This window comes from Actinoallomurus iriomotensis, from assembly GCF_030269445.1.
In the GTDB taxonomy this organism is placed as follows: Bacteria; Actinomycetota; Actinomycetes; order Streptosporangiales; family Streptosporangiaceae; genus Actinoallomurus; species Actinoallomurus iriomotensis.
This window is the reverse complement of sequence record NZ_BSTJ01000009.1, coordinates 391,415-504,212: the sequence shown is the minus strand read 5'-3', so window position 1 is coordinate 504,212 and position 112,798 is coordinate 391,415. Positions and strand designations below refer to the sequence as shown.

Genomic DNA, 112,798 nt, shown 5'->3' with positions numbered 1-112,798 from the left:
CGCCGGGCGTGGCGCCCCAGCAGTCGCCGGACTCGCGCAGCGTGCGGTACGGCAGCCGCGTGCCGGGATTGCCCATGCCGAACGCCTGGGTGAAGGTGAAGGAGCCGGTCGGGCTCTTGCCGTCGCCCTCGCGCTTCTGCCCGGGCCGGGCGAAGCCGTTCGCGCCGGCGCGCCCCTGCGTCTCGGTGACCTTCGTCCACGAACGCCCCTTCTTGGCGCATTCGGTGACGACGACGTAATTCGAGGCGTAGTCCGACGAGACCGCCAGAACCAGGTGCTGTGCGCTGCCGGTGGGGTACCGCAGCCTGCCCTGGGAGATCGCCGAACAGGGGTCGAACGGCGCGGCGGCGGCCGGGGGGCCGAGAGCCGTGAGCGCCGCGAGCGCGGCGCCCCCGGCCAGCGCGATCGACGCCAGCGTCCTGTAGTTCACCGCTCCTCCAAAGGCGCGCCGGTACCAACGGGCTACGCACGCGCGATCCGGCGTTTTAGTCTGTCTGCATGATGAATCTTCCTGAGCGGCGCGAGATGCGCATCTCGGACGCCGATCGGGACGACGTCGCCGCGATTCTCCGCGAAGCAGCCGGGGAAGGCCGCCTTGACCTGGAAGAACTCGACGAGCGACTCAGCGCAGTGTACGCCGCGAAAACGTATGGTGACCTCGAGCCCATCACCCGTGACCTGCCGCAAGAGTCCCACTCCGCGCCACGGGCCCCCTCCCGCGACCGGTTCGGCGGCACGCCCACCTCGACGATGGGCATCGCGATCCTCGGGGGCTTCGAGCGCAAGGGCGGGTGGGTGGCGCCCGAGACGTTCAACGCGGTGGCGTTCTGCGGCGGCGGCGTCGTGGACCTGCGCGAGGCGCGCTTCTCCGGCCCGCAGGTCACCATCCGGGCGTACGCCGTGATGGGCGGGGTCCACATTATCGTCCCGGAGGACGCCGAGGTGCACGTCGGCGGCCTCGGCATCATGGGCGGCTTCGACACACGGGCGACCGGCCCCGGCGCGCCGGGCGCACCACGGATCGTCGTCACCGGCGTGGCGTTCTGGGGCGGCGTCAGCGTCGAGCGCAAGGCGACGGAGGCGGAGCTCAAACGCCGCAAGCTCGAACGCAAGGAGCAGAGGCGCGAACAGCGCCGACAGCTCGGACAGTGAGACGGTCCCGCTCTCACCTGGTGAGAGCGGGACCGTCTCGTCCCCCTGATCCTTCAGCGCCAACGGACGGCCCCGCGCCCTTCCCGCGCCCTTCCCGCGCCCTTCCCGCGCCCCTCCCGCGCCCCTCCCGCGCCCCTCCCGCGCCCCTCCCGCCCGGGGGCTCCAGCCCACTTCCAGTGTCCAGGGCGAGGAGCGGTGGCGGAAGGTGCGCGGGGCGGCTGTGGATAACCTCCGGCTGGTCACTCCTCCGGGCGGGCACGCAGTGGCAGTAGGAACGCCGTGCCGAACGTCAGCGCCAGCAGGCCGACCTCGATCCACAGCGTGAGGTTCATCGACTGCCCGAACCCGCGCTTGGCCGACTGCTCGGCGGCGCGCACCGCCGCCAGCCGTACGGGCGCCTCGGCGGTGCGCAGCTCCCCCTCGAGCCGTACGCACGAGGGCGGCACCTGCTCCTGGTCCTTGGCGGCCGCCCGGTCGTGGCCGCAGGTGCGCAGCGCGGCGACCAGGTGGTCGCGGGCCGGTCCCTCAACGCCGGCCGCGGCGAGGGTCCGGGGCGCGACCGCGTCGGTGGCACTGGCGACGTGGCCGCCGAGGAACCCGAAGAACAGCGTGCCGAGTACCGCGACGCCGAGAGCGCTGCCGAGCTGCTGTACGGCGGTGAGCGCGCCGGACGCCGAGCCGGTCTCGTGCGTCTCCACGCCGGCGAGGACGATGGCGAAGAACGGCGCCATCAGCACACCCATCCCCAGACCGGTCAGGGTGAGCGCGGGGATCAGCTGCCAGGGTGACACGTCGACACCGGCCAGGTGCAGCGTGACGACGACGGCCACGACACCGGCGGCCATGACGACGATGCCGGCGTGGATCACCGTACGGCCGAACTTCTGGAAGGCCTGGGCGACGCCGAACCCGCCGACCATGCCGACCGAGAGCGGCAGGCCGACGAGGCCCGCCTTGAGCGGGGAGTAACCGAGACCCAGCTGGGTGAACAGGCTGAAGACCAGCGAGAACCCGGAGATGCCGGCGAAGAACACGATCCCGACGATCAGGCCGCCGGTGAAGCCGCGCTTGCGGAACAGGCCAGGCTCGACCAGCGGGTCACCGCCCATACGCCGCTTGCGCGCCTCGTACCAGCCGAAGAAGCCGAAGAGGGCGACCGCGACGGCCATCGAGACGAAGGTCCACGCGGGCCAGCCGAGCTCGCGGCCCTGGACCAGGGGGTAGACGACCAGAAGTGAGGCCAGTCCGGCCAGCACCACGCCGACCAGGTCGAGCCGTGGCGGCCGGGCCGACCGCGACTCCGGCAGGAACCGCAGGCCGCCGAGCACCGCGAGCAGCCCTAGCGGCAGGTTGATCAGGAAGATCATGCGCCAGCCGGTGCCGAAGTAGTCGGCGTCGATCAGCCAGCCGGCCAGCACCGGGCCGCCGACCGACGACAGGCCCATGACCGGCCCGAACATGCCGAACGCCGACGACATCTCCTGCTCGGAGAACATCTCCTTGATCAGGCCCAGGCCCTGGGGGAGCATCACGGCGCCGAAGAGCCCCTGCATTCCTCGGCACACGATCAGCATCTCCGGCGACTGCGAGACCGCGCACAGGAGCGAGCCGACGGTGAAGCCCAGCGCGCCGATCAGGAACATGCGCCGGCGCCCGACGATGTCGCCCAGCCGGCCGCCGGTGATCAGGCCGACCGCCATGGCCAGCGTGTACGCGGCGCCGAGCCACTGGATCGTGCTCGCGCCGCCGCCGATGTCGGCCCGGATGGACGGCGCCGCGATGTTCGTGATCAAGGCGTCGAGCAGGTCCATGACCTCGGCGGCCAGCAGGACGAACAGCGCGATCCAGCGCAGGGGGTACGGCTCACGGGCCGCTACGGGCCCGGTAGGGGGCGCGGTCGACGTGGTCATGGTCTCCTCCGGTGTCGCGAGAAACGCAAGGTCCCTGAACGCCGATCGCTTTAGGAACGCCGTTCGTTTACGATGAACAGAGTTCCGCCACGCTCAGGCGATGGCAGGGTGTCTCGTTAAGAGAGAAGATATATCGCGTTCCTCGCGAGGGTCAAGACATATCGCGAGAGGCGCCCTGTAGGCGGTCAGGACGCTGCTGGACGGCACCTGTGTGACCTTCGCCGAAAGGGACAAGGCCGAGGAGGCGGCCGTCAGCGGCGCCGTACTGCCACCCGGAGCCGCTGGGGCTCTTCTTCAACGCCGCTACGCCTACTCGGGCGGGCCGGCCAGCAGAAGCGTCCGCCCGACCACCTCGCGGGCCTCGATCGCGGCGTGGGCGTCGGCGGCACGCTCCAGTGGGAAGGTCTGGCCGATGACCGGGCGCATCCGGCCCTCCGCCGCCTCGGCCAGTGCCCGCGTGAGCACCTGCCGCATCTGCTCCGGTCCGAGCTGGAGATCGCCGATGCCGCTCACGGTGATGCCGCGTTTCTCCGCCTCCGCGGAGTCGAGCGCGGCGAACCCGCCCGAGGGCGCACCGTGCGCCGAGAAGCGGCCGCCGCGCGCGGTCACCTCGAAGGCCGCCCGGCCGATCGCGCCGCCCGCGCCGTCGAGGACCACGTCCGCTCCCGTCCCGCCGGTCGCCTCGCGCACCCGGTCCGCCCAGTCCGGTTCGGAGTAGTCCACGACCAGCTCCGCGCCCTGGTCGCCGACCAGCGCGAGCTTCCGCCTGCCGCGGGCGGCCCCGATGACGCGCGCGCCGGCCGCGTGCGCGAGCTGCACCAGCAGCAGGCCCATGCCGCCGGCCGCCGCCGTGACGAGCGCCTGCTCGCCGGCGCGTACGCCGACCACGTCGAACAGACGCAGCGCGGTGACGCCGTCGTGCAGCAACGCCGCCGCGTCGCGCAGCGCGAGCCCGTCCGGCACCGGGACCAGCGCGGCGGCCTCGATCACCGCGCGCTCGGCGTAACCGCCGCGCCCGCCGTGTTCGCCGGTGTAGCCCGCGACCCGCCGGCCGACCCAGGCCGGGTCGACACCGTCGCCGACGGTGGTGACCACGCCCGTCACGCCGTGCCCCGGGACGTACGGCGGGGTCACCGTGAAGTACTCGCCGAAGGCGCCGGCCCGGATCTGCGTCTCGACGAACCCGACGTCCGCCGCGGACACCCGGATCACCGCCTGCCCCGGCCCGGCCACCGGGTCCGGCACGTCGGTCGGCACCAGCACCTCGGGCCCGCCGAAACGTTCCACCTGAATCACTCGCATGGTCACTGCTCCCCCTCGTCAACGTGAGAAGCAGTGTTCAACCTCAACCATGATTGAGGTCAAGCGCCGGCCGTCAGCGCCGTTCGAGCTCGGCCAGCCGGGCGGCGGCGTCCTCCAGGGCGTCCTCGGCGAAGACGGCGATGCTGTGCCGTTCGAGCAGGGCGGTCGTGACACCCTCGCCGGGGATCTTGCGCCCGGCGAACGACCCGTCGTGGATCTGGGCGCTGCCGCAGGACGGGCTGCCCTCCTTGAGGATCGCGAGCCGGATCCCGTACGACCGCGCGCGGTCGAGCGCCTGCCGGGCGCCGATGACGAAGTGCCGGGTGACGTCGGTCCCGTCCGGTGTGAGGATCACGGCACGGCCGTCGAGAACGTCCGCACCGGACCCGCCGCTGATCTCGGCGGGCGGACGTGGCACCGGCAGCCCACCCCGCACCTCGGGACAGAACGGCACGAGCCGCCCTTCCCGCCGCCAGCGTTCGAACAGCACGTCGTCACTGCGCCTGCCGGTGCCGTCGAAACGCACCCGCTGGCCCAGCAGGCAGGCACTGACCAGGATCCGCTCCATCAACCTCCACGGTAGGTCAGTTCACCTCGCGGACGGCCCCTTTGTCGGCGGACAGGGCCATGGAGGCGTAGGCGCGCAGCGCGGTCGACACGACCCGGTCCCGGCGCCGGGGGCGGTAGCCGCCGGCCGCCTCCAGGCGGGTGCGACGCTCGGCCAGCACGGCGCGCGGGACGTCCAGCCGGATCGACCGGTTCGGGATGTCGATGACGATGGTGTCGCCGTCCTCGACGAGGGCGATGACGCCGCCGGCCGCCGCCTCCGGTGAGACGTGGCCGATCGACAGTCCGGAGGTGCCGCCGGAGAAACGTCCGTCGGTGACGAGGGCACAGCTCTTGCCGAGCCCACGGCCCTTCAGGTACGCGGTCGGGTACAGCATCTCCTGCATGCCCGGCCCTCCGCGCGGGCCCTCGTAGCGGACCACGACGACGTCGCCGGCCTGGACGCGCCCGCCGAGGATCGCCTCGACGGCCTCCTCCTGTGACTCGAGCACCACGGCGGGACCGGTGAAGGTCAAAATGGACTCGTCGACGCCGGCGGTCTTCACCACGCATCCGCCCTCGGACAGGTTGCCGCGCAGCACCGCCAGCCCGCCGTCGGCGGAGTACGCGTGAGCGGTGTCGCGGACACAGCCGTTCTCCGCGTCGAGGTCCAGATCCTCCCAGCGCTTCGACTGGGAGAACGCCGTGGCCGAGCGGACGCGCCCCGGAGCGGCGTGGAACAGCTCCTGGGCCTCCGGCGAGGGTGATCCGCCACGCACGTCCCAGGTCTTCAGCCATTCGCCCAGCGAGCCGGCGTGGACGGTGTGCACGTCCTCACGGAGGAGCCCGGCGCGATGCAACTCGCCCATGATCGCGGGGATTCCCCCGGCGCGGTGGACGTCCTCCATCAGGTACCTCCCGTTCGGGGCCACCTTGCAGAGGCAGGGCACGGCGCGGGAGCGGTCCTCGATGTCGCGCAGCGTGTAGTCGAGCTCGGCCTCGCGCGCGGCGGCTAGGAGGTGCAGGACCGTGTTGGTGGAGCCGCCCATGGCGATGTCCAGCGACATCGCGTTGTCGAAGGCGGCGCGGGAGGCGATGGCACGCGGCAGCACGGTCGCGTCGTCCTGCTCGTAGTACCGGTGGGCGAGCTCGACGACCGTCCGCCCGGCGGCCTCGTACAGCGCCCGGCGCGCCGTGTGGGTGGCCAGAGTCGTGCCGTTGCCCGGGAGGGCCAGGCCCAGCGCCTCGGTGAGGCAGTTCATCGAGTTCGCCGTGTACATCCCCGAGCAGGAGCCGCACGTGGGACACGCCGCTTCCTCGATGCGGGCGATGTCCTCATCGGTGACCGCGTCGGACGCCGCGCCGGACATGGCGGAGATCAGGTGCAGGCGGTCGCGGACCGTGCCGTCGGCCAGAGTGGCGGCGCCGCCCTCCATGGGACCGCCGGAGACGAAGACGGTGGGGACGTTCAGCCGCAGCGCGGCCATGAGCATGCCTGGGGTGATCTTGTCGCAGTTGGAGACGCACACCAGGGCATCGGCGCAGTGCGCGTTGACCATGTACTCCACGGAGTCGGCGATGAGGTCGCGCGAGGGCAGGGAGTAGAGCATCCCGCCGTGTCCCATGGCGATGCCGTCGTCGACCGCGATGGTGTTGAACTCCCGGGGAACGCCCCCGGCCTCTTTGATCGCGGCGGAGACGATCCGCCCGACCGGCTGGAGGTGCGTGTGACCGGGAACGAACTCGGTGAAGCTGTTCGCGACGGCGACGATCGGCTTGCCGAAGTCGTTCCGGTCGACTCCGGCCGCGCGCAGGAGGGCGCGGGCACCGGCCATGTTCCGCCCGTGGGTGACGGTTCGTGATCTCAGCTCTGGCATGCGCCCAACGATCCCCGCCGGACCGGTCCTGGCTGAAGACGGCGCAACTTCTAGTAGTGGCACTACTAGTATTCGCACGGTGACCATCGAGCGCGAGCGTCGCGCGGAGCTCGGCGCCTTCCTCAGGGCCCGGCGCAACCAGCTCGTACGGGCCGACCTCGGGCTGCCACCGGTCGGCCGGAACCGCACCTCCGGACTCCGGCGCGAGGAGGTGGCGTACCTGTCCGGCGTCAGCGTCACCTGGTACACCTGGCTCGAACAGGGCCGCGACATCCATCCGTCACGGCAGGTGCTGGACGCGATCGCGCGCACGCTCCGGCTGTCGGTCGCCGAGCACACCTACGTCCTGACGCTGGTCGGATACTCCGCTCCGGAGCCGGACGCCCAACCGATCCCGCGGGCCGCCCCGCCCCACGTACAGCGGCTGCTCGACGCGCTCGACGGCTTCCCGGCGTACGCGATCGCCCCAGACTGGTACATCTCCGGCTGGAACACCGCGTACGCCGCGCTCTACCCGAACGTCGCGACGGTCCCGGCGGAGGACCGCAACCTGCTGTGGCTGGTGTTCACCGATCCGTACGTACGCGAACTGCTGCCCGACTGGGAGGTGACCAGCCGCCGGTTCCTCGCCGAGTTCCGGGCCGAGGCCGGCCCCCGCCTGGGCGACCCGTCGTACGCGCGGCTGATCGAGCGCCTGCTCGACGCGAGTGAGGAGTTCCGCGCCGGCTGGAAGAGCCACGACATCGAGGGCTTCGCCTCGCGAGAGCGCGTGTTCCACCATCCGGTCGCCGGCGACCTCCACCTGGAGCACCACCGCCTGGCGCCGTCGGACCAGCCCGACCTGCATCTGGTGATCTACACCCCCGTACCTAACGCCACTCCAGGAAGACCGTCTGCGCGTTGAGCGCGTCGACGGTCAGTTTCTGCGGGGCACTCCCCGGTGTGGTCCCGGCGACATAGAAGCCCATGAAGCCCCCGGTCGGATCGCTCGCCCGATGGCTGTTGAAGATGAACCGCTTCCCGTCCGGAGAGATGACCTCTCCCTCGTTCTCCTTGTCGTTGGCGGGCACCAGCACGGGCCCGGGTGCCGCGCCCGGATCGGTGCCGACGGCCCTGAACTGCCCCAATTGGTCCATACGGCACAGCACGGTCTGCGGTCCGGTCCAGCCCACCGCCTCAGGGCAGCCGTCGAGGCTCTTCGGGTGCTTGGCGGTGTCGGCGGTCAGCGCGGTGGACGTGGCGGGAACATCGAAGACGTTCTCGTCCACACCGTGCGCCCAGGCCGTCATGCGACTCCCGTCCGGGGACAGGTGCACCATCTCCGCCTGGACGCCGCGGAACGGCTGCCCGACCAGGACGAGCGGCAGGTTCGTGTCCGTGGCCGGTCCTTGGTCGGTCAGGGTGTGGGCGCCGTTGACCGGCCGACTGCCGATTCGGTGTTTTCCGTCGGACGTTTCATAGGTGAACCAGACGGCCGAGCCGTCCGGCGCCATGGCGGCGTTCTCCTCGCGCGGAGTGAAGCCCAGGGAATCGCCGCCGCCGGTGAGGTCGGTCAGTTTGCCTTGGCGGTCGATGAATCCGACGTGTGTCTCGTCACCGCCCGAACCGCGTAGCACGACCGCCATCCTGGTGAAATCCCGATCGAACATGGCGCGTATGCGAGGAACGGCCCATTCCATGCTGTCGGAGTCGTAGACGCCCTCGGAACCGGGCTGCCGGCACAGATCGATCATAGGAGTCAGCGCACGGGCGTCGACCGTGGAGAAAATGGCGGGCGCGGGCAGGTCGAAGGTGATCTGCGTGAGCCGTTTCCAGGTCCGTGGATCCCAACCGGCGATGTCGATGGCGGCGGCGCTGCCGCCCAGCATGCAGTCGGCGGTCACCACCACATCACGCGGTCGCAACCCGGCCGCGGCGGGAGTTCCGGCACCCGACGGAGACGCGGAACCACCCTTTCCCGCCGGGTCTCCGTCGTCTCGACACGCTGTCATACCGGCCACGATGAGGGAGCCGGCCAACAAAGCCCCCAAGGGTCGTGAGAAGCGCATCGCATATCCTCGTATTCGAAAAGGGAAATGTACGGTCTCGACGTCGCGGCGCAATATATCGGGAACCGACGGTGACCGTTGGCACGTTGGGCAAGGACACCGGCCGTGACTCCATTGCGAGCGGAGCCCGTGGATAATCCCCAGATCAGTGTGACAACCGTCTCATATGCTGGATTCGCCTCTCGTGCGAAGCTCTTGACATGGGTGCGCAGGCCGATCTCCGCCGGGGGCTGGGGTTCATGCGTCCGCTCGGCCGGGTCGGTCCCAGTGTGATCGAGCCCGCCCTTCCGCCCACACGTGTGCTCGACCTGCCCGGCCGTGGCCGGGTGACCGCCCGTGTCGTCGACGGAGACGCTCCCGTTCTGCTCCTGCACGGCTGGACCCTCACCGCCGACGTGAACTTCTGCCATCTCATGCCACGCCTGCCCGGCGGGCTGGTGGCGATGGACCACCACGGGCACGGCCGCGGGCCGGCCCGTACGGAGCGGTTCACCATCGAGGGTGCCGCCGACGACCACATCGCACTGCTCGACGCGCTCGGCATCGACAAGGTGATCGTGCTCGGCTACTCGCTCGGCGGGCCGATCGGGCTCGACCTCGCCCGCCGGTACCCCGAGCGGGTCGCCGGGCTGGTCCTCCAGGCCACCGCGCTGCGGTTCGACAGCTGGATGGACAAGCTGACCAGGCCGCTCCTGCGCGCCGTACGGCCGCTGACCGCGCTCGGGCTCGGGCGTACGGCACCGCTGCGGTTCTTCGGCGACACCCGCAACCGCAGCACCGAGACCAAGCTGCTCTGGCAGTGGCTGCGCCGCGAGCTCATGCTGTGCCATCCGCGCACGATGGTGGACGTCATGCTGGCCGAGTACGACTTCGACTTCCGCCCCCACGCGGCGTCGCTGCGGGACGTGCCGACCGTCGTCGTCCTCACCTCCAAGGACTCCGCCGTGCCGCCGCGCGACCAGCGTGACATGGCGGAGCGCCTCGGCGCCGAGGTGATCACCGTCGACGAGGACCACGACGTCTTCCTCGCCGCGCCGAAGACCTACGTCGCCGCGAGCCTGGAGGCGATCGCCCGGGTCACCACCTGACGATCGTGTTCGTCAGGTACTCCGAGGTGAAGGAGGTACGGTCGCCGGACCGCGTGCCCGGCACCGGGAACAGCCGCGCCGACAGCGGCTTCTGGAGTTTCACGGCCAGCGCGGTGACGTCCAGCAGCAGCCGCGCCAGGTCGTCCGGCGAGCTGTCGCCCGGCAGCGGGACGGTGTCCAGGCCCGTGCCGCAGACCGAGGAGTAGGCCAGCAGGTCGTGCAGGCCGATCCGGCCCTCCTCCCAGGCGCGCGCCAGGACGACGTCCTCCATCACGGGCAGCATGAGCCCGTTGTATCCGCAGGTCGGCAGGCTGGTGCCGCGGATCGCGGCGGTCAGCGCGGCGGCGGTGGCGAGGGTGCCCGGCGCACCGAAGGCGCCGACCGCGGCCTCGAACGCGGCGCCGATGCTGTCGGGGCCGTTCGGCGCCGGGGACAGGTCGATGCCGCCGAAGCGTACGCCCAGCTCACCGGCGATCCGCTCCACGAGCCGTACGACCGGGGTCGCCTCGGCGGTGAACGCCTCGGCGACGCGTTCGGTGAGCCCGTCGAGGCCGCCCTCGGCCGCCTTCACGGCGATGCTCGCGGCCTGCAGGCCGACGGTGAGGTCGGCCGGTCCGTCGTGGTACGCGGCGGGGAAGAACGGGCCGTTCGGCGGCACGCAGGCGAGCGCGGCGAAGCGGAAGTTGCCGAAGCCCTCCTCGGTCTCGTTCGCGAGCCGGAGCATGGCCTCGGCTGCCGGGCGCGCGGCGGCGGTGTTGCCGTCGAGCCGTACCGTGCAGTTCAGCGCGTCGTTGCCGATCAGCAGATCGGGGATGAGCTCGACGCCGTCGGTCGCCGGGCCGAGGGAGAGGTAGACGAGACCCGCGTCGTCCAGCATCGCCTGCAGCTCGCGGGCGTACGCGGCGGTCGGGGTCATGTCGCCGAAGACCGGGCGGGTGGACAGCCGCAGGGTCTGCACCTCGTGGCCGTCGGCGCGGCAGGCGGCCTCGGCGCGGCGCAGCGCCTCGGCGGACCTGGCGATGACGTCTCCGGTCAGCGGGTGCGGCTCGGCCACCCCGAGCGTGAGCGTACGGATCGGGACCATCAGGCGATGATCTCAAAGAAGCCGTCGGCGATCAGATCCGGGAGCACGTCCCGGGCCGCCGCGCGTACGGCGCCGGGGTCGGTCTCGGTGATCTGGGCGATCGCGTCGAGCAGCGGGCCGAGCGGCAGGTCGCCGTCGCAGGCTCCGGCCAGCGCCGCCTCGACCGTGCCGACCTGGGCGGCACGACGCAGGCCGCGTGTCTGGCGGAGCACGATGCGCTCGGGATCCTCCGCGCCGGGCCGGCCGGTCTGCTCCTGGACGACGCCGTCGGCGGTGCGCAGCGTCATCTCATCGATGATCACCGGCCGGCCGCGTACGACCCTGTCCACGTAGGCGCCCACGGGCTGGTCGACCGCGTGCCGGAGCTCCTCGACGCGGACGTCCTCGCCGCCGCTCTTGTGCAGGCTGATCCAGCCGAAGCCGATGCCGGTGACCTTCCGGCTCTCGAACAGCTCCAGCCAGGCGTCGTACCGGTCGCGGTACTCCGGCGTGCCGGCCTCGCACGAATCGCGCAGCCACAGCTCGGCGTACTCCGCCGGGTCCTGGACGTCGCGCTGGACGACCCAGCCGTCCACACCCTCGATCCAGCCGGCGACGCGTTCACGCCAGTCCTCGCCCTCGACGTGCAGCCAGTTGGCGAGGAGGTGACACCAGCCGTCGTCGGCGAGGTGGCGCGGCGCCTCGCGTACGAGCCGCCGGCAGACCTCGTCACCGGGCAGGCCGGACTCGCGGTAGCCGAACCGCCGGTCCGGCGAGATCACGAACGGCGGGTTGGACACGATGAGGTCGAACGTACGGCCCTCGACCGGCGCGAACAGGTCGCCGGCGAGCAGCTCGGCGTCCACGCCGGACAGGGCGAAGCTCAGCGCGGCCAGGTCGAGGGCGCGCGGGTCGAGGTCGGTCGCGGTGATCCGCCGGGCCCGGTGCGCCAGGTGAACCGCCTGGACGCCGGAGCCCGTCCCCAGATCGAGAACGTTGTCCACATGCCTGTGGACAACGAGCTGGGCCAGGTTCGCGGAGGCGCCGCCCTGGCCGACGACGTGGTCGGGCCGCACCCGGCCGCTCCCGGGCCGTACGTTGAGGTCGGAGACGACGTAGCCGAGGTGACGCCGGTCCGGGCCGCCCTCGACCGGTTCGACGTGCAGGCGCGCCCGTACGGTGTCGCCGTCGTCGCGTTCGGCCAGGCCGAGTGCGATCAGGTCGTCGACGGGCAGATCGCCGGTCGATACCGGCACCTGGAGCCAGAAGAGCCGGAGCAGCGCCTCTACGGGCGTGCCTCCGCCTGAGGCGCGCAGCGCGGGCACGATCTCGCCGCGGGCCAGCGCGGCGCCCGCGACCGGCCCGAGCAGGTCCCGTACGCCGGCGACGGTGTATCCGGCCTGGTGGAACAGGTCACTTACGCGTTCGGCCGCGGTGGACGGCATGGACGGGGGCATGCCCCCATTGTCGCGGTGCCGGCGTCAGCTCAGGAACTTCACGAAACCCTGGGCCAGCGCCTCGGCCATCTTCTGGCGTCCGGCGGCGCTCTTCATCTTGGCGGCGTCACCGGCGTTGCGCATGTTGCCGACCTCGATGAACACGGCCGGCACGGTGGCGACGTTGAGCCCGCCCAGGTCGCTGCGAACGTCGATCCCGTTCTTGCCGAGGTAGGTGGAGTACGGGATGCCGGTGCCCTGGTGGAAGGCGTTGCGAAGGTCCATGCCGAGGCGCTTGGACTGGGGCACGACCTTCTCGTTGTGGCCCTTGAGCACCGCCGGCTCGATGATGTGGAACCCGTGACCGCTGGCCGGGGCGCCGTCGCCGTGGATGGCGAGGCTGGCGTCGGCGTGCGCACGGTTGGCGATCTTCGCCCGCTCGTCGACGCAGGGCCCGACGCCCTTGTCGTTCTTGCGGGTGAGGACGACCTTGGCGCCCTTCGCCCGGAGGATCTTGGCCAGGCGGAGCGAGACGTCCCAGGTGAAGGCGTGCTCGGAGTAGTCGTCATTCGTCGCGGTGCCGGTGGTGTTGCACGGCTTCATCGCGTTGATGACGTTGACCTTCTTGTTGATGATCTCCGGGTGGGAGGCATTGCCGCCGTTGTGCCCCGGGTCGATCACGATGGTCTTGCCGGCGAGCGGCGCCCCCTGCGGCGTCGGTGCGGCCGAAGACGCCGAAGACGCCGCGGCGGATGTGGGCGCGGCGGACGGCGGCGCGGCGGAGGCGGTGGAGTCGCCGCCGGAACCGCAGGCGCTGACCAGCCCGGCCACGGCCGCGATCGCCAAGGCGCCGAAGGCTTTTTGTCCGGAACGAGTCATGAGCTCAGACATCATGCCTCAGTGTGCCAAAGACGCGGGGGAGCTTTGGCCGGTTGCCGGCAAAGCCCTGACCAACCGAAGGCCTGGGACCCGTTGACCAGCGCATCCGCGTTCACAACGGCCACGGCGGCCCCTCACGTGCGGGGAGAGTGACCGCCGCCGCCCTCTCCGCGCTGAGTTCGCGGCGACGGCGGTCACGCCTGACTTCCCGCGACCGCCCGGGAGGCGGCCGGGGGTTCCGCTACAGGCAGGCGTGTTCCTTGCCGAGCAGGGCCGCGAGCGCACGGGCCTCTTCCGCGTCCAGCCCCAGGACCACGCGCGGGCGGCCCCAGGGGTGGTCGATCGAGTGGGCGACGTAGCTCGCGACCGACTCCGAGGCCTCCTCGATCAGGCCTCGTGCGCGGCGCCACTGGGACCACGCGCGTTCCAGCTCGCTCGCGGCGCGCTGGGCGCAGGACACCAACTCCGGATCACGCATGATTACCCCCGGGTCCACACGATCCAGCTCTGGCCGGCTCTGGTCGCCGCCCGGCGGCCTCGCGGCGGCGCACCGGCCGATCCCCCCGAAGGGCCGGTGGCGCCACCCGCGTCGGCCCGCCGAGCGGCTGGTGTGCTCACCCATTAAGGCCGTGCCCCGGCCGTACGGCGGGCGGCTTCGACCAGGCTTGACCGGCCCCTTACCGGGAACAGACCCGCGCGGAGATCATCCCTCGCCTCCGATGCCCAGTACGGCCAGGAAGGCCGCGGCGGCCGGAGAGGGCTGGTGGCGGCTCCAGATGAGATGCTCGATGCGTGCCGGTGCGTCGCGGAGCCGGACGACGGGCAGGTCGGCGAGTTCGGGGACGAAGGCGGCGGGCAGCATCCCGATCCCCAGGTCCTGCCGTATCAGGCGGTCCATGAGGTGGACGGCCGTCACCTCGAAGGCGACCTCGCGCCGTACCCCGGCCGCCACGAAGGCCGCGTCCGAATGGGCCCGTCCGGCGGTGCCCGCGGGGAAGTCGACGAACGTCTCCTCCGCCGGCCGGCGCACGTTCACGTGTTCGTGGTCCGCCAGCGGGTGGTCGGGCGCCACCACGACGACGAGCTCCCCCCGCGCCAGTTCACGGCAGCGGACGCCCTGGGGCCGCACCCCCGGCGGCAGGCCCAGGAAGCCGACGTCCAGAGCGCCCTGTCGCACGCGTTCGGTCAGCTCCTCGCTGGGGCTCGTGCGAACGCTGATCCGCACCTCCCGATGGCGCAGGTGGAACTCCTTCAGCACGGAGGGCAGATCGACCGCGGCGACGGTGGAGATCGCGCCGATGGCGAGCCGGCCACGGATCTCGCCGGCGGCGGCCGCCACCTCGGCGCGGGCACGCTCGGCGGCGTCGAGAGCCTGGCGGGCCGCGGGGAGGAACGCCTCGCCGGCCGCGGTCAACCGGACGCGGCGGCTGGTGCGGTCGAAGAGCCTGGCGCCCAGCTCCCGTTCCAGCCGGGCGATCTGATGGCTCAGCGCGGACTGGACGACGCTCGACCTGATCGGCCGGGAGATGCGGCTCGGCCCATCGCTGGCGGCGCTGACGGTGACGGCCGCGCAGGGCGGATACGCACTGGGGCTGATCCTTCTGGTGCCGCTCGGTGACCTGGTGGAGCGGCGGCGGCTCGCCGTGTCCCTCTACGCGGCGACCGCGGTGTTCCTCTTGGTGCCGGCCACCGCGGCCAACGGGACGGTGCTGCTGGTCGGCACGGCTCTGACCGGGCTGACCGCGGTGGGAGCGCAGGTCGTCGTGCCGATCGCGGTGACGCTCGCGGCCCCGGGCGAGCGCGGCCGGGTGGTCGGCACGGTGATGACCGGGCTGCTGCTCGGCGCGTTGCTGGCGCGCACCGCGTTCGGAGTGCTGTCGGCCCTGGGCGGCTGGCGGACCGTCTACTGGGTGAACGCGGCCTTGATGGCGCTGGTGGCCGTGCTGCTGCGTGTCTTCCTGCCCCGGCTCGGCGGTGACGGCGCACGCCTGTCCTACCCCGGTCTGCTCCGCTCGACGGTCGCGATGCTCCGGTACGAGCCGCTGCTGCGGTGGCGGGCGGGCATCGCCGCCCTGAGCATGGCCTCGTTCAACGTGCTGTGGACGGCGCTGACCTTTCTGCTGGTGCGGTCGCCGTACGGCTGGTCGGAGTCGGCCATCGGCCTGTTCGCGCTGGTGGGCGCCGCTGGTGCGCTGACCGCCTCGGTGGCCGGGCGGCCGGCCGACCGCGGGCACGTACAGATGGTGACCGGCGGCACGTGCGGCTCCGCGCTGACGTCCGTGGTCTGGACGCACGGCGGGTGGACCAGTGTGTGCGTTCTGGGCGCCGCCTGCTCGGCCGGCACCATCGCGCTGTGGACGCTGGAACGGATCATCGTCGCCCGCGCGGCGGGCAGGCCCCCGCGGCTCACGGCTCACCAGCGTGAAGAGCCGGCACGTGCGGCGGCACCCGGTCGCGCCTCCGGCGTTCGCCCCGGCCGCTGACTTTTGAGGCCGTGACCCGCGCGACCGGGTCAGCGTGGGGCGCGGCCGGTCGTGGAGCGGATGACCAGGTGCGGCACGACGAGCGTCTGCAGGGTGTCGCGCAACGGGTCGTCGATGCGGGCGCAGAGGCGCTCGGCGGCGACACGGCCCATGTCGCGGCGCGGCTGGTCGACGCTCGTGAGGGAGACGTGCCGGATCGCGGCCAGATGCGTGTTGTCGTACCCGACGATCGAGATGTCCTCGGGCACGTGCAGGCCGAGTTCGTCCGCGGCGGACAGGACACCGGTCGCGACCAGGTCGTTCGGGGCGAAGATCGCGGTCGGGCGCGGGTCGCGGGACAGCAGCTTGCGCGCCGCGCGGTAGCCGCCGTCCTCGGTGAAGTCACCCGGCTCCACGATGATCCGGTCATCGAGCCGGTGGCTTCTCATCGCCGATTCGTACCCGATCCTGCGGTAGTGCGCGGTCGTCGACGGCGCCCCCTCGATGTGCGCGATCCGGTCGTGCCCGAGCCCGACGAGGTGGTCGACGGCCAGCCGCGCGCCGAGCTCGTCGTCGTCGACCACGATGTCGACGCCCTCCACGTCGCGCTCGCCCACGACCACGACGGGGACGCTCTTGGCCGCCTCCTTCAGCGAGTCGGGAACGACGCTGAGCAGGACCAGGCCGTCGACCCGCATCTCCAGGAACGCCTCGACCGCCTCCGCCTGGAAGTGCGGGTCCCACCGGCCGCTGCCGACGAGCATGCGCAGGCCCGCGCCGTGCAGGCTCTCCTGCAGTCCGTCGAGGAACTCGGCGAAGAAGGGGTTGTGCAGGTCGGCGACCAGCGCTCCGATCAGGCGCGTACGGCCCTCGACGAGGCTCCGGGCGACCGCGTTGGGCCGGTATCCCAGCTCCCGCGCGGCCTTGAGCACGGCCTGCCGGCGGTGCTCGCTGACGTGCGGCGACCCGCGCATGACGAGCGAGACCAGTGATTTGGACACGCCTGCCCGTTCGGCGACGTTCCGGATGGTGGGCTTCGCCGCCACGGCCCTCTCCCGGCGTTCATCCTCTGCTGCCACTTGAGTCTCCTGGATCTCCGACGTACCACCTGAATCCGGGCAGAAACAGACGGACCGCCGCAAGGGAGGAGATGCCATGATGCCCCGACAAGACCCTTGACTGCTGTAACAGTGCGTAACGGGCGGTCAGGAGGGGACTTTCGGTCATGGTCGATAGGTGGCCTTTGGGCGCCGCGTCGGCGCTGACCTGCCATGGATGGCCGTCTATTGGACGCGGGCTCGGATACGCTGCCAAGCGTGGGTGATCGCGCAGTAGACGGGAAGGAGCCTGCGCAGGCCGTTCGACGCTCGTCCGGCGGCCGCCCGAGCAGGCGGCGGCTCAGCGTCGACGAGCGCCGCGACGAGCTCATCGCCGCTGCCCTCGAGCTGTTCAGCGACCGGCAGCCGGAAGACATCTCGATCGACGACGTGGCGGACGCCGCCGGGGCGTCACGGGCCCTCGTCTACCACTACTTCGGCGGCAAGCAGGAGCTCTACCTGGCCGCGCTGCACAGCGCCGCCAAGCAGCTGAGCGATCTTCTCAAGCCTCCGGCCGAGGGCAAGCCGCTCGAACGGCTGGCGGTCTCGCTGCACCGCTACTTCGACTACGTCGAAGACCACGCGGCGGGCTTCGTGGCCCTGCTGCGCGGCGGCCCGGCGTACCGCTCGGGCGAGGTCGGGGAGGTCCTGGACAACATCCGGAGCCTGGTGATGAACCACATCACCGCCGCGATCGGCGTCACGGACCCGGGCCCGGTGCTCCGCATCACGCTGCGCTCGTGGATGGCGTCGGTGGAGACGGCCGGCCTCGACTGGCTCGAACACCGCGACCTGCCGCGCGCGGAGCTCGAACGCCTCCTCGTCGACCACCACGTGGTGCTGCTGGACGTCGCCGCCCGGCACGACCCCGAGGTGGCCGCCCTGCTCGAACGCCTCGCCGAGGAGGACCCGGGCTAGCTTCGTCCTTGCCCAGCGGTGGGCCGGCGGGCGGTACCCCCTGAGCGACCCTGTGACAGGTCACGTCGTACGCGCTCCGCTCACGCCATGTCAAGGGTCCCGGTGCCGCGTGCGGGCGCCACAGGACGCCTCTGATCGCTCGCAGGCCACGCGCCGTCCGGGTGGGCGGCCGGTGACGGTCGGCCGATCCCAGTGCCTGCCTCAAAGCCCCGCCGTCCTACCGCGCGAACCATGCGCCCGCGTCTCCCCTGCGAGGCCCATCCGGTACCCCCCGATGGGCCGGGGTCGCGTCGTGCGTCCTTCGATCGACTGGGAGCGTTTGACCAATCGGGCGTGTCTCAGCCCTTTGGGCGTGTCCCGGCGGTTTTGGGCGTGGCCCGCCTTCCGGCCTGCGCTGGAGCAGGTGTTCCGGAGCGGCTTTGCGGCGGTACGACCGCCCCGCCCGGCCTCGGGCGGAGCGACCGCACCTTCAGCGTGAGTCGTCTCCAGTCCGAAGCGGCCGTCGATCCTCGCGGGAACGATGGCCCCTCCAGGCCGGAGACGACTCTCGCGGAGTCCGTAGAACCCCCCTACGCGGCCCCGTTCGGGACGGGGCCGATTGAACTTCTCGTGGAAGCCCCCCGACCGTCCGCACGTGACGGTGGCTCCGCCACATCGCGGTTCACGCGGTGCGACCGGCCGCGGAGAGACGCGGCCGACCGGATGCGTCGCCGTGACGACGGCGACCGGCGATCACTTGGCTCGCCGACCCGGATCGGGGTGTCTCCGGGTTACTCCGACCGCTGCTGCGGGATCCCCCCCAGCAGAGCGCGGACCTCGGCCTCGCGGTAGCGCCGATGCCCTCCCAGCGTCCGGATTGACGTCAACTTCCCAGCCTTCGCCCAGCGGGTGACGGTCTTGGGGTCGACGCGGAACATCGTCGCCACCTCTGCCGGCGTCAGCAGGGGCTCGGCCTCTGGCGTACGAGCTGACATTTGTGCGGCCTCTCCTCCGTGGACCGATGACAGCGATCCAGCGTTTGATCCTCGCGCGTGCCACTGATGTCTCTTATGGTCTGGATGAACCACTTTGACATCACAAGACGTAACCATGCCACCACTCAGCGCAACAGGCAAGTCCCTGATAGCAACTCTGCGATTTTTGGTGGCTGAGTCACGCTGCGTGATTCTAGCGACACGTATCGTCGCATCGCGCGCTGATTCAGGTAATTGTCCTCAGTTCGCGGATTCAAGAGCTCGTACGACGCGCCACCGGGCGACGACACGCTTGTGCATCGCGACGGCCAGTTCGGCCTGCCCGGTCTCCATACCCGTGATCGCCGCACCCACCTCGGCCACGGACTCATCGGCGCGCAGAGCGGCGTCGTCGAGGAGGTGCACGAGCCCTCCGTAGTCGAGTTCGACCAGCGAGTGCGGGTGGAACTCCTCCAGCCAGCGACCCACCGACTCGACCTCGCCGGCGTCGAGGTGATCACCGGCGTGGCGCCGTACGGCGGCCAGCGCGCGGGCGACGCGGCGGCGCGCCTGGGCCATCGGCGTGACGTAGATCAGCGTGCGCACGGGCGTGGCGGTCGTCGGGCCGCCGCCCGGATTGTCGTCGTGCGCGCCGAGCACGAGCCACCGCTCTTTCGCCACAAAAGGGACGAACCAGGCGATCGGCACCTGCCAGGTGCTCGAGAGGATGTGCGGGGTGAGCGTGCCGGACTGCCGCTTCCAGCGGTCGAACGCGCCATCGGCCTGCTCCGCCACCCGCTGCGGCACGAACATCTCGGCGAGCTGCTCGGACATGCCCGCACGGAACCGGTCGAAGGCCAGCCAGGAGCGCAGCCGCGTCTCCCAGGGGCAGATGTAGGTCACGTCCTCGGCGCGCCGCACGTACGCGTCACGGCTCTCCCGAACCGGAGCGACGATCGGCGGGACCGCGATCAGGCGTCTGAGGGCGTGGGTGTGCTCGACGTCAAGAGCGCCGACGCGCCGTGGCCGCTTCTCCGATACGGCATACGCTGCCCAAATGGACTTCTCCGGCTCGGCAAAGGCGTTCAGCGGTTCGTATACCCGAAGGTACGCGGCGTAGGGCAGCACGACCGCATCGTGACACGATCTCGCCACGGAACGCTCGTCGTCACGCCCGCCGAGACGCTCCTGAGACCTCCGGCCACCGTACCGGACGGACTCCCGGAGATCTTCGCACCCCCGCCACCCGCGGCCGGGCTCCAAACCGGGATTCACGCGACGCCCCGGATGACGCCGATCACTGCGGAGCGGGCGGCGGTACGCCTACGCTGATCGTGTCGGACTCACGCTCCCGCCGCTGGTCACCTGTCGTGCGATCCACGAACATGCTGCCCTGCGGCCGGGTACCGGGTACAACGCTCAACGCCGCCACCACGGCACCGGGCAAGTGTGCGCTCAGAGAGGAGCCACAACGTGACAAAGGTCTTCGGCGTCCCCCACGAACAGGTCGTCTTCTGCCACGACGAGGCCACCGGCCTCAAGGCGATCATCGCCATCTACTCGACCGCGCTGGGTCCCGCCCTCGGCGGAACCCGCTTCTACCCCTACGAATCCGAGGACGAGGCGCTCGCCGACGTGCTGAACCTCGCCAAGGGCATGGCGTACAAGAACGCTCTCGCCGATCTCGACCTCGGCGGCGGCAAAGCGGTCATCATCGGCGATCCCACCACGATCAAGTCCGAGGGGCTTCTCCGCGCGTACGGCCGGTTCGTGCAGTCGCTGCACGGCCGCTACTTCACCGCCTGTGACGTGGGCACCTTCTCCGAGGATATGGACGTCATCGCGCGGGAGTGCTCGTACGTCACGGGCCGCACGGTCGCCCACGGAGGCGCCGGCGACTCGTCCATCCTGACCGCGTTCGGGGTGTTCCAGGGGATGCGCGCCGCGGCCGAGCACACCTGGGGCGAGCCGTCGCTGCGCGGCCGCCGCGTCGGCGTCGAGGGCGTCGGGAAGGTCGGCCGCCGCCTGGTCGAGCACCTCGTCTCCGACGGCGCCGAAGTGGTCGTCACCGACGTGACCGAGGCCGCGATCGACCGGGTGCGCGCCGAGCACCCCGAGGTGCAGGTGGTCGACGGGCACGCGGCGCTGACCGGCGCCGAGATCGACGTGTACGCCCCGTGCGCCCTCGGCGGCGCCCTGGACGACGCGACCGTCGAGACGCTGCGGGCGAAGATCGTGTGCGGGGGCGCCAACAACCAGCTCGCCCACACCGGCATCGAGAAGCAGCTCGCCGACCGCGGCGTGCTCTACGCGCCCGACTACGTCGTCAACTCCGGCGGCGTCATCCAGGTCGCCGACGAGATCGAGGGCTTCGACTTCGACCGGGCCCGGCAGAAGGCCACCGGGATCTTCGACACCACGCGCCGCATCTTCCAGATCGCCGCCGACGAGGGCGTACCCCCGGCCGTCGCCGCCGATCGGCTCGCCGAGCGCCGTATGTCCGAGATCGGCCGCCTGCGCGGCATCTTGGTCGGCTCCTGACCGGCTCGCGTCCGGGATCTTCGTTGTGACGGAGATCCCGGACGTGTCACTCCACATCGTCGGCTATCCTCTGCTGAAGCCGCCACCGCGCAGACGACGTACCGAGCCGGGCGCAAAACGGGTACGGTTGTAGCCGTAGCTGGTGCGTGGGGTCTTGTCGCGCCCGGCTGTGGATGCGTAAGCGAGCGTAAGTGGGGCCAACGACGGGTCCCCGACCATCGAGGGGGTCGAGCCAATGGGGCGCGGCCGAGCCAAGGCCAAGCAGGTGAAGGTAGCTCGCCGGCTGAAGTACAACAGCGGCGGGACAGACCTTGACCGTCTGCGCGGCGAGCTGGGCGTCAACCAGAACTCGCAGGATGACCATGACCCCTACGACGATGACTCGTCGTATGAGGACCTCGCTGACCGCTATGCGGACTACGCCGAGGACCACGACGAGAACGACGGCAAGAGTACGGCGAAGTAGCCGTCCCGTTATTTGAGGTCGTTCCAGTCACGCACTGAGACGGTTCTCAGGGGTCGTTGATGGCATGATCGTGAAGCGTTCCCGCCGCCCCGGCGGGAACGCTTCACGTGTGATCAGACGCCTTGAGCGCGGCGTCGCCGGTGGTAGTGCACGGTGACGATGCCGAGCAGCGGCCCCCAGGCCGCCAGCGGCGCGTACGTCACGGCGAACGCGACGGCCTGCCAGCCGTGGACGATCACACCCGTGCCCTTCGTTCCGTCGATCATCCGGCCGAGGCTCAGCATGATCAGCGCGTACGGGAAGAGCACCGTGAGCACCGTCGCACCGAGCCCAGCGGGCACGACCGCGGCGAGCACCGGCACCCGCCGCCCGCCCAGCCCGGGGATCCATCGCGGCACCACCTCACCCCACTCGCTGACCAGTCCGACGGTCAGGTACGCGAGAAGTTCGCTGACCACGCTGAGCGCCACCACGTACCACAGGCCGGTGAACAGCACCGGGCCGTGACCTCTCGGCGGCGCCGAGGTCCGCTCGAGCAGGGGCGCGTGGAGGTTCACGGCGGCGATCCGCCAGACGCATGAGGGCAGCGTGGTCAGCGTGGTGGCGTACGCGGCCGGCACGGCCCACCGGGGCACGCCTCTCGCCGTCCGGCCGTGCAGCCTCGTCAGGATCGCGCCCGCGGTCATCGGCCCCTGCCTTCCCTGGATCCGTGGCCCGGGGACGCACCCCGGGTGTTCGGATCCGAAGATCGCAGCCGGTTGCGGCCGTGCGCCTCACCTGGCCGAGGGGGGCGGCTCCACCGTGCGAGGGATTCTCAGCACGTCCGGCCGTGGACGAGGAATGCGATGAGAGCCTTCTCGTACGCCCGCGGGTCGGCGTTCCAAGCCAGGGTGTGCGCGCAGTCGGGCACTCGTACGTAGCCGACGAGCTCTCCGTGCCGCCGGGCGAAGGCGTCACTGCAGGCGACCGGGATGTGGACGTCGGCGTCACCGTGGAACAGCAGCGTCGGGACGGGCCTGCGGTCCGGGCGGTTCTGGTGGTCCAGCCGGGTCAGGTCGATTCCGGCGTGGTCGGTCACCAGGCGTTTGACGGCGCCGCCGGCCCACTGCGGCAGGTGCAGGCGGCGCAGCTGCGCGTCAGTGACCGCCCCGGCGTTCAGCAGGGGCGCGTCGAGCACCGCCGCGCGTACGCACCCGGCGTGGGCCGAACGGTCGAGGAACGTCTCGACGATGCCGCCGCCCATGGACCAGCCGTACAGGACGACGTCACCGGCGCCCGAGCGCAGGGCGTACCGCACCGCCGCGTCCAGGTCCGCCCACTCGGTGTCGCCGAGGTGGTACATGCCGTCCGGGCTCCGGGGCGCCTCCGGGTCGTTGCGGTAGGCCGGCACCAGCACGGGGAACCCGGCTCCGCTCAGGGCCGGCAGCACCCGCAGCGCCTCTTCGCGGGTCGCCCGGTTGCCGTGCACCGCCAGTACCCAGGTGGAACGCCGTCCCGGCAGGTACCACGCCGGCAGCGGGCCCAGCGGGCCGTCGATGACCACCTCGTCGAAGGGCAGGCCGTGCGCGGTGTACGGGTCGCCTCGGTGGACGAACTTGTTCCACCGTACGACGCCGTCGCGCGGCGGCCGGGCCATGGACGTGATCAGCCGCCGGGTGACCGTCCGGCCGTCCTCGGCGACGACATCTCCCACGATCGCGTCGCCGCCGGGCCATGAGAGGCCGAAGCGACCGCGGTGACACGTCTCCGGAGTGCTCTCCAGCGTCACGCGCTCCGCGTCCGCGCCGAGCAGGCGTACCATCACCGGGCGCGGCGGTGCGACGCGCAGACGCGAGGCCAGGAGCCGTCCGGCGGTGGGAGCGACGGCCGACATGAGGTCCCCCTGCCCGAGTCTTGATCACGGGCGTCCGGATCGGGCGCGTCCGTACGGCGATCTGGCCAAAAATACTCGTCGAATATCCACCGGAATAGTCCTACTTAGCCGCATATATGCCCCAGTGGCCGGGAAATTGCCTCTCCCCTTCACCGAATGTCTTAGGTTAGGCTTATCGGAGTCGAACTCGGTAAGGACGCGAGTCAGGGGGAGCGCGCGGTGAGGGCACGGCTGGGCTGGGTCGCGGCGATACTGCTGGTCGCGCTCGCCTTCACCGGGGGTCCCGAGGCGATCGACGCGACGCCGACCGTCGCACAGGGCAAGATTTCCGCCGAGCTCGCCGAAAAGCGCGGCCCTCAGGTGCGCGACGATCTCGACCTCGGTCACCAGGTCGCCGATCACGGCACGCCCGGGCGGCCCCGGCTGCTCGCGCTTCCGCCGTCCGCGCAGACCGCCGCGCCGGTGCCGGTGAGGGCCGCGACCCTCGCGATGCCCGACGCCGTGCCGCCCGCGGTCATGGAGGGCGGCCCACCGCCACGCCTCGGCGCCCGTACGCCCGAGGCCCTCCAGATCTTCCGCTGCTGAGCACCCGTAGGCAGGCCGGTCGTTGACCGTCATCTCGGCCAACGTAAAATAAGGCGGATTTGTCCGCTTATCGACCGGCTACGTCCGTCCACGAGCGGCGCGATGACGCGTCTTTTCGTACCAGACCCTACGGATGCACAGAAAGGGCTGCGCCATGCAGTCGCTGATCGACAATGCCCGCACGTTCGCCGAGCGCGCCCAGGACCTCCGCCCTCTCGCGGACGGTCAGCACCCGCACGCTCTGTTCATCACGTGCTCCGACTCACGGGTCGTGCCCGCGCTGATCACCGGCGGGTCGCCCGGAGACCTCTTCGAACTGCGTACGGCGGGCAACATCGTGCCCGAGTACGAGGAGGGGCGCGGGTCCGGCGAGACGGCGACGATCGAGTTCGCCCTCGAGGTGCTCGGGGTGGAGAACATCATCGTCTGCGGCCACTCCCACTGCGGGGCCGTGAACGCGATCCTCTACCCGGGAGCGCCGAGCGCGCTGCCCGCCGTCCACCGGTGGCTCGCCGACACCGAGCCGCACGACGAGACGCGCAAGGCGTCGGACTTCCTCGACGGCAACGCGCTCACCTCGGCGGTGCAGCGGCACGTCCAGGTCCAGCTCGACCGCCTGCGGCGTCACCCGGCCGTCGCCAAGCGGCTGGAGCACGGCGGCCTGAAGCTGCACGGATGGTTCTACGCCGTGGACACCGGCACGGTCAGCGTGCTGGACCCGCAGGACGGAACCTTCCGGCCGCTGTAACCGAACCACGGTAACCGGCTCGCGGTAACCAGGCCGCTCTCACCAACGGCAGGCCACGGTAGGGCGCCGTGGCCATGTCAGGCTGCGCACTCACACTCCGCCGTACCCCCGCCTGGCCACCTCCCGCCACTGTCAGTCCCATCCTCGACACCCAGGGTGAAAGATGGAACTCTTCCCTGCACGTGACATTCCGGCCCGCGACGTCCTCGCTTCCGTGGTCGTCTTCCTGGTCGCCCTGCCGCTGTGCATCGGCGTGGCCGTGGCGTCCGGCGTCCCGCCGGAGCTCGGCCTGGTCACCGGCATCGTCGGCGGCCTCGTGGCCGGCGCGCTTCCCGGCAGCAGCCTGCAGGTCAGCGGCCCGGCGGCCGGCCTGACCGTGCTCGTGTACGAGGCCGTAAGGGAGCACGGGCTACCGGTACTCGGGTTGATCGTGCTCGCCACCGGCCTGCTCCAGCTGGCCATGGGCGCGCTCAGGCTGGGGCGCTGGTTCCGCGCGATCTCCGTCTCGGTGGTCCAGGGCATGCTCGCCGGCATCGGCCTCGCGCTCGTGTTCGGGCAGGCGCACACGCTGTTCGACGGCCGGTCGCCCGGCGCCGCGCTGGCCAACATCACGGCGCTGCCCGCGCTGGTCGCCGACTCGGCGCGCGACACGTCGGCCCTCGCGGCCGGCGGCGTCGGGGTGGGCACGCTCCTGGTGCTGGTCTGCTGGCGGTTCGTCCCGGCGTGGCTGCGGACGGTCCCGGCGGCGCTCGCCGCGGTCGCGCTCGCGACGCTGGCCACCGCGCTGCTCGACCTGCCCGTGAAACGCATCCAGGTACACGGCCTGCTGGAGTCGATCCGGCCGCCCGCGCTGGATCAGCTCGGCCGGCTCGCCGACGTCGGCGTACTCGGCACGATCATCGCGTTCACGTTGATCGCCTCGGCGGAGAGCCTGTTCAGCGCCGCCGCGGTCGACCGGATGCACGACGGCCCGCGAACCCGGTACGACCAGGAGCTGATGGCGCAGGGCGCCGGGAACACGGTCTGCGGGATGCTCGGCGCGCTGCCGATGACCGCGGTGATCGTCCGCAGCGCGACCAACGTCCAGGCGGGGGCCCGGACGAAGCTGTCCCGCGTGCTGCACGGCGGGTGGCTGCTGCTCTTCACCGTGGCGGCCCCGGCGGCGCTCGGCGTCATCCCGGTCACCGCGCTGGCAGCGGTCCTCGTGCACGCCGGCTGGAAGCTCCTGTCACCGCGCGAGGTCGGCCGGCTCTGGCGTACCGAGCGCGGCGAGGCGATCGTGCTGATCGGCACGACGCTGGCGATCGTGTGCACGAACCTGTTCGAGGGCGTGCTGATCGGCATCCTGCTCGCGGTGTCGAAGACCGCGTGGGACGTCTCCGACATCCACGTCGACGTGCGCGAACACGACGAGGGACCGATCGAGATCAGGCTCACCGGCAACGCGACGTTCCTGCGCCTGCCGCGGGTGCTGGACACCCTGGAGGCGATTCCGCACGGCCGTCCGGTCGAACTGGATCTTTCCGGGCTGCGCCACCTGGACCACGCGTGCCGTACGGCCCTGCTCTCCTGGGCCGCCCAGCACCGCCGCCGGGACGACACGCCCGTACGGGTCTCCGAGCCCGTGTGACGACGCGGCCGCCCGGGCACGGGCCCGGGCGGCCGCCTACCGTGGCGTGTGCAGGGCCTGTTCGACGCCGGGCTCCTTCGGGCCGAGGAAGTGCGGGTCCGGCCGGATCGCCAGGAACAGCGCGGCCTTGAGCCCGGCGGGCAGCTCGCGCAGATAAGAGATCACGGTGGCGACCGGGGCGTACGGGCGGCTGTCGTCGCCGACCCCGATCGCGTCGATGCCGACCGACCGGCACAGCGTGAGGGCGCGCGGCAGGTGGAACCGCTGCGTGATCAGGATCGCCCGGTCGACGCCGAAGATCTTCCTGGCCCGCACGCAGGAGTCCCAGGTGTCGAAACCGGCGTAGTCGAGCACGATGCGGCCGCGCGGCACGCCCCGGTCGATCAGGTAGTCGCGCATCACCAGCGGCTCGTTGTAGTGCGAACGGCTGTTGTCGCCGGTGACGAGCAGCACCTGCACCTTGCCGCCGTGGTAGAGCGCGGCGGCGAGTTCGAGGCGCCCGGCCAGCATCGGCGAGGGACGGCCCTGCGGGGCACCGGCGCCGAAGACGATGCCGACGGCCGTGGGCGGCGCCTGGGCGGCGCCCAGCCGGTAGCGCGCCGAGGCGACGTACATCCAGCCGAGCGGCAGCAGTAAGGCGTAGACGCCGAGCGCGCACAGCACCGCCAGCGGCGCCCTGCACCGCCACACGCCACGCGCGATCCGCCCCACAACCGTGTACGACGCCGCCGACGGGGCGGGAGTTCCCAGGTCAGGCGATGCTTACCGTGCCGGATCCGGGCACGACCTCACCGAGGACCCAGGCCGGCAGCCCGTGTTCGGCCAGCAGCCGCAGCGCCGCGTCGGCGGCCGGAGCGGCGACGACCGCCGCCATGCCGACCCCCTGGTTGAAGGTCTTGTCCATCTCCTCGCGCGGCACCCGCCCGTACGACTCCAGCGCCGCGAAGATCGGCGGCGGGGTCCACGAGGATCGTTCGAGGACGGCGTCGCAGGTGGACGGCAGCGAGCGGGCGAGGTTCGCCGCGAGGCCACCGCCGGTGATGTGGGCGTACGCGTGCACCTCGGCGGCCTCGGCGAGCGCCAGGCAGTCCTTGGCGTAGATCCGGGTCGGGGTGAGGAGCTCCTCGCCCAGGCTCCGGCCCAGCTCGGGCAGGACCGTCTCCAGCGTGAGATCCGTCGTGCGCAGGATGTGGCGCACGAGGGAGTAGCCGTTGGAGTGGATGCCCGAGGAGGCGAGGCCCAGGACGACGTCACCGGGGACGACGCGCTCGGGGCCGAGCACGCGGCCGGCCTCCACGACCCCGGTGCCCGCCCCCGCGAGGTCGAACTCGTCGGGTTCGAGCAGGCCGGGGTGCTCGGCGGTCTCGCCGCCGACCAGCGCGCAGCCGGCCAGGGCGCAGCCCTCCGCGACGCCCGCGACGATCGCGGCGATCCGCTCGGGCACCACCTTGCCGCAGGCGATGTAGTCGGTCATGAACAGCGGCTCGGCGCCGCAGACGACGAGATCGTCCACGACCATGCCGACCAGATCGTGCCCGATCGTGTCGTACACGCCGAGGCGCCGGGCCAGGTCGACCTTGGTGCCGACGCCGTCGGTGGAGGTGGCGAGCAGCGGCCGGTCGTACTTCTTCAGCGCGGAGGCGTCGAACAGGCCCGCGAAGCCGCTGGCGTCGTGCACCACCTCGGCCCGGCGCGCCTTCGCCAGGTGCGCCTTCATCAGATCGACGGCGCGGTCACCGGCGGCGATGTCGACGCCCGCCGCTTCGTAAGACGTTTCACTCACTTGCGGGCCTCTTCGAGCAGGTGCTTGCCACGGGCGTCTTCGGCGACGTCGATCGGGTAGATGCCGTCGAAGCAGGCCCGGCAGAGGCGGTCGCGCGGCTGCCGGGTCGCGGCGATCAGCTCGTCGAGGGAGATGTAGCCGAGGGTGTCGGCGCCGAGGGAGGCGCGGATCTCCTCGACGGAGAGGTTGCCCGCGATCAGCTCGGCGCGCGTGGCGAAGTCGATGCCGTAGAAGCACGGCCAGGACACCGGCGGGCTGGAGATGCGGACGTGCACCTCCTTGGCACCGGCCTCACGGAGCATCCGGACGATGGCCCGCTGGGTGTTGCCGCGCACGATCGAGTCGTCCACGACGATCAGCCGCTTGCCCGCGATCGCCTCGCGCAGCGGGTTGAGCTTGAGGCGGATGCCGAGCTGGCGGATCGTCTGCGACGGCTGGATGAACGTGCGCCCGACGTAGGAGTTCTTCACGAAGCCCTGGCCGTACGGGATGCCGGACTCCTCGGCGTACCCGATCGCGGCGGGCGTGCCGGACTCGGGCGTCGGGATGACCAGGTCGGCCTCGACCGGGTGCTCGCGGGCCAGGCGGCGGCCGACGTCGACCCGGGTGGCCTGCACGCTGCGACCGGCGATCGAGGTGTCGGGCCGGGCGACGTAGACGTACTCGAACAGGCAGCCCTTGGGCTGGGCCTCGGCGAACCGGGTGGAGCGCACCCCGGCCTCGTCGATCGTCAGCAGCTCGCCGGGCTCGACCTCGCGGACCATCGTGGCGCCGACGATGTCGAGCGCGGCGGTCTCGGAGGCGACCACCCATCCGTGCTCCAGCCGGCCGAGCACCAGCGGGCGGATGCCCTGCGGATCGCGCGCGGCGTACAGCGTGCGCTCGTCCATGAAGACCAGGGAGTACGCGCCGCGTACGAGCGGCAGGACGTCGAGCGCGGCGCGTTCGACGCCGCCCGAACCGCTGCCGAGGAGGGCGGTGAGCACCTCGGTGTCGGTGGTGGCGCCGAGCTCGCCGTCACGCAGGCGGGAGGCGAGCTCAGGGGTGTTGATGAGGTTGCCGTTGTGGCCGAGGGCCAGGCTGCCGTCGTCGGTGGACCGGAACGTCGGCTGGGCGTTCTCCCAGACGCTGGATCCGGTCGTGGAGTAGCGGCAGTGGCCGACCGCGATGTGGCCGCGCAGCGTGTTGAGGACCGGCTCCTCGAAGACCTGCGCGACCAGGCCCATGTCCTTGAACACGACGATGCGCGCACCGTCGCTCACGGCGATCCCGGCCGACTCCTGGCCACGGTGCTGGAGGGCGTAGAGCCCGAAGTAGGTAAGTTTGCTGACCTCCTCTCCGGGCGCCCAGACGCCGAAGACACCGCATGCGTCCTGAGGGCTGTGATCGAGGGGGTCGAGGTCGTGGGTCAGTCGTCCGTCTCCGTTCGACACGCTGACCAGTGTAGGTGGTGACCTGGTCTCCCTGTTCACGGCCCGGCGCGCCGCAGCCCCCGCGGGCTCCGGATCCTCCACCATGGAGAGCCGGAGGGAGCTGTCCATGGCCTATCGACCGGTGGGATACCCGCCCCGGCAACACCGGGGTATCGGCGCCGCGGCGCTCGTCCTCGGGATCGCCGCGCTCGTCACGTTGGTGCTGTGCGGTTTCGGGGTGGTCGTGGCCGTCGCGGGCATCATCGTCGGGATCATCGCCGTGGTACGCGACAACGGCCGCGGAATGGCGGTGACCGGGCTGGTGCTGTCGTCGCTGGCCCTGCTGATCGCGATCGCCGCGGGCGTCTGGTTCTTCAGCCGCGTCGCGCCCTGCAGCGACCGGTCGCGCTACCCGACCAAGGCCGACCGCGATCACTGCCTGGAACACCGCGTGCCGTTCTTCCGCGCCACCGAGACCCCGGTGCCCGGCCAGCGCCAGCGCGCCGGCGTCGGGCCTGCCGACGGCACGAGGCCGTGACCGGGGAGGCCGGGCGGGGCCTCTACAATCTGTGGTTGTGGTGGACGGGCAGCGGCACGAGGTGCTGGCCGATCGCGTCTACGAGGCCGTCAAGGCGATGGTCATGGACCACGAGATCGCGCCCGGGGCCCGGGTCAGCATCGACGGGCTCGCTCGTGATCTCGAGGTCTCACCGACCCCGGTCCGCGAGGCGCTCGCCCGGCTCGAGTCCGACGGTCTGGTCGTCAAGCGCCCGAACGCCGGCTACCGCGCCACCGATCTGCTCGACTCCGACGCCTTCACCGACCTGTTCGAGATGCGCCTGCTGTTGGAGCCACGAGCCGCCGCTCTCGCGGCCGAGCACGCACGCGACGAGGATCTGCGGCGGCTCCAGGCGATCGTCGACGAGATGCGCGAGCACCCCGACACCGGGCAGCAGTACACCGTCTACCAGCGCTTCGCAGTGCTCGACCAGGAGTTTCACGACGCGCTCGCCGAGGCGGCGGGCCGGCCGCTGATGGCCGAGGCGGTGAGCCGGCTGCATGCGCACCTGCACATGTTCCGGCTCAACAGCGCGCCGGGCGCCGCTGACACGACCATCGCCGAGCACGAGCGGATCCTGCACGCCGTGACGCGCCGCAACCCGGAGAAGGCCGCCGAGGCGATGGCCGAGCACCTGAGGTCCAGCCGGGTGCGACACCGCCCGGCGGCTCAGCGCCGAGGCGCGGACCGCTGAGAAGCAGGGAACGGACGGGTACCTGACACATGCCCGCGCATCAGGCGGGCCGCGGGCGCAGCCCGTGCATCCCGCCGTCGACGGCGAGATCGGTGCCGGTGGTCGCGCCGGATCTCGGACTCGCCAGATAGGCGACCGCGTGGGCGACCTCGGCGGCGCTGACCAGCCGTCCCGTCGGCTGGCGCGATGCGAGGGCCGCCCGCTCGACGTCCGGGTCCTCGGCGGTCGCGAGCAGGCGACCGACCCACGGCGTGTCGACCGTGCCCGGGTTCACGCAGGTGACCCGGATTCCTTCGCGGATGTGGTCGGCCGCCATCGCCCGTGTCAGCGCGAGGACGGCCCCCTTGCTCGCCGAGTACAGGGCGCGCTGGGGTAGCCCGGCGGTGGCGGCGATCGAGCACATGTTGACGATGGCGGCATGGCCGGAGCCCGTCGTGGCGGCCCGGCGCAAGGCGGGCAGAGCAGCCGCCGAGACTCGGGCCGGCCCGACGACGTTGACGTCGAGCACGCGGTGCCACTCGGCCGATCCGTTGTCCTCGACCGTGCCCTGTGCTCCGATGCCGGCGTTGTTGACCAGGACGTCCAGAGCGCCGAGCCGGTCGACCACGGCCGCGACCGCCGTACGAACCGAGTCATCGTCGGTCACGTCGCACCGGATCCCGAGGAAGGGCCCGTGCGTCTCGGCCAGGTCGAGCACCGCCACGCGGGCTCCGCGCGCGCTCAGCTCGTGAGCCGTGGCGAGGCCGATGCCGGAGGCTCCGCCGGTCACGGCCGCGACCAACCCGTCGAACTCCGCCCGAGGTTCGCCCGCTCCGGTGCTCATACGGTCGTCCCTTCGGCCGACACCATCTCCTGGCGCTGCGCGCCGAGACCTTCGCCCTCCAACTCGACGACGTCCCCGGGGCGCAGGTAGGGAAAGCGTCCTGACAGGGCGACGCCCTCGGGCGTACCGGTGAGGATCAGGTCACCCGCCTCGAGGGCCATGAACTGGCTCAGCCGGTGGACGACATCGGCGACGGAGAAGATCAGGTCCGACGTGCGAGAGTCCTGCCGCGCGCCGCCGTTCACGTGGCTGCGCAGCCGCACCGCGCCCGGGTCGAGCTCGTCAGGCGTGACGAGCCACGGCCCGAGCGGGGTGAAGGAGGGTGCGCACTTGCCCTTGGACCACTGCCCGCCGGAGGTCCGCAACTGGAGTTCGCGCTCGGACACGTCGTTGGCCAGCACGTAACCCGCGATGTGGCGCGGTGAGTCGGCGGGGGAGTCCAGATAGAGGGCGCGCCGGCCGATCACCACCCCGAGCTCGACCTCCCAGTCGGTCATCGTGCTCCCGCGCGGGATGGGTACGGGATCGTCGGGGCCGACGACGGTGTTCGGGTGCTTCAGGAACACCACCGGTTCGGTGGGCGGTTCGGCGCCGGACTCCGCGGCATGCTTCGCGTAATTCATGCCGACGCAGATGACCGCGGTCGGCCGGGTGATCGGTGGACCGAAGCGGAGTTCGCCGGCTCCCTGGAGCTCTGGCAGGTCGGACCGGGTGACAGTGGGCAGGACGTGTTCCAGGAACTCGGGGGTCACATCGGCCGTCACCCCGCGCAGGTCCAGGATGCGGTCCCCGTCCAGCAGGACCGGGACCTCCCGGCCGGGGCCGCCTACTCTGGCGATGCGCATGCGTGCTTCCTCTCTTGCCGTGGAGCCGTGGTCATCGGTAGGTCCCCGTGGAGGACCGGAGCTCGGTGACCGTCGTGGCGGTGAGATCGCGGCCTCGGGTCTCGGGTCCCAGCCCCACCGCGAGGGCGCCCACCGCGCACGCGGCGATCACGAACAGCGCCACGCCCCACGAACTGTCACCGGCCGCGGCGACGAGGGCGACCGCGATGAGCGGTGTCAGCCCGCCGGTCAGGGCGCCGGCGACCTCCCGGTTGAGCGCGAGGCCGGTGAAGCGGGAACGGGCCGTGAACAGCTCGCTGTAGTAGGCGGCCTGCGGGGCGAACATGCAGCCCACGCCGACGCCCATGCTCACCACCACGACCAGGGTGATGGCCAGGGGGGTCCGGACGTTGTCGACGACCCAGAAGTACGGGTAGACGAAGGCCGCCGAGAACGCGATCCCGATCAGCGCGACGGGTTTGCGGCCGATCCGGTCGGAAAGCCGGCCGAAGACCAGAAGGGTGACGATCGTGACGGCCGTACCGACGGTGGTCGCCACCGGTCCGACCGAGCTCGGCAGCTTGAGGGTGCCGGTCAGGTAGGCGGCGAGGAAGGTGAGGTTGATGTACGCGACGACGTTCTGGGACGTCTGCAGGCCGATGACGACGAGACCCGACTTCCATTCCGAGCGGAGAACGTCGCGTACGGGTGAGACCTCGGCCTCTCGGCTGTGCTTCTGCGCCTCGACGAACGCCGGGCTCTCGGCGAGCCGCAGCCGGATGAACAGCGCCACCCCGATCACGACGATGCTGGCGGCGAAGGGGATACGCCAGCCCCACGACAAGAACTGCTCGGACGGGAGCTGGGTCACCGCGGAGAAGGCGCCGGAGGCGAGCAGGATGCCGATGTAGACGCCGGTACTCGGGGCCGCCCCGAAGAGCCCGCGCCGCCTCGGCTCGGAGAACTCGGCCGCCAGGATCGCCGCACCACCGTATTCCGCGCCCGCGCCCAGACCTTGGACCGCCCGCAGGACGACCAGCAGGATCGGGGCGAGAACGCCGGCCTGCTCGTAGGTCGGCACCAGCGCCATGGCCACCGTCGAGGCGCCCATCACCAGGAGCGTGATGACGAGAACCTTCTTCCGGCCGACGAGGTCACCGAGCCGGCCGAAGATGAGGCCCCCGATCGGGCGGACGAAGTAGCCGACGGCCAGGGTGCCGAACGACGCGAGCGTCGCGGCGGTCGGGTCGAACGACGGGAAGATGACCTTGTTGAAGACCAGGGCGGCGGCCGTCCCGTAGAGGTAGAAGTCGTACCACTCCAGGGCGGAGCCCACGAGTGAGGCCAGCAGGACGCGTCGGCGGTCCGTGGGCGGCGAGCTGTGAGATCTGGTGACGGGCGAGGTCGACATCGGTGTCCCCTGTCGTCGAGGCGGGGCTGGGGTTGGAGACGGGTGGTGGTACCGGTGGCTCGCCGGCCTCAGGCGACTCGCCGGTCGTCGATGCGGTCACGGTCCCAGGAGATGCCGAGGCCTGGCTCCTCCGGGGCGAACGCGTGCCCGTCGCTGATACGCGGCTGTCGCGTGGTGACCGCGCGGAGCTGCGGGATGTACTCGACATAGCGGCCGTTGGGCACGGCCGCCACGAGACTGGTGTGGATCTCCATCAGGAAGTGCGGGCAGACCGGGGCGCCGAATGCCTCCGCGAGGTGCGCGACCTTCAACCATGGGGTGATGCCGCCGATTCTGGAGACGTCGGGCTGAACGATCCCCGCGGCGCCTCGCTGCAGGTACTCACGGAAGTGCGCCAAGGAGTAGATCGACTCGCCGACGGCCACCGGGATGGCGGTCGACGCGGCGAGACGCTCGTGCCCCGCGACGTCATCGGCGGGCAGCGGCTCCTCGAACCAGGCCACGTCGTACGGCTCCAGCCGAGCGGCGCGACGCACGGCCTCCGCCGGGGTGAAGGCCTGGTTCGCGTCGACCATGATCTCCATGTCGGCCCCGACGGCCTCACGGACGGCGCGGACTCTGGCCGCGTCCTCGCCGGCGGTCGGCTTGCCGACCTTGATCTTCACCCCGGAGAAGCCCTGCTCGCGGGCCTCCAGTGCGCCCGCGACCAGGTCGTCCTCGCTGAGCTGGAGCCAGCCGCGCTCGGTGTCGTACATCGGGACCGCGGACTGGTGGCCTCCGGCGACGCGCCACAGCGGTTCCCCCGCCCGCAGGCAGCGCAGGTCCCACAGCGCGAGATCCGCTGCGGCGAGGCCGAGTGCGGTCAGCGGACCGACCATCGTGGCGCGCGTGCTGTCGTACATCGCCCGCCAGGCTCCCTCGATCTCGCGGGAGTCCCGGCCGACGAGTGCGGGCAGCAGGTGATCTCGCAGCATCGCGAGCACCGCGCGTCCGCCGGTGCCGATCGTGTAGGAGTAGCCCGTCCCGGTCAGTCCGTCATCCGTCGTGAGCTCGACGAAGAGCGTCTCCTGCTTGAGGAAGGCCTGGGACGCGTCCGTCCGGACGGTCTCCACCTCGATGTCCACGAGGTAGGCCGATGCCTTGATCACTGCCGGCACTGTGACTCCCTGATCGAAGAACCTGTGAATGTCGTGACGTCCAGGGCGGAGACGAGCGCGAGCGCGGCCTCGCACGCCGGCACGCCGAGGCCGTGCTGCCCGGCGCGCCGTACGACGGCGCCGAGCAGGCCGTCGTACTCCAGAGGACGTCCGGCGAGGCGATCGTCGAGCATCGACGAGCCGGCGCCGGTGGGGCGCGCGTCGAGCCACGCCAGGACGTCGTCCACGGCCCCGTCCGGAAGGGAGGCGCCCTCGGCCCGGCCGACCGCGGCCACCTCGCTCAGCATCGTGCGCGTCAGCGCCCTGACCGCCGGCTCCCGGAAGACATCGACCCGTCGGCACGTGAGTGCGGTCACCGGGTTCGCCACGGCGTTGACCATCAGCTTGCGCCACGCCGCCGTGGTGAAGTCCGTTGCGATCTCCACCTGGAGCCCGGCCGGGCCGAGCAGCAGCCGGGCCCGCCGGCCCGGGTCGTCGTCGTCGACCGCCAGGTCCGGCCCGCTGTGGCGGACCTCCACCTGGCCACGGCCGCGGCGCTCGGCATTGAAATAGACGAGTGCGGGTGCGACCCGATGGGCGGGAACCCAGGGCGCGAGCCGCTCGCGATGGTCCACGCCGTTCTGCGCGGCGACGACCAGGGTGTCCCGGTCGACCAGGCGCTCCAGCCATACGCCCGCCGACCCGGTCTGGTGCAGCTTCGTCGTCACCACGACCCACGGGACCGGCCCGACGTCGTGTGGCTCACCTCCCCACCCGACGTCGACGGAGCGGCGTGTGCTCTGCTCGGTCAGCTCGATCGCCGGGACCACGGGCGAGTTCGAGCGCCCGCACAGGGTCACCGGATGGCCGTGCAGGGCGAGCCGTGCCGCGAGGGCCAGCCCGACCGAACCGGGACCCACGACCGCCACCGGCGCGTTCATCGCAACATCCTCAGCAGTTCATATAGAAAATCCTGACTGGGAGGGATGATGCTATAGGAAATGCGGAGGCGCAAGCCTCCGATCCGCGCCACCGGGACCCCGGTTCCCCGGCGCGCGCTGAGGGGGCGGATCGTTATCCAGTTGTCCGGGTGGGTTTTCGCCGTTCGTGGCTAGCCTGGAAAAACGCCCCCGGCGCCTGTCCCGGGGCGTCGCGACCTACGGGGCAAGTGGGGGCTGCGTATGGTGCCGATCGCGCCGTTCATCGAACTCATCGGCGAGGCCTTCTCCGTCATCGTGGAGAACCAGACCAAGAGATTAGAGATCGCCGACGCACAGGCGGCCCGCCGATCCGAGAACCGTCACCGGACGGCGGCCGGCGCCATCCAGGGGGCGCTCGTCCTCGTCCAGGCCGGGCAGTTGCTGCACACCTGGCAGCAGAGTCGCCGGCAGCGGCTGGGCGAGCTGGGAGTCCTCCCCTCGGGCTCCGGGACCGCGGCGTACGCGTCGGGCGCCGCCACGAGACTGAGCGAGCTGAAGGAGCTGAAACGGTACGAGGACGAGCTGTCCGCGTATCCGATCATGGGTGGTCCCGGCGTGCTGGCCGGGGCTCTGGCGCTGGACCCGGTACGCCCGCTCGTACTGATCGTCCCGCCGCGCGAGGGCGCCGACGCGACACGATGGGGCGACCGGCTGGTCAACCGCGTGTCCTCCGACCTCGGCCGGTACCACGAGATCCTCCAGGTGCGGATCGCCGACCGGCCGTTCCAGTGGCCCCATGCCGGCCTGTACGCGAACGACCTGGCCCAGGTGCCCACGGTCATCGTCGAACTGCTCTCCGACCGAGAGCGCCTCGACATCCGGGTGGGCGGCTGCCACCTCGGGTTCGACGATCCCCCGGTGCTGCCCATGCGGCCGATGGCGCCGTTGCGGTTTCCCCGCGCCGAGCACTGGAGCGGCGAACTCGTCGACGAGCTCAACCGGTCGGCGCCGCGCCAGGCGTTCACCCTGGTCCCGCCGAGCACCGACGACGAACTGGCGGACCTCAATCACGAACTGGCCGCGCGGGTGTCGACGCTGTGCGCGGTGGCCATGGTCGACTGTCACCATCTGGCCCGCGTGCCGGGGTACGACGAGCGGCTCGACCAGGCGATCGCCGCCGCGGGAGTGGTCGGGACGGACTGGCCGATCAACGGGCTCATCCCGCTGCCGCTGGTCGCCGATCCCGCGTACCACCTGCTCCACCAGGCGTTGCGGCGGCACGCCCGTGGACAGCACGCCGTGGCCGAGGAGGACCTGCGGCTGGCGGTGACGCTGCTCGCGGGCACGGACGCCGCCCCGGAGACATCGCTTCGGGAGTTGGTCGAGGCGGCGTTCGCCACCGGACGGATGCACCACAAACATCTCGCCAAGCTCCGGGAGGCCGTCGAGCGCGTCCACGGTGACCGCCGGCTGCTGGACCTGCTCGACCGCGCGCGGCCGTGGCGGCTGCCCTCCGGTGACGAGCCGGAACCCCAGCCGATCCCGGAGCGGCCCGCGGCCGTCGAGCCGGAGCCGGACCCGGCGTCCGTACCCGTGATCAATCCGCCCGTACAGAGGCCGACGGACGCCGCGCAGCGTGTCCTCAGCCCGCATCCGGGCTGGGTCAACGGCGTGGCCTGGTCACCGGACGGGCGGTTCCTCGCCGCCGCCGCGGACGTCGGGTTCGTGTGGGACACCGCGGACGGCGGCCTGCGCGCCACCCTCATGGTTCCGGGAGCCGTGGTGAAGGCGGTGTCGTGGTCGCCGGACGGGCGGCGGCTCGCCACCTCCGGAGACGCGGTGCACATCTGGGACCCCGCCACGGGCGACCTCCGGACCACGCTCGAACCCTCCGGCACGCGCGGAAACGTGGCATGGTCGCCGGACGGTCGCTGGATCGCCGCCTGCGCTCGGGGAGGACGCCTGGGAATCTGGGACGCCGCCACCGGCGAGCTGCGCCACTCGCTGCTCAGCCATCCCTTCGGGGGCAGGTCCGTCGCCTGGTCGCCCGACGGCCGGCGGCTCGCCACCACCTGCTCCCACGAAGAGGTGCTCATCTGGGACCCGGTCACCGGCGAGGAGGTCGGGAGCTTCTCCGCGGACAAGAATGACACCCCCATCGGCTCGGTCGCGTGGTCGCCCGACGGGCAGCGGATCGCCGGGGTCAGCAATGGGGGCGCCCGCCTCCTCGTCTGGGACACGGCCGCACCAAGACCGAAGTTCTCCGTTCGCGTCCGGAAGCTTGCCTCCGTCGCGTGGTCACCGGCCGGCGATCGCTTCGCCACGGGCCACACTCACCAGATCATCAACCTCTGGGACCCGGCGACCGGTGACGTGACCCGCACGCTCGCCGGCCACATCGCGACCCGCTCACTCACATTCCGGACCATGCCGGTCGCGTGGTCACCCGACGGGCGCCATCTCGCCTCCGGCGGCGTCGACCGTACCGCGCGGATCTGGGACGTCTGACTCGCTCAGGGCTGAGCCCCGTACGGCCGTACGGGAAGACGGGCCGACAGGTCGGCGCGTTCGCCGCTGGCGCTGATCCGGTCGCGGGCCTCGTCCCAGGTCGTACGGCCCGTGGCGAGCATGATCCAGGTCTTGGCGTCGGTCTCGATGACGTTGGGCGGCGTGCCGCGGGTGTGCCGGGGGCCCTCGACGCACTGCACGGCGGCGTACGGCGGCACGCGCACCTCGACCGAACGGCCGGGGAAGTCGGTCGCCAGCCGCTCGAGCAGGACCCGGGCGGTGACCCGCAGGGCGGTGCGTACGGGTTCCTCTCCGGCGTCGTACGCGGCGAGGACGGCCGCGACCAGGGCGTCCTCCAGACGAGCGTCGGGCGGTGGCGCCTCGTCGGCGCGGCCGAGGGCGATGAGCTGCTCGTCGAGGGCGGCACGCAGCCGCTCCGGTCTCAGTCGGGCCATGGCGGGACCGACGGTACCCGGTCAGCGGGCGCCCGCGGTCAGTGATCAGATGTTGTTGCTGTGATCAGGGTGTTTATGGGAGATTTTCGGGATTGCCGTGCCTGGTCGCGGTCACGAGCCCCCCGATGCAAGGAGCCCCCATGCGGGTCCCCCGCCGTTTCCTCCTCGGCCTCACCGCCGTCGCATGCGTGTCCGTGCCGCTGTCCGGCGCGGTGGTCGCACCGCGGGTGGCGGTCGCCATGGCCGCCGACAACGGCATCCGGGGCCAGTACATCGTCACGATGAAGGACACGAGCGAGGTCTCGCGCGCGATCGCCTTCCCGACGGTCCATCGGTTCGGCAAGGGCTTCGCCGCGAAGCTCTCGGCGGCTCAGCTGGACCGGCTCCGGCGCGACCCCGGCGTCGCCGCGATCGAGCAGGACCAGGTCATGAAGACCTCCACGACGCAGACGAGCCCGACGTGGGGCCTGGACCGGATCGACGAGGCGAAGCTGCCGCTGTCGCACACCTACACGTACAAGCACACCGCCTCGAACGTGGACGCGTACGTGATCGACACGGGCATCGAGACGACGCTGAGCCAGTTCGGCGGCCGGGCGGACACCGTGTACGGCAACGAGGACTGCAACGGCCACGGCACGCACGTGGCCGGGATCATCGGGTCCACGTCGTACGGGGTGGCCAAGAACGTACGGCTGCACGCGGTGCAGGTGCTCGACTGCGACGGCTCGGGCAGCACCTCCGACGTCATCGCGGGCGTCGACTGGGTGCGGAAGAACCACGCGGCCAAGTCGGTCGCCAACCTCTCGCTGGGCGGCTCGAAGTCGACGGCGCTGAACGACGCGGTCACCGCGCTGTCCAAGTCCGGCGTGTTCGTCGCGGTGGCGGCGGGCAACGACGGCGCCGACGCCTGCAAGGGCTCACCGGCCAGCGCCGGGAGCGTCGAGGCCGCGGCGGCCAGCTCCTCCAGCGACACCCGCGCGTCGTTCAGCGACTACGGCGCCTGCGTGGACGTGTACGCGCCCGGCGTGAACATCAAGTCGACCTACCAGGGCGGCACCGAGTACCTGAGCGGCACGTCGATGGCGTCCCCGTTCGTGGCGGGCGTCGCGGCGCTGTACAAGTCGGCGTACGGGCAGGCGTCGTTCGGCACGATCCAGAAGTGGATCACCGCGCACGCCGTCAACGGCGTGATCAAGAAGAACAAGTCCGGCACGCACAACCGGCTGCTGAACAAGAGTTCGCTCTGACCTGGACACCAGAAGGGCCGGTCGCCCCCGCGACCGGCCCTTCTCGCTGCCGTGTCAGGCGACCGGCACGGCCTCCGGCTCGACGACCACCGGCGTACGGCGCCGGGCGCGCAGCGTGGCGAGGCTGAGCGGAGCGCCGACGAAGACGATCGCGGCGGCGATGAGCAGCGCGAGCTGGTAACCGGACAGGAACGCGTGGACCGCCGTCGCGCCGCCCCGCAGTACGGCCGCCTGGCGTGAGGTGAGGATCGCGCCGACGATCGTGACGCCGAGCAGGCCGGAGACCTCGCGCGAGGCGTTCATGACGGCGGAGGCGGCGCCGGCACGGCCGGGTGGCAGCACACCGATGATCGCGTCGTTGAGCGGCATCATCGTGAAGCCGGAGCCGATGCCGAACGCCACGAACGCGGGCATCAGGTCCATGAAGTGGCCGTGCTCGCCGACGAACGAGAGCATGATCAGACCGGCCGTGTTCAGCGTCAGCCCGAGCGCCACCGTGACGTGCGTGCCGATCCGCCGTGCCAGCACGCCGGCGACCGGGGCGATCGCGGCCATCATCAGGGCCATCGGGATGAACGCCGCGCCCGCCTCGGTCGGGGAGAAGCCCAGGATGTTCTGCAGGTACATCGCGGTGAAGAAGTAGACGCCCATCACGCCGAAGCCCCAGAGGATCATCGCGCCGGTGCCGCCGCTGAAGGTGCGGATGCCGAAGAGGGAGGGGTCGACCATCGGGTCCGCGGTGCGCCTCTCGACGATGACGAACGCCACCGCGGCGACGGCGGCCAGGGCGAACGCGCCGAGGATCACCGCCGAGGTCCAGCCCTGGTTGTGCCCCTCGATCAGCGCGTACGTGACGGAGAACAGCGCGACCGCCGAGGTGACCAGGCCGGGCAGGTCGAGCCGGCGCCGTACGGCGTCCCGCGACTCCCGCATCGAGATCGCGATGATCGCGACCGTGACGACGCCGACCGGCACGTTGATCAGGAAGATCCAGCCCCAGTCCCAGCGGTCGCTCACGAAGCCGCCCGTGAACGGGCCGAGGGCGAGGGCGAGAGCGCTGACCGCGCTCCAGACGCCGACCGCCCGGCTGCGCTCCTTCGGGTCGGGGAAGGTCGACGAGATGATCGCGAGCGTCGAGGGGATGCTGGCGGCGGCGCCGAGGCCCTGGAGCACGCGGGCGACGATGAGCATCTCCTGGCTGGTCGCGAGTCCGGCGATCAGCGAGGCGACGGTGAAGACGGCGATCCCGCCGACGAAGAGCCGCCGGCGCCCGTACACGTCGGCGAGCCGGCCGCCGACCAGCATCAGCCCCGAGAAGACGAGGATGTAGCTGCTCACGATCCACTCCAGGCCGGAGATGGACAGGTGCAGGTCACGCTGGATCGACGGCAACGCGACGTTGACGACGTTGTTGTCCAGGAAGGTCATGAACGTTGCCAGCGCGACCCCCACCAGGGTCCACCAGCGTCTCGTCGGGGCCATTCCCCGCTCCTCTACGTTGTTCTTATACGTTGTACATGTACTGCGTATAAGACCCTGTACGACGTATAGTTGTCAAGTGGCCACTGGAGAGGAACGGGCTCGGCTGAGCCGGGAGACGGTCGTCGACGGGGCGCTGGCGCTGACGGACACGGAGGGCCTCGACGGCCTGACGATCAGGCGCCTCGCCCAACACCTCGGCGTTACGCCGATGGCGCTGTACTGGCATTTCAAGAACAAGGAAGAGCTGCTGGACGGCCTCGCCGACCGGCTGTGGTCGCTCGTGGACACCACGGTCGACCCGTCCGCGCCGTGGCCGTCGCGGCTGCGGACGCTGATGAACTCGATGGTCGACGTGCTGCGGGCGCACCCGTACGCGGCGTCGCTCATGGTGACGACGCAGCCCGAGGCGGCACAGCACTGCTTCGACATCATGGAGGCGGCGCTGAGGATCCTCGCCGACGCGGGCTTCACTCCGGCCGAGGGCGCGATGCTGTGCCGGCACGGGCTCCGCACGGTGACGACGCTGGTCATCGGCGACCCGGGCCTCAAGCCGCAGCAGACGGAGGAGGAGGCCGCGGAACACCTCCGCCGCAAGCGTCTCAGCATTGAGACGCTTTCGCCGTCGCGCTATCCCTGCCTGATCGCCGCGGCCGGCCCGTTCACCAAGATCGACGACCCGGAGGCGGAGTTCGCCTTCGGCATCGACCTGTTCGTGGCGGGCGTCGAGGCCCTGGCCGCCAGGCGTTAGCGGGAGGCCCCGCGACTAAGGTGATCAAGGTGGCTGAGCTCGAGGAGTTGCCGGTCTTCGTCTACCACCCGGACCCGGTGGGAACGGGCTCGATCAAGGCGTCGGAGCAGGCGTGCGACAACTGCTCACAGCGGCGCGGCCTCGTCTACACCGGCCCGGTGTACTGCGAGGAGGAGGTGGCGGCGCTCTGCCCCTGGTGCATCGCCGACGGCAGCGCGGCCGAGCGGTTCGACGCCACCTACTGTGACGTTCTCGGACCCCCGGAGATCGACGGCACGGTGGTGGACGCGATCGCCAGGCGCACCCCGGGTTTCTCCGGGTGGCAGCAGGAGCGATGGTTGTTCCACTGCGGCGACGGCGCAGCGTTCCTGGGCCCGGCGGGCGCGCGTGAGCTGCGCGGAGACGAGCCGGCGCTGTCGTCGTTGCGGGCCGAGCTCGGCGCGCACCGCTGGACCGACGACCAGATCGACGGCTATCTGAAGGCCCTCGACCGCACCGGCCAGCCGACGGCGTACCTCTTCGAGTGCCGCTCGTGCGGCACCCACCTCGCGTACTCCGACTTCACCTAGGCGAGCGCCGCGACGACCTGCCTGGTGGCCTCGGCGATCAGCGGCTCCCTGGGCGGGGCGCCGTACCCGGATCGGTCGGACATGACGGCCAGTACGAGCGGGGCGTTGTGGGGCGGCCAGACGATGGCGATGTCGTTGGCCCGTCCGTAGTCGCCGGTACCGGTCTTGTCGGCCACCTTCCAGCCCTTGGGGAGGCCGGCGCGGATGCGCGTGGCGCCCGTGGTGTTGCGTTCGAGCCAGTCACTGATCAGGGTGCGCCGGTCGGCGGTCAGCGCGTCGCCGAGCACGAGTGCGCGGTAGTCGGCGGCGATCGCCCGTGGCGTGGTGGTGTCGCGCGGGTCGTGAGGCGGGATCCGGTTCAGCTTCGGCTCGTAGTCGTCCATGCGGCTGACGGTGTCGCCGAGTTCCCGCAGGTAGGCGGTCAGCCGTGCGGGGCCACCGAGGTCGCGCACGAGCAGATTGCCGGCCGTTCCGTCGCTGTGGCGTATGGCGGCGTCGCACAGCTGCCTGATGGTCATCCCGGTCGCGACGTGGTGCTGGGTGATCGGCGAGATGGAGTCGACGTCGGCCCTGGTGTAGGTGACGCGCTTGTCCAGGTGGACGAGCGGGTTGCGGTGCAGGACCGCCGCCGCGGCGAGCGTCTTGAAGGTGGAGCAGAACGCGAAGCGCTCGTCGGCCCGGTAGGCCACGACGGCGCCCGTGCCGGTCGCCAGGGCGTACACGCCCAGCCGGGCGTCGTGCCGGCGTTCGAGCGCGGCGAACCGCGAGAGGTCCGGCGCGCCGCGACCCGGCGACGGGGACGACGGCCGGGCGGTCGAGCGACGATCCGCGCCGCACCCCGCGAGCGGCAGGAGAGCCGCGGACACCAGAAGCGCGCGGCGATTGGTGCTCTGAACTGCTGCGATATGCGTGCTCATATTAATGCTCAATCGATTCCAATATTGGACACAATCGGTGGAGCTCTGATCTTCTCTCATACATGCGCACTGGCTCACCACGATCTCGAACGGCGCTCGGCGCCGCGGGACTCGCCCTTTCCGCCCTTGTCGCCGTCACCGGCTGCGGTGACGCGACCGCCCAGAAGGCCGTGCCGCGGAGCGCCACAGCGTCGCTCCGCGCGCCCGCGACCTCGCCCGCGTCGTCCCAGGCGGAGGTCGGCCGGCGGCTCCACGGGCTCGAACAGCGGCATCACGGACGGATCGGCGCGTACGCGATCGACACCGGGACGGGCCGGGTCCTGAGCTACCGGTCCGGTGAGCTGTTCCCGGAGGCGTCGACGTACAAGGCCATGGTGACCGGGGCCGTGCTCCAGAAGGCGCGCCGGTCCGACCCCGGGCTGATGGACCGGGTCGTCCACTACACGCGCGACGACGTGGTGGCCAACTCGCCCATCACCGAGCAGCACGTGGACACCGGCATGACCGTGGCCGACCTGTGCGACGCGGCGATCACCGTGAGCGACAACACGGCGGCCAACCTGCTGCTCAAGCAGGTCGGGGGGCCGTCCGGGCTCACCGCGTACTATCGTTCGCTCGGTGACCCGGTCAGCCGGCTCGACCGCTGGGAGACCGACCTCAACATCTGGCGGCCCGGAGAGAAGCGCGACACCACCATGCCCTCCGTCTACGCCCGCGACCTGCGGGCGCTCACGCTGGGCAACGCGCTCGCGCCCGCCGACCGCACCCGTCTGGTCGGCTGGATGAAGGCCAACACGACCGGCAACGCGCGCATCCGGGCCGGGCTGCCGAAGAGCTGGACCGTCGCCGACAAGACCGGGACCGGTTCGACGTACGGCGCCACGAACGACATCGCGGTCGCCTGGCCGCCGTCCGGCGCTCCGGTGGTCATGGTGATCCTCACCAACAGCCGGGCCGCGGACGGTGCCACCGACGAGAAGGCCGTCGCCGAGACCGCGACCGTACTCGCCCACGGGCTCGGCCGGGCCGGTTAGATCTCGATGCCATCCGGCGGCCCGGCCGTCTCCGTCGCGTCCCGCCCGGCCGGCACGCCGCCTCCGGCCGGGCGGGACGCCGCCGACCGCCGGGCGATCGCCGTAGGCGTGGGCGTGCAGGTCGTCTCGGCGCTCGGCTACTACGCGGTGATGGGGCACCTCGTCGCCCATCTGCGGCACGACGTGGGCCTGCTCGCCGGGACGATCGGCCTGGCGCTCGGCACCCGGTTCCTCGTTCAGTCCGCGCTGCAGCCGCCGCTGGGGGCGCTGATCGACGTGCTCGGAGCGCCCCGGACCGGGGCGCTCGCCTGCGCGCTCCGCGTCGCGAGCTTCGCGCTGCTGGCGACGACGGACGGGCCGCTCGGCCTGTTCGGCGCGGCCTGCCTGCTCGGCGCGGGCGGCGCACTGTTCGTACCGGCCGTACAGGCCATCATCGCCGGGACGTCCCCCGCGCGCCGACCGGCCGGTTTCGCCGCCTACCTGATCAGTGGCCAGGTCACCGCCATCGTGGCGCCGCTCGTCGGACTCGCCGTCCTGAGAGACGGCGGCTTCGGACCTCTCGCCGCCGGCGGAGCCGGGTGCTGGGCGATCGCCGGCGGCCTGTTCCTGTACGTGGGCGGACGCCGCGGTCCTGGGGCGGATCGGGTCCCGGCCGGAGCTCGTACGGCGACGTTCCGGGGCATGGCGGCCGTCGTTCGCGACCGGGCGTTCCTCCGGTTCGCCGGGGCGACCGCCGCCAGCATCCTGCTCGCCGGGGAGACGACGACGGTCGTGCCGCTCAAGGGTTTCGGGTCGAACTGGACGACCGTGTTCTTCTGCGTCGCCGCCGCGGCCACGGCGGCCGTGCAGCCGTGGTGCGCCGCCGGGAGCCGCGCCGACCGCCCACGAGTCCTCCAGACGGGACTGCTGCTGATGGGCGCGTGCTACCTGGCGCTCCTTCCGCTGGAGGGGAACGGCGACGTGCCGCAGGTCGCCGGCCTGGTGGCGGCCGCCGCTCTGGCCGGAGCCGGGCAGGGCCTCATGCAGTCCTCGGTCTTTCAGTCCATCGCCCGGTACGCGCCGCCCGAACGGATCGGCGCCTACCTCGGGGTGTCCTCGTTCGTCTCCGGCATGGTCGTGTTCGCGGGCGATCCCGCGGTCGGGTCTCTCTTCGACATCGGGCCCGCGGGGGCGGCCACCGCGCTGGCCGCGCTCGCCGTCCTCGGGCCGCTGTCGGCGGCGGCCTGCGCCCGGCCTCTCATCCGTGTCGGACCAGCGGAGATAACGAATTAACTATCGAACCCGTGCATCGATATGATCGGCGGTCGTGAACCTGGTGGGGCATCTGAACTGCTTCGTCGTGGTCGCGGAAGAACTCCACTTCGGCCGCGCGGCGGAGCGTCTGGGCATCGCCCAGCCGCCGTTGAGCCAGCGGATCCAGCGGCTGGAGAAGGAACTCGGGGTCCGGCTGTTCGACCGGTCGAGCCGGAAGGTGGAGCTCACCGCGCCGGGGCGGCTGCTGCTGGAAGAGGCCCGTGAGATCCTCGTCCGCGTGGACCGCGTCTACTCCGTCGCCGAGCGGGCGCGCCTCGGCGAGGTCGGCGCGGTACGCGCGGGCCTGCCGAGCGATCTGGGCGGCCCGATCGTCGCCGCGCTGATCGCCGCGTTCCGCGAGCAACGCCCGGACCTGCGGCTCGAACTGCGCGAGACCGGGACGGCCGAGCAGATCCGTGCCCTGGGCGAGGGCGCGCTCGACGCCGGCATCGTCCGGCACCCCTGCGACACCCGCGACCTCGAACTCGGCCCGATGCTCGGCCAGCCGGTCGGCGTCCTCCTGCCCGCGTCCTCGCGCCTCGCCGCCTCCGCCGAGGTCCACCTCGCCGACCTGGCAGGGCACGACCTGGCGGTGTTCCCGCGCGACGAGGCGCCCGGGGCGTACGACGAGTTGCTGGCCACCTGCCGCCGCCACGGGTACGCGCCGCCCGCCGTACACCAGGCGCGGCATCCGCAGTTCGCGCTGGGTCTCGTCCTGGCGGGGACGGCCGTGGCACTGGTGCCGCGCACCGAGGACGCCGCCGGGGCGACCTGGCGCCCGCTGCTCGGCGAGCCGATCACCTGGCGAACGTCCTGTGTGTGGCGGCCCTCCCGCGACCCCGACCAGGCCCGCGCCATCGCCGACTTCACCGCCGTCGCGACCGCCGTACTGCGCCGGGAGGCGGGCATGGCCCCACTCGACGCCGCCCCCGCCCGCCGCGTCGTCCAGCGCCCGGCCTCGGGGTTCCTCGCATGAGCGCGCCCGGCGAGCTGCGAACGGACGTGCACGCGCGAATCGAGGCGGCGTTCCGCGACGCCGGGGTGACCGGTTTCCTGCATGCCACCGACATCGACACCGGACGGCAGGTGGCGGTCCACGCCGACGAACCGGTCGTGCTCGCGTCCGTCTTCAAGGTGCCGCTGCTCGTCGCCTTCCACCGGCAGGCCGCCGAGGGCCTGCTCGACCCGACCGAACCCGTCACCCTGCCTCCCGGGGATCGCACGACCGGACCGACCGGCGTGTCCGTGCTGCTGGACGAGGTCCGCATGTCCCTGCGCGACCTCGCCTGCTTCATGATCACCGTGAGCGACAACACCGCCGCCGACGTCGTACTGGACCGGGTCGGGCTGGAGGCCGTCAACGCGACCGCCGCCGACCTCGGCCTGCCCGGCACGGCCGTGGACGGCAGCGGCCGCGACCTGCTCGACAGCCTGTTCACCGACGCCCGCGCGAGCACGTTCGGCGAGGTCTGGGCCCGGCTGGACGAACCCGGCATGCTCGACCGCCTGCGCGCCCTCGACCCGCTCCGCACCAGCCACAGCACACCCCGCGACATGACCCGGCTGCTGGGCCTGATCTGGCGCGACGAGGCCGCCCCACCCGCCGAGTGCGCGGCCATGCGCCGCCTGCTGGGCCTCCAGGTCTGGCCGCACCGGCTGTCGTCCGGCTTCCCGTACGACGACGTGGTGGTCAGCGGCAAGACGGGGACGCTGCTGACGATCCGCAACGAGATCGGCGTGGTCGAGTACCCCGACGGCGGCCGCTACGCCGTGGCCGTGTTCACCCGCTCCCTCCTGCCGATCGCCGTCCTCCCACAGGCCGACGCCGTCATCGGCACCGCCGCCCGACTCGCCGTCGAATGGCTCCGCCGCCCGTAGCCCGTGATCGGGCGCGAGCGATCATCCGCGCTCTACGAATCTCTCGCCAGGCCCGCGGGCGGACACGGTACGCCGGTGACCCGCGGTCCTGGGCGACGCGGACGGCTGAGGTTCGATCGGGCAAGGGCGGGCCGCGCCGTCGCGGGTCAGCGCTTGGGCTTGCCCTCGCTCAGTTCCGTGACCGCCTGGGCGACGCGGCGTTCGCGGGTCTCCGCCTTCTTGGCCTGTTCGATCCAGGTCACGTACGCCTTCTTGCGCGACGGGGACAGGCCCTCGAAGCAACGTTCGGCCTCCGCGTCGCCGTGCAAAGCCTTGGCGAGATCGTCTGGTACGGCCACCTCACGCGGAGAGTCGTCGGGTTCGACGTCCACGTCCACCTCGTCACCGGCGTTCACCCCGGCGGCCTCGCGGTTCTCCGCGCTGAGCGGGATCTTGGCCACTCCCCGCATCGTCCCGACGGTGCTGGAATAGGTGTGACCTTTTATGGTGACCTTCACGGGCGGGCGTTTGCCGCCTCCGAGCGCCTCCATGACTTCGGCCGGAACGTTGATGCCGGTAGCGGTCTTGCCGTCCAGTCGTACCGTCGCACGGAACCTCATGCCGAGATTATGCAACAGTGGCGAGTCCCGGATCGCTCTGCTTGGGTCGAGACGGGGGACAGGCGGTCTCCGGACGGCGGAGGTGCACTGGGATGACCGTCGAGGACTTCGGGCGCTGGAGCCGCCTTGCCAATGGGCATTGACGACTCCGACACCCACGTCGAGGCCGTCGAGAAGGAAGCGGACCGCCCCGCAGCGGTGACGCAGCCGGACCGGCCGGGCGTCGACGGCTACCCCTCCCGTGCCGACAGCCGAAAAGGCGCCGCGGCCGCCAACGACGCCATTGCCGCCTCGGACCGCGAGGACGGACGAAAGGGCATCGTCGGCGATGGACCGTCGGACGATATCGCCCGCGTCGCCGACCACGATGACGGCGAGGCAGAGCGAGGTATCCTCGCGAGCCTCAAGCGTGCCTTCACTTCTGAGCGGGTCGACGACGGCGAGGAACCGGCCGAAGTGGTGGACCGGCCGGACTTCCAGGACCCGCGGGAAGATCCGCGGTTGGTTCCCGACCGCTACGACACTCCCCTGGAGCGCACGGACGGAACCCGTACTCCGTTGTTCCGCGGCGAGCCCACGCGAGAACAGACCAAGCAGGGTGATCTCGGCGACTGCGGGATCATCGCGACGCTCGGCGCCGTCGCCGGCCACCGGCCTGAGGCGATACGCGACTGCGTACGGGAGACCGACGACGGCAACTACGAGGTACGGCTGCACGAGGCCCGATATTCGATGTCGCGCATGCGACCTTGGAATAGCCATGGCACCATCTGAAATGTTTTTGAAACACGGCAGGCAGCGGAATACGTCCATTGGCAGCTTCGGCGTTTTCAACGCCGCCATGCTTCCCGATGGATCTCATGTCGGTGACACCTTCCAGGTCAGCGACCAAACATGGAAACTGGACCGCGTCGAAGGCCTGGGAAGCCGTGACTGGACGGTCGTGCTGACCAAGGTGGAATAGGCCCGCCCTGTCTCCGACCGCCTTACGGACGCCGATCGAGTTTCGAAATATTTCGATACGTTCGCCGGCTTACGACAGGTCACGGATCGACCTAGGGGCAAGGGAGAGAAGAGGCGACCCGTACGGGCGCCGAGGTACATACCGCCAACGGGCCTCGGCGACGGCGGACCGCCCGCGCGCCCACTGGCGCGCCCACCCATCCCCCCGTGCCTCATGGCCTCGGGTGATACCTGCCCAGACCGTACGCCGTCCGGCTTTCATCCGCTTTCACGGCCACCGCCGTTCCGCCGGCGCCGTATTCGGCAGGTCACGGCCATGCGGGTGAACGACGTCACGAGATGGCCGAAAGATTTCGAAATCTATCGTTGACGCGATGTCGTATCGGGCGCACACTCGCCCCAGCGATCGGCACTTCTCGCCACGCGAGAGTCGCCGCCGGCGGTTCTCGCGGCGGGTTCACGGCCTGGCTCCCCGCCAGCGTTCACGAGGAGGAAGCACGCACATGAACGACAGTCGCGCCTACCCGAGGAAGGGCCGCGGACGCGGTGGCATCAGGCTGCTCGCCCACGCGGTCTGCGCCGTGGCGCTGGTCGTGGCCGGGGCGCTCATGCCCGGCACGGCCAACGCCGACACGGTCATCTCCAGCAACCAGACCGGCACCAACAACGGCTACTTCTACTCGTTCTGGACCGACGGCGGCGGGTCGAGTTCCATGACCCTCGGGTCCGGCGGCAACTACGGCACTTCATGGAGCAACGTCGGGAACTTCGTCGCCGGCAAGGGCTGGAATCCCGGCGCACGCAGGACCGTGACCTACTCCGGCAGCTTCAACACATCGGGCAACGCCTACCTGTCCCTGTACGGATGGACGACGAACCCACTCGTGGAGTACTACATCGTCGACAACTGGGGCAACTACCGGCCCACGGGCACGTACAAGGGCACGGTGACCACCGACGGCGGCACCTACGACATCTACGAGACGACCCGCTACAACGCCCCCTCGATCATCGGCACCGCGACGTTCAACCAGTACTGGAGCGTCCGGCAGTCCAAGCGAACGGGCGGGACCATCACGACCGGCAACCACTTCGACGCGTGGTCCCGCTACGGCATGAACCTGGGCACCTTCAACTACCAGATCCTCGCGACCGAGGGCTACCAGAGCAGCGGCAACTCCAACATCACTCTGGACTCCTCGTCCGGCGGCGGTGGCGGTGGCGGTGGTGGTGGCGGTGGCGGCTGCACCGCGACGCTCTCCGCGGGCCAGCAGTGGAGCGACCGCTACAACCTCAACGTCGCCGTCTCCGGCTCCAGCAACTGGACCGTCACCATGAACGTCCCCTCCCCCGAAAAGATCATCGCCACCTGGAACACCAGTCCAAGCTGGGACTCCAGCGGCCAGGTCATGACCGCCAGACCGAACGGCAACGGCAACAACTGGGGCGTCACCATCCAGACCAACGGCACCTGGACCTGGCCGACGGTCTCCTGCACCGCGAGCTGAGAAGGACCTGCTCACCATGCGCACCGAACGGAAGAGACGCTCCTTCCTCCCGATACTGGCCGTCGCCGCGATGGCCGTCGCGAGCCTCGTCGGCTTGGGCCTGAACGCCGCACCCGCACACGCCGCCACGTGCACCGGGTACGTCGGGCTCACCTTCGACGACGGCCCGTCCAACGACCACACCCCGGCCCTGCTCAACGCGCTCAGACAGAACGGGCTGCGGGCCACGTTGTTCAACGAGGGCCAGTACGCCGCCGCGTACCCGGCCCAGGTCCAGGCCGAGGTCAACGCCGGCATGTGGGTCGGCAACCACAGTTACACCCACCCGCACCTGATCCAGGAGACCCAGGCGCAGATCGACTCGGAGGTCTCCCGGACCCAGCAGGCCATCGCGAGCGCGGGCGGCGGCACGCCGAAGCTGTTCCGCCCGCCGTACGGCGAGACCAACGGGACACTCCAGTCGGTCGAGGCCAAATACGGCCTCACCCAGGTCATCTGGGACGTCGACTCGCAGGACTGGAACGGCGCCAGTGTCGACGCGATCGTGCAGGCGAACGCCCGGCTCACCAACGGTCAGATCATCCTCATGCACGAGTGGCCCGCCAACACGCTCGCCGCGATCCCGCGCATCGCGCAGACGCTGGCGAGTCGCGGCCTGTGCGCCGGAATGATCTCCCCGCAGACCGGCCGCGCCGTGGCCCCCGACGGCGGTGGCGGCGGCGGCGGTGGCGGTGCCTGCACCGCGACGCTCTCGGCCGGCCAGCAGTGGAGCGACCGCTACAACCTCAACGTGGCCGTCTCCGGCGCCGGCAGCTGGACCGTCACCATGAACGTTCCCTCCCCCGAAAAGATCATCGCCACCTGGAACATCAGCCCGACCTGGGACTCCAGCGGTCAGGTGATGACCGCCAGACCGAACGGCAACGGCAACAACTGGGGCGTCACCATCCAGACCAACGGCACCTGGACCTGGCCGACGGTCTCCTGCACCGCGAGCTGACGAGAACCGTGAGGGCCGCTCCACGAAAAGGAGCGGCCCTCACCGACGAGCTCACGACCAGGCGAGCATCCTCATCGGGTCCTCCAGCATGGCGCCGACGTCGCGCAGGACGGCCGAGCCCAGCTCGCCGTCCACGATGCGGTGGTCGAACGACAGCGCCAGCGTCGTCACCTTGCGGATCTTGATCTCGCCCTCGTGGACCCACGGGATGTCCCGTATCTGGCCGAAGGCGAGGATGGCCGACTCTCCCGGGGTCAGGATCGGGGTGCCCGCGTCGACGCCGAAGACGCCCACGTTGGTGATCGTCATCGTGCCGTCGGACAGGTCGGCCGGTGTCGACTTGCCCGCGCGGGCCGTCGCGGCGAGGTCGCCCAGCGCCCTGGCCAGATCCGGCAGCGACAGGTCCTGGGCGTCCTTGATCTTCGGGACGACCAGGCCGCGGTCGGTGGCCGCGGCGATGCCGAGGTTCACGTAGTGCTTGACCACGATCTCCTGGGCCGCCTCGTCCCACATCGAGTTGATCATCGGGTGCCGGCGGGCCGCCAGCAGGAGCGCCTTGGCGACCAGCAGCAGTGGTGAGACCTTGACGCCCTCGAAGTCGGGCAGGTCGCGCAGCCGCCGGACCGCGTTCATCGTCTCGGTGACGTCGATCTGGAGCCACTCGGTGACGTGCGGCGCGGTGAACGCCGACTGCACCATCGCCGCCGCGGTGTGCTTGCGGACGCCGCGCACCGGGATGCGCTCCTCCCGCTCCCCGGCCGAGCGCGCCGGTGCGACGGCAGGAGCCGAGGAGGCCGCCTGCTGGATGTCGTCCCGCGTGATCGACCCCTGCGGCCCGGTGCCGGTGATCGCGGCGAGGTCGACGCCGAGGTCCTTGGCGAGCTTGCGCACCGGCGGCTTGGCCAGCACCGCGGCCCGCGACCCGCCGCCGTTCGGCGACGGAGCGGCCGCCGGCCGTACGGCAGGAGCCGCGGCGTCCGGCCTCTTGCGCGCCCGCCGCGTCGTCGTGCCCGGCTTCACCCCGTACCCGACCAGCACCGGCACGCGTTTCTGCTGCTGCGGCGCGGTCGGGTCGACCTTCGGGGCGATGCTGCCCACCGTGCCCGGCTCCTGAGCGCTCTCCGGCGGCGGCGCGGTCACCTGGTTCGCGGTCTCGGCGGGCGCCGAGCCGCCGACGTCGACCGTGATGATCGGCACGCCGACGTCGACCGTCGTGCCCTCGGACACGAGGAGCTCGGTGACCGTTCCCTCGTACGGGCACGGCAGCTCGACCACGGCCTTGGCCGTCTCGATCTCCAGGATCGTCTGGTTGACCTCGACCGTGTCGCCGGGCTGGACGTGCCACTTGACGATGTCGGCCTCGGTGAGCCCCTCACCGACGTCCGGCAGCTTGAACTGCTTCAGCTCACCCATGCGTCACCATTCGAAGGTCCGGTCGACGGCGTCGAGGACGCGGTCGAGGTCGGGCAGGTAGTGGTCCTCCAGGCGCGACGGGGGGTACGGCGTGGAGAAGCCGCCGACCCGCAGCACCGGGGACTCCAGGTGGTAGAAGCACTTCTCGGTGATCCGGGCGGCCAGCTCCGCGCCGTACCCGTTGAAGACCGGCGCCTCGTGCACGACCACGCACCGGCCCGTACGGCGGACCGAGTCCATCACGGTCGACTCGTCGAGCGGGTTCAGCGAGCGGATGTCGACGACCTCGATCGAGCGTTCCTCGTCGGCCTGCGCCGCCTCGAGGCAGGTCTTGACCATCGGCCCGTACGCGAGCAGCGTCACGTCGGTGCCCTCGCGGGCGACGACCGCCGACTCGAACGACGCCGCCGCCGACAGGTCCAGCTCGACCGGCGCCTTGTCCCAGTAGCGCCGCTTCGGCTCGAAGAAGATCACCGGGTCCGGGCAGGCGATGGCCTGCTGGATCATGGTGTACGCGTCGGAGGGGTTGGAGCAGGCGACGACGCGCAGGCCACCGGTGTGGGTGAAGTACGCCTCGGGAGACTCGCTGTGGTGCTCGACCGCGCCGATGCCACCGCCGAACGGGATGCGGATCACGACCGGCAGCTCCAGCGTGCCGAGGGAGCGCATGCGCATCTTGGCGAGCTGGGAGGTGATCTGGTTGAAGGCGGGGAACACGAAGCCGTCGAACTGGATCTCGCACACCGGCCGGTAGCCGCGCAGCGCGAGGCCGATGGCGGTGCCGACGATGCCCGACTCCGCGAGGGGCGTGTCGATCACGCGTGCCTCGCCGAAGTCCTTCTGCAGGCCGTCGGTGACCCGGAAGACGCCGCCGAGCTTGCCGACGTCCTCGCCCATGACCAGGACCTTGGGGTCGTTCTCCATGGCCTTGCGCAGGCCCTCGTTCATGGCACGGGAAAGAGACAGGGTCTCGGTGCTCAACGTCGAGCTCCCCTCATGCCGGACCGGTGAAGTGCGCCGTCGCGCTTCATCTGGTCACCTCCTCGAAGGAACCAAGATAGGACGTGAACTGATCACGCTCGCCGGCCAGCAGCGAGTGGTCCGTCGCGTAGACGTTCTCCCAGATCGCCGTCGCCTCGGGATCGGGCAGTTCGAGACAGCGTCTGCGCACGTCGGAGCCGATCGTTTTGGCCTCGTCGTCGATCGACTCGAAGAAGTCCTTGTCGGCCATCTGGTTCTTGACGAGATAGGCCTTGACGCGCTCGATCGGGTCCTTGAGCTTCCAGGCCTCCAGCTCGGCCTCGAGCCGGTAGCGCGTCGGGTCGTCCGTCGTCGTGTGCGCGCCCATGCGGTACGTGAACGCCTCGATCAGCGTCGGGCCCTGGCCGCTGCGCGCGTTGTCCAGCGCCTTGCGCGTCACCGCGAGCACGGCGAAGACATCGTTGCCGTCGACCCGGATGCCGGGGAAGCCGAAACCCTCCGCGCGCCGGTACAGCGGGATCCGCGACTGCCGCTCCAGCGGCTCGGAGATCGCCCACTGGTTGTTCTGGCAGAAGAACACGATCGGGGCGTTCTGCGCGGCGGACCAGACGAACGACTCGTTGACGTCGCCCTCGCTCGTCGCGCCGTCGCCGAAGTAGACGATCGCCGCGTCGTCGCCGCCGTCCCGCTGGATGCCCATGGCGTACCCGGCGGCGTGCAGGCTCTGGCTGCCGATGACGATCGTGTAGAGGTGGAAGTTGTGCTCCCTGGGGTCCCAGCCCGAGTGGTTGACCCCGCGGAACAGGCCCAGCACGCTCACCGGATCGACGTCGCGGCACCAGGCCACCCCGTGCTCCCGGTAGCTCGGGAACGCCATGTCGGTCGGCCGCAGCGCGCGCCCGGAACCGATCTGCGCGGCCTCCTGGCCGAGCAGTGACGCCCACACGCCCAGCTCACCCTGCCGGGTCAGCGCCAGCGCCTCCTGGTCCAGCCGCCGCACGATCACCAGATCGCGGTAGAGGCTCTTGATCTCATCGGCGGTGAGCTCCACGTCGTATTCGGGATGTTCGACGCGCTCGCCCTCGGGGGTGAGCAGCTGAACGAGTTCGGGTGGGGCGGATGGGGATTGTGCACCGGTGCTCGGGGGCGCACCGCGCGCGGCGTCGATGGTCACGTGGCCACTCCTCGTGCGTTCAGGGCCGGTCCGCGGGATCACCGCGTCCGGCCTGGTTACGCGCCGCCCATCCCGCGGATCTCGGCGAGTACGGGCGCCGTATCACCGTCATCGTGGCAGACACCTCCAAGTGGGGCGCAAGCCACGACGGCTACGGGAAACGTACCCGGAACGTTGTGCCGTGCCACCAACGCCATCGGGGGTAGGGATTCGCTAGGGGAGGTTCGCCATGACTCTCTTCGAGCTCCCGGGCATGTTGATCGACGGCGGGTGGCGGCCGGCCGGGGAGAAGGGGACGGCGGAGGTCCGGTCCCCGTACGACGGGTCCCTCGTGGCGCGGGTGCCGGCGGCCGGAACCGGCGACGTCGACCAGGCCGTGGCGGCGGCCCGTACGGCCCTGGCCCGCGACGACTTCCCGCGCACCGACCGGATCCGGGTGCTGGAGCAGACCGCCGCCGCGCTGAACGACCGGCTGGAGCACTTCGCCCGCGCCATCGCGTGCGAGGCGGCCAAGCCGATCACGACCGCGCGAGGGGAGGCCCGGCGGGCGGTGGAGACCTTCGCGTTCTCGGCCGCCGAGGCGCGTCGGCTCGCCGGCGAGGTGGTGCCCATGGACGCCTCCGCGGCCGGGGTCGGCAAGCTCGGCTTCACGCTGCGGGTGCCGGTCGGCGTGGTCGCGGCGATCTCGCCGTTCAACTTCCCGCTGAACCTCGTGGCGCACAAGATCGCACCGGCGATCGCCGCGGGCTGCCCGGTCGTGCTGAAACCCGCCTCGCAGACGCCGGTGTCGGCGCTGCTGCTCGCCGAGCTGCTGGACGGCCTCGGCGTGCCGCCGGGTTGGCTCGGCGTGGTCACCGGCTCCGGTTCGGTCGTCGGCGACGCGCTGGCCGTCCACGACGATGTCGCGTACGTCACGTTCACGGGGTCGGCCCCGGTGGGCTGGGCGCTCGTGGCGAGGGCGCCGCGCAAGAAGGTACGGCTGGAGCTGGGGTCGAACTCCCCGCTGATCGTGGAGACGGACGGCGACTGGGCGCGGGCCGCGCGGAAGGCGCGGACGGCCGGGTTCTCCCACGCGGGGCAGTCGTGCATCTCCACGCAGCGGATCTACGTGCACGAGGACGTCTCGGACGAGTTCACCGCGGCACTCGTCCACGGCGTGAAGAGCCTGCGGCTCGGCGACCCGCTGGACGAGCACACCGAGGTGTCCGCGCTGATCAGCAGGGACGACACGGCACGCGTCGTCGAGTGGATCGAGGAGGCGGTCGCCGCGGGCGCGAAGGTGCTGTGCGGCGGCGACGTCACCGCGGACGGCCTGCTGCGCCCGGCGGTGGTCGAGGACGCGCCGCCGACCGTACGCCTCCAGCGCGAGGAGGTCTTCGGGCCGGTCGTGACGCTCACGCGCTACCGGTCCTTCGATGAGGCGCTGTCGCTCGCGAACGACGCCCGGTACGGCCTGCAGGCGGGCGTGTTCACGTCCGACCTCGGCAAGGCGCTGAGAGCCGCCCGCACGCTGCGGTTCGGCGGCGTACTGATCAACGAGGTGCCCACGGCACGCGTGGACCAGCAGCCGTACGGCGGCGTGCGCGACTCCGGCAACACCCGCGAGGGCCCGGCGTACGCGATCCGGGAGATGACGGAGGTACGCCTCATTTCGCTGGAGCCCTGAACCGCCGGCGGAGCCTCGAACGGCGACCCCACGCTCGCGGCGACGTCCCCTACCGGAGACCCATCGCCGGACTAGTCTCGGAGGCATGGGCAGGACCGCGTACGGCGTCGTGCTTGTCTCCCTTCTCTCGGCGGTGGGGTGCGGCTCCGGTACGGCCCGGCCCCACGGCCCCTCGCCCGCCCCGCCGGGCAAGGCCGTGCCGGCGGCGTCCTGGCCGACCTACCACGGCGGGAACGACCGGGCCGGCTGGGTGGCGGCCTTCCCCGATCCGCGACGGCCGACGACCGCCTGGAGCGCGAAGCTCGACGGTGCGGTGTACGGCCAGCCGATCGTCGCGGACGGAACGGCCTACGTCGGCACCGAGAACGACACGGTCTACGCGCTCGACCCGGCCACCGGGCGGCAGCGCTGGAAGCGGCACCTGGCGACCCCGATGCCGCTGTCGCGCCTGCCGTGCGGCAACATCGACCCGCTCGGGATCACCGGCACGCCCGCGTACGACGCGGCCACCCGCACGGTGTTCGTCGCCACCGAGAGCACCGGCGCCCGCCACACCCTCGTCGCGCTGAACGCCGGCGACGGCGGCATCCGCTTCCGCGAGAACCTCGACGTCGCCCCCGGCCGGGACCCGAAGGCCGAGCAGCAGCGCGGCGCGCTGGCGGTCGCGGGCGGCCGTGTGTACGTGCCGTTCGGCGGCCTCGACGGCGACTGCGGCGACTACGTCGGCTACGTCACCGCGTCGCGTACGAACGGGGCCGGCAAGGTCTCGTCGTACGCCATCCCGACCAGCCGGGAGGGCGGCATGTGGGCGCCGTCCGGGCCGGCCGTCGACGCGGCCGGCGACGTGTACGTGGCCAGCGGGAACGGCGCCAGTCTCGGCGGCCCGTACGACGGCAGCGACTCCGTCGTGCGCCTGTCGCCCGACCTGAGCCGCCGCATCGGCTACTTCGCGCCGAAGAACTGGGGCGAGGAGAACAGCGAGGACCAGGACCTCGGTTCGACCGGCCCGCTGCTGCTGCCCGGCGGGAAGGCGCTGATCGCCGGCAAGACGGGTGACGTCTACCTGCTCGACACGGCGAACCTCGGTGGCATCGGACGGCAGCGCGCGTCGCTGCCCGGCTGCGTGTCGTTCGGCGGCATGGCGCGGGCCGGTTCGTCGGCGTTCCTGCCCTGCCAGAACGGCGTGCAGCGCATCGACGTCTCCGGCGACACGCTGCACCGCGTGTGGACCGCCTCGTCCTCCATCGTGGGCTCACCGGTCGTCGGCGGGAACACGGTGTGGACCCTGGACGCGAAGGCCGGCGTGCTGCACGCGCTGGCGCGGTCGACCGGCCGCCCGGTCGCGTCGGTGAACGTCGGGCCGGCCAGCCGGTTCGCCTCCCCGACCCTCGCCGGATCACTCGTCCTCGTCCCCACGATGAACGGAATCGTCGCGGTACGAGCGCGCTAGTCGCGCCGCAGCACCCGGGTGGCGCCGGCCGCGACGGTCAGGCCGAGGAGGAAGCCCGCCGCCACCAGCGCGTCGGCGATCCACAGGTAGACGCCGTGCGGCGCGAACTCGCTCTCCTGCCCGAGCGAGCCGACCGGCAGGAGCAGGTCGAGCGTGTACAGGAACGGGTTGAACTCGGTGTTGTGCCCCGGTTCGGTGATCTTCGGGTGGTGCTGGAAGATCACTGTCCCGAACGCCAGGAGCGCCACGAGCCAGGCGCCGGCCAGGAACGGCCGGTAGCCGTAGCCGACCGTCCAGTCCTGGACGTACCCCCACACTCGCAGCGGCACGGTCTGGGTGGAGCGGCGGCGGCGCTGCTTGGCGAGCAGCACCAGCCGGCGCTCGCCGTCGTGCCCGAGCGTGCGGTAGGTCTCGGCGAGCCGCTCGTACGGCTGGGGCACGTACCCGTCGCCGTCGCGCTCCAGCCACTTCAGGCGTTCGCCCGCGGTCAGCGGCGGGTCGATCGTGTCGTACGTGAGGCCATCGAGGGTGTAGCGCGGGGCCCAGGACAGCGGGTCGTCGCGGAGCAGCTTGATGCGGGCGTACCGCATGTCGACCGTGCCGGCGATGGGCTCGGCCGGGCGCAGCAGCACCTCCTCCGCCTGGAGCCGCTGGAGGCTGAGCGCGACGCCGGCGGGGTTCTTCATCCGGCCGCCGCGCAGGCTGAGCAGGCCGCCGACCCGCGCGCCGGACAGGCTGACCGCTCCCTCGGCGCGGAACCCGTCCGAGCAGTAGATGTCGGTCTCGATGCTCAGGTCGTCGCAGTTCAGCGCCGTACGGCCCGGGTGGCTGATGGACGCGCCGACCAGGGAGAGGTAGCCGCCGATCCGCCCGCCGCGCAGCCGGATCTCCCCCTCGGCGGAGAACCCGCCGTCGCAGAAGACGTTCGCCGCGACGGAGAGCCGGCTCGCGTACAGCGCCTGGCCCTTGGGGTTGCGCAGCCGCGCGCCGCGGAAGATCAGCTGGCCGCCGACCTGCGCACCCGGCAGGCGCACCTCGCCCTCGACGGTGAAGCCCTGGTCGCAGTAGACGTTGTTGTCCACGACCAGCCGGTCGGCGAGCAGCGGCGCGTCGCCGGTCGGGTGGGACAGGTGCGCGGCGGTGAGGTTGAGGATGCCGGTGATGCGGCAGCTGTCCAGCCAGACGCCGCCGTAGATGTGGCTGCCCTCCAGCCACAGGTGGCCGTCGATGCGGGCCCCGGAGGCGACCAGGCCCGGCAGCCGGCAGCGCATGAGGTGGACGCTGCGCAGCTGCGCCCAGTACAGGTGCGGCGCGTCCGTGAGCTGGCAGGCGGTCAGCGCGAGCGGGACGGTCACGTGGGCGTGGCCGAGGTTGAGCGTGCCGGTGATGCGCGCTCCGGTCAGGCGCACCGCCGCGACGTGTCCCGGCTCGTCCTCCTGGGCTCCGAGGAGCAGGGAGGAGATCACCTCGGCGCGGACGGTGCGCTCGGGCCCCCAGGCGTTCGTGCTGTCGAAGTCGTGGTCACCGCCGGACAGGTCGACCGGCTCGCCGCGCGGGAACGCCTCCCAGAGAAGACGTTCCGGTTCGGTCAGCTCATCGATCTGCATCAACCGTGACTCCGGAGGCAGGGGGGATTGTGGTGAACCATCCATGTATAGCGCCTCACACCGACGTAACGGGGTCCAGGCGCCGTGCCGTACGCTTCGGTGCCGTACGAAATCCGCAGATCAGGGAGGGGCAGTCGTGGCACGCTTCGTCGTCGAGGTGATGCTCAAGCCGGAAATTCTCGATTCCCAGGGTCAGGCCGTGGCGCGCGCGCTGCCCCGGCTGGGATTCGAAGGCGTGACCGGCGTGCGGCAGGGCAAGCGGTTCGAGATCGAGTTGGAGGGGCCGGCGGACGAGGCCGCCACCGAACGTGTCCGCAAGATGGCGGAGACGCTTCTGGCCAACCCCGTCATCGAAACGTTCGAACTCCGCGCGGAATAGTGGCCCAAAGATAGTCGGGGACGCGATTACGGCAGTTTCTCGTGGGGAAGCCTTACCAACGTTCGAAGATTTTCGACGGAGACGGGGCGAGTCCCATGTCACGGGGTAAGGACAGCGACACGAGGTGGCCGGTAGACATGAAGTTCTCACTCGACCTTCCGCGTGAGACCCTCAGCGTGCCGGTCATCAGGCGGATCCTGGGTGACACGCTGCGCGGACTCGGTGTGTCGGAGGCGTGCGTCGCCGACATCCTCGTCGCCATCTCGGAGGCGTGCACCAATGTGGTTCAGCACGCGGACGAGACGTCCCGTTATGAAGTGATCGCCGGAATCGACGGCGGCGAGTGCGTGCTCAAGATCGTCGACCGGGGGCAGGGTTTCACGGGGGAAACCGAGAAAAACGTCCACCCCGACTCCGAGTCCGGGCGCGGAATAACGATCATGAAGGCGCTCGTCGACGACGTCAGCTTCGACAGCCGTCCCGACAGCGGCACGGTCGTCTACCTCCAGAAGCGTCTCAGCTGGCAGGACGAGTCCCACGCGCGGCACCCGCACCCCGAACTGCTGAAAACCGCAGGCTAGGGCCCGGATAAACTGATGGGCGTCCCCGTATCACCTTGATCGGAGTGTGCCCATGACAGCCCGCGTGGGCGTCATCACCTTCCCCGGATCACTCGATGACCGCGACGCGGCGCGAGCGGTGCGCCTCGCCGATGCCGAGCCCGTGCCCCTGTGGCACGCGGCGACGGACCTGAGCGAGGTCGACGCCGTCATCCTGCCGGGCGGTTTCTCCTATGGCGACTACCTCCGCGCCGGTGCGATCGCGCGGTTCGCGCCGTTGATGGAGCGCCTGGCCGACGCCGCCCGCGGCGGCATGCCCGTGCTCGGCATCTGCAACGGCTTCCAGGTCCTGTGCGAGTCGCACCTGCTGCCCGGCGCTCTGACCCGCAACGCGAGCCTGCACTTCGTCTGCCGGGCCCAGCGGCTGCGGATCGAGAACGCCAAGACCGACTGGACCCGCGCGTACGAGGAAGGCCAGGAGGTCGTCATCCCGGTCAAGAACATCGACGGCTGCTTCATCGCCGACCCGGAGACCCTGGAGGAGCTGGAGTCGTCCGGGCGCGTCGTGGCACGCTACGTCGACGTGAACCCCAACGGCTCCCTCAACGACATCGCCGGCATCTGCAACGAGGCGGGCAACGTCGTCGGCCTGATGCCCCATCCCGAACACGCCGTGGAGTCCCTGACCGGACCCTCCAGCGAGGGTCTCGGCTTCTTCGTCTCCGTCGTCCAGCGGATGGTCTCGGCATGACCGAGCGAAGCGAGGGAATCGAAAACACGCCGAGGTGGTCACCCTCCCCGACGAAGGAGGGCTCATGACGATCTACGGAACGGAGTCCGCACGGCCCGCGGTCGACACGGTCGCGCGCGCCGCCGAGACGCCCGACGTCGCGCTGCCCTACGCCGAGCTCGGCATGAACGACGAGGAGTTCGCCCGCGTCCAGCGGATCCTGGGCCGCCGGCCGACCTCCGCCGAGCTGGCGATCTACTCGGTGATGTGGAGCGAGCACTGCTCGTACAAGAGCTCGCGGGTGCACCTGCGCAAGTTCGGTGACAAGGCGCCGCACAGCGACGCCCTGCTCGTCGGCATGGGCGAGAACGCCGGTGTCGTCGACGTCGGCAACGGCTGGGCCGTCACCTTCAAGATCGAGTCGCACAACCACCCGTCCTACGTCGAGCCGTACCAGGGTGCGGCCACGGGCGTCGGCGGCATCGTCCGCGACATCCTGTCGATGGGCGCCCGGCCGGTCGCGGTCATGGACTCCCTGCGGTTCGGGGCGCCGGACGCGTCCGACACCCGCCGGGTGCTCGACGGGGTCGTGCGCGGCGTCGGCGGCTACGGCAACTGCCTCGGCCTGCCCAACATCGGCGGCGAGGTCGTCTTCGACCCGTGTTACGGCGCGAACCCGCTGGTGAACGCCCTGTGCGTCGGCGTGCTCAAGCCGGAGGGCATCAAGCGGGCGACCGCCCCCGGCCCGGGCAACCAGGTCATCCTGTTCGGCGCGGGCACCGGGCCGGACGGCATCGGCGGCGCGTCCGTGCTGGCCAGCGCCACCTTCGACGAGGCCTCCCACCAGAAGCGCCCGTCGGTGCAGGTCGGCGACCCGTTCATGGAGAAGCTCCTCACCGAATGCTGCATGGAGATCTTCGCCGAGGACCTCGTCGTCGGCATCCAGGACCTCGGCGCCGCCGGTGTCTCCTGCGCCACCACCGAGCTGGCCGCGGCCGGCACGGGCGGCATGGACGTGAATCTCGACCTCGTTCCGCTGCGCGACCCGACGCTGCGGCCCGAAGAGATCCTGATGAGCGAGTCTCAGGAGCGCATGATGGCCGTGGTCGAGCCGGCCAAGGTCGCGCGCTTCCTCGAACTCTGCAAACGCTGGGACGTCCCCGCGACGGTGATCGGCACGGTGACCGACACCGGACGGCTGCGCATGACGTGGCGCGGCGAGACGATCGTCGACATCCCGCCGGGCACCGCCGCCGACGAGGGTCCGGTGTACGAGCGCCCGTACGAGCGGCCGGCCGACCTGGACGCGCTCCAGGCCGACAGCCCGGACAAGCTGCCCCGGCCCTCCACGCCGGAACAGCTGCGCGACACGGTCATGTGGCTCGCCGGCTCGCCCAACCTCGCCGACAAGTCGTTCGTGACCTCCCAGTACGACAAGTACGTCCAGGGCAACACCGTGCTGGCGATGCCCGACGACGCCGGGGTGATCCGCATCGGCGACGGCCCGCAGGGCATCGCGCTCGCCACCGACGGCAACGGCCGCTACACCCGCCTCGACCCGTACGCCGGGGCCCAGCTCGCGCTGTCGGAGGCATACCGCAACGTCGCCACCACCGGCGCCCGCCCGCTCGCGGTCACCAACTGCCTCAACTTCGGTTCGCCGGAGGACCCGGGCGTGATGTGGCAGTTCGCGCGGGCCGTCGAGGGTCTCGCGGACGCCTGCCAGGCGCTCGGCGTGCCGGTGACCGGCGGCAATGTGAGCTTCTACAACCAGACCGGCACCACGCCGATCAACCCGACGCCGGTGATCGGCGTGCTCGGCGTCCACGACGACGTGACCCGCCGGGTCCAGATCTCGTTCAACGTCGAGGGCATGTCGCTGCTGCTGCTCGGCGAGACCCGGCCCGAGTTCGGCGGCTCCGAGTGGGCGAACGTCGTGTTCCGTCACCTCGGCGGCCTGCCGCCCCGCCCGGACCTGGCGGCCGAGGCCGCACTGGCGTCGGTGCTGGTGGGGGCGGCGCGCGAGGGTCTGCTGGACGCCGCGCACGACCTGTCCGACGGCGGGCTGTCGCAGGCGCTGCTGGAGTCGTGCCTGCGCGGCGGCCTCGGCTGCACGGTGACCCTGCCGGGCGATCCGTTCGTGGAGCTGTTCAGCGAGTCGGTGGCCCGCGCGGTGGTGGCGGTGCACCCGGAGCGCGAGGCGCGGGTGGCGGCGCTGTGCGAGGCCGCGCGCGTGCCGGTACGGCGCCTGGGCGTGGTCGGCGGCGACTCCTTCACCGTCGAGGGTCAGTTCTCCATCCCGCTGACCGAGCTGCGCGAGGTCTACCAGGGCGCCCTGCCCTCGCTGTTCGGCTGAGTTCTACGCGAGAGACCGCCCCGGCCCGTGGCCGGGGCGGTTTCGCTTTCCGCGGGGCTCCGGAGGGTGGGTCACGGTCGGCTGCCGCCTTTCCAGGCGCGGGTATGGTGCCTTACCAGGGCTTTTGCGAGCCGTTGGCTCTCTGGGGGGATGCATGAAGCCAATCCGCGCCAACCCGGTCGTGGTCCTACGCGGTGTGCCGGTATTGATGGTTCTGGGCGGTGCGGCGGCCGATCTGTTCGGGCCGGAACCCTATCTCGGCCTGCCGTTCCTGGCGTCCGCGCCACTCCTCGCCAGCATCCTGCTCCACTGGCGGACGAGCGTCGTCACCGCCGCGGTGGTGGGTGTCGTCGTCGCCGGAGTAGATCTTCAACTGCGGCGCCCCCTGCCGGCGCTGCTCGTCGATCTGGCGATCGTGGTGCTGGTCGGCGTGATCGGGCTGTGGGCCAAGTGGCTGATGGACCGGCAGAGCCGGCACCTGGCGGTCACCCAGGACATCGCGGAGGCGGCCCAGCGTGCCGTGCTCCCCGATCCGCCGACGCGGTTGGGTTCGCTGCAGATCGCCGCCCGCTATGAGGCGGCCCAGGCGGAGGCCCAGGTCGGCGGGGACCTGTACGCGGTGCGGGCCACGCCGTTCGGGGTCCGCGCGATCATCGGCGACGTCCGCGGTAAGGGACTTCCGGCGGTGTCCACCGTCTGCCAGGTCATCGGTGCCTTCCGTCACGAGGCCGGGAGGGCGGCGACGCTCTCTGAGCTGGCGGATCGGCTGCACAACGCCGTGACCCTGGAGGCGGACTCCAGCAAGGCCGATCATTCCGAGAACTTCGTCACCGCCCTGCTCGTCGAGATCGCGCCGGACGCGACCAAGGCATCGCTTCTCAGCCGGGGGCACACGGCTCCGTACCTCCTGCGGGCCGGCGAGGTGGCCATGCTGGAGCCGAGCGACCCCGGTCTTCCCCTCGGCATGGACCTGCCGTCGGCGGACGGCGCGGCCCGGCCGGACATCGTCGACTGGCCTTCGGACGCCATACTGCTGCTGGTGACCGACGGGATCACCGAGGCCCGTGACCGGGACGGGACCTTCTACGACCCCGCTGTCGGACTCGCCCAGATCCGGTCCTCCACCCCGCGCGAGCTGGTGGACTCCCTGGCCCGCAGCGTCACACGCTGGACCGGCGGACAGCGCCAGGACGACATGGCGGTTCTCGCCCTCAAACCCGCCCTCTAGAACGGGACGTGTTCGAGATCGCCGAGGTCGTCCACGGCGACGCGGTCCTCGCGAGCGAGGACCGTGATCATCTGCTCTGCCTCGTCGAGGGTGACGTGACGGCCACGCGAGCGGCCGTGTTCAAGCTCGGGGGTCTCCAGCCAGAGCCGCGGCTCCTGCGACTCGGGCTTCGACTGCCACATCATCTGGACACAACCGCCCGATCTGCCGACGAAGACCAGGAAGTTGCCGTCGTGGGGGCACAGCGCCCGCAGCCACTCCAGGCACTCCTCCAGTGAGGCGGGGTGGGCCTCGTTGTCGTACCGTCGGCGCCCCTCGTCGTTCACCCGCATCTCCAGCATGTCCTCCGGCGGCGACGCCGACGCCGCCGCCAGCGCGGCCGCGTCGAAGTCGGCGCCGGCGAACAGCGGGCCGAAGACGGCCAGGGCCGAGAGCCGGGGGATGTCCACGTCGACGACCTCGGAGCCGCCCGGGAGGTGAAGCGTGCCGCGCAGCCGGTCCCATTCGCGGTGCAGCCGCAGGTCGTGGCCGCGCACGTCCATCGCGGACAGTCGGACGCCGTCCAGCAGGCCGGGGAGGTCGTGCTTCAGGACCGTCTTCGCCGTCACCGTTCCGGCTTTGGGGCTCCTGCGGCTGCCCTTGCGCCGGTACAGCCCGCCCTCGCCATCGTCCAGGCGCCGTACGTCGGCCCGCGGCGACGGCTCGCGGGTCCAGTCGAGTTGCCGGATGCCCAGGTTCCTGCCGATGACGCCCGGCCAGAAGGTCGCGTACTCCTCACCGTCGACGGCCTCGGAACGGTGCACCGGGATCACCTGCATGCCACGGTCCGCCAAAGGCTTGTCCTTGAAGAAGGCGGTGTGCCCGGGGCCGAGCAGGGCGGCCCGGTCGAGCGCGAATCCCGGCACCTCGATCGGGCGCAGCCGCACGATCGAGCCGAGGTCGTCGGCGTCGGCGAGGTCGTCCACGGCGTCCAGCAGCGCGGCGACGATCTCTTCGCGATACCCCTTGTTGCCGCGCAGCGTGAGCACGCGCTCGCCCCGGATCTGGTAGACGCTCGTCCCGATCGGGTCGGTCTCGACCAGGACATCGTGGCCGCCGATCCGCGCGGGCGCGAACGTTCCGATACGGCCTTCCCGGATCAGATCCTCGAGCGGGGCGTCCTCAGTCATCCCGGCAATCTAGTCCCATCGCGCGGATGATCTCGAATCGTGACCATCGGTACCGGTGTGAACATTTGGTGATCGTGGGAATGTTTCGGCAACGCCGGTATTAGTGCAAATGCCTTCCTGGGAGGCTGCGGCATGAAGATCACGCGGATGGCGGCTCTGATCGCGGCGACCGGTCTCGCGGTGTCGGGATGCTCCGGCGGCGCGAGCGGTGGCGGCGGCACCACGATCCGGATCAGCGCCAACTCCGTCAAGGGCGGCAAGAACTCCAGCGGCGCCGAATGGATCACCGACTACGTGATTCCCAAGTTCACCGCGATGGAGAAGGCCAAGGGCAAGAAGGTCACGGTGCGCTTCGAGGGCACCGGCGTGGACGACGCCCCGTACAAGCAGAAGACCGCGCTCGACCTGAAGACCGGCGGCGGCGCCGACCTGATCAACATCGACGGCATCTGGGTCGGGGAGTTCGCCCAGGCCGGGTACGTCAAACCGCTCAACGAGGTGGTGGGCGCGCAGGTCGACCGCTGGGACGGCCTCCAGCAGATCCCCGGCCCCGTGCAGAACATCATGGCCTTCGACGGCAAGAAGTACGGCCTGCCCAGCGGCACCGACGGCCGGGTCGTCTTCTACAACAAGCAGCTGTTCGCCAAGGCGGGCCTGCCCGCCGACTGGCAGCCGAAGAGCTGGGACGACATCCTCGCCGCCGGCCGCAAGCTCAAGTCGCTGAACGGCGTCACCCCGATCCAGCTCAACGCGGGCACCGCGATGACCGAGGCGACGACGATGCAGGGCGTGCTCCCCCTGCTCGTGGGCACCGGCCACGAGATCTATGAGAACGGCCGGTGGCTGGGCGACACCGCGCCGATCAGGAGCGTGCTCGACCTGTACCGGCAGGTGTACACGAGCGGGCTCGGCGACCCGCGGCTCCAGCAGAACCCGCAGGGTCGTGACGAGTCGTTCCAGCGGTTCTCCAAGAACAAGGTCGGCATCCTGCTGGAAAGCGACTACTTCTGGCGCTCGGTCGTCAACCCCAAGGGCGGCATCGACCCCATGCCCGACCGCGACAAGGACGTCGGCTACACGCTGATCCCCGCGCAGTCTCCCGGAAAGGGCATCCGCGCCCAGAACGCGGTCAGCATGTCCGGCGGCTCCGGCTGGGTGATCAACCCGCACACCAGGAACGCCTCGCTGGTCTGGGACCTGCTGAGCTTCATGGGCTCCCACGACGCCGTCAAGGACGAGGTCCAGCGCTCCGCGGTCGGCATCAGCCCCCGCCAGGACGTCAACGCCGAACTGCTCGGCGGCGACCCGCTGCTGAACTTCATCTCCACGAAGGTGCTGCCGATCACCGACGTACGGCCCGGCCTCGCCGCCTACCCGCAGGTGTCCACGGCCCTGCAGAAGGCGACCGGTGACGTCGTCGCGGGCGACAGCGTGGACAAGGCGGTCAAGACGTACCAGCAGAACCTGACCCAGGCCGTCGGCGGCGCCGGGCACGTGACGACGGGCTGATGGCGCACCAGACGGCTCAGCGTTCGCTCGCCGGCGACGTGCCGGGCGGCGGCGACCGGCGGCAGGGGCTGGCCTTCGTGGTGCCCGCGCTGCTGCTCGTCACGGTCTTCCTGATCCTGCCGGCGCTGTGGACGCTGTACCTCGGGCTGACCGACTACCGGCTCACCGGCGTCCAGGCCGCGCACCCGAAGGTCGTCGGCACCGCGAACTACACGCACGCGCTCGGGGACAAGGACTTCCGCGACGCCCTCGGCCGTACGCTGCTGTTCGTCCTCGGCTCGGCGATCATCGGGCAGAACGTCCTCGGCTTTCTCCTCGCCTGGACGTTGCGCTCGGCGCGGCGCTGGGCCCGCGCCCTCGTCGAGACGCTCGTGCTGCTCGCCTGGATCCTGCCCGGCGTCGTGGTCGCCTGGCTGTGGATCGCGTTCCTCAAGGACCAGGGCGGCACGCTCAACGCGATCCTGCACACGCCCGGCCGCGACTGGTGGTTCGACCACCCGATGGGGTCGCTGATCGTCTTCAACGTCTGGCGGGGCACGGCGTTCTCGATGATGCTGTTCACGGCGGCGCTGTCGAGCGTGCCGCCGAGCCAGCTGGAGTCCGCCCGGCTGGCCGGCGCGAGCGGCTGGCAGCAGTTGCGCGACGTCGTCCTGCCCGGCATCCGCGGGCACATCCTGACCAACACGCTGCTGATCAGCCTGTGGACGTTCAACGACTTCACGCCGTACCTGATCACCAAGGGAGAGCCGCACGGCGCCTCGGCGGTGCTGCCCGTCTACATCTACCTGACCGCCCTGCCGGGCGAACGCCTGGGCTTCGCCAGCGCGATCTCCCTGATCATGCTGGTGATCAACCTGCTGCTGGCGCTCGCCTACATCCGGATCCTGCGGAGGCGCGCGTGAGTCCCGTCCAGGTGGTGCGGCGCATCGGCTTCTACGTGTTCGTGGCGCTCGTCACGGCGTTCTTCGCGCTGCCGATGCTGTGGCTGGTGACCGCGCCGTTCACGCGGAACCCGACGCTGTCCGTCTCGTGGCCGGACTTCACGCTGGGCAACTTCAAGCACCTCACCGACGACCCCAACGCGCTGCCGTCGCTGTACAACTCGGCGGTGCTGTCGCTGTGGACGATGCTGATCACGGTCGCGGCCGCGGCGCTCGCGGCGTACGCGCTGAGCCGCGTGCGCGTCCCGGGCCGCGACGGGATCCTCTATCTGCTCCTGCTGCTGTCCTCGGTGATCACCGGGACGTCCGCGATGGTGCCGATCTTCCAGCTGATGTTCAAGCTGCACCTGCTGGACAAGGACATCGGCGTCATCCTGGTCATGACCGGCGGCCTGCTGCCCGCGGCGATCTTCATCCTCAAGGACTTCATGGACACGATGCCCAAGTCGTACGAGGAGTCGGCGCGGGTGTTCGGGGCGAACTCCTTCCAGGTGCTGGGTCACGTGGTGCTGCCGAACGTCCGGCCGGGCCTCGCGACGATCGCCGTGTGGGCGATGGTCAACGTATGGGGCAACTTCCTCATGCCGTTCCTGCTGTACCGGACGCCGGAGAAGCAGCCGGCGGCGGTCACGCTCAACAACTTCTACACCGAGGGCGGTCAGCCGAACCTCGCGCTGATCTCGACGTTCTCCCTGCTCTACTCGATTCCGGTCGTCATCATGTTCCTGTTCGTCAGCCGCCGGTACGGCTTCCGCTTCCACGGAGGGATCAAGGCGTGAAGGTCTCGCTGGAAGAGGTGACCAAGGTCTTCGACGGCGGCGTGACGGCGCTCGACGCCCTGTCGTTGGAGATCCAGGACGGGGAGTTCTTCGCCCTGCTCGGGCCGTCCGGGTGCGGCAAGACGACGCTGCTGCGCACGATCGCGGGGCTGGAGACGGCGTCGTCCGGCAGCCTGCGCATCGGTGACCGCGACGTCACGCGGGTGCCGCCGGGCGCGCGGGACGTGGCGATGGTGTTCCAGGACTACGCGCTGTTCCCGCACATGACGGTGGCCGACAACATCGCGTACCCGCTGCGGATCAAGAAGGTGGGCCGGGCGGAGCGCCGGGCCAAGGCGGCCGCCACGGGTGAGGGGCTCTCGCTCGGCGGCCTGATGGAGCGGCGGCCGGCGCAGCTGTCCGGCGGTCAGCAGCAGCGCGTCGCGCTGGCCCGCGCCATGGCGGCACAGCCGACGGTGTTCCTGCTGGACGAGCCGCTGTCGAACCTCGACGCCCGGCTGCGGCTGGAGGCCCGTACGTTCCTCAAGAAGCTCCAGCACGACCTGGGCGTGACCACGGTCTTCGTGACGCACGACCAGGCGGAGGCGCTGGCCCTGGCCGACCGGATCGCGGTCATGGAGTCGGGCCGCATCCGGCAGCTCGGCACGCCGCGCGAGGTGTTCCAGCGACCGGCGAACGTCTTCGTCGCGGGCTTCATCGGCTCGACGCCGATGAACCTGCTGGCGGGTGAGTGCGTACCCGGCGACGGTGAGACCGCGACGTCGTGGGGCCACCAGATCGACGTCGCGGGCGTACGGCTGCCGGTGCCCGAGGACATCGTCACCGAGCTGACCCCGGGCGACAAGGTGATCGTCGGCATCCGGCCGGAGTACCTGACCGAGTCCGAGGACGGCATCAAGGGCACGGTCGAGATCGTGGAGAACCTGGGCACCACCTCGCTGGTCACCCTGACGACCACGGGCCCGAGCGTCCAGCTCACCGTCCCCGAAGGCCGCGAACCGGAGCCGGGGGCCACCTTGCACGTGACCCCCGCCCCCGGCCGCCTGCTCGTCTACCGCGCCGACGACGGCGAGCTGATCGACGCCCCCTGAACCGCCGGACCCGTCTCGTCGAGGAAGGCGCGGATGAGGCCCAGCCACTCCTGCGGGCGTTCGGCGAACGGCAGGTGGCCGGTGGCGATCTCGGCGAACTTCGCGCCCGGGATGCCATCGGCCAGCTGGCGGTGGTGGTAGGGCGTCGCCAGCTGGTCTTCGGTCGTCGATATCACCAGCGTGGGAACGTTCAGCCGGGCCAGGTCGGCACGGACGTCCACGCTCTCGACGAGATCGACGTGGTCCGGGGTGCCCGGGGGTACCGTCGCGGCGGCCCCGGCCAGCATCGCCTCCAGCTCCTCCGCGGAGAGCCTGTCCAGGAAGGACGCTCCCGCACCGATCAGCGCGAGGAAGGCGGCGAGCCTGGGCGGGTCCCCCGCGTCGAGCAGTCTCCGCCAGGTCCGGGTGGCGAGTCGCATCCGGGCGCTCGGGTGGGCGAAGCTCGCGGTCAGCACCAGGGCCGTCACCCGGTCCGGGTGGCGGACGGCCGCGCGGATCGCCACCGGGCCGCCCAGTGAGTAGCCGACGACGGCGAACGTCTCGACGCCCTCCTCGTCGGCGGCTTCGACCAGTGCGTCGGCGATGCCGTCCAGGGTGAGCGGCTCGGTGGCACGGGGGGTACCGCCCGTGCCGGGGTAGTCGGGGCCGATCACCGTGTAGCGCTCGGCCAGTCCGTCCAGGATCGGGCCGTAGTTGGCCTGGATGCCACCGCCGCCGCCGTGGGCGAGCAGGAGGCCGGGGCCGCTTCCGCGGACGATGCGGGCGAGTTCGGACATTGATGAATCTCCCTGATGTGGTGTCACTTCACTCGGACAAAGTGGTCGGCGGGGCGTGGATCGCTCCGGTGGGCGCGGGCCGCGTACACGGTGAGCGGGAGCGCGGCGAGAACGGCCGGGATCCCCGTCCAGGGCAGGTGCGCCAGGTCGAGGCCCGCGTCGAGGGCGTGGCCGCCGAGCCACGATCCGCCGGCGATCCCGAGGTTGAACGCCGAGGCGCTGGTCGCCGTGATCAGGGTGGGGGCCGAGGGCGCGGCGGCGAGCGCCCGTTCCTGCAGCAGCGGGATGAGCGCGCCCATCACCACGCCGAGGACGAGGACGGTCACGACCGTCATCGCGTGGAGCCGTCCGGCGAGTGCGAGAGCGGCGAGCGCCCCGGCCAGGGCGAGGATGGTCGCGGACAGCGAGCCCCACGGCGCGCGGTCCGCCAGCCGCCCGCCGGTGAAGTTGCCGACGAGCGCCCCGGCGCCAAGAACGGCCAGCAAGAGGGTGACGGTCCGGGGCGAGAAGCCGCGCAGGCCCAGGAACGGAGACAGGTAGGTGTAGAAGGCGAACAGGCCGGCCTGGGACACGACGATGACCCCGAGGAGCGTCACGACCCGCCGTTCACGCAGCGTCGCGAGTTCGGCGCGCGACGGACCGGAGGCTTCCTCGGCGGGCCTGGCCGTCAGCGCCGCGACGGCGGCGAACATCAGCGCGCTCAGCACGACGATCGCCCAGAACGTCGTCCGCCAGCCGTATGTCTGCCCGAGCCAGGTGCCCAGCGGCGCGCCGAGCACGGTGGCGAGGTTCCAGCCTGCCGCGACCACCGCGATCGCCTGACCTCGGCGCGCGGGCGGAACCATTCCGACGGCGAGCACGATGGCGACCGCGAACGACGTGCTGTGCGTCAGAGCCGTGACCATCCGGGCCGCCACCAGCATGCCGAAGCCGGTGGCCACCGCCGCGACCGCGTTGGCGCCCGCGAAAACCACGAGCAGGGCCAGGAGCAGCGCCTTGCGCGGCAGCCGGAGCGTCAGCGCGGTCACGAGTGGCCCGCCGACGGCCACCGTCAGGGCGTACCAGGACACCAGCAGTCCCGCGGTCGGCACGGGCACCCGCAGGCCGGCCGAGAGCGTCGGCAGCAGGCCGACCATCACGTACTCCGCCGTGCCCACCGTGAAGACGCATCCGGTCAGCGCGGCCAGGGCCGACCATCGCGTCCAGGCGGACGTGTTCGTTGCCATGCCTGGACGCTAAACTCTCACATCTATGTGAGAGTCAAGTCTTCCCAGGGGGACCAGGTGCGGATCGGCGAACTGTCCAGGCGGACCGGCGTGCACGAGCGGCTGCTGCGCTACTACGAGGAGCAGGACCTCCTCCGGCCCCGGCGCCGCTCCAGCGGTTATCGAGAGTACGACGAAGCGGACGTCGTCACGGTCCGCCGCATCCGCGGCCTGCTCGCCGCCGGACTGAACACCAGCGCCATCGCCACGGTCCTCCCGTGCCTGCGCGACGAGGAAGAGCACCTCGTGCCCACCTGCCCGGACCTGCTCGCCGACCTCGCCCAGGAGCGTGGCCGGATCACCCGGGCCATCGCCGATCTGCAGACCTCACGTGCCGCCCTCGACCGCGTCATCGCCGCCGCTCCCGCCGACGTCACGGCCAGGGCCCTCGACGCTCACCCGGAGCTCTCAGCCGTCCTGCCGTAGCGGCGAGGACGGCGTCCTCATGGAACGGACTCACCCCCTGACGTACCGGGTGAGGACGGCGGCTCCGTTCTTCTCGGCCGAACGGCACTCCAGGTGGGCCGGCGGACCGCCGGCGGGGAACAGCCGCTCCCCGGCGCCGAGGATCGTCGGGAAGGTCAGCAGCCGATACTCATCGATCAGGTCCTCGGCCATCAGCGCGTGCACGACGCTGATGCTGCCGGTGATGATCACGTCGCGCCGTTCACGCTTGACGACGTCGACGAGGTCGCCCTCGATGACCTGGGAGTTCGCCCACGCCGACGCGTCGGTCAGCGTACGGGAGGCGACCAGCTTCGACGCGGCGTTCATCCGCGTGGAGAACGGGTCGTCGCGGCCCGGCCACAGCCGGGAGAACAGCTCCCAGGTCCTGCGCCCCAGCAGCATGGCCCCCTCGTCCAGCGTGGCGCCGAGCTTGAACTTGTCCCCGGCGACGGTCTCGGGTCCGTGCCGGAACGCCCAGCCGCCGGACGGCGTGCCCGCGGACCCGTCCGGGTCCGAGACGATCCCGTCCAGAGTGACGAACTGAATGACGATGACGCTCACGATGGTGTCCTTTCGGTCGATGCTCGCCGTACATACCGGCGAGACCGGCCGGACTCATCGCTCCGCGGAAGAAAAACTTTCGGGCAGGTCGAAGGCCGGGAACACGGACGGGTCGGCGAACACCACGTTGTGCGCGACCCGCCCGCCGGTGACCGTGAGGACCTGGAGCGTGTGCAGCCGGTGTCCGCCGCCGGGCTCCGGGGCGTACGCGGCGAGGGCGGGCTGCCCGTTCGCGGTCAGGGTCCGTACCGCCCAACCCGGCCCGCGCATCGCGAACACGCGATGCATGAAGCGGCCGTAGTCGGCGCTGCCGCGGTACCACAGCGGCACCGGCGGCATCTCCAGGATCGCCTCGTCGGTGAGCAGCCGGACGAGCGCCGGGACGTCGGCCGCCTCGAACGCCTGGACGTACCGCTGGACGACCGCGCGTACCTCCGGGTCGTCCGGCTCGGCGACCTCGCCGATGTCCCCGACGCCGGCGAGGGCGGCCCGGGCCCGCTGGAGGGCGCTGTTGACCGCCGGGACCGTGGTGTCGAGCTGTGTGGCGACCTCGGCGGCGCTGAACTCCAGCACCTCGCGGAGGACGAGGACGGCGCGCTGCCGCGGCGGCAGGACCTGCGTCGCCGCCACCAGCGCGAGCCGCAGGCCGGCGCGTGCGCCCGGGTCGTACCGCGTGTCGGGGAACGGCTGGAGCCAGGGGATGTCGAGCGCCGGCGTGAGCGGCGCTCCGGGGTCGTCGCTCGGCGCGCCGATCCCGGACGGCAGCGGCCGCCGCGCCCGGCCGTCGAGCGCGGTCAGGCAGGCGTTGGTCGCGATGCGGTAGAGCCAGGTCCGTACGGACGCGCGGGCGGAGTCGTACCGGTCGCGGGCCTTCCAGGCGCGCAGCATGGTCTCCTGCACCAGGTCTTCGGCCTCGTGGAACGATCCGAGCATGCGGTAGCAGTAGGCGACCAGCTCACCGCGGTAGAGCTCGAAGTCCAAGGGCTCAGACCGGCGGCTGGTTGCGGTCGTCGTTGATGACCTCGGGATTGCCGCGCGGGGCGCGGGTGCGGCTCATCATGACGAGCTGCAGCAGGAACGAGGCGGCGCCGACGACCATCAGGATCACGCCGAGGGCGGGCAGGTCGATGCCGCTGAGGTGCGCCTTGATGGCCCACTTGAAAATGGCCCCAAGTGTGATCAGGAAGATGCTGACGCCAAAGCCCACCATGCCTCCGACCTCCGGAACCCCCACGGGCCCGGATTTCACTTCGAGTAAACACCCGACTGCTGTGGCACACCACCCTATCGACACCGATGATGACGTATGTCCCGCCGCTCGAACCAGGGGCGGCGGGACATACGAAATGGTCTCTCGTGCGGTGTATCAGGCCATCGGCTCAGAAAGCCTCTTCGGGCAGTTCCATCAGATCGGTGGTGGTCGCCTCCACGATGGCGCGCTCGGCGGCGACCTTGGGCAGCTGGGTCGCGCAGAAGAACTGCGCGGCGGCCACCTTGCCGCTGTAGAACGCCTGGTCGGCGGGTGACAGTTCGCCGCCGAGCCGGTTCAGCGCGACCTCGGCCTGCCGGCAGAGCAGCCAGGCGATGACCACGTCGCCGAGCACCATGAGCAGGCGGGTGGTGTTGAGGCCGACCTTGTAGGCCTCCTGCGGCTTCTCCATGGACTCGATCGCCCAGCCGACCATCGGGGTCACGATGCCCTGCGCGTCGTCCAGGGCCTTGGCGAGCAGGGCGCGCTCCTGCTTGAGGCGGCCGTTGCCCGCGTCGCTCTCGGCGAACTCCTTGATCTGCGTGGCGAGGTGCTGGAGCGCCTCGCCGTTGTTGCGCAGGATCTTGCGGAAGAAGAAGTCCATGCCCTGGATCGCCGTGGTGCCCTCATACAGGGAGTCGATCTTGGCGTCCCGGATGTACTGCTCGATCGGGTAGTCCTGCAGGAAGCCGGAGCCGCCGAGCGTCTGGAGCGACTGCGTCAGCACCTCGTACGCCCGCTCCGAGCCGACGCCCTTGACGATCGGCAGCAGCAGGTCGTTGACGTTCTCCGCCAGTTCGTCGCGCGTTCCCTCGGCGCGCGCGATCTGGATCTTGTCCTGGTACGTCGCGGTGTACAGGACGAGCGCCCGCATGCCCTCCGCGTAGGACTTCTGCAGCATGAGCAGGCGGCGTACGTCGGGGTGGTGGGTGATGGTGACGCGCGGCGAGGTCTTGTCGGCCATCTTGGTCAGGTCGGCGCCCTGCACGCGCTCCTTGGCGTACGCCAGCGCGTTGAGGTAGCCGGTGGACAGCGTGGAGATCGCCTTGGTGCCGACCATCATGCGGGCCTGCTCGATGATCATGAACATCTGCTTGATGCCCTCGTGCACGCCGCCCACGAGGTAGCCGACCGCCGGGTGCTTCTCGCCGAACGTCAGCTCGCAGGTCGTGGAGGCCTTCAGACCCATCTTCTTCTCGACGTTGGTGACGTACGCGCCGTTGCGCTCGCCGAGCTCACCGGTCTCGGTGTCGATGAGGTACTTCGGCACGATGAACATCGACAGGCCCTTGGTGCCCGGCCCGGCGCCCTCGGGGCGGGCCAGCACGTAGTGCAGGATGTTGTCGGCCATGTCGTGCTCGGCGCTGGTGATGAAGCGCTTGACGCCCTCGATGTGCCAGGTGCCGTCGGGCTGCTCGATCGCCTTCGTACGGCCGGCGCCGACGTCGGATCCCGCGTCCGGCTCGGTGAGCACCATGGTCGAACCCCAGTGACTCTCGATGGCGAGCTCGGCGAGCTTCTTCTGCTCGGGCGTGCCGATCTCCCACAGGAGCTGGGCGAAGCTGGGGCCGCTGGAGTACATCCAGATGGCCGGATTGGCGCCGAGGATGAGTTCGGCGACGGACCAGTGCAGGCTGCGGGGCGCGTGCATGCCGCCGAGCTCGACGGGCAGTTCGAGCCGCCACCACTCGGCGTCGTTGAAGTAGGCCTTGAACGACTTCTTGAAGGCCTCGGGCATGGTGACCGAGTGGGTGGCCGGGTCGAAGACCGGGGGGTGCCGGTCCGCGTCCTCGTACGAGTCGGCGAGCACGCCGGTCGCGAGGCGGTTCACCTCTTCCAGAGCGCTGCGCGCGGTCGCCTCGTCGACCTCACTGAAGGGCCCGGTGCCCAGGACGTCCTGACGACCGAGCACCTCGAAGAGGTTGAACTCGATGTCCCGCAGGTTGCTCTTGTAGTGGCCCATGAAGCACCCCGTAGCTCTCGGGCGGGCGAGTCGTGCCCTTACGTACCGGCTAGTAACACGCATGATGCTACCCGCCGGTAACCGGACATACAAACAGGAGAAGGGAATTTTCCGTTGCCCGGGGAGGGGGCACACATGTGCCGATGGCTCGCTTATACCGGCTCTCCGATCCTTCTCGACGAACTTCTCTACGAACCGGAGCACTCGCTGATCGAGCAGAGCCGGTTCGCCCGGCTGGGAGCGGAGACGACCAACGGCGACGGATACGGTCTGGGCCTGTACGAGGGTGACGGCGACGTCCCGCCCACGGTGGTGCGGAGCACCATACCGGCGTGGAGCGACCTGAACCTGCGCGAACTCGCCGGCCATTTCCGCTCGCGACTGTTCTTCGCGCACATCCGCGCCTCCACCGGGTCCGCGGTGCAGCAGACCAACTGCCACCCGTTCCGGTACGGCCGGTGGCTGTGGATGCACAACGGCGCGATCACCGACTTCGGCCGCCTCAAGCGCGATCTGGTGTTCGCCGTCGATCCGGAGCTCTACCCGGCGATCGAGGGCTCGACGGACTCCGAGGTGATGTTCTTCCTCGCGCTCACCTTCGGACTGCGCCAGGACCCGCCCGCGGCGGTCGAGCGGATGGTGGGTTTCGTCGAGTGGACCGGACGGCGGTACGGCGTCGAGAACGCGGTGCAGATGACCGTCGCGACCTCCGACGGCGAGCGGGTGTGGTCCTTCCGGTACTCCAGCCAGAACCGGTCGCGGTCCCTGTTCTACAGCACCGAGGTGCGCACTCTCCGGCAACTGCACCCGGAGGTCTTCATCCGGGAGGTGCTGTCCGACGACGCGCGGATCGTCGTCTCCGAGCCGCTGCGCGATCTTCCGGGCGCGTGGAACGAGGTACCCGAGTCGACGTACATCGTGACCGAGCACGGGTTGCACGAGGTACACCCGTTCCACCCCGCGTCGCCGCCATGAGAGCAGCCGTTCATATCGCCTGTTGTCACGACACGTACGCCGCCGGAACCTCTACGATTACGGCCTGTGGCCGATGCCTGGGATTCCCTCGTCGCCTGGTTCAGACGTGACCGGCCCGGCCTGACCCCCGTCGAACAGCGGCTCTGGGACGCCTACCCCACCGGCGCGCCCGTCGACCTCGGGGACGACCGGCCCGACGGCACGGACGATCCGGAGCGGATCGTGCGGGCCGAGGTGATCGCGGCCCTCCTGCTCGGCGCCCACGACCGCGCGCCCGGCCGGGTGCCGGCCCTCCGCCTCCGCGGGGCCCGGATCACCGGGGCGATCAACGTGTCCGGCGGCGAGGTCGGGTGCGAGCTCCGCCTGCGGCACTGCGTCCTGGACGAGACGCCCGACTTCTCCAACGCCCGCGCCCGGCAGATGCGGTTCGGCGACTGCTCGATGCCCGGCTTCGACGGCGGCGGGCTGCGCGTCGACGGGTTCTTCAGCCTGTCCGGGTCGGAGATCGACGGTGAGGTGCGGCTGATCCGCGGATACGTCTCCGGCGGCCTCCGGATCAACGGCGCGAAGATCCGCAACCCGGGCGGGTACGCGCTGTTCGCCGGCGGGCTCACGGTCGACGTCGGCGCGTTCATCCGTAATTCGGATATCACCGGCGGCGTACGGCTCACCGGCGCCCGGATGACCGGCGGGCTCTTCCTCGAACGTACGACGCTGCGCGCCCCCGACGGCTTCGCGCTCGACGGGGAGAACCTTCTCGTCGAGGACCGGATGGAGTGCAGCGAGGGCTTCACCGCCGAGGGCCCGGTGCGGCTGCGCGGCGCCCGGATCACCGGCACGCTGTCCTTCGACGACGGCGCGTTGCACGCCCCGGGGCAGCGAGCGCTCCACCTCTCTCACGCACAGGTCAAGGAGCTGATCCTCACGCCACGCGTGGCGATCGAGGGCGAGGTGACGCTCGGGTACTCCACGATCGACGTCATCCTCGATCGCGAGGACGTGTGGCCGGAGACGCTCCGCCTCAACGGGCTCGTCTACCAGACCCTGCGCGGCGGGCCCGAGGCCAGACGGCTGGGCTGGGTCGGCCGGGACCCGATGGGCTTCCGCCCGCAGCCGTACGAGCAGCTCGCCACGTGGCTGCGCCAGATCGGCCGGGACGACCTCGCGCGCCGGTGCCAGCTCGTCAAGCAGCGGGCGCGCCGCCGGCACCTGAACCCGGTCAGCCGTACGTGGGGCGTGCTCCTCGACTGGACGGTCGGGTACGGCTACCGGCCGTGGATCTCCGGGCTGTGGCTCGTGCTGCTGGTGGCCGTGGGCACGATCGTCTTCAGCGTGTACCACCCGCACACGATCCGGCAGCCGGACGAACGCCCGCACTTCCACGCGTTCGTCTACACACTGGATCTGATGCTGCCGCTGGAGACGTTCGGGCAGCGCAGCGCCTGGGATCCGGTCGGCTGGACGGACTGGCTGGCGTGGGGGCTGACCGGCACGGGATGGATCCTGGCGACCGCCCTGATCGCCGGTGTCGCCCGCGTGCTCCGTCGTGCGTGAGGATGGTGACGTGGGCACTTACCTGATCACCGGGGCCACCGGCGCCATCGGCGCGGCCGTGGCCGAGATGCTGCACGAGGACGGTCACCACGTCATCCTCACCGGGCGTTCGGCCGAACGCCTCGACGCCACCGCGCGCCGGATCGCCGGCGACACGGGCGGCGAACGGGTGCGCACCCTCGTCCTGGACCTGACCGACCCGCGGCAGATCGAGCCGGCGCTCGGCGAGGCGGAGCTCCCGCCGCTGGACGGCCTCGTGCACAGCGCCGGAGGGATCCGGCTGGGCACGATCGAGCAGCTGCGGCCCGGCGACTGGCTCGACCAGCTCCTGGTGAACACCGCCGCGCCCGCCGAGCTGACCCGCCTGCTGCTGCCGTCGCTGCGCGCGGCCCGTGGACACGTGGTGTTCGTCAACTCCGGCTCGGGGCTGCGCTCCAAGCCGGCCTGGAGCGCGTACGCGGCGAGCAAGCACGCGCTGCGCGCACTCGCCGACTCGCTGCGCGCGGAGGAGCCGGAGCTGCGGGTCACGTCGGTGTTCCCGGGCCGTACGGCGAGCGAGATGCAGCGTCAGGTGCGCGCCCTGGAGGGCGAGGAGTACGACCCGGACGAGTTCATGTCCCCGCGGACGGTCGCCACGGTGATCGTGAACGCCCTGCGGACACCGCGCGACGCGACCGTCACCGACATCAGCGTGCGCGCATAGACGCCTCCCGGAGGTCAGGCCGTGCGCTGCCGGGTCATCCAGGCGGCGAGGATGCCGCCGATCAGCCCGAACATGTGCGCCTGCCAGGAGATCCCGGGCTGTCCCGGCAGCGCGCCGAAGATCATCGTGCCGTAGAACACGGCGAGGATGACGGCCACCACGATGTCGAACGCCCGGTGCTCGACGAAGCCGCGGGCGAGCAGGTAGCCGAAGTATCCGAAGATCAGTCCGCTGGCCCCGACGGTCACACTGTCGGGCGCGGAGAGGAAGAAGACGCCCAGGCCGCTCGCCACGATGATGATCAGGCTGACCGAGACGAAGCGTGACACCCCGCGCAGCGCGGCCAGGAAGGCGAAGACCGCCAACGGCACGGAGTTGGCCATGATGTGGTCGAGGTTCGCGTGGAGGAACGGCGCGGTGAAGACGTGCCAGATCTGGCCCGTGTCGTGCGGGCGGATGCCGTAACGGGCGCTGAGCGCGCCGTCGTCGGCGTAGTTCACCACTTCCACCGCCCAGCACGCGCCGAGCAGCAGGAACGTCATGAAGAGAGCACCGACCACACGCGACGCGTGCCCGGTGAGCCCGTCACTCGGCGAACGCGTGGGGAGGGAGGCGTCGGTCATGCGGCAACGGTACGTCGCCCGGTGTGTCGGCGAAATAAGTTCAGCCGTGCTGTGGATGACCGAGGGCGCTCAGTACCAGGCGGGGGCCGTCGGGAGGGGCTTCAGGCGCAGGTAGCGACGCTCCTCCGGGGTGGTGCCGCCCCAGATGCCGGCCGGCTCGCCGGCGCGGAGGGCCCAGTTCAGGCAGTCCGCGGTGACCGGGCAGCCCGCGCACACGCGCTTGGCCTCTTCCACCTGCATGATGGCCGGTCCGGTCGCGCTCACCGGGTAGAAGAGTTCGGGGTCCTCGCCACGACAGGCCGCGAGGTCCGTCCAGTGCTCGATGTTCACACCCACTCCAGGTCGAACAGGGCGGCCACCGCCTCGGGGGAGGCACTCGCGCGCCCCCGAGCCGGCAGCAGCCGGTTGATGATCTGTTGCAGCGACGCCTCGACGAGACCTAGGTGGTCGTCGGCCAGTGCGGGTGCCCGGCGGGCCAGCCGGGCCAGTTCCGTGGCGACGAGATCCTCGAGACGGTGGTCCAGCAGGCGGGTCGGAGACACCAGCACGGGCGGTGCGGTCACTGCCGCCTCCATCGACGCATTGACATGTTGTAGTACTACCAACTGTAGTACTACGTGGGGTCGTGTCAATCCGCACTAAGGTGATTCACGTGCCGACCGACGTGATCTTCCGCTCCGCCACCGAGAAGGACGTGCCCGCCATCGTCGCCCTGCTGGCGGACGACATGATCGGCGCCGGCCGCGAAGGCGAGTCCGGCCGCTACCTGGCCGCGTTCCGCGATGTCGACGCGGACCCCCGCAACCACCTGGTGGTCGCCGAGATCGACGGCGAGGTCGCCGGCACGCTGCAGATCACTTACATCCCCGGCCTCAGCCGGATGGGCGCCGAGCGCGCCCAGATCGAGGCGGTGCGCGTCGCCTCCGCCCACCGGAGCCGCGGCCTCGGCCGCGAGATGATCACCTGGGCGGTCGACCAGGCGAAACAGCGCGGGTGCGGCCTGGTCCAGCTCACCTCCGACAAGCGCCGCGCCGACGCCATCCGCTTCTATGAGTCCCTCGGCTTCGAGCCCACCCACGAGGGACTCAAGCTCCAGCTCTGACGCCGGCGTACTCGCCGGTCCCGCCCGGCCCCGGCGCAAGATCATCGGTCAAGGGCATTCCCGGTTTCCGTTGTCGGGGCCACGCGCGGGCGGTGATCACTGAATCATCTGGCTCATCGTCGGCGAGGTGATCGGAGAAGCCCCATGGCCGAAAAGGAGCTGTTCGGCGGGATCGAGCCCACGTGGCGCGTCGCGGTCGCGGCCGAGTTCTGCCGGATCGAGGAGGTCTGCGCGCGGGCCGCGCGGGCGCAGTGGGAGACCGTACGGATCTGGCGGTTCATCAACCTCGGGCTCGGCTCGTCCGCCGTCGTCTCGGCCGGGGTGGCCGGCAGCGTCGCACTCGCCGGGGACCGGTTCCCCGTGGTGGCCGGCGCGCTCGCCCTGTCGGCCGCGATGCTGACCACCGTGATCAGCATGGTGGGGCCGGCGCGCAAGGAGAGCCAGGCCGTGGAGGCCGCGAAGGCCTACCAGTCGGCGGAGACGGCGGCCCGTCAGGCGCGGCAGGTGGACCTGCCCGGCCACACGTTCGCCCAGGCGCGGCAGAGCCTCGGCGAGCTGACCGACCGCTGGCACGCCGCCAACCGTACGGCCACGCCGGTGCCCCGCTGGGCGCAGCGCCGCGCCGGCCGCGGGACGTACGAAAACCGGACCGAGGAGATCCTGACCGACCGGGTCAGCGAGGTCGTCCGCGTCTTCCGCGCTCCCCGCCGTACCGTCGACCAGGTGTCGTGAGGCCGCCCGCACGGCCCAGCCCCGACCGAAATGAACCTTTTGCCACTTCCGCTGCGTATGTGGAGATGTGGCGGTCCCCGGATCACCTCACCTCCGGCGACCAGAGAGGGGCGGGGCGATGCGACACGCGATGCGGTACGACGAAGAACTGCGGCTGCTCGGCGAACTGCACGATGAGCTGGCCGGACTCGGGCTGAACGTCGGCTTTCGCGAGGCACTGCCCGGCCTCACCGTCACGACCGACGTCCCCGGTGTCCCGCTGTACGTCTTCGTCAGCGAGTCCGGCACCGACTTCGACTGGCACAACGCCGCGATGCGCCATCCGGTCCGCGACCCCGCGGGAGCCGCACGACGCATCGCGGCGTTCCTGCGCGAGCACCGTACGGGCGCTCGCTGAGCTCACTTCCCCCCGACGCCGGCCATCCCGGCGACCAGCCACCGCCGCGCGAACAGGTAGACCACGAAGATCGGGAACGCGGACAGCAGCACCGCCGCCATCAGACCGGGGATGTTCGAGCTGAACTGGCCCTGGAAGTTGTACAGGCCGAGTGTCTGCACCCGCTGTTCGTCGGACTGGGTGAGGATCAGCGGGAACAGGAAGCCGTTCCAGGCGTTCAGCGCGCAGTAGACCGACACGGTGGTCAGCGACGCGCGGCTGAGCGGCAGCGCGAGGCTCCACATCAGCCGCACCGACCCGCCGCCCTCCAGCGTCATCGCCTCGTACAGCTCCCGTGGCACGTCCCGCAGCGCGGAGGCCAGCACGAGGATGCTGAGCGGCAGGCCGAAGGCGACCGTGGGCAGCACGATCGCGGTCAGCGAGTCGTACAGGTGCATCCGGGTGATCAGCAGGTACACCGGGATGATCGTCGCCTGGGCCGGGATGGCCAGGCCGGCGAGGAAGAGCCGGAAGATCCCGGAGACCGCCCGGCTGCGGGACCGCACGATCGCGTACGCGGCCGGGAACGCCAGCAGCACGGTCAGCGCGGCGCTCGCGACCGTCACGATGGCCGTGTTGATCAGGTAGCGCGTGAAGCCGCGGTCGAAGACGTCGACGAAGTTGTGCCCGGTGACGTGCCGCGGGAGCGACAGCGGGCCGCCGTCGAGGTAGGAGTCGGTGGTCTGCAGGGCGTCCTTGACCATGAGGTAGATCGGGATGATCACGAACGCGAGCCAGACGACGGCCGCGACGCCCGCCCCCCAGTTCGGCCGTTCCGTGAGGCGGCGACCGCGCACGGCACGGTGCGCCCCCCTCAGCCTGACATCGGCCATCCTCAGATCCCCTCCAGCGTGCTGCGCATCTTGGCGAACCCGGAGAACCGGACGATGAGCAGCGACAGGGCGGTGCCGAGCGCGACCAAGGCGAGCGCGATCACGCTGGCGTACCCCATCTGGTAGTCGCGGAAGGCGGTCATGTACATGTGCTGCGGCAGGATGTTCGTCGCGCTCCCCGGCCCGCCCCCGGTGAGGATCAGCACGGTCTCGAAGTAGGTGAGCGACCCGACGAGCATCAGCACCGACGAGGTGACGATGGTGTTGCGCAGCTGCGGCAGCGTGATGTGCCGGAACTGCCGCACCCGCCCGGCGCCGTCGACGGTGGCCGCGTCGTACAGCGACTGCGGGATCTGCCGCGTGGCCGCCTGGTAGAGCAGCGTGTGGAACGGCACGAACTGCCAGGCGACGACCACCACGACGCAGCCCAGCGCGCCGCGCGGGCTTCCGATGATGTTGCCGTCGGGGAAGCCGATGTAGTGGCCCCACTTGGCGGCGAGCCCGAAGTTGGGGTCGAGGAGCGTCAGCCAGGTGATGGCGATCGCCGCCGTCGACATGAGCAGCGGCAGGAAGAAGATCGACGACAGCACCGCCCGGTTGCGCTGCCGGCCGGCCGCCCACACGCCGAGCAGCAGCGCCAGCGGGGTCTGCACCGCCCAGCACAGGACGGTGAGGATCGCGCTGATCCGCAGCGACTGCCACACCGACGAGTCGGACAGCAGACGGCTCCAGTTGTCCAGGCCGTTGAACCTGGGCGTGCCGAGGCCGTTCCAGGAGGTGAACGACAGCACCGCCACGAGCAGGAGCGGCAGCCCGGCGAAGACCATGAAGAACAGCGCCGCCGGCACGACCCACAGCACACCCGGCCGCGCCGCCCGGTCGGTGCTCTTCTCAGCCGCACGGACGCCCCCGCGGCGCGCGGCCGGGAGCGCGGTGGTCACTTAACCGACTCCAGGGCGGTGACGAACTGCTGCGGGGTCTGCTTGCCGGAGAAGACCTTCTGCAGGTTCGCCAGCAGCGGCGTCTTGAACTGCGGCATCAGCGCCTGGTCCCACGAGAGGGTGAAGCTCGGCGCCTTCTGCACGAGTTGGTAGACGTAGCGCGCGAACTCCGGCTGGGGCGAGGCGGACAGCTTCGCGTCGATGCCGGTCACGGCCGGCACGTCGCCGGACTTGATGAGCGCGTCCACGTACGCCGGTGCGGCCATCTCCTTCTTGAGGAAGGCGATCGCGGCGTCCTTGTCGACGGACTTGGTGCTGACCGAGAAGTAGTTGGTCGGGTTGCCGACGACGGCGTTCGGGTCGCCCTTGCCGTCGGCCACCGACGGGAACGGCGCGAAGCCGAGGTCCGTCTCGGCGAACTTCCGGTGCCGTTCGACCTGGTTGGAGACCTCCCAGGTGCCCATGAGATGCATGGCCGCCTTGCCCTTGGCGAACAGCAGCCCGGCGCCGTCGTTGACGTAGTTGACCGAGTTGAAGTTCGTGCCGAACGCGCCGCGGCGCACCAGGTCCTGGATCTGGCTCAACGCCGTGGCGATCGCCGGGTCGCGCCAGGCGCCGGGCCGGCCGGCCGCGATGTTCTGGAAGACGGTCGGGCCGCCCGCGCGTTCGACGAGGTACTCCAGCCACATGAGTTCGGGCCACTGGTCGAGGCCGCCGAGGGCGAACGGCTGGATCTTCTTCCCCTTGAAGAAGTCGACCAGCTTGAGCAGGTCGTCGTAGGTCGCCGGCGGTTTCTGGCCCTGCTCGGCGAAGAGCGTCTTGTTGTAGAACAGCACGACCGGCTGCATGCCGCGCATCGGGATGCCGTAGTACTTCCCGTCGATCTGCCCGGCGTTCAGCACTGAGGGCAGGAAGGAGTTCTTCCAGGTCGTGTCGGCGTTCAGCTGCGAGCTCAGGTCGACCAGGCCACCGGCCTGCACGTAGTTGCGGATGCTGCCGGCGCCCCAGTTGAACAGCAGGTCGGGCGGGTTGGGCGACCCCATGCTCACCCGCAGCTTGTCGGCGTAGACCGCGCCGTCGCTGGAGATCGGCAGCAGTTTCACCTTGCCGGAGGAGCCCTTGTTGAAGTCGTCGATCGCCACGTTCTGCACGCGGTTCTGCGCCTCGTCGACCAGGACCCAGGCCTGGACGGTCTTCCCGCCTCCCTTCGCGCCGGCCGGGCCGGAGGTGCCGCAGGCGCTGAGGAGAGGCGCGGACAGGCCGGTGATCGCGGCAGCGGACAGGAAGGTGCGCCGAGAGAGGGGCGTCTCGCCCATCAGGACCTCCTTGACTGGGGGTGGGAGAACGGTCCGAGAACGCGGGCGATAGATTTTCGAAAATTTATCGATATCTATTGCTGCCGTACCCTAGAAAAGGCCGGTACGGGGGTCAACCCCCTGTCACGTAATCGTGAACTGCGCTCGGCTAAGCCGCTGGATACGATGGTCTGTGCCGGTTCGAAAGTTTGCGATAGCATTCGTGATCACAGGTCGGCGGAGCGAAGGAAGGTAGCGTCATCAGCGAGCAGCCCACACGACCCACGCTTGCCCTGATCGCATCGGAGGCGGGCGTGTCGCAGGCCACCGTCTCCAAGGTGCTGAACGGCCGCACCGACGTGGCGCCCGCCACGCGCGAGCGGGTCGCGGACCTGCTGAGGACGCACAACTACCTCGCGCCGGGCGGTCGTCGTGCGCGCCGTTCCGGGCTGGTCGACCTGGTCATCGGCGGACTGGACAGCCCGTGGGCGGTGGAGATCCTGCGCGGCGTCGAGGCGGAGTGCACCGAGCGGGGCACGGGCACCGTCGTCTCCCTCGTACGCGACGACGACGCGCGCCCGCCCAGCTGGACCTCCATGACGACCATGCACGACAGCGACGGCGTGATCCTGGTGACCTCGAGCATGACGTCGCAGCAGCGTGAGCAGCTCGAACGCGCGGGGATCGCCCTCGTCGTCATCGACCCGGTCGACCTGCCCGACACCGACGTGGCCAGCGTCGGCGCGACCAACTGGGCGGGCGGCATGGCCGCGACCGAGCACCTGCTGTCGCTCGGGCACCGGCGCATCGCGGCCATCGGCGGCCCGCGCACCATGCTCTGCACCCAGGCCCGCATCGACGGCTACCGGACCGCGCTGGAGCGCGCGGGCATCGAGTTCGACCGGCGGCTCGTCCTGTACGGCGACTTCCGGCACGAGGGCGGGTTCCGCGCCTCCCGTGAGCTGCTCGCCCTGGACGACCGGCCGACGGCGATCTTCGCGGGCAGCGACCAGCAGGCCATGGGCGCGTACGAGGCCGCCCGGCAGGCCGGGCTGCGGGTGCCCGACGATCTGAGCGTCGTCGGCTTCGACGACCTTCCCCTGTGCCAGTGGCTGTCACCGCCGTTGACCACGGTCCGCCAGCCCCTGGAGGAGATGGGCCGGCTCGCGGCCCGCATGCTGTTCCAGCAGCTCGACGGCGAGGCCCTCGTGAGTCCTCGCATGGAGCTCGCCACCGATCTGCGGGTCCGGCTGTCCACCGCGCCGCCGCCCGCCGCCTAGGGAGGGCCGCCCATGGCCGAGACGCTCCGCACCCACGAGTCGTGGCGGGACCCCCGGCTCCCGGTGGCCGAGCGGGTCGCCGACCTGCTCGACCGCATGACCATCGAGGAGAAGGCCGCGCAGCTCATCGGCTACTGGGCCGAGTCCGCGCGCGAGGGCGAGGAGGTGGCGCCGCTGCCCGACGACTTCGGCGAGCCGCCGCCGCTGGAGGAGGTCCTCCGGCACGGGCTCGGCCAGCTCACCCGCGTCTTCGGCACGGCGCCGGTACGCCCGGCCGACGGCGCGGCGCGGCTGCGCGAGCTCCAGGCACGGGTGACGGCGGCGAACCGCTTCGGCATCCCCGCGATCGCGCACGAGGAGTGCCTCACCGGCTTCATGACCTGGACCGCGACCGTGTTCCCCTGCCCGCTCGCCTGGGGCGCGAGCTTCGACCCGGAGCTGGTCGAGGAGATGGCCGCCGCCGTCGCGGCGACCATGCGGCGCGCCGGCGTGCACCAGGGACTGGCACCGGTCCTCGACGTCACCCGCGACTACCGCTGGGGCCGTACGGAGGAGACCATCGGCGAGGACCCCTACCTCGTCGGCGTCGTCGGCACCGCCTACGTCCGCGGGCTCGAACGCGCGGGTCTGGTCGCGACGCTCAAGCACTTCGCCGGGTACTCCGCCTCGCGCGGGGGCCGCAACATGGCCCCGGTGCCGATGGGCCCGCGGGAGTTCGCCGACGTCATCCTCGAACCCTTCGTGCTCGCGCTGCGCGAGGGCGGCGCGCGTGCGGTGATGAACTCCTACGCCGACGTCGACGGCGTTCCCATGGCCGCCAACGAGCGCCTGCTCACCGGGCTGCTCCGCGAGGAGCTCGGCTTCACCGGCATCGTGGTGGCCGACTACTTCGCGATCTCGTTCCTGGAGGACATGCACGGGGTCGCGGGCTCCCCCGGGGAGGCGGCCGCGCTCGCGCTGCGCGCCGGCGTCGACGTCGAGCTGCCCACCGTGCGCTGCTACGGCGCTCCGCTCGTCGAACAGGTGCGGCGTGGCACGGTGCCCGAGGAGCATCTCGACCGGGCGGTCGCCCGGGTGCTCGCGCTCAAGTGCGAGCTCGGGCTGCTGGACGACCGGGTGGAGGAGACGGACGCGGCCGACCTGGACCCACCCGAGCTGCGGCACCTCGCACGCCGCCTCGCGGAGGAGTCGGTCGTGCTGCTGGCCAACGACGGCGTGCTCCCGCTGCGGGCGCGGCGGCTGGCCGTGGCCGGCCCGCTGGCCGACGACGCGCGGGCGATGATGGGCTGCTACACCTTCCCCAACCACATGGCCGCGCGGTACCCGGACCTGCCGATCGGCGTGGAGGTGTCCTCTCTCACCGAGGCGCTGCGGGCCGAGCTGCCCGGCGTCGAGCTGACGGCGGCGGGCGGCGGCGACGTCATGGTGTCCAGCGACGGCGACATCGATGCGGCGGTCGCGGCGGCGCGCGGGGCCGACGTGTGCGTGCTCGCCCTCGGCGACCGGGCCGGGATGTTCGGCCACGGCACGTCCGGCGAGGGCTGCGACGCCGAGACGCTCGCCCTGCCCGGCCGGCAGCGCGCGCTCGCCGAGGCGGTGCTGGCGACCGGCACTCCCACGGTCGTGGTCCTGCTGACCGGCCGGCCGTACGCGCTGGGCGGCATCGCCGATCGGGCCGCCGCCGTGGTGCAGACCTTCTTCCCCGGCGAGGAGGGCGCCCCGGCGATCGCCGGAGTGCTGTCCGGCCGGGTCGAGCCGTCGGGCCGGCTGCCGGTGAGCGTGCCGCGCCACCCGGGCGGCCAGCCGGGCACCTACCTGCGGCCCCGTACGGGCGCGTCGTCGCGGTGGAGCGCGGTGGACCCCGAGCCGCTGTTCGCGTTCGGGCACGGCCTGACGTGGACGAGGTTCGGCTACGAGGACCTGCGCGTGGACCCCTCCGCGCCGACGGACGGCACGGTCGAGGTCGCGGCGACCGTGCGCAATCTCGGTGACCGTCCCGGCACCGAGGTCGTGCAGCTGTACCTGTCCGACCCGGTGGCCTCCGTCGTACAGCCGGTGCGCCGGCTGGCAGGGTGGGCGCGGGTGCGGCTCGCGCCGGGCGCGACGGCCCGGGTGACCTTCTCGGTGCACGCCGACCGTACCGCGTTCACCGGCACCGACCTGCGCCGGATCGTCGAGCCGGGGACCATCGAGGTGGCGGTAGGCTCGTCCTCCGAGGACCTGCCGCTGCGCGGGGAGTTCATGCTCACCGGCGCCGAGCGTGTCCTCGGCGCCGGGCGGGTGCTCACCGTCCCGGTGACGGTCACTCCCTGACCAGCTCGACCGGGATGTTGCCCCGGGTCGCGTTGGAGTACGGGCACACCTGGTGTGTGGCCTCGAGCAGTTCGCGGCCGGTCTCGGCGTCCACGTGGTCCGGCAGTTCGACGCGCAGCGTGACGCTGAGACTGAAGCCGCCCGAGCCGTTCGGGTGCAGGCCCACCTCACCGGTCACGGAGGCGTCGGCCACGTCGATGTTCTTCTTGCTCGCCACGAGCCCCAGCGCGCTGGCGAAGCAGGCGGAGTAACCGGCCGCGAAGAGCTGCTCGGGGTTGGTGCCTTCTCCGCTGCCGCCGAGCTCCTTCGGCATGGCGAGCGTGACGTCGAGCTTGTTGTCGGAGCTGACGGCCCGGCCGTCGCGGCCTGAGGCGGTGGCGATCGCGGTGTAGAGAGCGCTCATGACATTCTCCTGTCTAGACAGACCTGTCTGTCTTGTCGTCGCCCTGATACTAGACAGATCTGTCTGGTAATGTCAATGACATGACCACGACCGAGATGACGGAGCACAGGCGGGCGGCGAGCCCGGCGCGGCGGCGGATCCTCGACACCGCCGCCGCCCTCTTCTACACCGAGGGCATCCACGCGGTCGGCGTCGACCGGGTCATCGCCGAGGCGGGCGTGGCGAAGGCGACCTTCTACCACCACTTCCCGTCAAAGGACGAGCTCGTCCGCGCCTACCTGCAAGAACAGAGCGACCGCGTGCACGCGACGACCGTCCCGCGGGGCGACACGCCGCAGGACCGGATCCTGTCGGTCTTCGACGACCTCGGCGACTTCATCTGCGGTCCCGGCTTTCGCGGCTGCGCGTTCGTCAACGCCGCCGCGGAGTACCCCGACCCCGACCACCCCGTACGCCGGGTGGTCGCCGAACACCGCGCGTGGTTCCACGGCGTGCTCCGCGACCTGCTGACCGAGGCGGGCCGCCCCGAGGCCGACGCCGACCGCACCGCCGCCATGCTCGCCATGCTCCGCGACGGGCTGGTCGTGGCCGGCGACCTCGACGACCCGGCGGACGCCCGCGCCGTCGCCCGCGAAGCCGTGACGCGTCTCCTCGCCTGAGCCGCGCACGCCGCGTTCCTGGGAGGTATCACTCCCGGTGATGGCCGGGCAGCAGCCTCTCCGGGATCGGGACGTGCCGGGCGCGGATCCACTCCCCGAGTGCCTTGGCCTGCTTGTCGAAGCGGCGGGCCTCCGTGGCGCCGCCGTCAAGGAGACCGCGGACGACGAAGTTCACCGCGCGCAGGTTCGGCAGCTCGTACCGGTCGACGGGCAGGCCGGCGGCCTCGGGCAGCAGCGCGCGCAGGCGTTCGGTCGTCATCGTGGCGCGCAGCCAGGGCCACGCCTCCGGGTCGGTGACCCAGAGGCCGACGTTGGCGTTGCCGCCCTTGTCGCCGGACCTGGCCCGTACGAGACGGCCGAGCGGCCCGGCCACGGTCACGCCCTCGTCGTACGGCTCCGGGACCGCCGGGGTTCCGGTCTCGTACGGCGCCGTGGCGGGCGGAGGAGGCACCACCTCGCGGCGCCCGTCGGCGTGCACGACGGTGTGGTCGAGCAGGTCCTGCGGCACGAGCGTCGGCCAGTACGTGCCGAAGGCCGTGCCGCGGCCGGGCACGCCCATGCCGTAGATGCCCGGGTAGTTGGCGAGGGCGAGTTCGACGCACAGCGACGAGAAGGCACGCCCGGCGCTGCCCTGCTCACCGTCGACTGCGACGTGCAGCAGGCTGGAGCCCGCCATCTGGTCGGCCGGGTCCCCGGCGGGCGTGCCGATGCGGGTGAACCGCAGGTCGCCGATGCCGGGATCGCCGTCGAGGCGGGCACGGATCGCCTGTTCGACGAGCGCCGCCTTGGCGTCGACGTCGATGCCGGTGAGCACGAACGTGGACTCGTTGCGCCAGCCGCCGGGCCCGGTGATGGCGACCTTGGTGGTGGGCGGCGGCGCCGATCCGCGGACCCCGCTGACGCGGACGCGGTCGGGCCCCTCCTGGGCGAGACGGGCCGAGTCGAGATGGGCGACGACATCCGGATTGAGGTAGCCCGGCGCGCCGATCTCGTACAGCAGCTGCGCGGTGACGGTGTCGACGGTGACCGCGCCGCCGGTGCCCTCGTGCTTGGTGATCACGCTGGCGCCGTCGCGATCGACCTCGGCGAGCGGGAAGCCGGGATGGGTGAGGTCGGCGATCTCCTGGAACCCGGAGAAGTTGCCGCCGGTCGCCTGCGCGCCGCACTCGATCACGTGCCCGGCGATCACCGCGCCGGCCAGCGCGTCGAGGTCGGCCGGGGTCCAGCGCCACCACCACGCGGCGGCGCCGGAGACCAGTGAGGCGTCGGCGACCCGGCCGGTGATGACGATGTCGGCGCCGGCGGCGAGCGCCGCCTGGACGCCGAAACCGCCGAGATAGGCGTTGGCGGTGAGCGTGTGCCGGCGCCCGAACGGCTCGCCGGTGTCCAGGTGCGCCAGGTCGTGGCCGTCGGCGAGCAGGGCGGGGACGCGCGCGGCGAGGTCGTCGCCCTCGACGTGCGCGACCGCGAGGTCCACACCCGCGTCGGCCAGCAGCGTACGGGTGGCGTCGGCGCAGCCGGCCGGGTCGAGGCCGCCGGCGTTCACGACGACCTTGATGCGGCGTTCGGCGATCCGGGTCACGACGGGGGCGAGCTGGCGCAGGAACGTGCTCGCGTAACCGCCGTCGGGTCTCTTCTGCCGGTTCTTGGCCAGCACGAGCATGGTGACCTCGGCCAGGTAGTCGCCGGTGATGACGTCCACCGGACCGCCCTCCACCATCTCGGCGAGCGCGGACATCCGGTCGCCGTAGAAACCCGAGCAGTTGGCGATGCGTACCGGCCGGTCCATGGACGAGGCTCCTTCTCCCGAGTCCTCCCAAGAGGACCGAAATTACCGCACTCGCGCCCTTTCTCCCTTGGGACGCCCTTACCAATGCGCTCGCGCGGTGGGGTGCGTGACAGTGGTTCCCGGCATGCCGAACACCTGTAACCGACTCTTCGAGGGAGTGAGGAGACGTGCCGCACAAGATCGCGGCGACCGCCGCCCTCGCCGGAATGCTGATCAGCGTGCCCGCGCTGGCCGGCACCGCCGAGGCCGCGACGCACTACACGCACAAGACGACGCTCAAGCAGGACTGCGCGATTCACGCGAACTTCCCCAAGAACGGCGTGCCCGACCGTACGTGGACCAAGCCCCGCAAGTCCGCCAACGGCAGCGCGACGCACGTGGGCGTCCGGTACACCTACAAGGGATACGCGCTCGTCCTGGACTACGCGCAGCAGACGGACCCGAGCTGGGGATTCATCGCCCAGTCCTGCCTGACGAACCCGCACGCGTACAGCGGCGGCGACCACGGCTCGGTGCTGGGCGACCTGCGCGCCATCGGCGGCGGAGGCCAGGTGAAGACGGTGCCGATCAGCGCGCCGCACAGCGGGAAGACGCAGCACGGCACGATCCACCTCGGCTCGAACGGCTCGCTCCGCAGCGGCCCGCGCTCGTTCGTGATCGGCAACGCGATCAAGGGCGACACGTTCCGCATCACGACGGCGCACTGCGGCCACCACGCGAAGACGACCTGGATCCTCGGGTACGCACCGTCGTCCGGCCGCTGGGGCTACGTCGAGGCCATGCACCTTCCGGCCTGTCTCTGACGGCGTTCCGGCACCTGCCCGCGCGCGGGCAGGTGCCGGGACCTCACCGGACCCAGCCGCGGCGCTGCCCCTCGTCGATGAGCTGCCGGGCGGCCTTCCACAGCGCCCCGGAGCCGTCGCCGATCACGGCCTTGCGCGCCCGTACGTCGTCGGCCGTGACGTCGAAGGTCTTCCAGGTGCCGCCGCGCGCCATCCAGTTGAGCAGGATCGGCTGGAACCGGTCCATCGCCTTGGCGAACCGCGCCTCGGGCGTGCGCCGCTCCTCGAACTCGTCCCACAGCGCGCGCAGGTGGCCGGCCTGGTCGTCGGGGAGCAGCGCGAACAGCTCGTCCGCCGCGGCCAGCTCGCGTTCGCGCTGGTCCACCCCGGCGGCGGTGTCGTACAGCGGCGTGTCGCCGGCGTAGATCTCCACGAGGTCGTGCACGAGGACGAGGCGGAGGGTGTGGCCGACGTCGATGGGCTCGTCGGCGTACTCGGCCAGCACCAGGACCATCATGGCCAGGTGCCAGGAGTGCTCGGCGTCGTTCTCCCGGCGCGGCGCGGCGGCGAGCGGCGACTGCCGGAGGATCGCCTTCAGCCGGTCGATCTCGATCACGAAGGTGAGCTGCTCGGCCAGCCGCGCGTCCAGGCCGTCCGGCAACGGGCTCCGCTCGACCAGCAGCCCGCTCCCGACCTCCCGTACGAGCCGATCCTCCATGACGGACGTGTCGGAGGGCAGCGGCTGCCGTTCGCCGGCCGGGCGGAACCCGCAGCTCTCGTACAGCGCACGCGCCGGCGCGTTGGGCTCGGCCACCCAGAGGGTCAGCTCACGCAGGCCCTGGTCGACGGCCCAGCCGGCGACCGTGTCGATGAGGTGCCGGGCGACGCCCCGGCCGCGCGCCTCGGGGGCGACCCACATGCCGACGATGTGCGCGACGCCGCCGTCCTCGATCAGCGCCGAGGTCATGCCCAGCGTCGCACCGTCTTCGACGGCGAGGAGATTGACGCTCTTGTCGCTGGTGAGGCGGGAGGTCCAGACGTCCGGGGAGAACGCGCTCTCGTCCTCGTACGTCGAGGCGAACGCCTGCGGCGCGTCGGCCAGTGCCCGCAGCCGTATCTCCCGGTACCGCTCCTCATCGCCCGCGCCCAGCCACGTGATCTCCATGCCTGGGACTGTACGTCACCGCCTCATCCGGACCGGCGCGCGACGTTATGAGCCCTTACGGGAAACGGCCCGGAAATGACTGACGGCGCCATCGCGGGGGGAGCGGGGAGTGCGATGGCGCCGTCAACGTCCCCGGCCGATCCGTGTGACGAAGGCCACAGTGACTCTCGTCAACCGAATCGACCAGTAACGCGTCGGGGCCGACGTTACCGCCTTCGACGGGGAATTATCCACCCCTCGTACCGAGAATTACCGTCTGCGCTACCTGACGGCCACTCAGTGCGACCGAAAACGGCCGGCCGAAGTGTCACCCGGTCAGCTTCTTCACCACCGCCGGGTTCTGCTTCTCCCATTCGGCGACGCCCTGGGCCTCCTTGCCCTTGTACTTGTTCATCACCAGGTCTTCCAGCGGGAACAGCTGCGCGTCGGGCATCTTGAACTTCTTCAGCCAGCCGGCCAGCTCCGGGAAGTCCTTGCCGAACCCCTGGCGACCCAGCGCGTGGATCTGTTCCGGCGCGCCGAAGGCCTTCTGCGGGTCGGCGAGCTGCTTGATCGGGAACTTGGAGTACGCCCAGTGCGGCGTCCAGAGCGTCACCACGATCGGCTGGTGGCTCTGCACCGACCGGTTCAGCTCCGCGAGCATCGCCGCCGTACTGCTCGCGACCAGCTTGTAGTCACCCAGTCCGTACGCGGACTGCACCTTGTTCTTGACGATCTTCATCTCGCCGGCGCCCGGCTCGATGCCGACGATGCGGCCCTGGTAGCGCGAGCTCTGCCCCTTGAGATCGGCCACGGAGTTGGCCGGGTCGTCTTTGGGCACGGCGAGCTGCAGGGTGGCGTTGTCGTACCAGGTGCCGATGTCCTCGATCTTGTTCTTGTACTTGTTGTAGTAGTCGGCGTGGGTGGACGGCAGCCAGGCGTCGAGGAACAGGTCGATGTCGCCCTGGCCGAGCCCGGCGAACAGCGGACCGGCGTCGACCTGCCGCAGCGTGACCTGGTACCCGCGCTTCTCCAGCTCCGTCTTCCACAGCTGGGTGACGGCGATGTCCTCGTCCCACGGGATGTAGCCGATCGTGATCGGCTTGCCCTTGCCTCCGCCGCCGCCCGTGCCCACGATGCCCAGCGTGGTGGCGAGCAGCGCGAACACGACGATGCCCGACAGGCCGAGCGCCGGCCGTGGACGGTACCGCAGAACCGCCGCGGCACCCCCGCGCGCGGCCCGATCGGCCGAGCGCCGGGCGGCCGGGGCCAGCCGGGCGCCGAGCGCACCCGTCATCCGGTCGAGGATGATGGCCAGGACGACCACGGCCAGACCGGACTCCGCGCCGGCGCCCAGGTCGTACTGGGTGATCGCGCCGAAGACGTTCGCTCCCAGCCCCTCGGCGCCGACCATGCCCGCGACGACGACCATCGACAGCGACAGCATGATGGCCTGGTTGACACCGGTCATGATCGTCGGGAGCGCCAGCGGAAGCTGCACCCGCGTCAGCACGCGTCCCGGCGGCGTGCCGAACGCCTCGGCGGCCTCGACCGTCTCCCGGTCGACCTGCTTGATGCCGAGCTCGGTCAGGCGCACGCCGGGCGGGATCGCGAAGATCATCGTGGCGATGACGCCCGGCACCTCCCCGAGTCCGAAGAACGAGATCGCCGGGATCAGGTAGACGAACGCCGGCATCGTCTGCATGAAGTCCAGCACAGGCCGCGCGACGGCGCTGAACGCCGGCGCGCGGGCACTCAGGACGCCCAGCGGAATCCCGATCACCAGCGCGGCGACGCTGGAGACGAGCACGAGGGAGAGCGTCTCCATCGCGGCGTTCCACTGTCCGAGCGCGTCGATCAGCACGAACCCGGCGAACGTCAGCACGCCCGCGGCCAGCCCGCGCAACCACCAGCACGCCATCGCGACCAGCGCGGCGAGCGCCAGCGACGGCGGCGCGCCCAGGAGGTGGTTCAGGCCGTGCACCACGGCGTCGACGACGTCACTGATCGCGGAGAAGACCGGTTTGCAGTGCTTGGTGAGAAAGTTGACGACGTCGGTGACCCAGTCACCGAGATGGAGCCTAAACACCGGCGGCGACCTCCTCGTTGTCCTCGTTGCCGTTTCCATTGCCGTTGCCGTTGCCGTTGCCGTTGCCCAGCGCGGCGAGCAGGGTGACCCGGGGGATGACGCCGAGCAGCTTGCCGTCTCCGTCGGCGACCGGCACCGGGAAGGGGCTCTCGGCGGACCGGGTGAACAGGTCGGCGACGGGCGTGTCCGGTTCCACCGGCTGAACGTCCTCGTCGACCAGTCCCTCCAGGTCGGCCCGCCCCTCTCGGACGGCCTTGGCGGCGGACTCGGCGTGGACGGCGCCGACCAGCCGGCGTTCGCGCGTGAGGACGAACGCCGCGGACGACTGGGTCTCGCGCATGACGCGTACGGCCGCACGCGGGCCGCCGTTCGCGTCGACCACGGCGACCGGGTTCTCCATGACGGAGCGCGCGGTGAGGACCCGGGTACGGTCGACGTCCGCCACGAACTGCGCGACGTAGTCGTTGGCCGGATCGGTGAGGATCTCCTCGGCGGTGCCGATCTGCATGACCTGCCCGTCCCGCAGCATCGCGATCCGGTCACCGAGGCGCATCGCCTCGTTGAGGTCGTGCGTGATGAACACGATCGTCTTGTTGAGCCGTCCCTGCAGGTCGAGCAGCAGGTCCTGCATCTCGCGCCGGATCAGCGGGTCGAGGGCGCTGAACGCCTCGTCCATGAGCAGGATGTCGGTCTCGGCGGCCAGCGCGCGGGCGAGCCCCACCCGCTGCTGCATGCCGCCGGAAAGCTGGTCGGGGTAGCGGTCCCCCCAGCCCTCCAGGCCGACGGTGTTCAGGAACTCCTCGGCCTTGGCGAGCCGCTCCTGGCGTGGAACGTTCCGCACCTCCAGCCCGTACGCGGCGTTCTCCAGCACCGTACGGTGCGGGAACAGCGCGAAGTGCTGGAAGACCATGCTGATCTTCTGCTGGCGGAGCTCGCGAAGCTCCTTGCCGCTCATCTTGGCCACGTCGACGCCGTCGATCTCGATGCTGCCGGCGCTGGGTTCGAGGATGCCGTTGAGCATCCGGATCAGCGTCGACTTGCCCGAGCCCGACAGGCCCATGACGACGAAGATCTCGCCGTCTCCCACCTCGAAGGAGACGTCGGCCACCGCCACGGTCGCACCGAGCCGGCGCACCTCGCCCGGCTCGGCGCCTTGACTGATCTTGCGCAGTGCTTCGGCGGATTTCCGGCCGAAGACCTTGGAGACCCCTCGTACGCGCAGTCTGGACACATCGTCCTTCCGGTACGGCCGCACCGCCCCGGGACGGACGGGCGCGACCGGACCGAGCCAGACCGAGCCAGGCCGCGCCCGGGGGCCGCGCGGCAAGTGGCGCGAGCCGCCGGCCTCGCTCCGCACCGCACCGATGGCTCGCCTGTACGACCCGAAAGGTCCGATGTGACGCACGCCACGCACGGATCCGCCAACCGAACTTTCAGGTCAGACGTCTGGCGAGGTTATCGACAGGTTAATTGCTATGCACAATTATTCTGCGCAGCGTGGTGTGCGCGTTACTTTCTGTAGCGCTTCACACCTGGGTGCGGTGGAAGTTGAGGTAGGACCGCGAGGGAGTCGGCCCGCGCTGATCTTGATAGCGCGACCCGTGCAGCGCCGAACCGTACGGATGCTCGACGGGCGAACTCGTGCGGAACAGGCACATCTGCCCGATCTTCATGCCGGGCCAGAGCTTGATCGGCAGCGTGGCGACGTTGGACAACTCCAGCGTGACGTGCCCGGAGAACCCGGGATCGATCCAGCCCGCCGTGGAGTGCGTGAGCAACCCGAGCCGCCCGAGACTCGACTTACCCTCCAGCCTCGCGGCCAGGTCGTCGGGCAGCCCGAACACCTCATACGTGGAGGCGAGCACGAACTCCCCGGGATGCAGGATGAACGGCTGATCGGCTGCCACCTCGATGAGCCGGGTGAGATCTGGCTGCTCGACAGCGGGGTCGATGTGAGGATATTTATGGTTCTCGAAGACCCGGAAGTACCGATCCAGCCGCACGTCGACACTCGACGGCTGAACCATCGCAGGCTCGTACGGGTCGATCTTCATACGCCCGGACTCGATCTCGGCCTTGAGATCCCGATCGGAGAGCAGCACAGGCTGAAACTACCGGTTACGACACTGCGACGTGTACGAGGCGGGGATGAAGGGAACCACCGGGTCGCGGGTTCCGGTAGCATGTGCGAACGGTCCCCGGACCGCTGCGGGTGTAGTTCAATGGCAGAACTCCAGCTTCCCAAGCTGGTAGTGCGGGTTCGATTCCCGTCACCCGCTCGTGCTGGCCCAGGGGGGCGACCCCCTGGAACCCCCGATGTGAGGGGCTCCGCCCCCCACGCCCCCCACGGGTTGTTGCCCGAGGAGGGCTTTTCTCTTTCTCACCGGCTGCTCAGTGTTGCCGAATCATGCTGTCTTGGATCAAGGCGGCGACGCTTCATGCCGCCGCGGGCCGTGCGCTCCGGCACGCCCTACGGGCGTGCGACGTGGGCGCCGGTCCCTTCGGCCGTGCCGGTCGGGCGACCCATCGCGATGCGTGTCCGGCCCGAGCCCGCAGGCGTATCGTCATTGCCGGAGATGGACCGTGGCATCCGTGCGAAGCGTCCTACGGGCCATGACCCGACTCGATGACCGGATGCTGGGCCGGTGGCTGGACCGTCGGCCGCCGCCCCTGCGCACGGCGATCACCATTACGGTTCTCACGGTCATCGCCGCCGTGCTACTTACCGTCCTCATCGGGAACGCCACACCTCTGAAGGCCGCATCCTTCGGCCTGATCGTCAGCTGGAGCATACGGATCTTCAGCACGCGCCCGCGTGGATGACCTCAAACGCCTCCGGCGGGGGCCTCGGACTCGGGGATGGCCGGGGGCATGGTGCTCCTGGTGGAGGTTGTCGCGGGGTTGGGGTGGAAGCCTGCGGCGTAGCCACGCCGAAGGGGCGGAAGGCCGACCACGGGGCGATGCCCGTCAGAAGAGGAAACCTCCTGCCGACGTATCCCGGACGAACACCTCGAAGAAATACAGGGCCACGGCACTGCCGGCGATCGCGACGGCTGGGGTCGCCCAGGCTGCGGTGCGAGAGCGCCGGGCCATAAGGCCGAAGATTACGATCAGTGTCCCAGTCGACCACCAGGCGATGTCACTGTGCAGCCGGGCCGCGTCGGCCTTGACTAGGCAAGCGCGGTCTAGCCGCTGACCGACATAGGCACACAACTGCGCTGAGGTCGGGTCGTAGGGCAGGCTTCCGGGAGACGTCTGGTACATCAGCCAGAGCACCAAGCCCATGGCGACGACAATCAGGTGCAGGCGACTCAGCTCGATCCCCAGTCTGCGCCCAACCCACCACTCGTAGGCCGCGACCGCCGTAAACCCGACCACCAATCCACCGAGCGCGGCCGTCATCACCCACGGGCTACTCCGATGCGTCACCATCGCAACGGTGATCACGGCAAAGAGGCCCCCGACGGACACGACACCTGCCTGGCAGGACGCCCACCATGAACGCGCCATACGTGGTAATGGCGTTCGGGCATCAGCTGCTATGAAGGAATACCCCGTGGCGCGCATACGGTTCCCCTGTCTGGCTTGATGCCCTTAGCAAATACCCCGAAGCGAACCACCTGCCACACGATGCCCGAATCCGGCCAGACGTGCCTGGCGATGGGGTGCGTATCGGGGAAAACGATCACCAGGACATGAGACAGCCCCCGACAGCGTTGGGGCTGGACGGGGGCTGTTCTGACTGGTGTGGCGGGTCCAGGATTCGAACCTGGGTAGGCTAAGCCGACACATTTACAGTCCACAGCGCTACGGACTATTTACGGATTCAGGCTCTGCCAACTCGCCGCGAAGACACCCCGCGTCGCAGGTCAGAGCATCAGTAGGCGCAAAGCACGCTACCGCCCTCCGGAGCCGGTAGCGCAAGCCGCCTCGGGCCATTAGCGGGCCATTAACCCCGGTGATCAGGGGTCAACAGGGGTCACTCGCGAGCACCGCCGCCCGCAGGTCAGCTCCCATCGTCTCGGGGAACCGGACGATTCCCAAGCTGGTAGTGCGGGTTCGATTCCCGTCACCCGCTCCAGTGCTGGCCCAGGGGGGCGGCCCCCTGGAACCCCCGATGTGAGGGGCTCCGCCCCCCACGCCCCCCACGGGTTGTTGCCCGAGGAGGGCTTTTCTCTTTCTCACCGGCTGCTCAGTGTTGCCGAATCATGCTGTCTTGGATCAAGGCGGCGACGCCTCGTGCCGATCGGGCGACCCAACGCACAGTATGTCGCACCGCTAGCATTCGAGCATCGACCGAACCGACGCCAAAGGTGCCGCCATGTACAGTCGCCCTCCTCAGCCCAGACGAAGACCGAGCCGGCGGAATCTCGAAGACCGTACGCTCAGGCTCGCATTCACAGCGACGTTTGTGTTGGTGATCGTCGTCTGCTCATTGGCCCTCCCCCACTATGTGGCGTCATGGTCATGGACCGAAAATCATGTGAACAGCGTGAGCGCCGTGATTGGGGGGCTCATCGCAACCACTGCGAGTTTCCTAGTGCTCGGTCTGATCCGACTGATACGGAAATCGCGCTCCCCCCGCAACTTGGGCTAAGGATGCCTCCGGCGGGAGCACTCCGGCCCGGGGATGGCCCGCACCGGCGCACACATCAAGCTGGATCAGTGGTTGAGGTGGAAGCCGGGTCATCCCCTCCGCCGACGTCCCAGGACAAGCCGAGCAGACCAGGCCGGCGCTTGGTGCCATCAGGCTCCGGGAAATTGGGCGGCCAGCTCGGCGATCTTGCGCACGGTCGCCTGGGGGACTCTTATCCAGATATCCCAGGTCTCATCGTCGTGGCCGATGAGGATCGTGGCCTGATCTGCCCCGTTGGGGTCAGGATCGGCAGACCAGTACACCCGCGCGTTCGTGCAGGTTCCTAGAGCCAGAGAACGACGTGCGTTCCAGTCGGCGTCCGCGATACCGGCCAACCGTTCAAGGTCGGCACGGGGAGCTTCGACATGCAGCACCCACGAAGGAGACATCAGTGTTACTCGGATTTCCCCATGGGCGGTTGTATCGAGTTCCAGCCGGACGTCATCGACCATGCGGGCATGCTCCCACGCCATGTGGAAGCCGGGTCTGTCGCCGACCGCCCGGCAGTCATCACTGAAGCCGCCGGCAGGAACGCGTCGCGTGCCTCATACCCCAGCGACTACCCGTGCCATTAACGTGCCATTAGCCCCGGTCACCAAGGGTCAACAGCGGTCACTCGCGGACACATGCATGACCAGGTCAGCGCCCGTAACGGCCGAGATCCCTACGCTTCCCAAGCTGGTAGTGCGGGTTCGATTCCCGTCACCCGCTCGTAGTGCCAGCCCGGGGGGCGACCCCCGGAACCCTCGATGTGAGGGGCTCTGCCCCCCACGCCCCCACGGGTTGTTGCCCGAGGAGGGCCTTTTCTTTTTCGCACCGGCTGCTCAGTGTTGCCGAATCATGCTGTCTTGGATCAAGGCGCCGGCGCTGCGCGCCGCCGCAGCCGCCCGCTCTGGCACGCCCTACGGGCGTGCGGCGTGGGCGCCGGTCCCTCCGGCCGTGCCGATCGGACGGCCCAACGAAGCGAAGACCCTCGCTCACCAAGGCCCGCCGCCGGCACCTTCAACACCGACACCGACCGCCCTATCGTGACGGCCATGGTCACCACCCCCGAGGCGCGCATGAAGCACTGGCAGCGCTGCATCCGCGACCAGCCCAAATGGCCGTTTCACGTGCCCACCCGCTGCACCGATCCCCGCAGCATCAAGGCATTGGCCGAACACCTGCAGCACATCCACGGCGTAGCCCCGGCATACCTGACCGGCTGGTACCCACCGATCTACGCCTGGGAGCAACTGCTCGCCCGCCACCAGTACGACCACGACCGCAACGGCGGGGAGACCCACAGCCACGCGCACATCCCCGACGTGAGCTGGCCCTAACGAGTTGCCCTGACCCTGCTGCCGTTCAATCGCCTCCGGCGGGGGCCTCGGGCTCCGGGATAGCCGCACCGCCAGGTCGGGCTGGGTAGCTGGTTGAGGTTGAAGCCTGGTCATCCCCCGCCCGCCTTCACCCCAGGACAAGCCGAGCAGACCAGACCCCAGGGAGGCAAGGTCGTTCTTCCGCGGGGAGCTCCATCTTGCACCCCTGGGGCCTGGCCCCCTCCCCGGCGGGTGGGACTAAGGCAGACGGGATGACCAGGCCGCGGGCTGACCGCACGGGACCTATACCTTCTGAACCTTCGCAGCGAGGAGAGACGGTGGGATTTTTTGGTGCGTACCTGTTCGACGGTAGCCAGTGGTCTAGTCACGAACCAGGCAGTGCACTGCCGGGAGCCGGACTATGGCTCCTTGTCGACATCCACGACAGCGATTTCACCACGGTCTCTTATGGCCCACCTGGGAGCGGAAGTGGTGTCGCCTTCCTCGGTTACACGCCACGCGCCTACTTTGAGGATGCGAAAGCCTCGGAGCCAACCGATGTCGCTAGGGAAGCCGCGGGACTGACTGACTGGTGGGAGCTAAGGAACGAGGCAGGCGACATACAGCGCAGCGCGAAAGAAGCGGAGTTGCGACTCTACCTGGCCGGTGACGACGACTGGCCCGAAGATGAAGACGAAGATGAGGAAGACGACACGGAGGACGTCGATGACGCGGAAGTCTTCGTAGAGATCAAGACTGCTCGCTTCCTAAAGGGCCTTGACCTGCCTCTACCTGACGATCTTCAAGACATGGGTGCGTTGTAGGCAACCCGGGCTGCGGGAGCCGCGGGGGCGGACGATCTTGAAGCCAGCCGTACGGCCCTGAACAGCCGGAGCGACGTTCTGCCCAGCTTGCGGACTGATCCGAACAGCCTCGGAGATCGTTTGAGTACCTAAAGAGCAGAAGGTTCCGCCCGCCGGGTCCAGACAGCCGTCGTGCCATTAGCGTGCCATTAGCCCCGGTGAACAAGGGCCAATAGCGGTTACCAGCAAGCACACCAACAAGCAGGTCAGCGCCCGTGACGGCCGAGATCCCTACGCTTCTCAAGCTGGTAGTGGGGTTCGATTCCCGTCACCCGCTCGTGCAGGTCCGGGGGGCGACCCCTTGGAACCCCCGATGTGAGGGGCTCCGCCCCCCACGCCCTCCACCGGTGGCTGCCTCAAGAGGGTCCCTTCGCATCCCCGTGCCGTTTCACAGCGCGCGTTGCTGGACAGGCCGAGAAGCATCTTGCCTCGTGGCCGAGCCACCGACGGGGCATGGTTTCCGACGCGACCTTGGTGCGGTGTATTGCCGAATTCCGCTGTAATGGATCAAGGCGGCGACGCAAGCGCCGCCGCTGGTCGCCGGCTCCGGCACGCCCTACGGGCGTGCGGCGTGGGCGCCGGTCCCTCCGGCCGTGCCGATCGGGCGGCCAACCACGCTGGCTCGCTGCCGATGCCTATCCTCGCTTGGCGATCTCACGCCAGTGCTGGAACATGTCTCCGTCCCAGCGTCGACTAGGAGGTGACCCATCACCGTCATCGCGCATGAGAACCCGATCGGCCGCGAGGCCAGTAACTACCTGATCCACGCGGACCTGTCCGACCGGGAGGACGGCTCGCGCGAGCAATTGTGGACCCACCAGCTCACGCCGCAGAGATTCCAAATCGCCTGCCTGCCGTTCTTCACCTACGGCATCTGCCACCGCGACATCGTGACCATCGATGACCAGCACTTGGTCTCCGCCGTGGTCGAGAAATCAGGTCACCGCACCCTGCGCGTCGCGCTCGTAAGGGACCACCCCCAACTCAACCAACTCCACGAACTACTCCACCGCGAAGCCGCAGCCTCCGAACTGGCCCACGAATGGCTGCAAGGCACCTACCTGGCCGTCGACCTGCCGCCCGGAACCGACCCACAACCACTGACGGCCCCTCTCAGCGACCTCGAAGAGGCCGGCGCGCTCTTTTGGGAGATCGACTCCTAGCAAGACAAACAGCCGGCGACATACCCCGGTTCTTGCCTCCGGCGGGGGCCTCAGGCTCCGGGATGGCCGCGGTGACGGGGCTGAGCTGGGTGGGTGGTTGAGGTCGAAGCCTGGTCATCCCGGCCGCCTTCGTCCCAGGACAAGCCGAGCAGACCAGGCCACGGTGGCGAAGGTCGTTCAGTCGTGGAGTGCTCCACCTTCACCACCGTGGCCTGGCCCGCTCCCCGGAGGGTGGGACGACGGCAGACTGGATGACCAGGCAGGCGAGGGCTGCGCGCAGGTGCGCGCCAGTGCGATCGGCGAGAGGCTAGGTGGATGGGCGACGAGCCATCGACGTGGTGGGAGCGACGGTGTGAGTGCGGGGAGCGCTATTCCGCTGCCCGCCGTGGTCAGGGCGGGCCATTCCATTTTCGGGTCAAGCGAGTCACCCCGGTGCCTTACGGGAAGGCCGCGTTGATGGGGCATTGGCGCTCGGGAGACTGGAACCCCGGCGAGCGGCTTGAGCTCCGCCGGCGAGACGGCCAGATACACCCGATCGGGGATGCGGAGATGATGCCGGCCGTCAACGAGGCGAGCGAGATCAGAGGACAACGGACTCTCCTCGTAGCCAATCACCCATCGCTCCAGCCTGAGAGCTGTATCTGGGCGCTGCTGTCAAACGACGGGAGCGGATGACTCACCGCTGTGCGCGACGGACCGTCCGTGCCATTAGCGTGCCATTAGCCCCGGTGATCAAGGTTCAACGCCGGTCACTCACGAGCACACCGACGCCCAGGTCAGCGCCCGTGACGGCCGAGATCCCTACGCTTCCCAAGCTGACAACCCTGGTGTCGCTACGAAGCTGGAAGAGGGCGTCGGGTCCGCTGTTGCAGATAACTCGGCCGTGCGAGGCTGGGCTGGTGGCGACGGATGAATCGGACCTCGTGGCGCTGCTACATCGACTCGATGATCCCGAGTGGTTGGAGTGGCCCTCGGACTACAGCAACAGCAAGGCTGCCGCTTCCTTGAAACGTCTTGCGTCCGGCCTGGAGAGTGCTTTCGGCACCCGTTGCCCGGCGGAGGGGAACAACCAGGACTCCAGCGAGTACGGCCGCGTCGAGATCCCCGCGACAGCGACCGTGCACGGGACGAGGATCATCGTGTGCGTGAGCAAGTTCGAGCCGCTCGCGCTGGTGACCGCAGAGAACCCTGGTGCCTACCTCGGCCTGGACGAGGCACAGGCGCTCGGTGATCTGGACGGCAAGGATCTGGCCAAGGTGCAACGCGCTGTACACGACGCGGGATTCGTCGCCGTGCCCGAAGAGCTCTTGGACCGCCGCTACGACGGACAGAGCCGACTTTTTCGGCTTGGTCGCGAACCGCACGGGCAGCCGAGCTGGTGGGATCGCTTCTTCGGCTTCTTCTAGATCGACACGGACAGGCCCTGGGCGCCTGTTTCAAGATCCGGAACATATGCGGAACGCATCGACGGCAGCGGGGGCGCTGGCCGGGATGCCGTGCAGGTCAGCGGGGAAATGCCGCCGGGATCCATGGCGTCCTGTAAATCCGTGGGTGCCTCGAGGAGAGACAATCTAGGACAGCGACCAGATTGCAGACGGGCTGAACTCCCACTCGATCATGTGGAGTGACCAGGTCACTTAGCGCCGAGCCGTTGACCGCGTACGGACGGCCCCACCCAGCACGATCGGGTCGCCCGTTCCGTGATGGTTCCGCGTGTTCGGCTGCGGCCGGGTCCGCTAAGGCGGCTTTGCTTGCTCAGTCGGGTGCCAGGGGGATCCCGAGAGCTCGGCTCGTCGAGGCTGGCGAAGCTGTTGAGGCCCCAGCGCCCGCACGGTTCGAAGCCAGCGTCGCGGGGTTTGCCGTCCAGGCCGACGTGCCGGCGGCGCGCCGAGTCGAAGAAGCAGTGATCGAGGAGCACGTCGCCAGGCTGGAGATCGGCGTGATGCACGGTCATCAGATACCCCCGCGACCAAGGCAGCCTGTTGATGATCTGCGGCGGGATGAGGAGCCGATCAGTGACCAGCGCGGACAGGTCCGGCGTCTCGGTGTTGGCTCTGGCGTCGTAGAGGTAGATGAGGTTGGAGCCTGGCCCCATCGGGCCGGCGGGCATATCCGTGTAAATCACCCGGCCGAACAGGTAGCACTCGTCGGGCTTCAGCGCGAACACATCCCCGGGGCGCAGTTTCCGGCGCGACGGTCGCAGGATCCGCATGTTCGGCTCGTACATCAGGCCAGTCTGTCAGCTGTGCCCCAATCCCAGTGGGCTCCCTAGGCCTGATCTTCCCGTCCGTCGTCGGCCCTGGTGTGCTCGGCTTTGGGACTGGTGCGCGGCGGTGGCTCCCGGGAGCCACAGCGGGAGCCACCGGGACGAACGATCTTGAGTGGAGCCGTACGGATCTGGACGACCGAGACGACGTCAGCCGAGCCTGCGGACGGATCCGAACGGCTTCGGAGAGCGTTTGGGTATCTACGGATTAGAATGGTCCGTCGGCCGGGTCCAGGTTCGGCCGTCCGGGCCATTAACGAGCCATTAGCCACGGTGAACAGCGGTCACTCGTGGTCATGTCGAAGTCCAGGTCAGCGCCCGTGACGGCTCGGAACCAGACGATTCCCAAGCTGGTAGTGCGGGTTCGATTCTGCTCCACACGCCGAAGGCCCAGGTCAGGGAGATGATCCCGGCACTGGGCCTCTTTGCTGTCGAGGCGGTTTTCCGCCCGCCGTGCCATTAGCGTGCCATTAGGCCACGGAGACCAGGCTGCCGGCGGTCCCGTCGTCATCTGGGTCGTCCTCGTCGCGTGCTGTCCTGAGCAACGCGTCGAGCCCTCGGCGATCTTCCGGTCCGCCTGGTTCGACGCGTGCTGGTAGATCAGCGCCGCCCGCTCGTTGTCATGACCCATGCGCGCCATCAGAGTCCGCAGCGAGACGCCCATGTCGGCGGCGAGGGTGTTGCCGGCGTGCCGAAGGTCATGGAAGTGCAGGCCGGGAACGCCCATCGTGCGGACGACGTCGACCCAGCGAGTCAGCTTGTTGAAGTTGCTCCGCCGGAGCGGTCCGCCCTTGATCCCGGCGAAGACCAGCGCGTCGTCCTCACGCTTCGTGCCTTCCTGTCGTCAGCACGGCATGAGGTACGTCGAATCGGCCCTACATGGCCAGTACGTACCATTGTCTGACGGAAGTATCGCCGCGCAGGTAGAGGCTTCCTCCTCGCCCGACGGGTCGCGCGTACCGCTTGAGTGGGGTTCCGTCGGGCATGGTGACTTCCGCTTCCCCGACCACGGTGGCTTCGCGGTCGGTCATCTCGCAGTAGCGCAGCCGCGAGCCGTAGCCGAGCATAAGTGCCTCGCTGCCGCGGACGGCCATGCCTCTAGGTTCCACGGTGTTCTTTCGCAGGTGGAAATGCCCATCGGCGTGCACTTCGAGGAGCGGGAACGTGGGGTAGTAGATGGCCCAGGCGACGTTTTCGGCAACGTTGAAGGTGTAGACGGTGTCAATGTATTCCACCCCCTGTGGCGACGAGTAGCTCCATGTCTGGTCGCCATCGCTGTCCCAGCGGACCAGACCTGCGGCGCTGATCGGGTCGGAGTAGACCCCCTCGTCGAAGTAGGCGCTCCACAGGTTGTTCTGTCGATCAGCCATCATGAACTCGATGGCACGGCCCATGACAAAGCTGCGTCGCGGTCGGCCGTCATCCCCGAATATCTGCGCGTTCCGTTCTCCCACTGCACCATGGCTCTGCAAGATGAGCCTGCCATTGGGCAGAGCGTCTATGTGCTGGGGCCGCAAAATCACATCACGCAGCACACGTTCTCGCACACTCCCTGCATCGCTGGTGACGAGGAGCGCGTCATAGGGGTAGTTCCGTGGCCAAGATCGAGTTTCTCCGCGCGAAGACGTTATGACGTCCGCGTCGAGGCAGAGCAACCAAAGGGCTCTGCCCCATGCGTCCACGGTAGTGGCCAGGACTTTTCGTTCGTCGTACTGCCGAGGCAACAGTGCGTGAGGACGCAGTGCCACCTTCCTCAAACGATCACCTCGCGGGCGAAGGTACGTAGCGCTCTCATCATCGCAGAACTTGCAGCCGAGTGATCGTCGTGCCATTAGCCCCGGTGATCAAGGGTCAACGCCGGTCACTCACGAGCACACCGATGCCCAGGTCAGCGCCCGTGACGGCCGAGATCCCTACGTTTCCCAAGCGGTAGTGCGGGTTCGATTCCCGTCACCCGCTCGTGTTGGCCCAGGCGGGGCGACCCCCTGGAACCCCCGATGTGAGGGGCTTCGCCCCCACGAATCGCTGCCGTGAAGGATCTTCAGCGCATCGTCGCGCCCGCGCTGCCGCTGCGTCAGGCGCGGAGGGCCGCCAGCTGTCTTCCCCCACTTCCGCGCGTCCTTGTAAGGACGGTCAGGCGGTGGTTCGAAGACGGAAGTTCAGGTCGGTGGCACTGATAGGAGCAGGGTTTCCGTGGTCATCGGTGACCGCGGTCACGGTCAGGCCGGCGGATGCGGCCAGCGCCTCGAATCCGGAGCGGGAGTACCAGTGCAGGACCCATGGGCGCTCGGCGACGGAGCGGTCTGCGCCGCGGTGGCGTTCGTAGCGCAGCAGCGTCGTCTGCGTCCGCGCAACCTCATCACGTTCCTCCGCGACGACGGACACCCGAAGCTCGGCACCGTCAGCTGCGAACGCCGTGCGGACTCGGCCGATCTGCTCGGCCGGAGTCGGAGAGGGGACGAACAGGGGCACCAGGGCGGCGCCGCCCTCAGCCAGGTGAGCCCGGATCCCACGAAGGCAGGCCAGCGCGGCGACGTCGTCTGGCAGCAGGGTAAAGGTCGGTCCGGCCAAAAAGATCGCCCGATAGCGACGGGGCAGTTCCAACGCCTCCATGCGCTGGTGAAACACCGTGGCCGTGATCCCTTGTTCGTGCGCCCGGCGACCGAGGCGCTCCAGCATGTCGGCGGAGGAGTCGACGCCCTCGACCTCCAGGCCGCGCCGACGCAACTCCAGCAGGGGATCACCGTCCCCGCAGCCCAACTCCAGCGCCGGGGCGCCGACTTGCTCGATGAAGGCCGCATACGGTTCGGGATCCTGAGAGAAAGACTTCAGCGGCCCGTACAGCTCCGCGACGATACCCGTGTAGAAGTCAGCCGGATTCACGCCGTCACCGTAGACAGACTCTTCTTGCGCGTCACCCAGATATTCGGCTTCGCGGAGCACGGGGTCCAGCTCGAGGTGGAACCCCGCGATCGGGACGGCAGCGCCGCTCATGTCGAGGAACTCTTACTACTTGCCTCCGGCGGGGGCACTCCGACTCGGGGACGGCTCGCTCACGGCGCGCAAGCCAGGGTGGTCACTGGTTGAGGTGGAAGCTGGGCCATCCCCCCGTCGACGTCCCAGGCGAAGCCAAGCAGACCATCTGTGCGCTTGGCAATAGGCCGATTCATAGCTTGATCTGACCGCTTAGCCACCACTCCAGATACCGCATCAGTCCGGGAGCCACCCATGTGCGGCCAGAATGCGAATTCCGGACGCGGCAGGTCAAGAGCGCACGGAAGGGCAGGGGATAAGAGGCCACGCCGACGCTGGGTGGCTAGTACCAGAAGGAACGCCGGTCGGCTGGCGCGAAAGGCGAGACGAGTCGGGGCCCGCTGAACCCCATGAAGTCACCAGGCCGTGCCGGATTTGGCACGGAGCCCCTGCGGCGGTTCCCATCGGGCTAACCGTGGCGAGCTGGGAAGCACGCCCGATCGCGGGCAAGTGTACGAGCCGCCGCCCCGTGTAAATTCGACGCTCTGTCTGGCGCGTAGCCGCCGCATGTCACCGCTTACGGCCCCTGTGCCGTCGGAATCGACTACGCCGCTTCGGCCTCGTTGACCCAGGTGACGCAGGAGCCTTCAGCGGGTGGCGCGCTCATGCCCGGCAGCGCGTAGAGACCGGACACGAGCGCGTAGTCGAGTTTCCGACTATCTCAGCAGGCACACCGCCCCGGCCGCGACGGCTACCGCTGCCAAGATGAGCGCGCCCGGCTGAAGGCCGACGACGGCCACGAGTGCGCCCGCCGCCGGCATGCTGAGGCTCTCCGTTGTGGATTCGGCCGTGGAGATCACACCCGAGACCCGGCCCAATTTCCCCACGGGGGCGAGCCGCTGCAAGGTTGTGGCCGCGACCGCGTAGAACACGGTGCCGCAGACACCCCAGACGAACGCACCCAGGTAGGCAACGAGAACCCACGGCGTGCCCGTGAACAGCGCCGCCGCCAGCCCGCAGCTGACCGCTCCTGCCGTCAGGAGCCACATTGGCGACCGGATCCCCGGTGCTCGGCGGCGAATGACCGGGAGCAGCAGCCCTGTCACGACCGCTCCGATCCCGATCGCCGCCTCGAACCGTGCGAACTGGGACGACGGCTGGTGCAGCACGTGCCGTGTGTAAAGCGGCTCGATGACCAGGAACGCCCCGGATGTGAAGCCCACCCCCATCCGCGCCAGCGCGATGGCGCGCAGTCGCGGCTCCCGGGCTACCGCGACCGCGCCCGCCGTGGCGGTGCGGAACCACGACAGCCCGTACGCCGGACGCCTGGTGACCATTGCCCCGGCATTCCTCGGCTCCTCCGGCAGCGGGAGAACCGGAAGCGGAATGAGGACCAGAGCGCCCACCAGGTACATGATGGCGTCGGCGGTGAACGCGATCCGGAATCCCGCGGTGGCCATGAGGACGCTGGCCGCCAGCGGTCCTGCTACCTGCCCGATCGAGGCGGTGACGCCGAGGAGGGAGTTGGCGGCGAGCAGGTCATCGGACTCGACGATTCGTGTCGGCAGCGCGCTGCTCGCGGGGCTGCACAGTGACCGGGCGGCACCGCAGGCGAGTGCCATGATGTCCAGGGACGTCAGCGATCCCGAGACGGACATCCCCAGCGACGTGCCGGCGGAGCATGTGTAGCCGATGATCAGCATGGTCCGCGGGCCGAACCGGTCGGTGAGACCGCCGGTGAACGCGGTGAGGACTACGGGCGGACCCGACCAGCACAGAGCCGTGAGCGAGATGCCCGCCGGGTCGGCGCCGAAGTGGTAGGCGGCGAATCCCCACAGGACAAGGGACGCCGCCCAGCTGCAGACCCAGCCGACCGACTGGCCGACCAGCAGGAGGGCGAAGCGCGGATCACGGAACGAAGGACGAACCGGGTGCGCCGGGATACGGCGGCCACCCGAGAAAACAGGCATGAAAGAAGGCCTCCACGCGGAGCTGCGACGATTGAACGCTGCAGCCGCGGCGTCCCGCGCGCGAAGGCCCTGAAGCAACCCGTATACGCCTGCGCTCAGCCTCTCCTATGGGCTGTTGCTCCAGACCGGGCGGGTGAAAGAAGATCCAGGCTCAGGCGAATCGCACGGATGACGCGGCGGCGTGGACGGCCTTGATAATTATCGCTGTACCTCCGTGGTCGGCTCTGACACACCGCAGTATGCGGGCGTCAGACACGCGGCGCAACTTGCCAGGCTCGCGGAGAACCGGCCAGCCGTAAGGTCGGAAGCCTCAGTCGCCGCGGGCGGCCGGCTCGGGAT

General features: G+C 70.4%; 109 protein-coding genes, 1 tRNA gene and 1 pseudogene (2 of these 111 cut by a window edge). 52 read left to right on the top strand and 59 right to left on the bottom strand.

The genetic code is table 11. The annotated features are described in order from the left end of the window. Positions 1 to 430 carry the 5' portion of a L,D-transpeptidase family protein gene (locus QSK37_RS34845; RefSeq protein ID WP_285629573.1) on the bottom strand. The gene continues 284 nt to the left of window position 1, outside the view, so 430 of the gene's 714 nt are visible here — the first part of the coding sequence; its start codon is at positions 428 to 430; its stop codon lies off the left edge, out of view. A 68-nt stretch (positions 431 to 498) separates the two neighbouring features. Between QSK37_RS34845 and QSK37_RS34840 the strand changes: the two genes are divergently transcribed. Continuing rightward, entirely contained in the window at positions 499 to 1,152 is a 654-nt protein-coding gene (locus tag QSK37_RS34840; RefSeq protein ID WP_285629572.1) for a DUF1707 SHOCT-like domain-containing protein, read from the top strand. A 239-nt stretch (positions 1,153 to 1,391) separates the two neighbouring features. Here the strand turns inward: QSK37_RS34840 and QSK37_RS34835 are convergent, their stop codons facing one another. The 4 genes from QSK37_RS34835 to ilvD all read right to left on the bottom strand — a co-directional run bounded on the left by QSK37_RS34835 (position 1,392) and on the right by ilvD (position 6,787). Continuing rightward, positions 1,392 to 3,062, bottom strand: coding sequence for an MFS transporter (locus QSK37_RS34835; protein ID WP_285629571.1), 1,671 nt, complete (start codon positions 3,060 to 3,062; stop codon positions 1,392 to 1,394). A 309-nt stretch (positions 3,063 to 3,371) separates the two neighbouring features. Next, positions 3,372 to 4,364, bottom strand: a complete 993-nt coding sequence (locus QSK37_RS34830; RefSeq protein WP_285629570.1) for a zinc-binding dehydrogenase — start codon at positions 4,362 to 4,364, stop codon at positions 3,372 to 3,374. Between the two features lie 73 nt (positions 4,365 to 4,437). Then, a complete protein-coding gene (locus QSK37_RS34825) occupies positions 4,438 to 4,932 on the bottom strand; it encodes a 2-thiouracil desulfurase family protein (protein WP_285629569.1) in 495 nt (164 codons plus the stop codon). 16 nt (positions 4,933 to 4,948) lie between these two features. Further along, positions 4,949 to 6,787, bottom strand: a complete 1,839-nt coding sequence (ilvD, locus tag QSK37_RS34820; protein WP_285629568.1) for a dihydroxy-acid dehydratase — start codon at positions 6,785 to 6,787, stop codon at positions 4,949 to 4,951. 79 nt (positions 6,788 to 6,866) lie between these two features. Between ilvD and QSK37_RS34815 the strand changes: the two genes are divergently transcribed. Beyond that, positions 6,867 to 7,691 carry a helix-turn-helix transcriptional regulator gene (locus tag QSK37_RS34815; protein ID WP_285629567.1) on the top strand — a complete coding sequence of 275 codons (825 nt, stop codon included), beginning with the start codon at positions 6,867 to 6,869 and terminating at the stop codon, positions 7,689 to 7,691. Here QSK37_RS34815 and QSK37_RS34810 read toward each other — a convergent pair. Further along, the gene (locus QSK37_RS34810) at positions 7,657 to 8,889 is read right to left on the bottom strand and encodes a hypothetical protein (RefSeq protein ID WP_285629566.1); all 1,233 of its coding nucleotides are present in this window, start codon (positions 8,887 to 8,889) and stop codon (positions 7,657 to 7,659) included. The two genes, QSK37_RS34815 and QSK37_RS34810, sit on opposite strands and share 35 nt — an antisense overlap. 146 nt (positions 8,890 to 9,035) lie before the next feature. Here QSK37_RS34810 and QSK37_RS34805 point away from each other — a divergent pair, with 146 nt between their 5' ends. After that, complete coding sequence (locus QSK37_RS34805) at positions 9,036 to 9,923, top strand: alpha/beta fold hydrolase (RefSeq protein ID WP_285629565.1); 888 nt, start codon at positions 9,036 to 9,038, stop codon at positions 9,921 to 9,923. Here QSK37_RS34805 and QSK37_RS34800 read toward each other — a convergent pair. The 5 genes from QSK37_RS34800 to QSK37_RS34780 form a co-directional block, all read right to left on the bottom strand. Then, positions 9,913 to 11,007, bottom strand: a complete 1,095-nt coding sequence (locus QSK37_RS34800) for a DUF711 family protein (RefSeq protein ID WP_285629564.1) — start codon at positions 11,005 to 11,007, stop codon at positions 9,913 to 9,915. The two genes, QSK37_RS34805 and QSK37_RS34800, sit on opposite strands and share 11 nt — an antisense overlap. After that, entirely contained in the window at positions 11,007 to 12,443 is a 1,437-nt protein-coding gene (locus QSK37_RS34795; protein ID WP_285629563.1) for a DUF7059 domain-containing protein, read from the bottom strand. The genes QSK37_RS34800 and QSK37_RS34795 overlap by 1 nt, the downstream gene beginning before the upstream one ends. A gap of 24 nt (positions 12,444 to 12,467) precedes the next feature. Further along, complete coding sequence (locus QSK37_RS34790) at positions 12,468 to 13,313, bottom strand: N-acetylmuramoyl-L-alanine amidase (RefSeq protein WP_285629562.1); 846 nt, start codon at positions 13,311 to 13,313, stop codon at positions 12,468 to 12,470. Between the two features lie 229 nt (positions 13,314 to 13,542). Beyond that, entirely contained in the window at positions 13,543 to 13,779 is a 237-nt protein-coding gene (locus QSK37_RS34785) for a hypothetical protein (RefSeq protein ID WP_285582320.1), read from the bottom strand. Positions 13,780 to 14,004: 225 nt separating this feature from the next. Then, the gene (locus QSK37_RS34780) at positions 14,005 to 14,817 is read right to left on the bottom strand and encodes a LysR substrate-binding domain-containing protein (protein ID WP_285629637.1); all 813 of its coding nucleotides are present in this window, start codon (positions 14,815 to 14,817) and stop codon (positions 14,005 to 14,007) included. Positions 14,818 to 14,827: 10 nt separating this feature from the next. Between QSK37_RS34780 and QSK37_RS34775 the strand changes: the two genes are divergently transcribed. Beyond that, the gene (locus QSK37_RS34775; RefSeq protein WP_349498014.1) at positions 14,828 to 15,784 is read left to right on the top strand and encodes an MFS transporter; all 957 of its coding nucleotides are present in this window, start codon (positions 14,828 to 14,830) and stop codon (positions 15,782 to 15,784) included. 29 nt (positions 15,785 to 15,813) lie between these two features. Here QSK37_RS34775 and QSK37_RS34770 read toward each other — a convergent pair whose 3' ends face one another. Next, positions 15,814 to 16,842 (bottom strand): LacI family DNA-binding transcriptional regulator, encoded by a 1,029-nt coding sequence (locus QSK37_RS34770; RefSeq protein WP_285629561.1) that lies wholly within the window; start codon positions 16,840 to 16,842, stop codon positions 15,814 to 15,816. A 237-nt stretch (positions 16,843 to 17,079) separates the two neighbouring features. On the opposite strand from QSK37_RS34770, the gene QSK37_RS34765 reads away from it, so the two are divergent. After that, complete coding sequence (locus QSK37_RS34765; RefSeq protein ID WP_285629560.1) at positions 17,080 to 17,778, top strand: TetR/AcrR family transcriptional regulator; 699 nt, start codon at positions 17,080 to 17,082, stop codon at positions 17,776 to 17,778. A 770-nt stretch (positions 17,779 to 18,548) separates the two neighbouring features. Here the strand turns inward: QSK37_RS34765 and bldC are convergent. Together bldC and QSK37_RS34755 are read right to left on the bottom strand one after the other, a co-directional pair. Continuing rightward, the gene (gene bldC / locus QSK37_RS34760) at positions 18,549 to 18,752 is read right to left on the bottom strand and encodes a developmental transcriptional regulator BldC (protein WP_141956617.1); all 204 of its coding nucleotides are present in this window, start codon (positions 18,750 to 18,752) and stop codon (positions 18,549 to 18,551) included. 240 nt (positions 18,753 to 18,992) lie between these two features. Then, positions 18,993 to 19,859: a DUF8083 family protein gene (locus QSK37_RS34755; protein WP_285582310.1), complete on the bottom strand. Its 867-nt coding sequence runs from the start codon at positions 19,857 to 19,859 to the stop codon at positions 18,993 to 18,995. Positions 19,860 to 20,204: 345 nt separating this feature from the next. On the opposite strand from QSK37_RS34755, the gene QSK37_RS34750 reads away from it, so the two are divergent. Continuing rightward, complete coding sequence (locus QSK37_RS34750) at positions 20,205 to 21,272, top strand: Glu/Leu/Phe/Val dehydrogenase dimerization domain-containing protein (protein WP_285629559.1); 1,068 nt, start codon at positions 20,205 to 20,207, stop codon at positions 21,270 to 21,272. Positions 21,273 to 21,507: 235 nt separating this feature from the next. Continuing rightward, the gene (locus QSK37_RS34745) at positions 21,508 to 21,738 is read left to right on the top strand and encodes a DUF3073 domain-containing protein (protein WP_285582305.1); all 231 of its coding nucleotides are present in this window, start codon (positions 21,508 to 21,510) and stop codon (positions 21,736 to 21,738) included. 113 nt (positions 21,739 to 21,851) lie between these two features. Here QSK37_RS34745 and QSK37_RS34740 read toward each other — a convergent pair whose 3' ends face one another. Continuing rightward, the gene (locus QSK37_RS34740; RefSeq protein ID WP_285629558.1) at positions 21,852 to 22,424 is read right to left on the bottom strand and encodes a hypothetical protein; all 573 of its coding nucleotides are present in this window, start codon (positions 22,422 to 22,424) and stop codon (positions 21,852 to 21,854) included. A gap of 128 nt (positions 22,425 to 22,552) precedes the next feature. Continuing rightward, entirely contained in the window at positions 22,553 to 23,611 is a 1,059-nt protein-coding gene (locus QSK37_RS34735; RefSeq protein ID WP_285629557.1) for an alpha/beta hydrolase family protein, read from the bottom strand. Between the two features lie 219 nt (positions 23,612 to 23,830). Here QSK37_RS34735 and QSK37_RS34730 point away from each other — a divergent pair, with 219 nt between their 5' ends. The 3 genes from QSK37_RS34730 (at position 23,831) to QSK37_RS34720 (ending at position 26,574) form a co-directional block, all read left to right on the top strand. Beyond that, positions 23,831 to 24,196 (top strand): hypothetical protein, encoded by a 366-nt coding sequence (locus QSK37_RS34730; protein ID WP_285629556.1) that lies wholly within the window; start codon positions 23,831 to 23,833, stop codon positions 24,194 to 24,196. A gap of 133 nt (positions 24,197 to 24,329) precedes the next feature. Then, complete coding sequence (locus QSK37_RS34725; RefSeq protein ID WP_285629555.1) at positions 24,330 to 24,944, top strand: carbonic anhydrase; 615 nt, start codon at positions 24,330 to 24,332, stop codon at positions 24,942 to 24,944. Positions 24,945 to 25,107: 163 nt separating this feature from the next. Beyond that, a complete protein-coding gene (locus tag QSK37_RS34720; RefSeq protein ID WP_285629554.1) occupies positions 25,108 to 26,574 on the top strand; it encodes a SulP family inorganic anion transporter in 1,467 nt (488 codons plus the stop codon). 36 nt (positions 26,575 to 26,610) lie between these two features. Here QSK37_RS34720 and QSK37_RS34715 read toward each other — a convergent pair whose 3' ends face one another. From QSK37_RS34715 to purF, 3 genes are all read right to left on the bottom strand, one after another. Next, positions 26,611 to 27,264 carry a SanA/YdcF family protein gene (locus tag QSK37_RS34715; protein ID WP_285629553.1) on the bottom strand — a complete coding sequence of 218 codons (654 nt, stop codon included), beginning with the start codon at positions 27,262 to 27,264 and terminating at the stop codon, positions 26,611 to 26,613. Positions 27,265 to 27,325: 61 nt separating this feature from the next. Continuing rightward, positions 27,326 to 28,357, bottom strand: coding sequence for a phosphoribosylformylglycinamidine cyclo-ligase (gene purM, locus QSK37_RS34710; protein ID WP_285582271.1), 1,032 nt, complete (start codon positions 28,355 to 28,357; stop codon positions 27,326 to 27,328). Continuing rightward, on the bottom strand, positions 28,354 to 29,790 hold the full coding sequence (purF, locus tag QSK37_RS34705; RefSeq protein ID WP_285582270.1) for an amidophosphoribosyltransferase: 1,437 nt from the start codon (positions 29,788 to 29,790) through the stop codon (positions 28,354 to 28,356). The genes purM and purF overlap by 4 nt, the downstream gene beginning before the upstream one ends. A gap of 106 nt (positions 29,791 to 29,896) precedes the next feature. Here purF and QSK37_RS34700 point away from each other — a divergent pair, with 106 nt between their 5' ends. Continuing rightward, the gene (locus QSK37_RS34700) at positions 29,897 to 30,307 is read left to right on the top strand and encodes a hypothetical protein (RefSeq protein ID WP_285629552.1); all 411 of its coding nucleotides are present in this window, start codon (positions 29,897 to 29,899) and stop codon (positions 30,305 to 30,307) included. Between the two features lie 37 nt (positions 30,308 to 30,344). Then, on the top strand, positions 30,345 to 31,022 hold the full coding sequence (locus QSK37_RS34695; protein ID WP_285629551.1) for a GntR family transcriptional regulator: 678 nt from the start codon (positions 30,345 to 30,347) through the stop codon (positions 31,020 to 31,022). 40 nt (positions 31,023 to 31,062) lie between these two features. On the opposite strand, the gene QSK37_RS34690 is transcribed toward QSK37_RS34695, so the two are convergent. From QSK37_RS34690 to QSK37_RS34670, 5 genes are all read right to left on the bottom strand, one after another. Continuing rightward, positions 31,063 to 31,845 carry an SDR family NAD(P)-dependent oxidoreductase gene (locus QSK37_RS34690; RefSeq protein WP_285629550.1) on the bottom strand — a complete coding sequence of 261 codons (783 nt, stop codon included), beginning with the start codon at positions 31,843 to 31,845 and terminating at the stop codon, positions 31,063 to 31,065. Next, positions 31,842 to 32,690 (bottom strand): fumarylacetoacetate hydrolase family protein, encoded by an 849-nt coding sequence (locus QSK37_RS34685; protein ID WP_285629549.1) that lies wholly within the window; start codon positions 32,688 to 32,690, stop codon positions 31,842 to 31,844. Before QSK37_RS34685 ends, QSK37_RS34690 begins: the two co-directional genes overlap by 4 nt. Positions 32,691 to 32,721: 31 nt before the next feature. Then, a complete protein-coding gene (locus tag QSK37_RS34680) occupies positions 32,722 to 34,080 on the bottom strand; it encodes an MFS transporter (protein ID WP_285629548.1) in 1,359 nt (452 codons plus the stop codon). A 68-nt stretch (positions 34,081 to 34,148) separates the two neighbouring features. Further along, entirely contained in the window at positions 34,149 to 35,228 is a 1,080-nt protein-coding gene (locus QSK37_RS34675) for a mandelate racemase/muconate lactonizing enzyme family protein (protein ID WP_285629547.1), read from the bottom strand. Continuing rightward, entirely contained in the window at positions 35,225 to 36,157 is a 933-nt protein-coding gene (locus QSK37_RS34670) for a 2-dehydropantoate 2-reductase (RefSeq protein WP_285629546.1), read from the bottom strand. The genes QSK37_RS34675 and QSK37_RS34670 overlap by 4 nt, the downstream gene beginning before the upstream one ends. A gap of 240 nt (positions 36,158 to 36,397) precedes the next feature. Here QSK37_RS34670 and QSK37_RS34665 point away from each other — a divergent pair, with 240 nt between their 5' ends. Further along, a complete protein-coding gene (locus tag QSK37_RS34665; RefSeq protein ID WP_285629545.1) occupies positions 36,398 to 38,644 on the top strand; it encodes a WD40 repeat domain-containing protein in 2,247 nt (748 codons plus the stop codon). A 5-nt stretch (positions 38,645 to 38,649) separates the two neighbouring features. Here the strand turns inward: QSK37_RS34665 and QSK37_RS34660 are convergent, their stop codons facing one another. Beyond that, positions 38,650 to 39,099 carry a sterol carrier family protein gene (locus tag QSK37_RS34660; RefSeq protein ID WP_285629544.1) on the bottom strand — a complete coding sequence of 150 codons (450 nt, stop codon included), beginning with the start codon at positions 39,097 to 39,099 and terminating at the stop codon, positions 38,650 to 38,652. 140 nt (positions 39,100 to 39,239) lie between these two features. Between QSK37_RS34660 and QSK37_RS34655 the strand changes: the two genes are divergently transcribed. Beyond that, positions 39,240 to 40,349, top strand: coding sequence for a S8 family peptidase (locus QSK37_RS34655; RefSeq protein WP_285629543.1), 1,110 nt, complete (start codon positions 39,240 to 39,242; stop codon positions 40,347 to 40,349). 54 nt (positions 40,350 to 40,403) lie between these two features. Here QSK37_RS34655 and QSK37_RS34650 read toward each other — a convergent pair whose 3' ends face one another. After that, complete coding sequence (locus QSK37_RS34650; protein ID WP_285629542.1) at positions 40,404 to 41,831, bottom strand: MFS transporter; 1,428 nt, start codon at positions 41,829 to 41,831, stop codon at positions 40,404 to 40,406. Between the two features lie 76 nt (positions 41,832 to 41,907). Here QSK37_RS34650 and QSK37_RS34645 point away from each other — a divergent pair, with 76 nt between their 5' ends. Then, positions 41,908 to 42,579 (top strand): TetR family transcriptional regulator, encoded by a 672-nt coding sequence (locus QSK37_RS34645; RefSeq protein ID WP_285629541.1) that lies wholly within the window; start codon positions 41,908 to 41,910, stop codon positions 42,577 to 42,579. Between the two features lie 29 nt (positions 42,580 to 42,608). Continuing rightward, positions 42,609 to 43,148, top strand: a complete 540-nt coding sequence (locus tag QSK37_RS34640; protein WP_285629540.1) for a CbrC family protein — start codon at positions 42,609 to 42,611, stop codon at positions 43,146 to 43,148. On the opposite strand, the gene bla (QSK37_RS34635) is transcribed toward QSK37_RS34640, so the two are convergent. Beyond that, complete coding sequence (gene bla, locus QSK37_RS34635) at positions 43,145 to 44,065, bottom strand: class A beta-lactamase (RefSeq protein WP_285629539.1); 921 nt, start codon at positions 44,063 to 44,065, stop codon at positions 43,145 to 43,147. The genes QSK37_RS34640 and bla (QSK37_RS34635) overlap by 4 nt on opposite strands. A gap of 62 nt (positions 44,066 to 44,127) precedes the next feature. Here bla (QSK37_RS34635) and bla (QSK37_RS34630) point away from each other — a divergent pair, with 62 nt between their 5' ends. From bla (QSK37_RS34630) to QSK37_RS34615, 4 genes are read left to right on the top strand one after another with little or no spacing between them, the layout of a single operon-like run. Further along, positions 44,128 to 45,099 carry a class A beta-lactamase gene (bla, locus tag QSK37_RS34630; RefSeq protein WP_285629538.1) on the top strand — a complete coding sequence of 324 codons (972 nt, stop codon included), beginning with the start codon at positions 44,128 to 44,130 and terminating at the stop codon, positions 45,097 to 45,099. Between the two features lie 6 nt (positions 45,100 to 45,105). Further along, complete coding sequence (locus tag QSK37_RS34625; RefSeq protein WP_285629537.1) at positions 45,106 to 46,371, top strand: MFS transporter; 1,266 nt, start codon at positions 45,106 to 45,108, stop codon at positions 46,369 to 46,371. A gap of 34 nt (positions 46,372 to 46,405) precedes the next feature. Next, complete coding sequence (locus tag QSK37_RS34620) at positions 46,406 to 47,368, top strand: LysR family transcriptional regulator (protein ID WP_285629536.1); 963 nt, start codon at positions 46,406 to 46,408, stop codon at positions 47,366 to 47,368. Continuing rightward, positions 47,365 to 48,270, top strand: a complete 906-nt coding sequence (locus tag QSK37_RS34615; RefSeq protein ID WP_285629535.1) for a serine hydrolase — start codon at positions 47,365 to 47,367, stop codon at positions 48,268 to 48,270. The genes QSK37_RS34620 and QSK37_RS34615 overlap by 4 nt, the downstream gene beginning before the upstream one ends. A 146-nt stretch (positions 48,271 to 48,416) precedes the next feature. Here QSK37_RS34615 and QSK37_RS34610 read toward each other — a convergent pair whose 3' ends face one another. Continuing rightward, on the bottom strand, positions 48,417 to 48,869 hold the full coding sequence (locus tag QSK37_RS34610; RefSeq protein ID WP_285629534.1) for a YdeI/OmpD-associated family protein: 453 nt from the start codon (positions 48,867 to 48,869) through the stop codon (positions 48,417 to 48,419). 132 nt (positions 48,870 to 49,001) lie between these two features. On the opposite strand from QSK37_RS34610, the gene QSK37_RS34605 reads away from it, so the two are divergent. The 4 genes from QSK37_RS34605 to QSK37_RS34590 all read left to right on the top strand — a co-directional run bounded on the left by QSK37_RS34605 (position 49,002) and on the right by QSK37_RS34590 (position 52,340). Then, on the top strand, positions 49,002 to 49,643 hold the full coding sequence (locus QSK37_RS34605; protein ID WP_285629533.1) for a hypothetical protein: 642 nt from the start codon (positions 49,002 to 49,004) through the stop codon (positions 49,641 to 49,643). Next, complete coding sequence (locus QSK37_RS34600) at positions 49,630 to 49,833, top strand: DUF6406 domain-containing protein (RefSeq protein WP_285629532.1); 204 nt, start codon at positions 49,630 to 49,632, stop codon at positions 49,831 to 49,833. Before QSK37_RS34605 ends, QSK37_RS34600 begins: the two co-directional genes overlap by 14 nt. 502 nt (positions 49,834 to 50,335) lie before the next feature. After that, positions 50,336 to 51,340 (top strand): glycoside hydrolase family 11 protein, encoded by a 1,005-nt coding sequence (locus QSK37_RS34595; protein WP_285629531.1) that lies wholly within the window; start codon positions 50,336 to 50,338, stop codon positions 51,338 to 51,340. Positions 51,341 to 51,356: 16 nt separating this feature from the next. After that, positions 51,357 to 52,340, top strand: coding sequence for a polysaccharide deacetylase family protein (locus QSK37_RS34590; protein WP_285629530.1), 984 nt, complete (start codon positions 51,357 to 51,359; stop codon positions 52,338 to 52,340). Positions 52,341 to 52,391: 51 nt separating this feature from the next. Here the strand turns inward: QSK37_RS34590 and QSK37_RS34585 are convergent, their stop codons facing one another. The 3 genes from QSK37_RS34585 to pdhA are packed head-to-tail and all read right to left on the bottom strand — an operon-like array spanning position 52,392 to position 55,908. After that, positions 52,392 to 53,753: a dihydrolipoamide acetyltransferase family protein gene (locus QSK37_RS34585; protein WP_285629529.1), complete on the bottom strand. Its 1,362-nt coding sequence runs from the start codon at positions 53,751 to 53,753 to the stop codon at positions 52,392 to 52,394. A 3-nt stretch (positions 53,754 to 53,756) separates the two neighbouring features. After that, entirely contained in the window at positions 53,757 to 54,734 is a 978-nt protein-coding gene (locus tag QSK37_RS34580; protein WP_285629528.1) for an alpha-ketoacid dehydrogenase subunit beta, read from the bottom strand. Between the two features lie 46 nt (positions 54,735 to 54,780). Then, positions 54,781 to 55,908: a pyruvate dehydrogenase (acetyl-transferring) E1 component subunit alpha gene (gene pdhA / locus QSK37_RS34575; RefSeq protein ID WP_432705626.1), complete on the bottom strand. Its 1,128-nt coding sequence runs from the start codon at positions 55,906 to 55,908 to the stop codon at positions 54,781 to 54,783. A gap of 229 nt (positions 55,909 to 56,137) precedes the next feature. Between pdhA and QSK37_RS34570 the strand changes: the two genes are divergently transcribed. Beyond that, positions 56,138 to 57,574: an aldehyde dehydrogenase family protein gene (locus QSK37_RS34570; protein ID WP_285629527.1), complete on the top strand. Its 1,437-nt coding sequence runs from the start codon at positions 56,138 to 56,140 to the stop codon at positions 57,572 to 57,574. Between the two features lie 85 nt (positions 57,575 to 57,659). Beyond that, positions 57,660 to 59,024: an outer membrane protein assembly factor BamB family protein gene (locus QSK37_RS34565; protein WP_285629526.1), complete on the top strand. Its 1,365-nt coding sequence runs from the start codon at positions 57,660 to 57,662 to the stop codon at positions 59,022 to 59,024. Here the strand turns inward: QSK37_RS34565 and QSK37_RS34560 are convergent. Beyond that, positions 59,021 to 60,631: a hypothetical protein gene (locus tag QSK37_RS34560; protein WP_285582224.1), complete on the bottom strand. Its 1,611-nt coding sequence runs from the start codon at positions 60,629 to 60,631 to the stop codon at positions 59,021 to 59,023. The genes QSK37_RS34565 and QSK37_RS34560 overlap by 4 nt on opposite strands. Before the next feature lie 136 nt (positions 60,632 to 60,767). On the opposite strand from QSK37_RS34560, the gene purS reads away from it, so the two are divergent. The 5 genes from purS to QSK37_RS34535 all read left to right on the top strand — a co-directional run bounded on the left by purS (position 60,768) and on the right by QSK37_RS34535 (position 65,884). Then, complete coding sequence (gene purS / locus QSK37_RS34555) at positions 60,768 to 61,010, top strand: phosphoribosylformylglycinamidine synthase subunit PurS (RefSeq protein WP_285582223.1); 243 nt, start codon at positions 60,768 to 60,770, stop codon at positions 61,008 to 61,010. Between the two features lie 137 nt (positions 61,011 to 61,147). Then, positions 61,148 to 61,591 carry an ATP-binding protein gene (locus tag QSK37_RS34550; RefSeq protein WP_285629525.1) on the top strand — a complete coding sequence of 148 codons (444 nt, stop codon included), beginning with the start codon at positions 61,148 to 61,150 and terminating at the stop codon, positions 61,589 to 61,591. Positions 61,592 to 61,643: 52 nt separating this feature from the next. After that, a complete protein-coding gene (gene purQ, locus QSK37_RS34545) occupies positions 61,644 to 62,321 on the top strand; it encodes a phosphoribosylformylglycinamidine synthase subunit PurQ (RefSeq protein WP_285582221.1) in 678 nt (225 codons plus the stop codon). 64 nt (positions 62,322 to 62,385) lie between these two features. After that, on the top strand, positions 62,386 to 64,656 hold the full coding sequence (gene purL / locus QSK37_RS34540; RefSeq protein ID WP_285629524.1) for a phosphoribosylformylglycinamidine synthase subunit PurL: 2,271 nt from the start codon (positions 62,386 to 62,388) through the stop codon (positions 64,654 to 64,656). 154 nt (positions 64,657 to 64,810) lie between these two features. Next, positions 64,811 to 65,884, top strand: coding sequence for a PP2C family protein-serine/threonine phosphatase (locus tag QSK37_RS34535; protein ID WP_285629523.1), 1,074 nt, complete (start codon positions 64,811 to 64,813; stop codon positions 65,882 to 65,884). Here the strand turns inward: QSK37_RS34535 and QSK37_RS34530 are convergent. Next, positions 65,881 to 67,053, bottom strand: coding sequence for a hypothetical protein (locus QSK37_RS34530; protein ID WP_285629522.1), 1,173 nt, complete (start codon positions 67,051 to 67,053; stop codon positions 65,881 to 65,883). The genes QSK37_RS34535 and QSK37_RS34530 overlap by 4 nt on opposite strands. Before the next feature lie 132 nt (positions 67,054 to 67,185). Between QSK37_RS34530 and QSK37_RS34525 the strand changes: the two genes are divergently transcribed. The 4 genes from QSK37_RS34525 to QSK37_RS34510 are packed head-to-tail and all read left to right on the top strand — an operon-like array spanning position 67,186 to position 71,373. Further along, positions 67,186 to 68,562, top strand: a complete 1,377-nt coding sequence (locus QSK37_RS34525; protein WP_285629521.1) for an extracellular solute-binding protein — start codon at positions 67,186 to 67,188, stop codon at positions 68,560 to 68,562. Further along, positions 68,562 to 69,464, top strand: a complete 903-nt coding sequence (locus tag QSK37_RS34520) for a carbohydrate ABC transporter permease (protein WP_285629520.1) — start codon at positions 68,562 to 68,564, stop codon at positions 69,462 to 69,464. Before QSK37_RS34525 ends, QSK37_RS34520 begins: the two co-directional genes overlap by 1 nt. Beyond that, on the top strand, positions 69,461 to 70,282 hold the full coding sequence (locus QSK37_RS34515) for a carbohydrate ABC transporter permease (protein ID WP_285629519.1): 822 nt from the start codon (positions 69,461 to 69,463) through the stop codon (positions 70,280 to 70,282). The genes QSK37_RS34520 and QSK37_RS34515 overlap by 4 nt, the downstream gene beginning before the upstream one ends. Continuing rightward, positions 70,279 to 71,373: an ABC transporter ATP-binding protein gene (locus QSK37_RS34510; protein WP_285629518.1), complete on the top strand. Its 1,095-nt coding sequence runs from the start codon at positions 70,279 to 70,281 to the stop codon at positions 71,371 to 71,373. The genes QSK37_RS34515 and QSK37_RS34510 overlap by 4 nt, the downstream gene beginning before the upstream one ends. Here the strand turns inward: QSK37_RS34510 and QSK37_RS34505 are convergent. Then, positions 71,334 to 72,149 carry an alpha/beta fold hydrolase gene (locus QSK37_RS34505; protein ID WP_285629517.1) on the bottom strand — a complete coding sequence of 272 codons (816 nt, stop codon included), beginning with the start codon at positions 72,147 to 72,149 and terminating at the stop codon, positions 71,334 to 71,336. The two genes, QSK37_RS34510 and QSK37_RS34505, sit on opposite strands and share 40 nt — an antisense overlap. A gap of 23 nt (positions 72,150 to 72,172) precedes the next feature. Next, complete coding sequence (locus QSK37_RS34500; RefSeq protein ID WP_285629516.1) at positions 72,173 to 73,375, bottom strand: MFS transporter; 1,203 nt, start codon at positions 73,373 to 73,375, stop codon at positions 72,173 to 72,175. 27 nt (positions 73,376 to 73,402) lie between these two features. On the opposite strand from QSK37_RS34500, the gene QSK37_RS34495 reads away from it, so the two are divergent. Then, the gene (locus QSK37_RS34495; RefSeq protein WP_349498013.1) at positions 73,403 to 73,840 is read left to right on the top strand and encodes a MerR family transcriptional regulator; all 438 of its coding nucleotides are present in this window, start codon (positions 73,403 to 73,405) and stop codon (positions 73,838 to 73,840) included. 30 nt (positions 73,841 to 73,870) lie between these two features. Here the strand turns inward: QSK37_RS34495 and QSK37_RS34490 are convergent, their stop codons facing one another. The 4 genes from QSK37_RS34490 to QSK37_RS34475 all read right to left on the bottom strand — a co-directional run bounded on the left by QSK37_RS34490 (position 73,871) and on the right by QSK37_RS34475 (position 77,634). Further along, positions 73,871 to 74,422 carry a dihydrofolate reductase family protein gene (locus QSK37_RS34490; RefSeq protein ID WP_285629515.1) on the bottom strand — a complete coding sequence of 184 codons (552 nt, stop codon included), beginning with the start codon at positions 74,420 to 74,422 and terminating at the stop codon, positions 73,871 to 73,873. A gap of 54 nt (positions 74,423 to 74,476) precedes the next feature. Next, the gene (locus QSK37_RS34485; RefSeq protein ID WP_285629514.1) at positions 74,477 to 75,403 is read right to left on the bottom strand and encodes a sigma-70 family RNA polymerase sigma factor; all 927 of its coding nucleotides are present in this window, start codon (positions 75,401 to 75,403) and stop codon (positions 74,477 to 74,479) included. 4 nt (positions 75,404 to 75,407) lie between these two features. After that, a complete protein-coding gene (locus tag QSK37_RS34480) occupies positions 75,408 to 75,632 on the bottom strand; it encodes a DUF6458 family protein (protein ID WP_285629513.1) in 225 nt (74 codons plus the stop codon). A 169-nt stretch (positions 75,633 to 75,801) separates the two neighbouring features. After that, positions 75,802 to 77,634, bottom strand: coding sequence for an acyl-CoA dehydrogenase (locus QSK37_RS34475; RefSeq protein WP_285629512.1), 1,833 nt, complete (start codon positions 77,632 to 77,634; stop codon positions 75,802 to 75,804). A 135-nt stretch (positions 77,635 to 77,769) separates the two neighbouring features. Between QSK37_RS34475 and QSK37_RS34470 the strand changes: the two genes are divergently transcribed. From QSK37_RS34470 to QSK37_RS34460, 3 genes are all read left to right on the top strand, one after another. Further along, a complete protein-coding gene (locus tag QSK37_RS34470; protein ID WP_285629511.1) occupies positions 77,770 to 78,609 on the top strand; it encodes a class II glutamine amidotransferase in 840 nt (279 codons plus the stop codon). Positions 78,610 to 78,675: 66 nt separating this feature from the next. Further along, entirely contained in the window at positions 78,676 to 80,163 is a 1,488-nt protein-coding gene (locus tag QSK37_RS34465; protein ID WP_285629510.1) for a hypothetical protein, read from the top strand. Positions 80,164 to 80,173: 10 nt separating this feature from the next. Continuing rightward, the gene (locus QSK37_RS34460) at positions 80,174 to 80,866 is read left to right on the top strand and encodes an SDR family oxidoreductase (protein ID WP_285629509.1); all 693 of its coding nucleotides are present in this window, start codon (positions 80,174 to 80,176) and stop codon (positions 80,864 to 80,866) included. A 14-nt stretch (positions 80,867 to 80,880) separates the two neighbouring features. Here QSK37_RS34460 and QSK37_RS34455 read toward each other — a convergent pair whose 3' ends face one another. The 3 genes from QSK37_RS34455 to QSK37_RS34445 form a co-directional block, all read right to left on the bottom strand. Beyond that, positions 80,881 to 81,489, bottom strand: coding sequence for a rhomboid family intramembrane serine protease (locus tag QSK37_RS34455; protein ID WP_285582195.1), 609 nt, complete (start codon positions 81,487 to 81,489; stop codon positions 80,881 to 80,883). 69 nt (positions 81,490 to 81,558) lie between these two features. Beyond that, entirely contained in the window at positions 81,559 to 81,819 is a 261-nt protein-coding gene (locus QSK37_RS34450; RefSeq protein WP_285582194.1) for a WhiB family transcriptional regulator, read from the bottom strand. Beyond that, the gene (locus QSK37_RS34445; protein ID WP_285582192.1) at positions 81,816 to 82,052 is read right to left on the bottom strand and encodes a hypothetical protein; all 237 of its coding nucleotides are present in this window, start codon (positions 82,050 to 82,052) and stop codon (positions 81,816 to 81,818) included. The genes QSK37_RS34450 and QSK37_RS34445 overlap by 4 nt, the downstream gene beginning before the upstream one ends. Before the next feature lie 89 nt (positions 82,053 to 82,141). On the opposite strand from QSK37_RS34445, the gene QSK37_RS34440 reads away from it, so the two are divergent. From QSK37_RS34440 to QSK37_RS34430, 3 genes are all read left to right on the top strand, one after another. Then, complete coding sequence (locus QSK37_RS34440) at positions 82,142 to 82,591, top strand: GNAT family N-acetyltransferase (protein WP_285629508.1); 450 nt, start codon at positions 82,142 to 82,144, stop codon at positions 82,589 to 82,591. Between the two features lie 144 nt (positions 82,592 to 82,735). Continuing rightward, positions 82,736 to 83,323, top strand: coding sequence for a hypothetical protein (locus QSK37_RS34435; RefSeq protein ID WP_285629507.1), 588 nt, complete (start codon positions 82,736 to 82,738; stop codon positions 83,321 to 83,323). Between the two features lie 118 nt (positions 83,324 to 83,441). Next, positions 83,442 to 83,720, top strand: coding sequence for a hypothetical protein (locus QSK37_RS34430; RefSeq protein WP_285582188.1), 279 nt, complete (start codon positions 83,442 to 83,444; stop codon positions 83,718 to 83,720). A gap of 2 nt (positions 83,721 to 83,722) precedes the next feature. On the opposite strand, the gene QSK37_RS34425 is transcribed toward QSK37_RS34430, so the two are convergent. The 3 genes from QSK37_RS34425 to QSK37_RS34415 all read right to left on the bottom strand — a co-directional run bounded on the left by QSK37_RS34425 (position 83,723) and on the right by QSK37_RS34415 (position 86,849). Next, on the bottom strand, positions 83,723 to 84,592 hold the full coding sequence (locus QSK37_RS34425; protein ID WP_285629506.1) for a carbohydrate ABC transporter permease: 870 nt from the start codon (positions 84,590 to 84,592) through the stop codon (positions 83,723 to 83,725). Between the two features lie 2 nt (positions 84,593 to 84,594). Beyond that, entirely contained in the window at positions 84,595 to 85,419 is an 825-nt protein-coding gene (locus QSK37_RS34420) for a carbohydrate ABC transporter permease (protein WP_285629633.1), read from the bottom strand. A 110-nt stretch (positions 85,420 to 85,529) separates the two neighbouring features. Further along, on the bottom strand, positions 85,530 to 86,849 hold the full coding sequence (locus QSK37_RS34415) for an ABC transporter substrate-binding protein (RefSeq protein ID WP_285629505.1): 1,320 nt from the start codon (positions 86,847 to 86,849) through the stop codon (positions 85,530 to 85,532). 239 nt (positions 86,850 to 87,088) lie between these two features. Between QSK37_RS34415 and QSK37_RS34410 the strand changes: the two genes are divergently transcribed. Then, positions 87,089 to 88,108 carry a LacI family DNA-binding transcriptional regulator gene (locus tag QSK37_RS34410; RefSeq protein WP_285629632.1) on the top strand — a complete coding sequence of 340 codons (1,020 nt, stop codon included), beginning with the start codon at positions 87,089 to 87,091 and terminating at the stop codon, positions 88,106 to 88,108. A gap of 12 nt (positions 88,109 to 88,120) precedes the next feature. Continuing rightward, on the top strand, positions 88,121 to 90,421 hold the full coding sequence (locus tag QSK37_RS34405; RefSeq protein WP_285629504.1) for a beta-xylosidase/alpha-l-arabinosidase: 2,301 nt from the start codon (positions 88,121 to 88,123) through the stop codon (positions 90,419 to 90,421). Here the strand turns inward: QSK37_RS34405 and QSK37_RS34400 are convergent. Further along, positions 90,411 to 90,824, bottom strand: a complete 414-nt coding sequence (locus tag QSK37_RS34400) for an organic hydroperoxide resistance protein (RefSeq protein WP_285629503.1) — start codon at positions 90,822 to 90,824, stop codon at positions 90,411 to 90,413. The two genes, QSK37_RS34405 and QSK37_RS34400, sit on opposite strands and share 11 nt — an antisense overlap. Positions 90,825 to 90,904: 80 nt before the next feature. Here QSK37_RS34400 and QSK37_RS34395 point away from each other — a divergent pair, with 80 nt between their 5' ends. Further along, positions 90,905 to 91,483, top strand: a complete 579-nt coding sequence (locus QSK37_RS34395; RefSeq protein ID WP_285629502.1) for a TetR/AcrR family transcriptional regulator — start codon at positions 90,905 to 90,907, stop codon at positions 91,481 to 91,483. A gap of 28 nt (positions 91,484 to 91,511) precedes the next feature. Here QSK37_RS34395 and QSK37_RS34390 read toward each other — a convergent pair whose 3' ends face one another. Then, entirely contained in the window at positions 91,512 to 93,272 is a 1,761-nt protein-coding gene (locus QSK37_RS34390; RefSeq protein WP_285629501.1) for an acyclic terpene utilization AtuA family protein, read from the bottom strand. A 167-nt stretch (positions 93,273 to 93,439) separates the two neighbouring features. Between QSK37_RS34390 and QSK37_RS34385 the strand changes: the two genes are divergently transcribed. Continuing rightward, positions 93,440 to 94,075: a hypothetical protein gene (locus QSK37_RS34385; RefSeq protein ID WP_285582177.1), complete on the top strand. Its 636-nt coding sequence runs from the start codon at positions 93,440 to 93,442 to the stop codon at positions 94,073 to 94,075. A gap of 43 nt (positions 94,076 to 94,118) precedes the next feature. On the opposite strand, the gene QSK37_RS51520 is transcribed toward QSK37_RS34385, so the two are convergent. The 4 genes from QSK37_RS51520 to dcd all read right to left on the bottom strand — a co-directional run bounded on the left by QSK37_RS51520 (position 94,119) and on the right by dcd (position 99,389). Further along, complete coding sequence (locus QSK37_RS51520; protein WP_349498011.1) at positions 94,119 to 95,219, bottom strand: GNAT family N-acetyltransferase; 1,101 nt, start codon at positions 95,217 to 95,219, stop codon at positions 94,119 to 94,121. Between the two features lie 307 nt (positions 95,220 to 95,526). Then, positions 95,527 to 97,287, bottom strand: coding sequence for an ABC transporter permease/substrate binding protein (locus tag QSK37_RS34370; RefSeq protein WP_285629500.1), 1,761 nt, complete (start codon positions 97,285 to 97,287; stop codon positions 95,527 to 95,529). Further along, positions 97,280 to 98,518: a quaternary amine ABC transporter ATP-binding protein gene (locus QSK37_RS34365; protein ID WP_285629499.1), complete on the bottom strand. Its 1,239-nt coding sequence runs from the start codon at positions 98,516 to 98,518 to the stop codon at positions 97,280 to 97,282. Before QSK37_RS34365 ends, QSK37_RS34370 begins: the two co-directional genes overlap by 8 nt. Positions 98,519 to 98,813: 295 nt before the next feature. Then, positions 98,814 to 99,389 (bottom strand): dCTP deaminase, encoded by a 576-nt coding sequence (gene dcd / locus QSK37_RS34360; protein WP_285582174.1) that lies wholly within the window; start codon positions 99,387 to 99,389, stop codon positions 98,814 to 98,816. Between the two features lie 106 nt (positions 99,390 to 99,495). Here dcd and QSK37_RS34355 point away from each other — a divergent pair. Then, a tRNA-Gly gene (locus QSK37_RS34355) sits at positions 99,496 to 99,566 on the top strand. 334 nt (positions 99,567 to 99,900) lie between these two features. Next, positions 99,901 to 100,110, top strand: coding sequence for a hypothetical protein (locus QSK37_RS34350; protein WP_285629498.1), 210 nt, complete (start codon positions 99,901 to 99,903; stop codon positions 100,108 to 100,110). Positions 100,111 to 100,254: 144 nt separating this feature from the next. Here QSK37_RS34350 and QSK37_RS34345 read toward each other — a convergent pair whose 3' ends face one another. Continuing rightward, a complete protein-coding gene (locus QSK37_RS34345) occupies positions 100,255 to 100,689 on the bottom strand; it encodes a hypothetical protein (RefSeq protein WP_285629497.1) in 435 nt (144 codons plus the stop codon). A 1,344-nt stretch (positions 100,690 to 102,033) separates the two neighbouring features. Beyond that, positions 102,034 to 102,375: a hypothetical protein gene (locus QSK37_RS34340; RefSeq protein ID WP_285629496.1), complete on the bottom strand. Its 342-nt coding sequence runs from the start codon at positions 102,373 to 102,375 to the stop codon at positions 102,034 to 102,036. A gap of 585 nt (positions 102,376 to 102,960) precedes the next feature. Between QSK37_RS34340 and QSK37_RS34335 the strand changes: the two genes are divergently transcribed. From QSK37_RS34335 to QSK37_RS34320, 4 genes are all read left to right on the top strand, one after another. Next, positions 102,961 to 103,245, top strand: a complete 285-nt coding sequence (locus QSK37_RS34335) for a hypothetical protein (RefSeq protein ID WP_285629495.1) — start codon at positions 102,961 to 102,963, stop codon at positions 103,243 to 103,245. Positions 103,246 to 103,562: 317 nt separating this feature from the next. Beyond that, entirely contained in the window at positions 103,563 to 104,048 is a 486-nt protein-coding gene (locus tag QSK37_RS34330; protein ID WP_285629494.1) for a hypothetical protein, read from the top strand. Positions 104,049 to 104,893: 845 nt separating this feature from the next. Continuing rightward, the gene (locus QSK37_RS34325) at positions 104,894 to 105,250 is read left to right on the top strand and encodes a DUF4265 domain-containing protein (protein ID WP_285629493.1); all 357 of its coding nucleotides are present in this window, start codon (positions 104,894 to 104,896) and stop codon (positions 105,248 to 105,250) included. 785 nt (positions 105,251 to 106,035) lie between these two features. Beyond that, positions 106,036 to 106,656: a hypothetical protein gene (locus QSK37_RS34320; protein ID WP_285629492.1), complete on the top strand. Its 621-nt coding sequence runs from the start codon at positions 106,036 to 106,038 to the stop codon at positions 106,654 to 106,656. A gap of 227 nt (positions 106,657 to 106,883) precedes the next feature. On the opposite strand, the gene QSK37_RS34315 is transcribed toward QSK37_RS34320, so the two are convergent. The 6 genes and pseudogenes from QSK37_RS34315 to QSK37_RS34295 form a co-directional block, all read right to left on the bottom strand. After that, on the bottom strand, positions 106,884 to 107,477 hold the full coding sequence (locus QSK37_RS34315) for an immunity 26/phosphotriesterase HocA family protein (protein ID WP_285629491.1): 594 nt from the start codon (positions 107,475 to 107,477) through the stop codon (positions 106,884 to 106,886). A gap of 292 nt (positions 107,478 to 107,769) precedes the next feature. Next, positions 107,770 to 108,333 (bottom strand): annotated as a pseudogene (locus QSK37_RS51880) (tyrosine-type recombinase/integrase); the annotation flags it as partial. A gap of 58 nt (positions 108,334 to 108,391) precedes the next feature. Continuing rightward, the gene (locus QSK37_RS34310) at positions 108,392 to 109,051 is read right to left on the bottom strand and encodes a hypothetical protein (RefSeq protein WP_285629490.1); all 660 of its coding nucleotides are present in this window, start codon (positions 109,049 to 109,051) and stop codon (positions 108,392 to 108,394) included. Positions 109,052 to 109,649: 598 nt separating this feature from the next. After that, the gene (locus tag QSK37_RS34305) at positions 109,650 to 110,510 is read right to left on the bottom strand and encodes a class I SAM-dependent methyltransferase (protein WP_285629489.1); all 861 of its coding nucleotides are present in this window, start codon (positions 110,508 to 110,510) and stop codon (positions 109,650 to 109,652) included. Positions 110,511 to 111,205: 695 nt separating this feature from the next. Continuing rightward, entirely contained in the window at positions 111,206 to 112,459 is a 1,254-nt protein-coding gene (locus tag QSK37_RS34300) for an MFS transporter (RefSeq protein ID WP_285629488.1), read from the bottom strand. A gap of 310 nt (positions 112,460 to 112,769) precedes the next feature. Continuing rightward, on the bottom strand, positions 112,770 to 112,798 hold the 3' end of the coding sequence (locus tag QSK37_RS34295; RefSeq protein ID WP_285629487.1) for a winged helix-turn-helix transcriptional regulator. Its footprint extends 352 nt past the window's final position; only the last 29 of its 381 coding nucleotides appear in the window; the start codon falls outside the window, past its right edge — the gene reads right to left on this strand; the stop codon is at positions 112,770 to 112,772.

Bases quoted from the DNA above. Each gene is read 5' to 3' on its own strand.
- QSK37_RS34840 (WP_285629572.1), top strand. From the start codon at position 499: ATGATGAATCTTCCTGAGCGGCGCGAGATGCGCATCTCGGACGCCGAT.
- QSK37_RS34835 (WP_285629571.1), bottom strand. From the start codon at position 3,062: ATGACCACGTCGACCGCGCCCCCTACCGGGCCCGTAGCGGCCCGTGAG.
- QSK37_RS34830 (WP_285629570.1), bottom strand. From the start codon at position 4,364: ATGCGAGTGATTCAGGTGGAACGTTTCGGCGGGCCCGAGGTGCTGGTG.
- QSK37_RS34825 (WP_285629569.1), bottom strand. From the start codon at position 4,932: ATGGAGCGGATCCTGGTCAGTGCCTGCCTGCTGGGCCAGCGGGTGCGT.
- ilvD (WP_285629568.1), bottom strand. From the start codon at position 6,787: ATGCCAGAGCTGAGATCACGAACCGTCACCCACGGGCGGAACATGGCC.
- QSK37_RS34805 (WP_285629565.1), top strand. From the start codon at position 9,036: ATGGGTGCGCAGGCCGATCTCCGCCGGGGGCTGGGGTTCATGCGTCCG.
- QSK37_RS34800 (WP_285629564.1), bottom strand. From the start codon at position 11,007: ATGGTCCCGATCCGTACGCTCACGCTCGGGGTGGCCGAGCCGCACCCG.
- QSK37_RS34795 (WP_285629563.1), bottom strand. From the start codon at position 12,443: ATGCCCCCGTCCATGCCGTCCACCGCGGCCGAACGCGTAAGTGACCTG.
- QSK37_RS34790 (WP_285629562.1), bottom strand. From the start codon at position 13,313: ATGTCTGAGCTCATGACTCGTTCCGGACAAAAAGCCTTCGGCGCCTTG.
- QSK37_RS34785 (WP_285582320.1), bottom strand. From the start codon at position 13,779: ATGCGTGATCCGGAGTTGGTGTCCTGCGCCCAGCGCGCCGCGAGCGAG.
- QSK37_RS34775 (WP_349498014.1), top strand. From the start codon at position 14,828: ATGCGGCTCGGCCCATCGCTGGCGGCGCTGACGGTGACGGCCGCGCAG.
- bldC (WP_141956617.1), bottom strand. From the start codon at position 18,752: ATGTCAGCTCGTACGCCAGAGGCCGAGCCCCTGCTGACGCCGGCAGAG.
- QSK37_RS34745 (WP_285582305.1), top strand. From the start codon at position 21,508: ATGGGGCGCGGCCGAGCCAAGGCCAAGCAGGTGAAGGTAGCTCGCCGG.
- QSK37_RS34740 (WP_285629558.1), bottom strand. From the start codon at position 22,424: ATGACCGCGGGCGCGATCCTGACGAGGCTGCACGGCCGGACGGCGAGA.
- QSK37_RS34735 (WP_285629557.1), bottom strand. From the start codon at position 23,611: ATGTCGGCCGTCGCTCCCACCGCCGGACGGCTCCTGGCCTCGCGTCTG.
- QSK37_RS34725 (WP_285629555.1), top strand. From the start codon at position 24,330: ATGCACAGAAAGGGCTGCGCCATGCAGTCGCTGATCGACAATGCCCGC.
- QSK37_RS34720 (WP_285629554.1), top strand. From the start codon at position 25,108: ATGGAACTCTTCCCTGCACGTGACATTCCGGCCCGCGACGTCCTCGCT.
- QSK37_RS34700 (WP_285629552.1), top strand. From the start codon at position 29,897: ATGGCCTATCGACCGGTGGGATACCCGCCCCGGCAACACCGGGGTATC.
- QSK37_RS34690 (WP_285629550.1), bottom strand. From the start codon at position 31,845: ATGAGCACCGGAGCGGGCGAACCTCGGGCGGAGTTCGACGGGTTGGTC.
- QSK37_RS34685 (WP_285629549.1), bottom strand. From the start codon at position 32,690: ATGCGCATCGCCAGAGTAGGCGGCCCCGGCCGGGAGGTCCCGGTCCTG.
- QSK37_RS34680 (WP_285629548.1), bottom strand. From the start codon at position 34,080: ATGTCGACCTCGCCCGTCACCAGATCTCACAGCTCGCCGCCCACGGAC.
- QSK37_RS34670 (WP_285629546.1), bottom strand. From the start codon at position 36,157: ATGAACGCGCCGGTGGCGGTCGTGGGTCCCGGTTCGGTCGGGCTGGCC.
- QSK37_RS34665 (WP_285629545.1), top strand. From the start codon at position 36,398: ATGGTGCCGATCGCGCCGTTCATCGAACTCATCGGCGAGGCCTTCTCC.
- QSK37_RS34660 (WP_285629544.1), bottom strand. From the start codon at position 39,099: ATGGCCCGACTGAGACCGGAGCGGCTGCGTGCCGCCCTCGACGAGCAG.
- QSK37_RS34655 (WP_285629543.1), top strand. From the start codon at position 39,240: ATGCGGGTCCCCCGCCGTTTCCTCCTCGGCCTCACCGCCGTCGCATGC.
- QSK37_RS34650 (WP_285629542.1), bottom strand. From the start codon at position 41,831: ATGGCCCCGACGAGACGCTGGTGGACCCTGGTGGGGGTCGCGCTGGCA.
- bla (WP_285629539.1), bottom strand. From the start codon at position 44,065: ATGAGCACGCATATCGCAGCAGTTCAGAGCACCAATCGCCGCGCGCTT.
- bla (WP_285629538.1), top strand. From the start codon at position 44,128: ATGCGCACTGGCTCACCACGATCTCGAACGGCGCTCGGCGCCGCGGGA.
- QSK37_RS34625 (WP_285629537.1), top strand. From the start codon at position 45,106: ATGCCATCCGGCGGCCCGGCCGTCTCCGTCGCGTCCCGCCCGGCCGGC.
- QSK37_RS34615 (WP_285629535.1), top strand. From the start codon at position 47,365: ATGAGCGCGCCCGGCGAGCTGCGAACGGACGTGCACGCGCGAATCGAG.
- QSK37_RS34610 (WP_285629534.1), bottom strand. From the start codon at position 48,869: ATGAGGTTCCGTGCGACGGTACGACTGGACGGCAAGACCGCTACCGGC.
- QSK37_RS34605 (WP_285629533.1), top strand. From the start codon at position 49,002: ATGGGCATTGACGACTCCGACACCCACGTCGAGGCCGTCGAGAAGGAA.
- QSK37_RS34600 (WP_285629532.1), top strand. From the start codon at position 49,630: ATGGCACCATCTGAAATGTTTTTGAAACACGGCAGGCAGCGGAATACG.
- QSK37_RS34595 (WP_285629531.1), top strand. From the start codon at position 50,336: ATGAACGACAGTCGCGCCTACCCGAGGAAGGGCCGCGGACGCGGTGGC.
- QSK37_RS34590 (WP_285629530.1), top strand. From the start codon at position 51,357: ATGCGCACCGAACGGAAGAGACGCTCCTTCCTCCCGATACTGGCCGTC.
- QSK37_RS34585 (WP_285629529.1), bottom strand. From the start codon at position 53,753: ATGGGTGAGCTGAAGCAGTTCAAGCTGCCGGACGTCGGTGAGGGGCTC.
- QSK37_RS34570 (WP_285629527.1), top strand. From the start codon at position 56,138: ATGACTCTCTTCGAGCTCCCGGGCATGTTGATCGACGGCGGGTGGCGG.
- QSK37_RS34565 (WP_285629526.1), top strand. From the start codon at position 57,660: ATGGGCAGGACCGCGTACGGCGTCGTGCTTGTCTCCCTTCTCTCGGCG.
- QSK37_RS34560 (WP_285582224.1), bottom strand. From the start codon at position 60,631: ATGCAGATCGATGAGCTGACCGAACCGGAACGTCTTCTCTGGGAGGCG.
- QSK37_RS34550 (WP_285629525.1), top strand. From the start codon at position 61,148: ATGAAGTTCTCACTCGACCTTCCGCGTGAGACCCTCAGCGTGCCGGTC.
- purQ (WP_285582221.1), top strand. From the start codon at position 61,644: ATGACAGCCCGCGTGGGCGTCATCACCTTCCCCGGATCACTCGATGAC.
- purL (WP_285629524.1), top strand. From the start codon at position 62,386: ATGACGATCTACGGAACGGAGTCCGCACGGCCCGCGGTCGACACGGTC.
- QSK37_RS34535 (WP_285629523.1), top strand. From the start codon at position 64,811: ATGAAGCCAATCCGCGCCAACCCGGTCGTGGTCCTACGCGGTGTGCCG.
- QSK37_RS34530 (WP_285629522.1), bottom strand. From the start codon at position 67,053: ATGACTGAGGACGCCCCGCTCGAGGATCTGATCCGGGAAGGCCGTATC.
- QSK37_RS34525 (WP_285629521.1), top strand. From the start codon at position 67,186: ATGAAGATCACGCGGATGGCGGCTCTGATCGCGGCGACCGGTCTCGCG.
- QSK37_RS34520 (WP_285629520.1), top strand. From the start codon at position 68,562: ATGGCGCACCAGACGGCTCAGCGTTCGCTCGCCGGCGACGTGCCGGGC.
- QSK37_RS34505 (WP_285629517.1), bottom strand. From the start codon at position 72,149: ATGTCCGAACTCGCCCGCATCGTCCGCGGAAGCGGCCCCGGCCTCCTG.
- QSK37_RS34500 (WP_285629516.1), bottom strand. From the start codon at position 73,375: ATGGCAACGAACACGTCCGCCTGGACGCGATGGTCGGCCCTGGCCGCG.
- QSK37_RS34480 (WP_285629513.1), bottom strand. From the start codon at position 75,632: ATGGTGGGCTTTGGCGTCAGCATCTTCCTGATCACACTTGGGGCCATT.
- QSK37_RS34475 (WP_285629512.1), bottom strand. From the start codon at position 77,634: ATGGGCCACTACAAGAGCAACCTGCGGGACATCGAGTTCAACCTCTTC.
- QSK37_RS34470 (WP_285629511.1), top strand. From the start codon at position 77,770: ATGTGCCGATGGCTCGCTTATACCGGCTCTCCGATCCTTCTCGACGAA.
- QSK37_RS34455 (WP_285582195.1), bottom strand. From the start codon at position 81,489: ATGACCGACGCCTCCCTCCCCACGCGTTCGCCGAGTGACGGGCTCACC.
- QSK37_RS34435 (WP_285629507.1), top strand. From the start codon at position 82,736: ATGGCCGAAAAGGAGCTGTTCGGCGGGATCGAGCCCACGTGGCGCGTC.
- QSK37_RS34430 (WP_285582188.1), top strand. From the start codon at position 83,442: ATGCGACACGCGATGCGGTACGACGAAGAACTGCGGCTGCTCGGCGAA.
- QSK37_RS34425 (WP_285629506.1), bottom strand. From the start codon at position 84,592: ATGGCCGATGTCAGGCTGAGGGGGGCGCACCGTGCCGTGCGCGGTCGC.
- QSK37_RS34420 (WP_285629633.1), bottom strand. From the start codon at position 85,419: ATGGTCTTCGCCGGGCTGCCGCTCCTGCTCGTGGCGGTGCTGTCGTTC.
- QSK37_RS34415 (WP_285629505.1), bottom strand. From the start codon at position 86,849: ATGGGCGAGACGCCCCTCTCTCGGCGCACCTTCCTGTCCGCTGCCGCG.
- QSK37_RS34405 (WP_285629504.1), top strand. From the start codon at position 88,121: ATGGCCGAGACGCTCCGCACCCACGAGTCGTGGCGGGACCCCCGGCTC.
- QSK37_RS34400 (WP_285629503.1), bottom strand. From the start codon at position 90,824: ATGAGCGCTCTCTACACCGCGATCGCCACCGCCTCAGGCCGCGACGGC.
- QSK37_RS34395 (WP_285629502.1), top strand. From the start codon at position 90,905: ATGACCACGACCGAGATGACGGAGCACAGGCGGGCGGCGAGCCCGGCG.
- QSK37_RS34390 (WP_285629501.1), bottom strand. From the start codon at position 93,272: ATGGACCGGCCGGTACGCATCGCCAACTGCTCGGGTTTCTACGGCGAC.
- QSK37_RS51520 (WP_349498011.1), bottom strand. From the start codon at position 95,219: ATGGAGATCACGTGGCTGGGCGCGGGCGATGAGGAGCGGTACCGGGAG.
- QSK37_RS34350 (WP_285629498.1), top strand. From the start codon at position 99,901: ATGACCCGACTCGATGACCGGATGCTGGGCCGGTGGCTGGACCGTCGG.
- QSK37_RS34345 (WP_285629497.1), bottom strand. From the start codon at position 100,689: ATGACGGCCGCGCTCGGTGGATTGGTGGTCGGGTTTACGGCGGTCGCG.
- QSK37_RS34340 (WP_285629496.1), bottom strand. From the start codon at position 102,375: ATGGTCGATGACGTCCGGCTGGAACTCGATACAACCGCCCATGGGGAA.
- QSK37_RS34335 (WP_285629495.1), top strand. From the start codon at position 102,961: ATGGTCACCACCCCCGAGGCGCGCATGAAGCACTGGCAGCGCTGCATC.
- QSK37_RS34315 (WP_285629491.1), bottom strand. From the start codon at position 107,477: ATGTACGAGCCGAACATGCGGATCCTGCGACCGTCGCGCCGGAAACTG.
- QSK37_RS34305 (WP_285629489.1), bottom strand. From the start codon at position 110,510: ATGAGCGGCGCTGCCGTCCCGATCGCGGGGTTCCACCTCGAGCTGGAC.
- QSK37_RS34300 (WP_285629488.1), bottom strand. From the start codon at position 112,459: ATGCCTGTTTTCTCGGGTGGCCGCCGTATCCCGGCGCACCCGGTTCGT.